This is a genomic window from Pseudomonas alkylphenolica (genome assembly GCF_016009175.1).
In the GTDB taxonomy this organism is placed as follows: domain Bacteria; phylum Pseudomonadota; class Gammaproteobacteria; order Pseudomonadales; family Pseudomonadaceae; genus Aquipseudomonas; species Aquipseudomonas alkylphenolica_B.
This window is the reverse complement of record NZ_JADUCM010000001.1, coordinates 111,023-226,365: the sequence shown is the minus strand read 5'-3', so window position 1 is coordinate 226,365 and position 115,343 is coordinate 111,023. Positions and strand designations below refer to the sequence as shown.

General features: G+C 61.9%; 100 protein-coding genes and 2 pseudogenes (2 of these 102 running past the window's edge). 35 read left to right on the top strand and 67 right to left on the bottom strand.

Going from position 1 to position 115,343, the window contains the following annotated elements:
* Together I5S59_RS01120 and I5S59_RS01115 are read right to left on the bottom strand one after the other, a co-directional pair.
* Positions 1–766 carry the 5' portion of a FecR domain-containing protein gene (locus I5S59_RS01120; protein ID WP_197875008.1) on the bottom strand. The gene continues 197 nt to the left of window position 1, outside the view, so 766 of the gene's 963 nt are visible here — the first part of the coding sequence; the start codon lies at positions 764–766; its stop codon lies beyond the left edge, outside the window.
* A complete protein-coding gene (locus I5S59_RS01115) occupies positions 763–1,278 on the bottom strand; it encodes a sigma-70 family RNA polymerase sigma factor (protein WP_197875007.1) in 516 nt (171 codons plus the stop codon). Before I5S59_RS01115 ends, I5S59_RS01120 begins: the two co-directional genes overlap by 4 nt.
* 255 nt (positions 1,279–1,533) lie before the next feature.
* On the opposite strand from I5S59_RS01115, the gene I5S59_RS01110 reads away from it, so the two are divergent.
* Both I5S59_RS01110 and I5S59_RS01105 read left to right on the top strand, forming a co-directional pair.
* Complete coding sequence (locus I5S59_RS01110; RefSeq protein WP_197875006.1) at positions 1,534–1,743, top strand: hypothetical protein; 210 nt, start codon at positions 1,534–1,536, stop codon at positions 1,741–1,743.
* A complete protein-coding gene (locus I5S59_RS01105; RefSeq protein WP_197875005.1) occupies positions 1,743–2,126 on the top strand; it encodes a hypothetical protein in 384 nt (127 codons plus the stop codon). The genes I5S59_RS01110 and I5S59_RS01105 overlap by 1 nt, the downstream gene beginning before the upstream one ends.
* Positions 2,127–2,298: 172 nt before the next feature.
* Here the strand turns inward: I5S59_RS01105 and I5S59_RS01100 are convergent, their stop codons facing one another.
* The 5 genes from I5S59_RS01100 to I5S59_RS01080 all read right to left on the bottom strand — a co-directional run bounded on the left by I5S59_RS01100 (position 2,299) and on the right by I5S59_RS01080 (position 5,911).
* Positions 2,299–3,228, bottom strand: coding sequence for a malate dehydrogenase (locus I5S59_RS01100; protein ID WP_197875004.1), 930 nt, complete (start codon positions 3,226–3,228; stop codon positions 2,299–2,301).
* 57 nt (positions 3,229–3,285) lie between these two features.
* Entirely contained in the window at positions 3,286–3,750 is a 465-nt protein-coding gene (locus tag I5S59_RS01095; RefSeq protein WP_197875003.1) for an MAPEG family protein, read from the bottom strand.
* A complete protein-coding gene (locus I5S59_RS01090; protein WP_197875002.1) occupies positions 3,747–4,061 on the bottom strand; it encodes a DUF2834 domain-containing protein in 315 nt (104 codons plus the stop codon). The genes I5S59_RS01095 and I5S59_RS01090 overlap by 4 nt, the downstream gene beginning before the upstream one ends.
* A gap of 171 nt (positions 4,062–4,232) precedes the next feature.
* Positions 4,233–5,039 carry a lytic transglycosylase domain-containing protein gene (locus tag I5S59_RS01085; RefSeq protein ID WP_197875001.1) on the bottom strand — a complete coding sequence of 269 codons (807 nt, stop codon included), beginning with the start codon at positions 5,037–5,039 and terminating at the stop codon, positions 4,233–4,235.
* Positions 5,040–5,215: 176 nt separating this feature from the next.
* Positions 5,216–5,911 carry a 2'-5' RNA ligase family protein gene (locus I5S59_RS01080; protein ID WP_197875000.1) on the bottom strand — a complete coding sequence of 232 codons (696 nt, stop codon included), beginning with the start codon at positions 5,909–5,911 and terminating at the stop codon, positions 5,216–5,218.
* A gap of 160 nt (positions 5,912–6,071) precedes the next feature.
* On the opposite strand from I5S59_RS01080, the gene I5S59_RS01075 reads away from it, so the two are divergent.
* On the top strand, positions 6,072–7,931 hold the full coding sequence (locus tag I5S59_RS01075; protein WP_197874999.1) for an ABC transporter ATP-binding protein: 1,860 nt from the start codon (positions 6,072–6,074) through the stop codon (positions 7,929–7,931).
* Between the two features lie 22 nt (positions 7,932–7,953).
* Here the strand turns inward: I5S59_RS01075 and I5S59_RS01070 are convergent, their stop codons facing one another.
* The 5 genes from I5S59_RS01070 to I5S59_RS01050 all read right to left on the bottom strand — a co-directional run bounded on the left by I5S59_RS01070 (position 7,954) and on the right by I5S59_RS01050 (position 11,465).
* Positions 7,954–8,820 carry an SDR family NAD(P)-dependent oxidoreductase gene (locus I5S59_RS01070; protein WP_197874998.1) on the bottom strand — a complete coding sequence of 289 codons (867 nt, stop codon included), beginning with the start codon at positions 8,818–8,820 and terminating at the stop codon, positions 7,954–7,956.
* Positions 8,813–9,331: a nuclear transport factor 2 family protein gene (locus I5S59_RS01065; protein ID WP_197874997.1), complete on the bottom strand. Its 519-nt coding sequence runs from the start codon at positions 9,329–9,331 to the stop codon at positions 8,813–8,815. The genes I5S59_RS01070 and I5S59_RS01065 overlap by 8 nt, the downstream gene beginning before the upstream one ends.
* Positions 9,332–9,432: 101 nt before the next feature.
* Positions 9,433–10,257, bottom strand: a complete 825-nt coding sequence (locus I5S59_RS01060; protein ID WP_232239508.1) for an aminoglycoside phosphotransferase family protein — start codon at positions 10,255–10,257, stop codon at positions 9,433–9,435.
* Positions 10,258–10,396: 139 nt separating this feature from the next.
* On the bottom strand, positions 10,397–11,014 hold the full coding sequence (locus tag I5S59_RS01055; RefSeq protein ID WP_197874996.1) for a TetR/AcrR family transcriptional regulator: 618 nt from the start codon (positions 11,012–11,014) through the stop codon (positions 10,397–10,399).
* Positions 11,015–11,018: 4 nt separating this feature from the next.
* Positions 11,019–11,465, bottom strand: a complete 447-nt coding sequence (locus I5S59_RS01050; protein ID WP_197874995.1) for a MaoC family dehydratase — start codon at positions 11,463–11,465, stop codon at positions 11,019–11,021.
* Positions 11,466–11,579: 114 nt separating this feature from the next.
* Between I5S59_RS01050 and I5S59_RS01045 the strand changes: the two genes are divergently transcribed.
* Complete coding sequence (locus I5S59_RS01045; RefSeq protein WP_197874994.1) at positions 11,580–11,963, top strand: tautomerase family protein; 384 nt, start codon at positions 11,580–11,582, stop codon at positions 11,961–11,963.
* Positions 11,964–12,179: 216 nt separating this feature from the next.
* Positions 12,180–14,195, top strand: coding sequence for an alkyl/aryl-sulfatase (locus I5S59_RS01040; protein ID WP_197874993.1), 2,016 nt, complete (start codon positions 12,180–12,182; stop codon positions 14,193–14,195).
* Between the two features lie 105 nt (positions 14,196–14,300).
* On the opposite strand, the gene I5S59_RS01035 is transcribed toward I5S59_RS01040, so the two are convergent.
* From I5S59_RS01035 to I5S59_RS01010, 6 genes are all read right to left on the bottom strand, one after another.
* The gene (locus tag I5S59_RS01035; protein ID WP_197874992.1) at positions 14,301–15,230 is read right to left on the bottom strand and encodes a p-hydroxyphenylacetate 3-hydroxylase reductase component; all 930 of its coding nucleotides are present in this window, start codon (positions 15,228–15,230) and stop codon (positions 14,301–14,303) included.
* Positions 15,231–15,300: 70 nt separating this feature from the next.
* Positions 15,301–16,470, bottom strand: a complete 1,170-nt coding sequence (locus I5S59_RS01030; RefSeq protein WP_128323596.1) for a p-hydroxyphenylacetate 3-hydroxylase oxygenase component — start codon at positions 16,468–16,470, stop codon at positions 15,301–15,303.
* A gap of 169 nt (positions 16,471–16,639) precedes the next feature.
* The gene (locus I5S59_RS01025; protein WP_197874991.1) at positions 16,640–17,449 is read right to left on the bottom strand and encodes a response regulator transcription factor; all 810 of its coding nucleotides are present in this window, start codon (positions 17,447–17,449) and stop codon (positions 16,640–16,642) included.
* A gap of 75 nt (positions 17,450–17,524) precedes the next feature.
* Positions 17,525–18,865 carry an MFS transporter gene (locus I5S59_RS01020; RefSeq protein ID WP_197874990.1) on the bottom strand — a complete coding sequence of 447 codons (1,341 nt, stop codon included), beginning with the start codon at positions 18,863–18,865 and terminating at the stop codon, positions 17,525–17,527.
* A 112-nt stretch (positions 18,866–18,977) separates the two neighbouring features.
* A complete protein-coding gene (locus I5S59_RS01015; protein WP_197874989.1) occupies positions 18,978–19,166 on the bottom strand; it encodes a DUF2783 domain-containing protein in 189 nt (62 codons plus the stop codon).
* 10 nt (positions 19,167–19,176) lie between these two features.
* A complete protein-coding gene (locus I5S59_RS01010) occupies positions 19,177–20,877 on the bottom strand; it encodes an FAD-dependent monooxygenase (RefSeq protein WP_197874988.1) in 1,701 nt (566 codons plus the stop codon).
* A 181-nt stretch (positions 20,878–21,058) separates the two neighbouring features.
* Between I5S59_RS01010 and hisN the strand changes: the two genes are divergently transcribed.
* The 6 genes from hisN (at position 21,059) to I5S59_RS00980 (ending at position 28,704) form a co-directional block, all read left to right on the top strand.
* A complete protein-coding gene (hisN, locus tag I5S59_RS01005; RefSeq protein WP_197874987.1) occupies positions 21,059–21,850 on the top strand; it encodes a histidinol-phosphatase in 792 nt (263 codons plus the stop codon).
* 239 nt (positions 21,851–22,089) lie between these two features.
* Complete coding sequence (locus I5S59_RS01000) at positions 22,090–23,142, top strand: ABC transporter substrate-binding protein (protein ID WP_197874986.1); 1,053 nt, start codon at positions 22,090–22,092, stop codon at positions 23,140–23,142.
* 15 nt (positions 23,143–23,157) lie between these two features.
* Positions 23,158–23,778: a glutathione S-transferase C-terminal domain-containing protein gene (locus I5S59_RS00995; RefSeq protein WP_197874985.1), complete on the top strand. Its 621-nt coding sequence runs from the start codon at positions 23,158–23,160 to the stop codon at positions 23,776–23,778.
* A 42-nt stretch (positions 23,779–23,820) separates the two neighbouring features.
* Positions 23,821–24,900 (top strand): AraC family transcriptional regulator, encoded by a 1,080-nt coding sequence (locus I5S59_RS00990; RefSeq protein WP_197874984.1) that lies wholly within the window; start codon positions 23,821–23,823, stop codon positions 24,898–24,900.
* 113 nt (positions 24,901–25,013) lie between these two features.
* On the top strand, positions 25,014–27,371 hold the full coding sequence (locus I5S59_RS00985) for a TonB-dependent receptor (protein ID WP_197874983.1): 2,358 nt from the start codon (positions 25,014–25,016) through the stop codon (positions 27,369–27,371).
* A gap of 7 nt (positions 27,372–27,378) precedes the next feature.
* Positions 27,379–28,704 carry an LLM class flavin-dependent oxidoreductase gene (locus I5S59_RS00980; RefSeq protein WP_197874982.1) on the top strand — a complete coding sequence of 442 codons (1,326 nt, stop codon included), beginning with the start codon at positions 27,379–27,381 and terminating at the stop codon, positions 28,702–28,704.
* 35 nt (positions 28,705–28,739) lie between these two features.
* Here the strand turns inward: I5S59_RS00980 and I5S59_RS00975 are convergent, their stop codons facing one another.
* A complete protein-coding gene (locus tag I5S59_RS00975) occupies positions 28,740–29,210 on the bottom strand; it encodes a winged helix-turn-helix transcriptional regulator (RefSeq protein ID WP_197874981.1) in 471 nt (156 codons plus the stop codon).
* Positions 29,211–29,345: 135 nt separating this feature from the next.
* Here I5S59_RS00975 and I5S59_RS00970 point away from each other — a divergent pair, with 135 nt between their 5' ends.
* Entirely contained in the window at positions 29,346–30,629 is a 1,284-nt protein-coding gene (locus tag I5S59_RS00970) for an MFS transporter (RefSeq protein ID WP_197874980.1), read from the top strand.
* Here I5S59_RS00970 and I5S59_RS00965 read toward each other — a convergent pair.
* The gene (locus I5S59_RS00965; RefSeq protein ID WP_197874979.1) at positions 30,553–31,179 is read right to left on the bottom strand and encodes a LysE family translocator; all 627 of its coding nucleotides are present in this window, start codon (positions 31,177–31,179) and stop codon (positions 30,553–30,555) included. The two genes, I5S59_RS00970 and I5S59_RS00965, sit on opposite strands and share 77 nt — an antisense overlap.
* Positions 31,180–31,925: 746 nt before the next feature.
* On the opposite strand from I5S59_RS00965, the gene I5S59_RS00960 reads away from it, so the two are divergent.
* A complete protein-coding gene (locus I5S59_RS00960; RefSeq protein ID WP_197874978.1) occupies positions 31,926–32,564 on the top strand; it encodes a dihydrofolate reductase family protein in 639 nt (212 codons plus the stop codon).
* Here the strand turns inward: I5S59_RS00960 and I5S59_RS00955 are convergent.
* The 4 genes from I5S59_RS00955 to I5S59_RS00940 all read right to left on the bottom strand — a co-directional run bounded on the left by I5S59_RS00955 (position 32,549) and on the right by I5S59_RS00940 (position 37,386).
* Positions 32,549–34,057, bottom strand: coding sequence for a sensor histidine kinase (locus I5S59_RS00955; RefSeq protein WP_197874977.1), 1,509 nt, complete (start codon positions 34,055–34,057; stop codon positions 32,549–32,551). The two genes, I5S59_RS00960 and I5S59_RS00955, sit on opposite strands and share 16 nt — an antisense overlap.
* Before the next feature lie 225 nt (positions 34,058–34,282).
* Entirely contained in the window at positions 34,283–35,074 is a 792-nt protein-coding gene (locus I5S59_RS00950; RefSeq protein WP_197874976.1) for an SDR family oxidoreductase, read from the bottom strand.
* Positions 35,075–35,086: 12 nt separating this feature from the next.
* The gene (locus I5S59_RS00945) at positions 35,087–36,403 is read right to left on the bottom strand and encodes an MFS transporter (RefSeq protein ID WP_197874975.1); all 1,317 of its coding nucleotides are present in this window, start codon (positions 36,401–36,403) and stop codon (positions 35,087–35,089) included.
* Positions 36,404–36,447: 44 nt separating this feature from the next.
* Positions 36,448–37,386: a 3-keto-5-aminohexanoate cleavage protein gene (locus tag I5S59_RS00940; RefSeq protein WP_197874974.1), complete on the bottom strand. Its 939-nt coding sequence runs from the start codon at positions 37,384–37,386 to the stop codon at positions 36,448–36,450.
* Between the two features lie 117 nt (positions 37,387–37,503).
* Here I5S59_RS00940 and I5S59_RS00935 point away from each other — a divergent pair, with 117 nt between their 5' ends.
* Positions 37,504–38,532: an AraC family transcriptional regulator gene (locus tag I5S59_RS00935; protein ID WP_197874973.1), complete on the top strand. Its 1,029-nt coding sequence runs from the start codon at positions 37,504–37,506 to the stop codon at positions 38,530–38,532.
* Positions 38,533–38,562: 30 nt separating this feature from the next.
* Here the strand turns inward: I5S59_RS00935 and I5S59_RS00930 are convergent, their stop codons facing one another.
* The 5 genes from I5S59_RS00930 to I5S59_RS00910 form a co-directional block, all read right to left on the bottom strand.
* Complete coding sequence (locus tag I5S59_RS00930) at positions 38,563–39,828, bottom strand: OprD family porin (protein ID WP_197874972.1); 1,266 nt, start codon at positions 39,826–39,828, stop codon at positions 38,563–38,565.
* A 172-nt stretch (positions 39,829–40,000) separates the two neighbouring features.
* Positions 40,001–41,296, bottom strand: a complete 1,296-nt coding sequence (locus tag I5S59_RS00925; protein ID WP_197874971.1) for a DUF1254 domain-containing protein — start codon at positions 41,294–41,296, stop codon at positions 40,001–40,003.
* Positions 41,297–41,359: 63 nt separating this feature from the next.
* Positions 41,360–42,850, bottom strand: a complete 1,491-nt coding sequence (locus I5S59_RS00920; RefSeq protein WP_197874970.1) for a DUF1254 domain-containing protein — start codon at positions 42,848–42,850, stop codon at positions 41,360–41,362.
* A 135-nt stretch (positions 42,851–42,985) separates the two neighbouring features.
* Positions 42,986–44,227 (bottom strand): DUF1835 domain-containing protein, encoded by a 1,242-nt coding sequence (locus I5S59_RS00915; RefSeq protein WP_197874969.1) that lies wholly within the window; start codon positions 44,225–44,227, stop codon positions 42,986–42,988.
* Between the two features lie 144 nt (positions 44,228–44,371).
* Positions 44,372–44,809: an NUDIX hydrolase gene (locus I5S59_RS00910; protein WP_197874968.1), complete on the bottom strand. Its 438-nt coding sequence runs from the start codon at positions 44,807–44,809 to the stop codon at positions 44,372–44,374.
* Positions 44,810–44,936: 127 nt separating this feature from the next.
* On the opposite strand from I5S59_RS00910, the gene I5S59_RS00905 reads away from it, so the two are divergent.
* Positions 44,937–45,383, top strand: coding sequence for an NUDIX hydrolase (locus tag I5S59_RS00905; protein WP_197874967.1), 447 nt, complete (start codon positions 44,937–44,939; stop codon positions 45,381–45,383).
* A gap of 18 nt (positions 45,384–45,401) precedes the next feature.
* Here I5S59_RS00905 and I5S59_RS00900 read toward each other — a convergent pair whose 3' ends face one another.
* Positions 45,402–46,043: a LysE family translocator gene (locus tag I5S59_RS00900; RefSeq protein ID WP_197874966.1), complete on the bottom strand. Its 642-nt coding sequence runs from the start codon at positions 46,041–46,043 to the stop codon at positions 45,402–45,404.
* Between the two features lie 122 nt (positions 46,044–46,165).
* Here I5S59_RS00900 and I5S59_RS00895 point away from each other — a divergent pair, with 122 nt between their 5' ends.
* Positions 46,166–46,672 carry a GNAT family N-acetyltransferase gene (locus I5S59_RS00895; protein ID WP_197874965.1) on the top strand — a complete coding sequence of 169 codons (507 nt, stop codon included), beginning with the start codon at positions 46,166–46,168 and terminating at the stop codon, positions 46,670–46,672.
* A 149-nt stretch (positions 46,673–46,821) separates the two neighbouring features.
* Here I5S59_RS00895 and I5S59_RS00890 read toward each other — a convergent pair.
* Positions 46,822–47,346, bottom strand: a pseudogene (locus I5S59_RS00890) (contractile injection system protein, VgrG/Pvc8 family); the annotation flags it as partial.
* Between the two features lie 611 nt (positions 47,347–47,957).
* Here I5S59_RS00890 and katG point away from each other — a divergent pair.
* The 4 genes from katG to I5S59_RS00870 all read left to right on the top strand — a co-directional run bounded on the left by katG (position 47,958) and on the right by I5S59_RS00870 (position 53,899).
* On the top strand, positions 47,958–50,210 hold the full coding sequence (gene katG / locus I5S59_RS00885; protein ID WP_197874963.1) for a catalase/peroxidase HPI: 2,253 nt from the start codon (positions 47,958–47,960) through the stop codon (positions 50,208–50,210).
* 409 nt (positions 50,211–50,619) lie between these two features.
* A complete protein-coding gene (locus tag I5S59_RS00880) occupies positions 50,620–51,555 on the top strand; it encodes a Ppx/GppA family phosphatase (protein ID WP_197874962.1) in 936 nt (311 codons plus the stop codon).
* 240 nt (positions 51,556–51,795) lie between these two features.
* Positions 51,796–52,470, top strand: coding sequence for a DUF3313 domain-containing protein (locus tag I5S59_RS00875; protein ID WP_197874961.1), 675 nt, complete (start codon positions 51,796–51,798; stop codon positions 52,468–52,470).
* Between the two features lie 124 nt (positions 52,471–52,594).
* On the top strand, positions 52,595–53,899 hold the full coding sequence (locus tag I5S59_RS00870) for an OmpP1/FadL family transporter (RefSeq protein WP_197874960.1): 1,305 nt from the start codon (positions 52,595–52,597) through the stop codon (positions 53,897–53,899).
* A 70-nt stretch (positions 53,900–53,969) separates the two neighbouring features.
* On the opposite strand, the gene I5S59_RS00865 is transcribed toward I5S59_RS00870, so the two are convergent.
* Together I5S59_RS00865 and I5S59_RS00860 are read right to left on the bottom strand one after the other, a co-directional pair.
* Complete coding sequence (locus I5S59_RS00865; RefSeq protein WP_232239507.1) at positions 53,970–55,016, bottom strand: LLM class oxidoreductase; 1,047 nt, start codon at positions 55,014–55,016, stop codon at positions 53,970–53,972.
* A 22-nt stretch (positions 55,017–55,038) separates the two neighbouring features.
* Positions 55,039–55,674 (bottom strand): glutathione S-transferase family protein, encoded by a 636-nt coding sequence (locus I5S59_RS00860; RefSeq protein ID WP_197874959.1) that lies wholly within the window; start codon positions 55,672–55,674, stop codon positions 55,039–55,041.
* Positions 55,675–55,805: 131 nt separating this feature from the next.
* On the opposite strand from I5S59_RS00860, the gene gcvA reads away from it, so the two are divergent.
* The gene (gene gcvA, locus I5S59_RS00855; RefSeq protein ID WP_197874958.1) at positions 55,806–56,705 is read left to right on the top strand and encodes a transcriptional regulator GcvA; all 900 of its coding nucleotides are present in this window, start codon (positions 55,806–55,808) and stop codon (positions 56,703–56,705) included.
* Positions 56,706–56,964: 259 nt separating this feature from the next.
* Positions 56,965–57,405: a hypothetical protein gene (locus I5S59_RS00850; protein ID WP_197874957.1), complete on the top strand. Its 441-nt coding sequence runs from the start codon at positions 56,965–56,967 to the stop codon at positions 57,403–57,405.
* 84 nt (positions 57,406–57,489) lie between these two features.
* Here the strand turns inward: I5S59_RS00850 and lipA are convergent, their stop codons facing one another.
* The 13 genes from lipA to speB form a co-directional block, all read right to left on the bottom strand.
* Positions 57,490–58,464 (bottom strand): lipoyl synthase, encoded by a 975-nt coding sequence (gene lipA, locus I5S59_RS00845; RefSeq protein ID WP_197874956.1) that lies wholly within the window; start codon positions 58,462–58,464, stop codon positions 57,490–57,492.
* Positions 58,465–58,471: 7 nt separating this feature from the next.
* Complete coding sequence (gene gcvT / locus I5S59_RS00840) at positions 58,472–59,596, bottom strand: glycine cleavage system aminomethyltransferase GcvT (RefSeq protein ID WP_197874955.1); 1,125 nt, start codon at positions 59,594–59,596, stop codon at positions 58,472–58,474.
* A gap of 8 nt (positions 59,597–59,604) precedes the next feature.
* Positions 59,605–60,981 carry an L-serine ammonia-lyase gene (locus I5S59_RS00835; RefSeq protein ID WP_197874954.1) on the bottom strand — a complete coding sequence of 459 codons (1,377 nt, stop codon included), beginning with the start codon at positions 60,979–60,981 and terminating at the stop codon, positions 59,605–59,607.
* A gap of 27 nt (positions 60,982–61,008) precedes the next feature.
* Positions 61,009–62,262: a serine hydroxymethyltransferase gene (gene glyA, locus I5S59_RS00830; RefSeq protein WP_197874953.1), complete on the bottom strand. Its 1,254-nt coding sequence runs from the start codon at positions 62,260–62,262 to the stop codon at positions 61,009–61,011.
* 61 nt (positions 62,263–62,323) lie between these two features.
* Positions 62,324–65,194: an aminomethyl-transferring glycine dehydrogenase gene (gene gcvP / locus I5S59_RS00825; RefSeq protein ID WP_197874952.1), complete on the bottom strand. Its 2,871-nt coding sequence runs from the start codon at positions 65,192–65,194 to the stop codon at positions 62,324–62,326.
* A 14-nt stretch (positions 65,195–65,208) separates the two neighbouring features.
* The gene (gene gcvH, locus I5S59_RS00820) at positions 65,209–65,586 is read right to left on the bottom strand and encodes a glycine cleavage system protein GcvH (RefSeq protein ID WP_128323626.1); all 378 of its coding nucleotides are present in this window, start codon (positions 65,584–65,586) and stop codon (positions 65,209–65,211) included.
* A 259-nt stretch (positions 65,587–65,845) separates the two neighbouring features.
* A complete protein-coding gene (locus I5S59_RS00815) occupies positions 65,846–67,378 on the bottom strand; it encodes a sigma-54-dependent transcriptional regulator (RefSeq protein ID WP_197874951.1) in 1,533 nt (510 codons plus the stop codon).
* A gap of 83 nt (positions 67,379–67,461) precedes the next feature.
* Positions 67,462–68,886 carry a D-serine/D-alanine/glycine transporter gene (gene cycA / locus I5S59_RS00810; protein ID WP_197874950.1) on the bottom strand — a complete coding sequence of 475 codons (1,425 nt, stop codon included), beginning with the start codon at positions 68,884–68,886 and terminating at the stop codon, positions 67,462–67,464.
* Between the two features lie 427 nt (positions 68,887–69,313).
* Entirely contained in the window at positions 69,314–70,999 is a 1,686-nt protein-coding gene (betA, locus tag I5S59_RS00805) for a choline dehydrogenase (RefSeq protein ID WP_197874949.1), read from the bottom strand.
* 4 nt (positions 71,000–71,003) lie between these two features.
* Entirely contained in the window at positions 71,004–72,473 is a 1,470-nt protein-coding gene (locus tag I5S59_RS00800) for a cytosine permease (protein ID WP_197874948.1), read from the bottom strand.
* Positions 72,470–72,649, bottom strand: coding sequence for a hypothetical protein (locus tag I5S59_RS00795; RefSeq protein WP_128323631.1), 180 nt, complete (start codon positions 72,647–72,649; stop codon positions 72,470–72,472). Before I5S59_RS00795 ends, I5S59_RS00800 begins: the two co-directional genes overlap by 4 nt.
* Positions 72,650–72,747: 98 nt before the next feature.
* Positions 72,748–74,256: an aldehyde dehydrogenase family protein gene (locus I5S59_RS00790; protein WP_197874947.1), complete on the bottom strand. Its 1,509-nt coding sequence runs from the start codon at positions 74,254–74,256 to the stop codon at positions 72,748–72,750.
* A gap of 15 nt (positions 74,257–74,271) precedes the next feature.
* The gene (speB, locus tag I5S59_RS00785; RefSeq protein WP_197874946.1) at positions 74,272–75,243 is read right to left on the bottom strand and encodes an agmatinase; all 972 of its coding nucleotides are present in this window, start codon (positions 75,241–75,243) and stop codon (positions 74,272–74,274) included.
* 300 nt (positions 75,244–75,543) lie between these two features.
* On the opposite strand from speB, the gene I5S59_RS00780 reads away from it, so the two are divergent.
* Together I5S59_RS00780 and I5S59_RS00775 are read left to right on the top strand one after the other, a co-directional pair.
* On the top strand, positions 75,544–76,458 hold the full coding sequence (locus I5S59_RS00780) for a LysR family transcriptional regulator (RefSeq protein WP_197874945.1): 915 nt from the start codon (positions 75,544–75,546) through the stop codon (positions 76,456–76,458).
* Positions 76,459–76,579: 121 nt separating this feature from the next.
* Complete coding sequence (locus I5S59_RS00775) at positions 76,580–77,749, top strand: GGDEF domain-containing protein (protein WP_197874944.1); 1,170 nt, start codon at positions 76,580–76,582, stop codon at positions 77,747–77,749.
* 3 nt (positions 77,750–77,752) lie between these two features.
* Here the strand turns inward: I5S59_RS00775 and I5S59_RS00770 are convergent, their stop codons facing one another.
* Positions 77,753–78,379, bottom strand: coding sequence for a LysE family translocator (locus I5S59_RS00770; protein ID WP_197874943.1), 627 nt, complete (start codon positions 78,377–78,379; stop codon positions 77,753–77,755).
* A 186-nt stretch (positions 78,380–78,565) separates the two neighbouring features.
* The gene (locus I5S59_RS00765) at positions 78,566–79,219 is read right to left on the bottom strand and encodes a response regulator (RefSeq protein ID WP_197874942.1); all 654 of its coding nucleotides are present in this window, start codon (positions 79,217–79,219) and stop codon (positions 78,566–78,568) included.
* A gap of 29 nt (positions 79,220–79,248) precedes the next feature.
* Between I5S59_RS00765 and I5S59_RS00760 the strand changes: the two genes are divergently transcribed.
* The gene (locus I5S59_RS00760; protein WP_197874941.1) at positions 79,249–80,979 is read left to right on the top strand and encodes a hybrid sensor histidine kinase/response regulator; all 1,731 of its coding nucleotides are present in this window, start codon (positions 79,249–79,251) and stop codon (positions 80,977–80,979) included.
* A 418-nt stretch (positions 80,980–81,397) separates the two neighbouring features.
* Here the strand turns inward: I5S59_RS00760 and I5S59_RS00755 are convergent, their stop codons facing one another.
* The 10 genes from I5S59_RS00755 to I5S59_RS00710 form a co-directional block, all read right to left on the bottom strand.
* Complete coding sequence (locus I5S59_RS00755; RefSeq protein WP_197874940.1) at positions 81,398–82,822, bottom strand: undecaprenyl-phosphate glucose phosphotransferase; 1,425 nt, start codon at positions 82,820–82,822, stop codon at positions 81,398–81,400.
* A gap of 525 nt (positions 82,823–83,347) precedes the next feature.
* Entirely contained in the window at positions 83,348–84,118 is a 771-nt protein-coding gene (locus I5S59_RS00750; protein WP_197874939.1) for a WecB/TagA/CpsF family glycosyltransferase, read from the bottom strand.
* Positions 84,118–85,305 carry a glycosyltransferase family 2 protein gene (locus I5S59_RS00745; RefSeq protein WP_197874938.1) on the bottom strand — a complete coding sequence of 396 codons (1,188 nt, stop codon included), beginning with the start codon at positions 85,303–85,305 and terminating at the stop codon, positions 84,118–84,120. The genes I5S59_RS00750 and I5S59_RS00745 overlap by 1 nt, the downstream gene beginning before the upstream one ends.
* Positions 85,302–86,504, bottom strand: coding sequence for a glycosyltransferase (locus I5S59_RS00740; protein WP_197874937.1), 1,203 nt, complete (start codon positions 86,502–86,504; stop codon positions 85,302–85,304). Before I5S59_RS00740 ends, I5S59_RS00745 begins: the two co-directional genes overlap by 4 nt.
* A 47-nt stretch (positions 86,505–86,551) precedes the next feature.
* The gene (locus tag I5S59_RS00735; RefSeq protein ID WP_197874936.1) at positions 86,552–87,532 is read right to left on the bottom strand and encodes a DUF535 family protein; all 981 of its coding nucleotides are present in this window, start codon (positions 87,530–87,532) and stop codon (positions 86,552–86,554) included.
* Positions 87,533–87,539: 7 nt separating this feature from the next.
* Positions 87,540–88,517: a glycosyltransferase gene (locus I5S59_RS00730; RefSeq protein ID WP_197874935.1), complete on the bottom strand. Its 978-nt coding sequence runs from the start codon at positions 88,515–88,517 to the stop codon at positions 87,540–87,542.
* 51 nt (positions 88,518–88,568) lie between these two features.
* A complete protein-coding gene (locus tag I5S59_RS00725) occupies positions 88,569–89,102 on the bottom strand; it encodes a serine O-acetyltransferase (protein WP_197874934.1) in 534 nt (177 codons plus the stop codon).
* Positions 89,103–89,110: 8 nt separating this feature from the next.
* Positions 89,111–90,067, bottom strand: coding sequence for a glycosyltransferase family 2 protein (locus I5S59_RS00720; RefSeq protein WP_197874933.1), 957 nt, complete (start codon positions 90,065–90,067; stop codon positions 89,111–89,113).
* Complete coding sequence (locus I5S59_RS00715; protein ID WP_197874932.1) at positions 90,060–90,677, bottom strand: acyltransferase; 618 nt, start codon at positions 90,675–90,677, stop codon at positions 90,060–90,062. The genes I5S59_RS00720 and I5S59_RS00715 overlap by 8 nt, the downstream gene beginning before the upstream one ends.
* Positions 90,678–90,820: 143 nt before the next feature.
* A complete protein-coding gene (locus I5S59_RS00710; RefSeq protein ID WP_197874931.1) occupies positions 90,821–92,287 on the bottom strand; it encodes an FAD-dependent oxidoreductase in 1,467 nt (488 codons plus the stop codon).
* A 482-nt stretch (positions 92,288–92,769) separates the two neighbouring features.
* On the opposite strand from I5S59_RS00710, the gene I5S59_RS00705 reads away from it, so the two are divergent.
* The 3 genes from I5S59_RS00705 to galE all read left to right on the top strand — a co-directional run bounded on the left by I5S59_RS00705 (position 92,770) and on the right by galE (position 97,979).
* The gene (locus I5S59_RS00705; protein ID WP_197874930.1) at positions 92,770–94,296 is read left to right on the top strand and encodes an O-antigen ligase family protein; all 1,527 of its coding nucleotides are present in this window, start codon (positions 92,770–92,772) and stop codon (positions 94,294–94,296) included.
* Entirely contained in the window at positions 94,296–96,902 is a 2,607-nt protein-coding gene (locus I5S59_RS00700) for a glycosyl hydrolase family 5 (protein WP_197874929.1), read from the top strand. Before I5S59_RS00705 ends, I5S59_RS00700 begins: the two co-directional genes overlap by 1 nt.
* A gap of 114 nt (positions 96,903–97,016) precedes the next feature.
* On the top strand, positions 97,017–97,979 hold the full coding sequence (gene galE / locus I5S59_RS00695; RefSeq protein WP_197874928.1) for a UDP-glucose 4-epimerase GalE: 963 nt from the start codon (positions 97,017–97,019) through the stop codon (positions 97,977–97,979).
* Positions 97,980–98,023: 44 nt separating this feature from the next.
* Here galE and I5S59_RS00690 read toward each other — a convergent pair whose 3' ends face one another.
* The 7 genes from I5S59_RS00690 to I5S59_RS00660 form a co-directional block, all read right to left on the bottom strand.
* The gene (locus I5S59_RS00690) at positions 98,024–98,830 is read right to left on the bottom strand and encodes a CpsD/CapB family tyrosine-protein kinase (protein WP_197874927.1); all 807 of its coding nucleotides are present in this window, start codon (positions 98,828–98,830) and stop codon (positions 98,024–98,026) included.
* An 11-nt stretch (positions 98,831–98,841) separates the two neighbouring features.
* Positions 98,842–100,407, bottom strand: a complete 1,566-nt coding sequence (locus I5S59_RS00685) for a GumC family protein (RefSeq protein ID WP_197874926.1) — start codon at positions 100,405–100,407, stop codon at positions 98,842–98,844.
* Between the two features lie 19 nt (positions 100,408–100,426).
* The gene (locus I5S59_RS00680) at positions 100,427–101,542 is read right to left on the bottom strand and encodes a hypothetical protein (protein ID WP_197874925.1); all 1,116 of its coding nucleotides are present in this window, start codon (positions 101,540–101,542) and stop codon (positions 100,427–100,429) included.
* A 26-nt stretch (positions 101,543–101,568) separates the two neighbouring features.
* Entirely contained in the window at positions 101,569–102,126 is a 558-nt protein-coding gene (locus tag I5S59_RS00675; RefSeq protein ID WP_197874924.1) for a polysaccharide biosynthesis/export family protein, read from the bottom strand.
* Between the two features lie 349 nt (positions 102,127–102,475).
* On the bottom strand, positions 102,476–102,652 hold the full coding sequence (eppA, locus tag I5S59_RS00670) for an EPS-associated small membrane protein EppA (protein ID WP_164897266.1): 177 nt from the start codon (positions 102,650–102,652) through the stop codon (positions 102,476–102,478).
* A gap of 508 nt (positions 102,653–103,160) precedes the next feature.
* The gene (locus I5S59_RS00665) at positions 103,161–104,279 is read right to left on the bottom strand and encodes a glycosyltransferase 61 family protein (RefSeq protein WP_197874923.1); all 1,119 of its coding nucleotides are present in this window, start codon (positions 104,277–104,279) and stop codon (positions 103,161–103,163) included.
* Between the two features lie 75 nt (positions 104,280–104,354).
* Positions 104,355–105,521: a hypothetical protein gene (locus I5S59_RS00660; RefSeq protein WP_197874922.1), complete on the bottom strand. Its 1,167-nt coding sequence runs from the start codon at positions 105,519–105,521 to the stop codon at positions 104,355–104,357.
* Between the two features lie 431 nt (positions 105,522–105,952).
* Here I5S59_RS00660 and I5S59_RS00655 point away from each other — a divergent pair, with 431 nt between their 5' ends.
* Positions 105,953–106,156: a hypothetical protein gene (locus I5S59_RS00655; RefSeq protein WP_197874921.1), complete on the top strand. Its 204-nt coding sequence runs from the start codon at positions 105,953–105,955 to the stop codon at positions 106,154–106,156.
* Positions 106,157–106,250: 94 nt separating this feature from the next.
* On the opposite strand, the gene I5S59_RS00650 is transcribed toward I5S59_RS00655, so the two are convergent.
* Both I5S59_RS00650 and I5S59_RS00645 read right to left on the bottom strand, forming a co-directional pair.
* Complete coding sequence (locus I5S59_RS00650; RefSeq protein WP_197874920.1) at positions 106,251–106,994, bottom strand: sulfite exporter TauE/SafE family protein; 744 nt, start codon at positions 106,992–106,994, stop codon at positions 106,251–106,253.
* A gap of 116 nt (positions 106,995–107,110) precedes the next feature.
* A complete protein-coding gene (locus I5S59_RS00645) occupies positions 107,111–108,610 on the bottom strand; it encodes a DUF726 domain-containing protein (RefSeq protein WP_197874919.1) in 1,500 nt (499 codons plus the stop codon).
* A 306-nt stretch (positions 108,611–108,916) separates the two neighbouring features.
* On the opposite strand from I5S59_RS00645, the pseudogene I5S59_RS26620 reads away from it, so the two are divergent.
* The 6 genes and pseudogenes from I5S59_RS26620 to ssuD all read left to right on the top strand — a co-directional run.
* Positions 108,917–110,200: pseudogene (locus I5S59_RS26620) on the top strand (HAMP domain-containing protein); the annotation flags it as partial.
* 102 nt (positions 110,201–110,302) lie between these two features.
* A complete protein-coding gene (locus I5S59_RS26615) occupies positions 110,303–111,058 on the top strand; it encodes a methyl-accepting chemotaxis protein (RefSeq protein WP_420066430.1) in 756 nt (251 codons plus the stop codon).
* Positions 111,059–111,613: 555 nt separating this feature from the next.
* Positions 111,614–112,183, top strand: coding sequence for an FMN reductase (gene msuE / locus I5S59_RS00635; RefSeq protein ID WP_197874917.1), 570 nt, complete (start codon positions 111,614–111,616; stop codon positions 112,181–112,183).
* Between the two features lie 20 nt (positions 112,184–112,203).
* Positions 112,204–113,391: an acyl-CoA dehydrogenase family protein gene (locus I5S59_RS00630; protein WP_197875206.1), complete on the top strand. Its 1,188-nt coding sequence runs from the start codon at positions 112,204–112,206 to the stop codon at positions 113,389–113,391.
* Positions 113,392–113,400: 9 nt separating this feature from the next.
* Positions 113,401–114,501, top strand: a complete 1,101-nt coding sequence (locus I5S59_RS00625; RefSeq protein WP_197874916.1) for a sigma-54 interaction domain-containing protein — start codon at positions 113,401–113,403, stop codon at positions 114,499–114,501.
* Between the two features lie 61 nt (positions 114,502–114,562).
* Positions 114,563–115,343, top strand: partial view of an FMNH2-dependent alkanesulfonate monooxygenase gene (gene ssuD / locus I5S59_RS00620; RefSeq protein ID WP_197874915.1) — the 5' portion only. The gene runs 356 nt beyond the window's last position; only the first 781 of its 1,137 coding nucleotides appear in the window; its start codon is at positions 114,563–114,565; the stop codon falls past the right edge of the window.

The window sequence follows — 115,343 nt, the reverse complement described above, 5'->3', positions numbered from 1 at the left end:
GCAAGTCGGCCAACGGGCGGTCGATGGCAATGATGCTGCCATGCTCCCAGGCGCCCACCGAGGCATCGCTGTGCTGTACGGCGCCCACTGAATGGCGGTCGAAGCTTACCGACTGGCCTGCTACCAGGCGCACTGCCAGGTCGCTACCCGGCGCACGCACTTCAACGGCTTTCTCAAGCACCGCGACCCCGCCGCCCTGCCCTTCGGCGCGCACGATAAAGCGCGTGCCAAGGGCCAGTACCTCGGCCTGCGCGGTGCGTACCTTGAATGGCCGCTGCAAGGGATCGACGGCGGTGCTCACCCGTATCTCGCCACGCAACAGTTCGAGGGTGCGTTGCCGGCCGTCGAAGCGCAGGTTCACCGAGGTGTCGGTGTTGAGCAGCAATGAACTGCCATCGGCCAGACGGAACGCGCGGCGCTCGCCCACAGCGGTACGAAAATCGGCGAACAGGTCCTGGGAGGTGTCACTGCGCCAGCCCAGCCAGCCGAGCGAGCCAACGGAGGCAAGCACCACCACGCTGCGCAACACCTGGCGCCGGGATCGGTCGGTGCCGCGCAATGCCGGTGCAGCGAGGGTACCGGGTACGCTCGCCATCTGTTCAGCGACGCCGGCGATACGCTGCCAGGCCTGGCGGTGGGCAGGGTCGGCAGCCAGCCAATCGGTCCAGGCCGCGCGGTCCGAATCGCTGACGATACCTGAGCGAAGCCGGGCGTACCACTGGGCAGCGGCGCTGATGGCTTTCAACTCGGCGGGTGAAAGGCTCATGCCTGTTGCAACTGCATCAGGCAGCAATGCTCCATGGCCTTGGCCATGTGGTTGTTGACCGTACGCACGCTGATATTCAGGCGCTCGGCAATTTGCGGGTAGGTCAGGCCATCGAACTGGGAAAGCAGGAAGGTCTGCCTGACTGTGTTGCCCAACCCTTGCAGCAGGCGATCTATTTCAACCAGGGCTTGAAGGTAAATCGCCTGTTCCTCCAGCGAGGGCTGCACACTTTCAGGCATGATCGCCAGCGCTTCCAGGTAGGCCTGCTCCAGTGAGCGCCGGCGGAACAGGTCGATCAGCAAGCCCTTGGCAATCCGCGACAGGTAGGGACGCGGCTCACGAATGTCCAGCGCGGTACGCGCCTTCAGTACCCGAACGAAGGTGTCCTGAGTCAGGTCTGCAGCATCGAACGCGTTGCCCAGGCGCTTGCGCAGCCAGCCGTTGAGCCAGCCGTGATGGTCGCAGTACAGGTCAGTGACGGCGCTGCGCAGGGAGAGATCGTTAGCGGACATGAACAGGGAACAATTCGCGAGTGATAATGACTCGCATTGTCGTGTGAACAGGCGGCGATTTGCAATAGTTTCTCAGGCGCTGCAAGCCGAACATCGCGTGGTTGTCGCCAGGTACGAACGTATGAAGGGACGACCGGTGGCCGGACATGCCTTCACTAAAGAATGGTGGGAGACGGCCGATAAGCCAACAAAATGGCGGGGGCTTGGCGCAGGCTGGCGCGCCACATCATTAAACTCAAATACATAAGGGCGCACATGATTATTGTTGCAATAGCTGCAATTATTGTAGCTGTGATCGTTTTCAAGCTGTTGCTTCCGCTTTTAGGGGAAATGATAGGGGTGATTATTGGTGGCGCACTATTAATTGGCGCTATTGCTTTGTGCGTGGCGTTTCCGCCGGTCATCATTCTTTTCCTGATCGCCGGATTTGTTATTGCTGGCAATAAAAAGTCTAAGGAAAAGTGATGACTGTAAAAACCGAAAAAGAACTGGCCGACGCTGTAAACCGCAATGAAGACACCATTGAAATTGAAGGCGATCTCGCGAAAAAAACGGTTCGAATCAAGGCTACAGGCACCGTTGCATGGGCGGTTGCGATCGGCTCGATCGGCATCGTCTTTTATGGCGTCATTGCAACACTGGGCACAGGCGGCGCTGCCACTCCCGTTGCTGGCATCGCGGCGGCGGCCGGGTCTAGCGCAGCCCTGAGCGTATTAGGGGCTGCAGCAACAACGGCCGCTGTTTCCATGGCCGTTTCCGTGAGAAGCCTTGGCGTACTGAAGAAGCTAAGGGGCAATTACAAGATTACCAGTACGTCGGATAACAAAGTTACGCTCAAACGGTGCTAATCAGGTATGGCACGTGCTTGAGTTGCGCTACACCCGAATGGGCCGGCTGCTTCCGATGGTGTGGCCGATATCAAAAGCGCTTCCGGGTGGGGCGTTCAGCGAGCCTGTCGGTTCGGTTTATAACGGGCTCAATGTTGTTTCGTAAAGAGCTGCAGGCCTCATTGAGCCCCGCTCACAGCGCCTTCATTTCAGCAATGTCCCGCGCCACCTGATCGGCAGAACGGTCGAACATCGCCTGCTCCTGCGCATCCAGCGGCATCTCGATCACCCGCGCCAGCCCCTCGGCTGCCAGCACGCAGGGAACCCCCATGGCGATATCGGTGCGCCCGTACTCGCCTTCGAGAATCGCCACCGTCGGCAAAATGCTGTTGCGGCCATTGGCGATGGCATCGACCATCTGCGCAATCGCCACACCCGGCGCATCGCAGGCGCTGCCGACCTTCTTCAAGCCGAGAATCTCGCCGCCGCCCTGTCGTGTGCGCTGCACAATCCGCTCTATCTGCTCATCGGACAAAAAGTGCGAGAGCGGTACCGAACCGACCGCACAGTAGCGCATCAGCGGCACCATGCTGTCGCCATGCCCGCCCAGCACCAGCGCGGTGATGTCCCGCGCCGAAAAACCGGTCTCCTCGGCAATGAAGCACTTCATGCGCGCGGTATCCAGCACTCCCGCCTGCCCGAACACCTTGCTTCGCCCCAGCCCGCTGAGGCTCCAGGCCCGGTAGGTCAATACGTCGACCGGGTTCGACACCACCAGTACCGTCGCCGCCGGCGCGTGTCGTTTGATATCGCGCATGATGCCGTCGAGAATCGGCAGGTTGATACTCAACACATCCTGACGCGACTGGCCCGGCTTGCGCGGCACACCCGCCGTAATCACCACCAGGTCGGAGTCCTGCAGCAATTCGGCTTTGGACCCGCCGTACACCCGGGTATCGGAACCGGACTCAACCGCCGCCTGCCAGATGTCCAGCGCCTTGCCCTGTGCCAGCTCACCCTGCACATCAATCAGCATCAGTTCACGACAGAACTCGTCCCGGGCGATGACCTGAGCCGCCGCCTCTCCTACTATTCCGGCACCCACAATCGATAGCTTGTTCACGTCACACCTCCCCGCGACCCGTGCCACCAGCCACACGCCCGCGTATAGAGAGAAGTATTAACCGTGATTGCCAAAAGGCCACTCAAGGCGACCTGTAGTCGTTTTCAGCGCCATGGTGACCGTCGCACACAATCCCAACAGACACAGGATCCCGACACCATAGAAAACAGTGCGCCAAGGCTGTACGCCCTTCAGGTAGACCAACGTGTGCAGAACTCTGGCGCAGGTAAACACAACGCTCAACCCTGCCGTAATCGACGCCGGTGCACTCACGGCGATGGCCAGCCCACCCAGGGCGAAGAATGCCGGGATGCTTTCCAGGTCGTTGGCCCAGGCCCGCGCCGCGCGCGCCACTTGCGTAAGCTCCGTCTCACGAGGCGCGCGATTGAACACAGCAGCGTCCTCCCTGTTCGTGAAGGCTTTGTAGCGCAGGCGGAAGAAGCCCTGGTAACAGGAGAGCGCAAACATTTTGAGCACCAGCACAACCACGCAAAGCGCGTAGACGGTCAACGCACTGGTCATGCTTGGCGCTCCCGCTCGAAACCGTTGACGACGAGGTACAACAGCGGCCCGATGGACACAAACAGCGCTGTTAGCAGCAGGTAGGGCAGCACGGAAATCGCAGCATTGCCCCGTGCGCGGTTATCCCTCGCCATCCAGATGCAGGCCAGCGCCGCCATCAGGTACAAGTCGATAACCACCTGGGCCGTGTCTGGTCGGGAAATCAGCTCTAGCCCGAAGGCCACCAACGATTGCTCGGCATTAAGCATCGTCCAGCCGGTATACACCGAAAAGAGCACCAGCAATGTCAGCGCAATGAGGCGAAGTACCATGGTCCTTTCCTTGGTTGGGTTTCTTCGCACGGTAGTGGCAGGTTCGCGGGCGCTCAATGACCTGTGAAGTCATCAAGTCGCCTGTAACGGACGAACAGCTTAGCGAGTTCGGTGTAAACCTGACGTCGCTGTTCGATGCGCTTGGAGGACGCGAGCATGCATCCCAAGATACTAGCGCTGGTTGCGATAGCGCTCGGTCAAGGACTGCACGCGGGTGACGTAGGTTTGCGTCTCGGCGTAGGGCGGCACCCCGTTGTACTCGACCACCGATGCTTCGCCGGCGTTGTAACCCGCCAACGCCAGCATCTGGTTGCCGTTGAAGCGCTTGAGCAGCCAGGCCAGGTAGCGCACGCCGCCACGTATGTTCTGCCGTGCATCGAACGGATCGTCCACGGCGAAGCGCTCGGCGGTGGCGGGCATCAACTGCATCAGCCCCTGGGCACCGGCGATGGAAATGGCGTTGGGGCGAAACGCCGATTCGGCATGTATCACAGCGCGCACCAGCGCCCTGTCGACACCGTATAAAAGTGCAGCAGCTTCGATTTCGCGCCGATAGGATTGAGTGTCCAGGCGCAACGTGGACACCTTGAAGTCCTTCGGCGCCATGCACAGGTAGCAGTCCTTGATGTAATAGAGATCAAGGACATCGACCCGTGCAGAGATCCCGACCGGGCGCCGGCTTACATATTGTCGAACGCCACGGTGCATGAAGGTGAACACTCGCACCCGTACCGCGCCTGGGTCGTCGCCATGCACAATCCGGGGCTGGGCCATGGCCTGGGCGCCGGCAGCGGCGCCCGCCGTGCCTTTCTCGCGGGTGCAGCGGGCGCTGGCGATGGCCTGGCTGGTGTAGCTGATGGTTCCGTCGCTGGTTTGGCACTTGAACATGGCGCTGGCACACAATGGCGCGACCAGCAAGGCCAGCGCCGTGCCGCCCAGGAGGCTCTTGCGACCCCATCGCCATGCTCTGGAATTCATCACATCGCTCCGCGCCCCGCCGCAGGCGCCGATCAGGCACGGACCCCGGACAACCCATTGCGGGTGCTCCGCCCGTTGTTCTGGTAGTTATACCCCTCGTGCCCCTCCTTGTAACCGGCCTTACCACCTTCGTTGACGTACGGGCTGCTGGCGTTCAGGACAGCGTTGTCGGCCATTCATGGGGCGCTATCCAGACGTTTTGAAGCCGTGCCGTAATTGCCGAGCTGATAGATCGCAATGTTCTTGACGCCAAAGCTAAACCCCTCGAATGGCTGCATCTCAAGTTCCTTGAGCCAATCGATCGGCGCGACGCCAATCGTCACGTGCGGGTTGTAGTTATCACCAGTCTGTTTGGGGACAAACGTGTCGACGTACTCGAACAATGCAGGGGGAAAGGCAGCGCCGGTGGCGTCGGGAACGAAGGCCGAGGCGTCGCCACCCTTGACCGAATACTGGCCTGTGGCATCGATCATCGCCCGCTGCAACATGCGCAAACGTTCGGTTGGCTGGATGACGATACCCGCCAGGCCAATATTGCCGTTGGCGATATGGTAAAGCCCTATTGCGGCCATCTGGAGGCGATCAAGTTCGAATGCGGACTTCACGCCGTCAACGGCCGCTACAACCTTAGGCAGGTCGGTTTGCGCAATGTACAGCTGAAGCAAGGTGATATGTGGGGCGTGCTCCGCATCCAGCTCGAAACCTTCCGGGCTTTGCTCGCGCATCCTGCCATTCCATTGTTTGGCGGCTTCGACCATTTTCGCGTCAGGCTGGATAAGTATGTCGATGGCGATCAGGTCGTCACGGGCACTGGCGAACGGCACCGTCAGTAACAGTGCAGTCATTGCGAGCATTTTCTTTAGCATCGCCATCTTTGCCTCGCTTGCCGAGCTTTTGCGGTACAGGGTTGCGCGGCTGGGTGAGAGTAAGCGTAGCCGACAAGCCAACAGCACCACGGCTGCCGCTCACAAATCCCTCAAAGCAACCGTTCAGTGGCAGAATCTGCACAATTTGACCGTTCTGGAGATCACCATGCTTGGAGCATTTGAGCGAAGGCTCGACCCCTTCCCGCCTGACGAGGTTCCGCCACCGCCCCTGGGCCTGGCCCGGTTCCTGTGGGCGTGCACGCGGGGGGCGCGCGGCTACATTCTTGCTTTTGCGCTGCTGAGCGCCAGCGTGTCGATCTACGAAGCCTGGCTGTTCTCGTTCCTTGGGCAGGTCGTCGACCTGCTCGCCACCTGGCAAGCCGGTGGCGAAGCCGCGGCCCAGGAAAGCCGCGTGTTGTGGGGCATGGGTATCGTCATGGTGTGCAGCGTCGGGCTGGTGGCGTTGCGAACCATGGTGCAGCACCAGATATTGGCGATTAACTTGCCGTTGCGGCTGCGCTGGGACTTCCACCGCTTGATGCTGCGGCAAAGCCTTTCGTTCTTTTCCGATGAGTTTTCCGGCCGGGTGACCACCAAAGTCATGCAGACGGCGCTGGCGGTGCGCGACCTGCTGTTTACCCTGATCGAGATCGCTCCCGGGATCGGCGTGTACTTCATTGCAATCATCGCCCTGGCGGGTGGTTTCGCACTGAAGCTGATGCTGCCTTTCGTGATCTGGGTCGCATTGTTCGGGTTGGCGATGCTGTATTTCGTGCCGCGCCTGGGCAAGGTCGGGCAGGAACAGGCCAATGCGCGCTCGATGATGACCGGGCGGATCTCCGACGCCTACACCAATATCACCACGGTGAAGCTGTTCTCCCACTCCAACCGTGAAGCGCATTTCGCCCGCGCCGCGATGGAAGACTTCAAGCAAACCGGCTTTCGCCAGATGCGCCTGGTCAGCCAGTTCGAGATCGTCAACCAGGCCCTGGTGGTCGCGTTGATCATGGCTGCGGGGGGCTATGCCCTGTGGCTGTGGCATCAGGGCGAGGTCGGTGCTGGTGCGGTGGCGGCCATTACCGCCATGGCGTTGCGGATCAATGGCATGTCGCACTGGATCATGTGGCAGATGACCTCGCTGTTCGAGAGCATCGGCACCGTGCAGGATGGCATGGCCACCCTCACCCGCGGCCCCAAGGTCAAGGATGCACCGGATGCCGGCGTGCTGGTGACCACCGGCGGCGCAGTGACGTTCGACAATGTCAGCTTCAACTACAGTGGCGAACGCCAGGTGCTCGATGGCCTGAGCCTGAACATCCGCCCGGGTGAAAAAATCGGTCTGGTCGGTCGCTCCGGCGCGGGCAAATCCACGCTCATCAACCTGCTGCTACGTTTCTACGATGTCGACAGCGGGCAGATCCGCATCGACGGCCAGGATATTGCCCACGTGACGCAAGACAGCCTGCGCAGCGCCATCGGCATGGTCACCCAGGACACATCGCTGTTGCACCGCTCCATCCGCGACAACATTGCCTACGGCCGCCCCGATGCTACCGACGCTCAAGTGCGCAGTGCGGCCGCCAGTGCCCAGGCCGATGAGTTCATCAGCCAGCTCAGCGACCGCCAGGGCCACACCGGCTACGACACCCTGGTGGGTGAGCGCGGTATCAAGCTGTCGGGCGGCCAGCGCCAGCGCGTCGCGATTGCCCGGGTGATGCTCAAGAACGCCCCGATCCTGCTGCTTGACGAGGCGACCAGCGCGCTGGACTCCGAAGTCGAAGTGGCCATTCAGGAAAGCCTCGACGAGATGATGCAAGGCAAAACCGTGATTGCCATTGCCCACCGGCTGTCGACCATTGCGGCAATGGACCGGCTGATTGTCATGGATGAGGGGCGCATTATCGAACAAGGCACCCACACCGAGTTGCTGGCCAAAAACGGTATCTATGCGCAGCTGTGGCACCACCAGAGTGGCGGGTTTCTCGGTGAGGACCGGGGTGTGGCCGAGGCGATGGATCAGGCGTGAGTGTGAATTGCCGGGCGCTTCGCTACTCGACAATCGCCGGGTGTGCCTGCACCGGGCTACCGAGCATTTCGCGATAGGACGGCGGCTGTTTGCCGTCCAGGTCGACAATGCCGTATGCCAAGGCCGCTTCCGCGCCGATCAGCACCTGCCCCGATTGCGTCATGCGGTTGGGGTCGGCATACAGCGCGTGAATGACCTTGCCGGTGAACTCCGGGCTTTCCATGACGAACGAAAACTCCTCGTAGCGCTCCGGGTGGTCTTCCAGTGCGCGTGTGGTGCGCTCGGTGCGCAACGGGCCCATCCAGATGGACACCGCCGCGACGTCGTAGGGGCGCAGGTCCACGGCCATGTCCTTGGCGAACTTGTCGACCCCGGCCTTTTGCGCGCCATACGCCGCGCCGTGCATGTAGCAGTTCGCGCCGAATGAAGAGGTAAAGGCAATCAGCCCGCCGCGCTGCCTGGCCATCAGCGGCGCCGCATACCAGCTCGCTACATAAGCCGAACGCAAACCGACGTCGAGGATGTTGACCAGGTCGAGTGACTTCTCCCAGAACGGGCCGGGCTCGATCAGTTGGTCGTGCAGAAACGTCGCGTTGTTGACCAGGATGTCGAGCCGCCCGCTTTCGCGTTCTACCCGTTCGAACAGGCTACGCACCTGCGTGTCATCGGCATGGTCACAGGCCACGGCGATGCCCTTGCCGCCTAACGCGTCGATCTCGCGCGCAGTTGCGTGGATCGTGCCTGGCAGCGGTGCGTCGCCCTCGTGCTGAGAGCGGCCTGTGACGTAGACCGTCGCCCCTGCCGCGCCGAGTGCGAGGGCGATGCCTTTGCCGGCACCGCGCGAGGCGCCAGTGACGACGGCAACGGTTTTGCTGTGCGGGTTATTCATTTGCGTCCTCCAGTACGGCGCTCGGCTGAATCCCGGCAAAGCGCACGCCGGGTACGGTGTCTTGGTAGCTCGCTACCAGCGTAGAGGTCACAACGCAGCGCGTGGCGCTGATTTTCCACTGGCCATCGACCTTGCGGTACGCGTCCTCATAGGTTGCACCGAGTTGCGTAATGACGCGCTCGCGGGTGTCGATCATCTGGTAATGCAGGCCCCAGGTACCGCGGGCGTGCGTGTCATCAAGCACATCGATCTGCGGGTTGACGCCGTGGTGCATCTCGACCACGTGAGGGTGGCAGCCCAGTGCTTCGAAAATTGCCACCAGCTGGTCGCGATCTTCGAAAACACCGATGCGACCGTAGTCGATATGCACCGGGCCTGGCGCGAAACAGTCGCGCATGCCCTGCGGATTTTTCTGGTCGCAACAGGCCAGATAGCGCGCCTTCAGCCGACGAATTGCCTCGGCGTCTTCAAGCGTGCGCAAACGCGCTTCCAGTTGATCGATGGCGGTCATGGCGTCTCCTTGAGTGGTACCGGCCCGTGTGTCCGGGCTCCATGGTACAAGCGCGGCCGCAGCGGCTTATCACCCAAACAGACGATGTGGTTTTCAAAGACTCATGGCGATGCGCAGGCGTCTGTGCGCAGTGCCGACGCTGCCAGTCTGGCCACCTCGAGCCTGCTGCCTGGTTCGGCGTGGTCTTCAAGCATCCAGGCTGCCGACAGCCCCGCCCAGGCGAGCACCCACTGCAAAAGTCGTCGCCGATCAATACCAGAAGCTGCGACGATGATTTCGATCCGCCGCGCGAAGGCTCCCGGGGCAAGCGCACTGGCTTTGTCGGGATTGCAAAGGATGTTCGCGTAGTCGAATCCTCGCTCGCCATACAGCCCTTTGGGATCAATCGCGAGCCACCCGGATGCATCGAAATCCAGCACATTGCCGTGATGAATGTCGCCGTGCAGTACGACAACGTCGCGCGCAGTCGCCAACAACTCGCTGGCAGCGTTTGCACTGTGCTCAAGGATGCCGCCATGAACGGCGGCGGCTGGCCCTAGCGCTTCGAACCATTGCGCAAGTGGAACCAGCTCGGGAATCGGTTTGGCGCGTGGTGCATGAAGGCGGGCAGCTACCGCACAAAGGATACGTGTGGCCTCAGCATCCCGGCCGTCGTTGACCATTTGTATTAGCGAGGCCGAGCCTTGCGCACGCTTCATCAGCAAGGCCCCACGTTCATGGGCCAGCACCGGCGCCGCGCCCTCTCCGTCCCACCAGGACATCAGCAGGTTACCTGCCTGTTCTTCCGGCTCGTGCGAAATCTTCAGAATGGCTGGCACACCGTGCTGGCGGACTGGCAACAGGTTGCCGTTCAGCGAGACGAACGCCTCTCCGTCGATGGTCAGGTCCCAGCGTTTCAGGTAGTCATCAAACAGTGGTTTCAGCAAAAAAGCCTCTCTCTCCCCGCACCTACAGAAAGCCGCTCCCACAACCGCACAACACGTAGGAGCCAGGCTTGCCGGCGAAGCAGACGCCGCGGTATGCCAGTATTACAGCGTCATCGTTGTACGCGGGCAAGCCTCGCTCCTACAGCCGCCCGCTGCGAAGAGGCCGGCCCGGTTGACTGGCCGCCTTGTTCACCGCAGCCTCCATCTGTTTGACCCAGGGTACATCGCCAACCGCCTGCGCAAGCAAGCGCGCGCCCACCATCGCGGCAAACAGCACCCTGGCCTTGTCCTCGTCCTCAGCGTTGGCGGGGCTGCCATCGGCACCGGTCATCTCGCTGACGAAGGTTTCGAACAGTTTTTCCGTTCCCGACACATACGCCTCGGCGCACGCCTCATTGACCTCACCGGTTACCACTGGCGCTGCGAACGCCACCAGCGGGCACCGGTTGCTGGTAGCGCGATTGCGCAGGTATTGGCGCACCAGCGCCGAACAGCGGCTTTCGTCCGCCGCATCGGCACGCTGGTAAACCTGCTGCCAGGCCTGCCTTGACTGATCGAAGGCCAGGGCAAAGGCCTCGGCCACCAGGGCATCTTTGGAGTCGAAGTGCTTGTAGAAGCCGCCCACGGTCATGGCGTTGGCCGCCATGACCTGGGCCACCGAGACATTCTCCACGCCCGACTCGCGAAACAGCCGGCAGGCGGTCTCGACAATTTTCGCCCGGTTCTCCTGCGCTTTTACCTGCGACGAACGTCCCACCGCCTTAAGCCTCCCGCTTGAAGCAGACGATCTTGCTGGTCATGCGCTGCAACGCCTCACCGCGCTGATTCGAGGTGACACACTCAACCACCACCATGCCCCTGTCGGGCCGTGAGCGCGACGGTGTCACGCTGACAATGGTGCTGTGCGCACGCAACTGGTCGCCGGGGCGCGTCGGTTGTGGCCAGGTGACGTCGGCATTGGCACCAATCACACCACGGGCAAACGGCAGGCTGGCCACCAACAACCTCATGGTGATCGCGCTGGTATGCCAACCGCTTGCGGCCAGCCCTTCAAAGAACGTGTCCTTGGCAAGCGTCTCGTCCAGGTGAAACGGCTGCGGATCGAACTCGCGGGCAAAGCGGATGATCTGCTCGGCATCCAGCGGGTACGGCTCGCTGGTGAAGGTATCGCCTGGCGCCAGGTCTTCCAGATAGATCGGCTCGCTCATGTCTTGGCTCCTTGGAAAGTTGCAGCGGCTTGCGCAAATAGATTACGTCCATTATCTTAATTTTCGCAACCCCGGTTTAGCGTCTCGTCTGATCACTTGTCCAAGGAGCCTCCCATGCCTCTGGTACGCATCGACATCAAAAGACACCCCGACCCCGCTCACCTGCAAACCCTCGGCAAGGTCGTTTACGCCGCGCTGCGCAGCACCATCAACGTCCCGGAGCACGACAACTTCCAGGTGCTGACCGAGCACGACGGCGAGCGCCTGGTGTACGACCCGCAGTACCTGGGCATTCAGCGCACCGATGGCCAGGTGTTCATCCAGATCACCCTCAGCGAGGGGCGCACAACAGATCAGAAGAAGGCGCTGTACCTGGCCATTGCCGAAGGGCTGAACCGCGAGGCAGGCGTGCGCCAGGAGGATGTATTCATCAGCCTGGTCGAGGTGCACAAGGAGAACTGGTCATTCGGTAACGGCATCGCCCAATACGCCATCTGAATCGCAGTGGACCGATTCCCTGACGAAGTGCTGGTCGCATGACAAGGACGTCTTGCAAAGGCCAGCAGTGATCGCGAAAGGGAATCTGAATCGCAGTTCTCGTAGCCAAAAGTTGCAAGCCTGCCCTTCACTACTAGTCTCCTTCTTGAAATTTCCCAGTAGCACGCTGGCAGTTGCCTCTCGGGGTACAGCGCATCAAGCAAGAAGGAACTTGAAATGAAAGTGATCGCTCGAACCTCGCCTGCCACTAACGCTTCGCCAGGAATCTGGAAACTCAGCACCTCGGTCCTGCTCGCCGCGGCCATTGCCATGAGCACCCATGCCTGGGCTGCTGAATCGCCAAAACCCGCCACCGAGGCCACCAAGGCGGCTAACGATGCGCTGCTCAAAGAGCTGCCGTTCAACGACAAGACTTCGTTCGAACTGGCGCACAAAGGCTTTATCGCCCCATTGCCGGCCGAGCCGATCAAAGGCCCGAACGGCAACATGATCTGGGACCCGAACAAGTACGGTTTCATCAAGGAAGGCGAAACCGCACCGGCCAGCACCAACCCCAGCCTGTGGCGCCAGTCCCAGCTGATCAACATCTCCGGTTTGTTCGAAGTCACCGATGGCATCTACCAGGTGCGCAACTACGACCTGTCGAACATGACCATCGTCGAGGGCAAGGAAGGCATCACCATCTTCGACCCGCTGATCTCCAGCGAAACCGCCAAGGCAGCACTCGATCTCTACTACAAACACCGGCCGAAAAAACCCGTGGTCGCGGTGATCTACACCCACAGTCACGTTGACCACTACGGTGGTGTACGCGGCGTGATCAATGAAGAAGACGTCAAGGCCGGCAAGGTCAAGGTCTACGCACCAAAAGGTTTCCTCGAGCATGCGGTGGCCGAGAACGTCATGGCCGGTACGGCCATGAGCCGTCGCGCCAGCTACATGTATGGCAACCTGCTGCCGCCGAACGAAACCGGTCAGCTGGGCGCAGGTCTGGGCACCACCACCTCGGCCGGTACCGTGACCCTCATCCCGCCAACCGACATCATCGAAAAGACCGGCGAGAAGCATGTCATCGACGGCCTCACCTACGAGTTCCTCTACGCGCCGGGCAGTGAAGCGCCGGCCGAAATGCTCTACTACATCAAGGAGAAAAAGGCCCTGAACACGGCCGAGGACTCCACCCACACCATGCACAACACCTACTCGCTGCGCGGCGCGAAAATTCGCGAGCCGCTGCCGTGGTCCAAGTACCTCAACGAAGCGCTGAAGATGTGGGGCGACGACGTCCAGGTGATGTACGCCATGCACCACTGGCCGGTCTGGGGCAACAAGGAAGTCAAGGATCAGCTGTCGTCACAGCGCGACATGTACCGCTACATCAACGATGAAACCCTGCGTCTGGCCAACAAGGGGTACACCATGACCGAAATCGCCGAGCAGGTGAAACTGCCCAAGTCGATTGCCGACCGTTTCTCCAACCGCGGCTACTACGGCTCGCTGAACCACAACGTCAAGGCCACCTACGTGCTGCACCTGGGCTGGTTCATCGGCAACCCGGCCACCCTGTGGGAGCTGCCACCGGATGAACAGGCCAAACGCTATGTCGACATGATGGGCGGCGCCGATGCCGTACTGAAAAAGGCCAAGGAGTATTACGACAAGGGTGACTACCGCTGGGTGGCCGAGGTGGTCAACCATGTGGTGTTCGCCGACCCGAACAACCAGGCGGCGAAGAACCTGCAAGCCGACACCCTGGAGCAACTGGGGTACCAGGCCGAGAGCGGACCGTGGCGCAACTTCTACCTGACCGGTGCGCAAGAGTTGCGCAATGGCGTGCAGAAGCTGCCAACACCGGACACCGCCAGCCCCGACACCGTCAAGGCGATGGACCTGGACCTGTTCTTCGACTTCCTGGCCATGCGCCTGAAAGGGCCTGAGGTGGGCGACAAGCACATCACCCTGAACCTGGACTTCACTGACCTGAAGCAGAAGTACACGCTGGAGATGGTCAACGGTGTACTCAACCACACCGAGGGCGCGCAAGCGAAGGATGCCGACGCAACCATCACGCTGACCCGTGACACCTTGAACAACATCATGCTCAAGCAGACCACGCTGAAAGACGCGGTCAGTGCGGGCAAGGTGAAGATCAACGGCGACGAGGGCAAGCTTGATGAGTTGATGAGCTACATGGACAGCTTCGACCTCTGGTTCAACATCGTCACACCCTGATTTACCCGCCGATGCCTGATGGCATCAAGGCAAGCCGCCGGCAGTTGCCGGTGGCTTGCCTGTTTTCTGCAACACTGATGCAGTTGACGTTAATCTCTGGCCCATTCAGGTCCCTTGAATCACACCCTTTAGCACCGCTTTGAACGCCTCGATCTGCGCCGCGTCAAACTGGGCGAACACTTTCTGCTGCTGCTCATGGGCAATCGCCCACAGGCCTTCGGTTTCATCAATGCCCTTGACCGTGAGCCGCACCCGCTCCCCTTCGTCGGTGACCAGGCCCTTGCGCTTGAGGTTGGCAACCGCCTCGACAATCTCCCGCGCCGGCATCGCCACTTCGCGCTGCAGGTCGGTCATGTTCAGGCCCGCATCGTTCTCCAGCACCATCAGCATGCGTGCTTCGCTGGTACGCAAGCCGGTGGACAGCTGCCGCGGCTGGTAACTGGCCTGATAAGTGCGCAGCGCCTGGGTCATCAGGTAATACAGGTTATGGCTCAGGCGTCCCTGGAAATGGCTGCTGGGCGGCTGGCCTTCTTCACGGCGGGTCATGCGCGTGTGCGGCAAGACCATGGAATAGGCACCCTGGTGATAGAGCAACGGCGAGCGCCCGCAATCATCAAATGCCACGACTTTACCGATCATGATCCAGTGATCGCCACCGTCGACCTGCTGGTACTTTTCACAGTGAAAACGCGCCGCGCAGTCGGCCAGCAGCGGCGCACCACCCTCGCCCGTTTCGAATTCGATGTCGGCAAAGCGGTCATCCTTAGGCTTGGCAAAGTTGTTCGACAGGTCAATCTGGTCGGCCGCCAGCACATTCACCGCAAAGTGGCTGGCGGCTTCAAACACCTCGTGGCTGCTCGAACGCTTGTCGATACTCCAGAGAATCAGCGGCGGCTCCAGCGACACCGAGTTGAAACTGTTGGCCGTAACGCCGACCTTGCGGCCATCCGCGCTCGCAGCAGTCACCACCGTGACGCCAGTGGCAAAGTTGCCCAGGGCGCGGCGAAACGCGCGGGTATCCAAAGCAGTAGACATGCAAGACTCCTGGGCCTTCGTTGAAGGCCACAGTTATTGTTGTAGGCACAGGATTGAGCGTATCAGCAGATCAGACCATCGTCGGATCAGGCTCCAGGCCCATCAGCTCACGGCCGAGGATCTGCGCGCAGACGTCATAGTCGGTATAGGCATGGGCGCCGGTGAGGTGCGCGTCGCGGAACAGCCGTTGCAGCTCGTTGGTTTCGAACCAGGCGCCACCGCCGGCGGCCTCCATGAGGCGGTCCACGGCCTGGATGCACATTTTGGTGGCGTAGCCCTGGTTGGTTCGCCAGAACGCCAGGGTTTCCCGGCTCGGGTATTGGTGGCGCTCGCCATGCTCGGCGTGTTCCTGCCAGGTTTTCTCCAGAAAGGCGCGCGCCGCCGCTACCTGATGCGTGGACTCGGCCAGGCGCATCAGCGCCGGCGTCGCCGCGCCGACCGCAGCGCCAGTGTAGGCGCGTACACGGTTCCTGGTTTTTTCGCGGAACACCTCGAGCATGCGCTCCGCCACACCGAGGCTGACGGTGGCGAAGCCACTGGCGAAATACGGCCGGTAAGGCGAATAGAAAATCTTGCTATCGGGGTACAGGCCAAACCCGGCCGACTTGCCTTCCATCATGTCCTTGGCTTTCTGGATGCGGTGTTCGGGCACGAAGGCCTGGTCGATGATCAGGGTTTTGCTGCCGCTGCCACGCATGCCGACGGCGTACCAGTCATCGCGTATTTCATAGTCGCGACGGGGCAGTACGGCAAAGCAGTAGTCCTGGGTACCTTCAGCGTTGGGGCGGCGAAAACCGACGATGGCCCACTCCGCATGATCGCAACCGCTGCTCCAGCCCATCTCGCCACTGAACATCACCCCGCCCTCCACCTCTTCGGTGCGACCGAAGGGGGCGATGCTGCTACTGGCGGTGGCATCCGGGTTGTCGCCCCAGATTTCCTGCTGGGCGCTGGCAGCGAACATCGCCAGTTGATGGCTGTGGGTGCAAAGCAGACTCATGGCCCAGGCGGTGCTGGCGCAGGCGCCTGCCAGCAAGGCAATGCAGTCGGCGAACTGCGGCAGGGAAATCTCCATCCCGCCGAAAGCTTTTGGCTGGAAGGCGCGGTGCATGCCGATGCTTTTCAGCAGCGCGATGTTCTCGGCAGGCACGGTTCGATCCTGCTCGGCCTGGAACGCTTTGGCCGCAATGGCCGGCAGCAGGGGCTTGAGGTCTTCGAGCAGAGGGTTTGGCTTTTTCATGGCGTGACTCTTGTTATTGTGGCGTCTGCAAATCCCGTGCGGCCCCGCGCACCGTTGTCGCTTGCGGCGCAGGGAGTAACGGCGATCCGTCCTGTTTACCGGGTCAGTATGCGTAGCCAGGCCGCGATGAAAAATGCACGTTCCGGACGGAAAATTGTACTTTCCGTGGTCAGGCCCACTCGGCCCGCGTGGCCAGCCCGAACAACTCACGCAAACCGTTGATACCGAGCTTGCGGTACAGGCGTTTGACGTAGGTGGCAGCGCTGACCGGGCGAACGCCCAGGTGTTCGGCGATGTCGTCCACCTCCAGACCGCTGAGCATCAGGCGCAACAGCTCCTGTTCGCGCAAGGTCAGTTCCACGTGCTGCTGCCTGATCACCCGCTCGGCGAGCAACAGCGGCATCTCGTTGGCCTGCAGGTAGGCGTGGTAGTGCAGGCGCACGGCCTGGATCAGCAGCGGTGCGAGGGTTTCCAGGTAGTTCACTTCCCGTTCCGAGAAGCGTCCGTGCTCGCGGCCCCGGTAGAAGTTCACCGACAGCCAGCGGTTGCTTTCACAATGGGTAAGCAAGGCCACCCGTTCGGAAATCTGTGGCTGCTCGTAGCAGATGCGTCGGTACTCGCCGGGCGCGATGTCTTCAATGGACTGGCGCTGGACGATGGTGTTGTGCACGGCGCTGCTCTGGTTCATGACCTGCTGGTTGCCGTCCAGGCCAAAGAAGCGCTGCACATACGTGCTGGAAATCACCGGCAGCGACACTTCCCGCGCCCGGTCCGCAAAGGAGAACACCTCAGGGTTACGCCGCTTTGGATAGGCAAAGATGGTGCACTGCGCCAAGGGTACACCCGGGCCGATGACCTGCAGCAGGTCGGCGGCCAGAAACCGGCTGCGGTTCACCCCGATCCTGGCCAGCAGGTTGGCGGTGTGGCCGAGGTTGAGGCTGTGTTCACTGCTGCCGGGACGCAAGGGCCAGTACTGCATGACGGGTTCTCTCCGGGTGTCGGGCGCAGGTGGTGTGGGATTGCCAACAGCACCTGCCCGGCACTTTATCATCGTTCAGCGCGAAGTCTCGGGCGCGGCGATGGGCAGTCGCAAGGCCAGCAGCGCGCCGAGGATCATCAGCACGGCCGCATAGACAAAACCCGAGCCGAAGCTTGAGGTCAGGTCTTTCAGCCAGCCGATCACCAGCGGGTTGACGGCCGAGCCAATGTTGCCCACCGCGTTGATCACCGCAATGCCCACGGCGCGCGCGCGAAAGCTCAAGGCCTGATCGGGCGTGGTCCAGAAGATCGACATGGCGCTGTAGGAGCCGCTGGCAGCCATGCACACACCCAGCAGTTGCACCACCGGAACGTTCGATAGCGCGGTAAATACCCAGCCTGCCGCCGCCAGCAGCATCGGCAGCACCAGGTGCCAGCGCCGCTCACGGGTGCGGTCTGAATGCAGGCCCCAGACGACCATGAGAATGATGGTGCAGACTTGCGGAATAGCGGCCAGAAGACCGATCGACGCGTTGCTGCTCCCGGTGTTGAAGCTTTTGACGATCAACGGCGTCCACACTGCGATCATCGCCAGGGTGTTGACCAGGCAAAAATACACCAGGCAGAACAGCAGGATGTGCGGTGAAGCCAGTTCGGCCCAGACACTGCGCGCAGGCTGCGTAGCACTTGGCGCTGACGCCTGCCGATCGTTATCCAGCGCCGTTTGCAGCAACGCTTTTTCTTCGCTATCAAGCCAGTTCGCCTGTTGCGGGCGGTCATCCAGGTAACCGAACACCACGCACCCCATCAGCACCGAGGGCAACCCTTCGAGCAGGAACAGCCATTGCCAGCCCTTCAACCCCCAGAGGCCGTCCAGCCCCAGAATCAGGCCCGACAGCGCGGCACTGAAGCCCGCCGTGAACGGCATGGCGATCATGAACAGCGCATTGGCCCGGGCCCGGTAGGCCGTCGGAAACCAGAAGGTCAGGTACAGCAGCACGCCGGGCAGAAAGCCTGCCTCGGTCACCCCGACCAGGATGCGCAACAGGTAGAGCGACGTGGCATCGGTGGCAAACAGCGTGCACGTAGAGGCCAGGCCCCAGGCGATCATCAGGCTGCCGATCCAGCGCCGGGCGCCGATACGCGCCAGGGCCATGTTGCTGGGAATGCCACAGGCGATGTAGGCGACGTAGAAAAAGGTGCTGGCCAGGCCGAACTGGGTGCCGCTCAAGCCCAGGTCGCCCATCATCGTCAGGCCGGCGAAGCCGATGTTGATGCGGTCCAGAAACGACAGCACAAAGCAGACAAACAAAAAACCGATCAGCCTTTTCGAGACCTTCTTGCACACCTGCTGGTAGCGGTCTTGCACACCGTCCACGGCCGAGGTGGCAGCACTGACAAGGGGGCTGCGAGTCATTGGGGACTTCCTGATTATTGTTATAGGTAGGCGCCCGCTCTCACACCTGTGGGAGCAGGCGTAGCCTGCGATGGGCCGCGTAGCGACCCCCTTGGCCTTGACTGGCGGTTGATTACAGGTCGAGCAACGCGGTGCGGGTCAACGCCATGAACTGCTCGGCATCGCCAAGGGCCTGGGCACTGAGCAGCGCCAGCTTCACCAGAAACAGTTCGCGCTTGCCTTCAGCGGCCTGGTCCAGGGCGTCGGCGAGCTGGTCATAGACCGCTTCAAGGTCGGTGATGGTCAGTTGTTTGTGGTCCATGCGGTTGTCCTCACTCATTGCCCAGGGCCGTTACGATGGCGGCGCGCAGTGCCTGGCCGCTGAGTTGCTGCCAGCGTGCGCACACGTGCTGGTCCGGCCGCACCAGATAGGCACTGCCCGCCTTCGCGCCGTATTTGCCGCGCAGGTGACCGTTGTGATCGTCGATCACCCCGTCCGCACCGCTGATTGCGCCTTGCCGATTGCCGGTCACCGCCAGTACCTGCAGCGGCACACCCTGCTCGCGCAACGCGTGCACCTGCGCCTGAATGTCATCCGGTACCTCATGGGCATCGGTGAAATACAGCAGGTAGAACGATGCCCCCAAGCGGTCGAAAAGGAACTGGTCTTCACCGAGGCGAATGTTCAACAGCGGTGCGCCCTGGTGCGGGCCGCAGGTGTACAGCTCGTTGTCGTCGCCCTTGCAGTTGAGCGCCGAGTCAACGTAGTCATGGGGCCGGGAGGTGCGCCAGTGATACAGAGGGCGCACGAATTCCTGTGTCAGTGACAACGACAGCACCGCGTCGCGCACCAGACAATGGCCCGGGGTTGGCGGGGTCATGAAGCGCGTGCTCTTGCCGGCTTCGGCAATGATCTCGCGCGCGGCCCCTACCCGCTCCGCGCTGTAGGAAGCGAGCAGGCCCGGACCGGCCACGCCCTTGAGGGTCAGGGCCAGTTTCCAGCCCAGGTCATGGCAGTCCTGGAAGCCGGTGTTGGCCCCTCGAACGCCGAAAATCGGCAACAAATGGGCGGCATCACCGGTGAAAATCACCCGATCATGGATGTAGTCCGGCAAGGTAAGCGCCCGCGCCGAGTACACCGAGCACCAGTCCAGTTCCCATTGCGGGTCCTGCACCCCGACGATGGCCAGCTGGGCATTGATGCGCTCGCGCAGGGAGTCGGCAGACAGGGCTTGCTCCGGTGTCTCGTCGCGCGGCAACTGATAGTCGATGCGCCAGATATTGCCCGGTTCGCGGTGCATGAGCACGGTGTTGCCCGGGTTCCAGTGCGGGTCGAAATAGGCCAGGCGTTCGGTGGGCAGGTCGAGCTCGATCTTGATGTCGGCAATCACAAAGCGCCCTTCATAGGCGGCGCCTTCCAGTTGCAGGCCCAGCAAGCTGCGAATGGCCGAGCGCGCACCGTCGGCGGCAATCACCCAGTTGGCTTCCAGCCTGTAGTCACCGGCCGGCGTATCGATATCCAGCGTTGCGTAATCGCCGGCTTGAACCAGCGCGGTAACCTTGTTGCCCCAGCGCAATTCGATCAACGGGTTGGCCGCACAGGCGTCGACCAGAAACTGCTCTAGGCAAGGCTGTTGCAGGTTGGTCATCGGCGGGAAACGGTCGTCCGCGTCGTGGGGCGCCTCCATGCGGAACACCCGCTGGTTGCGGTAGAAGGAGTTGCCGAAACGCCAGCCCAGCCCCGCCGCCGTCACCTGCTCGGCGACGCCGACCTGCTGGAGGATCTCCAGGGAGCGGCGGGTAAAGACAATGGCGCGACTGCCTTCGCTGACCTGGCGTTCAGCCTCCAGCACGATCGACGGAATGCCGTAGCGGGCCAGGTCCAGCGCCGTGGTCAGGCCGATCGGCCCGGCGCCGACGATCACCACGGGGCGACGCTCGACCTGTGTGGCGTTCACGCTGGCGGTATGGGCAGGGTAAACCTGGTAATCGAAATAAATTGAGCGACGAGGCTCGGCGAGCGGTGTGTGCATCGCAGTGCATCTCCGGTTTTTATGTTTATTGGCCTGAGCCGTTCGGAATTGCAGAGGACTGTAAGCGCTGCACGACAAATCGATGTCCCCTTGAGGAGACAACTTTGCACCGGCACCAATCGTGGCCTGGCGGCGCATCAGCTATGATCGCTGCCATCGCACCGACCCGAGGACACATTCGATGCCGCTGACCGCAGATCAACTCGCAGAATTTACGGCCTTCGCCGAACAACTGGCCGACGCCGCAGCCGAGGCCATTGCCCCGTATTTTCGCGCCACCCTTGAGGTCGAGGACAAAGGCAGCCGCCTGTTCGACCCGGTTACTGTGGCCGACAAAGCCGCCGAACGGGCCATGCGTGAATTGATACGCGCCCGCTACCCGACCCACGGCATTCTCGGTGAAGAAGAAGCGGCCACCGTTGGCAGCAGCGAACTGACCTGGGTGCTCGACCCCATCGACGGCACGCGCGCCTTTATCACCGGCTTGCCGCTGTGGGGCACGCTGATTGCCCTGAACGATGGTCAGCGCCCGGTACTGGGGGTGATGAACCAGCCCTTCACCGGCGAACGCTACATCGGCACGCCGGCGGGTGCCTGGCGCAATGGCGCGGCGCTCAAGACCCGCGCTTGCGCCGGCCTTGCCTCGGCGCGGTTGATGTGCACCACCCCGGACATGTTCGACAAACCCGAGCAACGCGCCGCGTTCGACGCGGTATCGGCCCAGGCGCAACTGCTGCGCTTTGGCGGCGACTGCTATGCCTACTGCATGCTGGCCTCGGGGTTCGTTGACGTGATTATCGAGGCCAGCCTGCAACCTTACGACGTACAGGCATTGATCCCGATCATCGAAGGCGCCGGCGGTGTCATGACCGCCTGGGATGGCTCGCCGGCCCACAACGGCGGCGCCGTGATTGCCTGTGGCGATCGTGCCCTGCATGCGCAACTGGTTGAGTTGCTGCGTCACGCGGCGTAAGCGCTAGAGGTTACTGCTCAATACTGGCAGTCAGTCCACACCGGGACTGACTTGCCGGCGCTCGCTGCCATGCATAATTTTTATGCCTTACAGGCATTGCACACGCAGGCTTTGTACTTCCGCGCATATACCAAAAACGACTAAAAATAATTTTTTAATTATTTTATTTATCAATCTGTAGCCCGCTATACCTGCGTCCTCAGCCCAGCACCCCCGCTGGCATTTGCAGGAGCATCCGCATGATTCGGGCAAAATCATTCCTTCCCAAGGCTGCACTTACCCTCGCGGCATTACTGGTCTCCAGCCTGGCCTGGGCGGACACGGTCAAAGAAATCCGTATTGCCGTGCCCGACATCAGCGCCGGTCCGACACCCAGCGGGGCCGGGATTGTCGATGTGCTGCGCGAGCGCCAAGACCTGGAAAAGGAATTTGCCAAAGACGGCATCAAAATACGCTGGGACTTTTTCAAAGGCGCCGGCCCGGCGATCAACGAAGCCCTGGCCAACGGTCAGGAAGACTTCGCCTACCTCGGCGATTTCCCAGCCATCATCGGCAAGGCCAGTGGCCTGGACACCCGTTTGCTCAGTGCCGTCGCGCGTGACGTGAAACTCTACCTGGCGGTGCAACCGGGTTCCGGCATCACCACATTCGAAGCCCTCAAAGGCAAGCGCGTGGCAATCTTCCGTGGCACCGCCACCCAGCTTTCGTTTGCTTCGGCGCTGGCCCACCAAGGCCTGAAAGAAAGCGACTTCAAGGTGGTCAACCTCGACTACAACGCCGCCAACGCGGCATTGGCCGCCAAGCAGATCGACGCGACATGGGCCGGTGCCAACGTAATCGCCCTGAAGGCGCGCGGCCTGGCCGACGTGCCACTGACCACCGTCGACCTGAACGGCGCCGGCAGCATGCAGGCGGTGTTGCTGGGGCGTGGCGCCTTTGTCGATGCGCACCCGGAACTGGTCGCCCGGCTGATCAAGGCGCAGCAGCCGGCCATTGAATGGCTGCGCAACGACGCGCACAAGCAGGATTACATCAATCTGGTTTCGCGGCTCGCCAGCTTCCCGGCGCAACTGCTCGAGACCGACGCTGAAGACCAGTCACTGGTGAAAATTTTTGCGCCGCAGCTCGACGCGCCGTTCCTCGACAACCTGCAGCACAGTGTAAATCTGGCGCTTGAAGCCAAATTGATCCGCAAGGGTTTTGAGGTAAAGCCGTGGGCTGACCCGCGCTTTCTCGATGCCGCCCTGCAACAGCCAGCCACTGCCACCCAAACCCCACAAGCCAGCCGCTGATAACAAGGACTTTCCATGACCACGCTGTTCATTGCCCCAGGTGCCTGCTCGTTCGCCGCCCACGTTGTCGTGCGTGAATTGCAATTGCCCATCACCGTCGAGCGGGTGGTACTCAATCGCGAGGATTCGCCCTATCGCCAGATCAACCCCGCCGGCCGCGTGCCCGCGTTGCTGCTGGATGACCGCACCCTGCTGAGCGAAAACACCGCAATCCTGCCGTACCTGGCCGACCTCAAACCCGGCACGTCCTTGTTCGCACCGGCAGGCTCGGTGGAGCGTGCGCAGATTCAGGGCTGGCTGGGTTACCTGGCCACCGAGGTGCATGTCGGCGCGTTTCGCCTGATCAACCGCCCGGAGCGTTTCAGCAGCGATGAAGCGGCGTTTCCGGGCATCCGCCAGCGCGGCTTGCAACAGCTGGCGAACGCCTTGAAGCCCATCGAAGCACACCTTGCAAACACACCGTACCTGGTGGGTAACCGCTTTACCCTGGCGGATATCTACCTCGGTGTGTTCGTCGGCTGGAGTGCCCGCGCCGGTACGTTGCTGGCGGACTTTCCGGCACTGCAGGCGTTTCTGGGCCGCTACCGCGCGCACGAATCGGTGGCGCAGGCCCTGAGCGCCGAAGGCCTGGCCTGAGCCCCACCGAGGACCGAAACCTGAGCGAGCCGGAGAACCACCATGCCTACCATCGATACCATTGCCACCTGGGCCCAGGTCATCGCCCGCACGCTCGAAGCACGGGGCATTGCCGCTGCCCCGCTGCTGCGCGAGGCCGGTATCAGCCGTTGCAACCTGCATGATCCCAACCAGCGCATCGCGCTCCAGGCCATGAGCGCGTTCTGGCGGGCGGCGCAGCGTGTCAGCGGTGACGAGTGCTTCGGCCTGCTGGCAGCGCAACACAGTTACCCGACCGACTTTCACGGGCTGTTTTTTGCCGCGCAAAGCAGCGCGACGGTGATCGAGGCGCTGGAGCGCGGCGTGCGTTTTGCACCGGTGATCACCACCTCGGCGGCGCTGCGCCTGGTGCGTGGCCCGCACACCACGCAGATGATCTACGGCGTGGCCGCCGGCGCCGAGGTGGAGCAAGTGGCCACCGAGGCGTCGATCGCCTGTGCGGTACGCTTCACCCGCCAGACCTGGGTCGACCTGCCGATCGTGCAGGGTGTGCGCCTGGCGCGCGCCACCCCGGAGGATCCGCAGCGCTGGGTGCGCTTGCTTGGTTGCCCGGTGCGCTTCGACGCCGGCGAAAACGCCATCGAGTACAACAGCCGCTGGCTCGATGCACCGCTGACCACCGCCAATCCGGCGGGGGCCCAGGGGCTGGACAGCGTGCTCAACGACTACCTGGAGCGCCAGCAACGCCTGAACCTGCCGGCGCAGGTGCGCAGTGCAATCATTCGCTACCTGCCGCTGGGCGAGGTTCAGCAAAGCCGCGTTGCAGAGGAACTGGGCATGAGCGTGCGCAACATGCACCGCTACCTGCTCAAGCATGCCACCAGCTTTAAAGCACTGCTCGACGATTGCCGCCGGCAACTGGCGTTCAGTTACCTGCGCCAGACCGACTGCTCGATCAACGAGATCTGCTACCGCCTGGGCTTCAATGAGCCGAGCAGCTTCAACCGCGCGTTCCGCCGCTGGACCGGCGAGAGCCCGGGCAAGTGGCGGCGCGATGATGTGCCCGCGTTGCCCGAGCGCGTTCTGTCACGCTCGGCGTCGCCATCCGCAGCGCTTGACCAGGCACTCGCCATCGCGGTCTAGGTTGCTTGTCTGCCGCGGACCACAGGTTGTCCGCGCAGGCCCCTTTTTCCTTCTTCGCACGCTCTAGCATGGCCTTCATACCGCGTCGCGCGGCAATGAGGAGCCCCCTGTCCATGCAATTACGTTACCCGGCCACTACGGCCCATCGCCTCAAGCCCCTGAGCCTTTCCCTGTGGCTGGCGCTGCCCGGTGTCCTGTGCGCAACAACCCAGAGTTTTGCCGCCGATGAAACCGACACGCCTGCCATCACCGCAGCCCAGGTCGATGACACCACCCCGCGGCTGGAGCAAGTCACCGTCACCGCCCGCCGCCGCGAAGAACAGTCGCAAGACGTACCGACGCCGATCACCACCCTCAGTGGCGAAAACCTGGAAAGCCAGCGCATCTACAAGATCCAGGACCTGCAACAGGCGCTGCCCAGTGTCAACGTCGCCTATGTCCACGCCCGGGTGTCCAGCTTTGCCGTGCGCGGCATCGGCAACAACCCGGCCAGTGACGGCCTGGAAGGCAGCGCCGGCATCTATCTGGACAACGTCTACCTGGGCCGTCCCGGCATGGCCGCCTTCGACATGCTCGATGTCGAACAGCTGGAGCTGTTGCGCGGCCCCCAAGGCACCCTGTTCGGCAAGAACACCACCGCCGGCGTGCTGAACATCACCACCCGCAGCCCGACCTTTACCCCGGAACGCAGCTTCGAAGTGTCCGGTGGGCAAGACGGCTACTTCCAAGGCAAAGGCAGTGTTTCCGGGCCGCTGACCGATACCGTTGCTGGTCGGCTGTCCTTCTACCGCACCCGCGACGACGGCTACCTGAACAACCTCCATGACGACCGCACCCTGCTGGGCGGAGAACGTGAAGGCCTGCGCGGGCAGTTGCTGTTCAAGCCGAACGAGGATTTCAGCCTGCGCTGGATCAACGAATACAACACCGAGAACTCCAGCAGCGGCAGCAGCGTGATCTATGGCGCCGGCCCGCAATTCTGGCGGCGCGCGGCGCTGGTCGGCGCCCACCCACAAGAAGGCAAAACCAACATTGATGGCCGTCAGAATGTCAGCGTGCACCAGAACGCCAGCTCCGTCGAAGCCAACTGGAACCTGGCCGGCGGCTACACCCTGACCTCAATCAGCGCCTACCGCAGCTGGCATTTCAACCCTGCCAACGACGGTGACCAGCTGGAAGTACCGGTGATCAAGGACTTTGGCTACGAAGTGCACGACCGGCAGTTCTCCCAGGAAGTACGCTTGGCTTCGCCCAAGGGCGAGTTCTTCGACTACGTCGTGGGCGCCTATGCGTTCAAGCAAGACCTGGGCAACCGGATCTTCACCAACCTCGGCCCGCTGGCGGACCTCAACCTGATCGGCGCCAACCTCAATGCGCTCAACAACGTCAACAGCAAGACCAACGGCAAGATCGACACCGAGAGCTACGCCCTGTTTGCCCAGGGCACCTGGCACCTGACCGAGCGCCTTGATTTCAGCGCCGGTATACGTGGCACCTATGAAGAGAAAGCCGCCAACGTCCAGCGTTTTGCACCCACGGGCGGCGGTACGCCGGTGGTGATTCCCGGTGTGGTCGACGGCAATGCAATACGCGAGAGCCAGGTCGGCGCCTACGACACCGGCGACCTCAACATGCACAACGCCGCGCCATCGTTTCTGGCCAGCTTGAGCTACCACTTCAACGACGATGTGCTCGGCTATGCCTCGCTGTCTCACGGCGAAAAATCCGGTGGCGTCAACCTCGCGGTCGGTTCCGCGCCCAGCGCTGGCGCCGAGTCGCTGCTGGTCGGCCCGGAGCGCGCCAACGATGCCGAGCTGGGCATCAAAAGCCAGTTGTTCGAACAGCGTCTGCAGCTCAACGCCAACGTGTTCTGGACCGGCGTGAACGGTTACCAGGCGACCACCTACTACCAACCGCCAGGATCGTTGACCGGTTACCAGTTGCTGACCAACGCCGGCACGGTGCGCTCGCGTGGTGTCGAGTTCGAGGCAACCACAGTGCCGGTGCGCGGGCTCACCTTGAACATCAATGGCTCGTTCAACGATGTCACCTACCTCTCGTTCAAGGATGCGCCCTGCCCTGCAGAAACGCCCGGAGCCACCCACTGCGACCTGAGCGGCGAACGCGTGGCCGGCGCTTCGCGCTGGATCGGCAACGTCAACGGTGAATACAAATGGCCGCGCATCAACGGCATCGAACCCTACGCCACCGGTAGCTACGCCTATCGCTCCGACAGCGAAGGCACCCTCGACAACTCCGACCTGTCGAAGATCGACGGCTACGCCCTGGCGAACTTCTCGGTTGGCGCGCGCCTGGACCTGGGCGACGGTTTGCTCGACGCCTCGCTGTGGGTCAAGAACGCCTTCGACAAACAGTATTACCTGGCGGTCGGCAATGGCTCCAACGGCCTGTACACCGCCTCCCCTGGCCAGCCCCGCACCGCCGGTGCGACTTTACGTTATGACTTCTGAGGTGCGTATGACAGCTAAGACAATGAGCCTGGGCGCGTTTCTGATGAGCAGCGGCCATCACCTGGCTGCCTGGCGCCACCCGCGCGCGTGGGCCGGCGGCGGCCTGGATTTCCAGCACTTCAAGCACCTGGCGAAAACTGCAGAACGCGGCAAGTTCGACGCGATATTCTTCGCCGACAACCTGGCGCTGATGGGCTCGCCGGAGCTCGGCCAGTACACCACCGCTGGCGATGTCTTCGACCCGCTGGTGTTGCTCTCGGGGCTGGCGGCCGTGACCGAGCGCATCGGCCTGGTCTCGACCGTGTCGACCAGCTACAACGAACCCTACTTGCTGGCACGCAAGTTCGCCTCCCTCGACCACTTGAGCAACGGCCGCAGCGGCTGGAACCTGGTGACTTCGGCGACCGACCTGGAAGCGCTGAACTTTGGCCGCGACAAGCATTTCGACCACGGCGACCGCTACCAGCGTGCCGAAGAGTTTATCGATGTGGTGACCGGGTTATGGGACAGCTTCGAAGACAACGCCTTTGTCCGCGACAAAGCCAGCGGGGTGTTTTTTCAGCCCGACACACTGCATGTGCTCAACCACCAGGGTGAACACTATCGGGTGCGCGGGCCACTGAACATTCCGCGCACGCCACAGGGCTACCCGGTGCTGATTCAGGCGGGCTCGTCGGAGCCGGGCAAAGCCCTGGCGGCGCGTACTGCCGAGGTGGTGTTCACCGCACAGCAGACGCTGGGCAATGCCCAGGCGTTTTATGCCGACGTCAAAGGCCGTCTCGCCGGCTACGGGCGGCGCCCGGAGCAGCTGAAAATCATGCCGGGCATTTCGCCGGTGATCGGCCGTACGCAAAGCGAAGCGGAAGATAAATTCCAACAGCTGCAAGACCTGATCGAACCGCGGGTCGGGCTCGGGATGCTGGCCGGCATGGCCGGTGGCTTCGACCTGTCCGGCTATGACCTGGACGGACCGTTGCCGGAGCTGCCGCTGAGCAACTCGATGCAAAGCCGCCAGGCGTTGTTCATTGACCTGGCCCGCCGGGAGAACCTCAGCATCCGCCAGCTGTACCTGAAGGTCGCCGGTGCCCGCGGCCACCACACCGTGATCGGCACGCCCGAGACCATCGCCGATACCCTGGAGCAATGGTTCCTCGAAGAGGCCGCCGACGGCTTCAACATCATGCCGCCGTTCCTGCCCGAAGGGCTGGATGACTTCGTCGAGGGTGTGGTGCCGTTGCTGCAACAGCGTGGCTTGTTCCGCCGTGAATACAGCGGCACTACCCTGCGCGATCACCTGGGGCTGGAACGCCCGGCCAATCGCTACGCGCGATAACAGATCACTCGTTGAACGCAATAGCGGGCCCCTTGTCAGTCAGCGACGGGGGCCTCGCCATCGACGCACCGCACCCGGTGGCACTGAGCGGGTTCGAGCTTTTCACCGCTTGATGAGCGCACTTCCAGCGGCATCAGCGGCTGGCCCGACGCATTGTCCAACAGCACAGAACGCACCTCGCCCGGCTCGAACAAAAAGCGCTCGCCCCACTGCCGCAAGCTGATGACCACCGGAAACACCGCCCGGCCTTTTTCCGTCAGCACATATTCCTTGTAGGCGCTGCCATCGGATGCCGGCCGAACGTCGAACACACCCACCTCAACCAGCGTTTTCAGGCGCGATGCCAGAATGTTCTTGGCCACGCCCAGGCTCTTCTGAAATTCGCTGAAGCGGCGAATCCCATCAAACGCGTCGCGAAGGATCATCAGCGACCAGCGATCGCCGATCGCCTCAAGCGTTCTGGCCACCGGGCATTCCGTTCGTTGCGTTGAAGTCTCTTCGACCATCGTGTTGACCTTCCAGACGGCTGATACACCGGTGCTTTGCAGCAAACCGGGCAATGTGGTTGCAATTTGAAACCGGAAACCGTAACAATGAATCCAGTTCTGAATTGCAACCAGTTTAGCGCCATGGAGGATTACATGACAGCCGATGCCGACTCAGCCATCCAGCACTGCCCCCGTCAACAAGCGCCTGGGCTTTCTGCATCGCTGACATTCCTGTTTGCGGTCACTTGCGCACTTGCCGTCGCCAACGTTTACTTTGCGCAACCCCTGCTCGACTCAATGGCGCAGAGTCTGGGTGTGGCGCCGTCCATGATCGGCATTGTGGTGACCGCGACCCAGGTGGGCTACGCCCTGGGGTTGCTGTTCATCGTGCCACTCGGTGATCTGCTCAACCGCAAGCGCCTGATCCTGACTCAAGTGGTGCTGTCTGCCGGTGCACTGGCGGCAGCCGGCGCATCCCGGCAATGGCTGGCCCTGCTCGGGGCGATGACCGTGGTGGGCTTGCTGGCGGTGGTGGTTCAGGTGCTGGTGGCTTACGCCGCCACAGTGGCAACGCCGTCACAACGCGGGCAGGCCGTGGGCACGGTGACCAGTGGCATTGTCCTGGGCATTCTGTTGGCGCGATTTACCGCAGGGCTGATAGCAGACATCGCGAGCTGGCGGGCCGTTTACTTTGCGTCATCAGCGTTGATGCTGATCCTCGCGACCGTGTTGTGGCGAAAGGTTCCTGTCGCCACCACGCCCAGGAATGCTGCCTCGTACCCGGCGCTGATCAAGTCATTGTTCACCCTGTTCGTCACCGAACCCACCTTGCGCACCCGGGGCCTGCTGGCCTTGCTGATTTTCGCTGCGTTCTCTGTGCTGTGGACTGCCATGGTGCTCCCCCTGAGTGCCCCGCCGCTGTCGCTTTCCCATACCGCCATCGGCCTGTTTGGCCTGGCCGGTGTCGCCGGTGCGATGGCCGCCAGAGGTGCCGGCCGCTGGGCTGATCGGGGCCACGGGCAACGCGTGACGGGGATAGCGCTGGGGCTGCTGACACTGTCGTGGCTGCCCATCCTGTTTACCGAGACCTCCCTGGTCGCGCTGGTGGCTGGCGTCATCCTGCTCGATTTCGCGGTACAGGCCGTCCACGTCACCAACCAGCACATCATCTTCGCCGCACGGCCCGATGCCCACAGCCGTCTGGTGGGTGCCTACATGTGCTTCTACTCGGTCGGCAGCGCACTGGGCGCAGCCGCTGCAACAATGGTCTATGCACAATGGGGGTGGGCGGCCGTCAGCCTGCTGGGTGCGCTGATCAGCGCCAGTGCACTGGTTATCTGGATACTGACGACGAGCCGCTTCACTTCTGGCTCAGGGTCGCGATCGACACGCCCGATGCCACAAAGGTCACCCCGGCGCCCACGTTCAAGCCGTTGACCAGCCGCGGGCGCGAACGCAGAAAACCTGACAGCGCCGTGGCGAAAATCCCCATGAGGGCAAAGCCGACGGCGGTCAGTACTGCGAACCACAGGCCGTACCCCAGCATCTGCAGCGTGACCGAACCGCGCTGCGGGTCGACGAACTGGGGGATGAAGGCCAGCACGAACAGGCCCGGTTTGGGGTTGAGTGCCGCCGACAGGAACCCGGTGAGGAAAATGTTCGACAAGGGTTGCCGGGCAGCCGGCTGGAAGCTGAACAGCGAACGGCTGCGCAGTACTTTGATCCCCAGCCAGAGCAGGTAACCCGCGCCGATGAGCTTGACGATCCAGAAGGCGATGGCCGAGGTCTGCATCAACAACGTCAGCCCTAACGAAGCGGCTGCCACATGGAAAAGAATTCCCGAACCCGATGCCAGGCCGGACGCAATCGCCGCTGCCCTGCCCTGGCTCAGCCCGCGGCCGACCGCCAGCAGATTGTCCGGCCCGGGTGAAATCACCAGCAGCAGGCAGGCCAGGGTATAAACAAGCCAGGTATCAAGCGGAAACATGAGGCGCTCCTTGCACAAGGTCAGGCGCTTTGCGCGCCGTGGGGTGGGAAAACTTTAGCGTGCCGTGCAGGTGCAGACAATTGCGTGGACGACGAACGGAATGGGCGTGCATCGGGGGTGAATGGCACGGGCTGAAGCCGCTCCCACAGGGGCCTGATCCCCATGCCTTCGATTCACACCGCCATTCCGTAGGAGCGTGGCTTGCCCGCGAAGAACGAAGACGCAGTATAGCCGACACACCGCAGCGCCTGATTCGCCGGCAAGCCTGGCTCCTACAGATTCACACCGCCTTCCCGTAGGAGCGTGGCTTGCCCGCGAAGAACGAAGACGCGGTATAGCCGACACACCGCAGCGCCTGGTTCGCCGGCAAGCCTGGCTCCTACAGATTCACACCGCCATTCCGTAGGAGCATGGCTTGCCCGCGAAGACCGAAGACACGGTATAGCCGACACACCGCAGCGTCTGGTTCGCCGGCAAACCTGGCTCCTACGGAATTACACCGCCATTCCGTAGGAGCGTGGCTTGCACGCGAAGAACGAAGACGCGGTATAGCTGACACACCACAGCGTCTGGTTCGCCGGCAAGCCTGGCGCCTACAGGTCTGTGGTGTACCCGATATCTATGGGAGCTGGCGGCAGCCTGCGATCGAGCACAACAGGCAACCATCCATCCCGACCGCTGCCGCGCTCTCCCCTCTCACCTATGCTGACATCAGTCACCGACGCGCTTTTCGTGAGAGAACCATCATGAGCAAAGTATTTGTGAACATCGGGCTGAGCCTTGATGGCTACATGGCGCCGGAAGGGATGAGCATCGAGCATTGGGACAACCCTGAGTACAAGCACTGGGGCGCCAAGTGGGGGGCGCTGATGAGCTGGATACTCAAGCAGCAATATTTCCGCGAAAACCTCCAGTTCGGGACGGGCGGCGAGACCGGCCCGGTCAACGACATGCTGCGCCACACCATGGAACGTAGCGGCGCCAGCATCATGGGCAAGCGAATGTTTGATGCAGGCGAGCGAAGCTGGCCGGAGGAAGCGCCGTTTCACACACCCGTGTATGTGCTCACCCACGAGAAACGCGAACCCTGGGTCCGGCCGGGTGGCACGACGTTCCATTTCGTCAACGATGGGCCCGCGCGTGCCCTCGAAAAGGCCCGGGCGTCCGCAGGCGGTCGTGACATCCGCATCTCGGGTGGCGCGGAGGTGATACAGCAGTACTTGAACATGAACGCCATTGACGAGCTCGAAATCGCCCTGGCCCCCGTAGTGTTTGGCGGTGGCAGACGCCTGTTCGAGCACCTTCAGGATCCCGCGCCGCAGTTTCGAATCGACAAGATGCTCAATACGCCTGACGCCACCCACCTGCGCTATGTGCGTGCTTGAACCCTGCTTGCCATCCGGAAGCACAAGTTGACGGTTGTGCCCCTGCTTTTGCTGGTGCTCAGGCTGGCGTGGCCACCAAATCGTTTCATGATCAACTTCACCAGCATCAACCCGATGCCAAACCCTCCGTGTTTTACAGAGCAACGGGGTCGAAACAGCGCTTTTTGCTGGGCGGCGGTCATACCCTTGCCGGTGTCACGCAGTACGATGCTCAAACGCCTGAACGCGCTCTGACTTATTGCTATGTACAGAACACCCCCGTCCGGCATCGCATCAATCGCATTGGATACCAGGCTGTTCAATATCTGGACAAGCAGTTGATGATGCCCCGTTACCGGCAGCGTGCTGGTCGCTGAAAACTCCACATGCACATTGGCGCTGCACAGGGGAAGCTCATATTCCCGAAGGGTTTCCAATACCGCTTCCACCGGATCGACCGTTCCGATTTCACCCTTTAGCGAAGTGGATGCACCATGCAGCTCCTTGATCCATTCCGACATGCGATCAACCTGGCTGATGATGTCGCCGATGTTCTTGCACGCCGCTTGAGTGCCGCTTTCCAGGGCCAGTTCGGCACTGGAGCGAACCACAGCCAGAGGGTTGCGCAAGTTGTGAGCCACTACGCTGGACACTTCGTTGAGCAAGGCGGCCATTTCGCTATCGATATTTTTTTGCAGCCGCCAGGGCAGGATGCCACCCCGCTTGCCGGTAAATGAGAGCAGGCCCAGGAAAATCAGCGCGCCGCCAATGGAGCAGGCGAACCACACCACCAGGTAACCTGAACGGGTACTCGCGAGCCACCCCGGAGGAGCCGTATAGAACTCAACGACCGAGGGTACTTTCCCCGCGGTGTTTACGAGCGGGATATAGTTCTCAATGAATATGCTGCTTGGCTGTCGCGTGAACTGCTGTTCATTGTGACCGTCCTTGACCTGGTGATAGCTGGCAACGACGCCGTTCTTGCTGGACTCCGCGCTTTCAAGCTCTTCGTCATTGGAGAAACGCTGACCGATCAGCTTGGGATTGCTGGACCAGATAATGAACTTGTCCGGCGCATAAACGTTGATCAACAACGTGTCCGGCTGCTTGGCAATGTTGCTCAGGCTTTCAAAGAATGCACGCCGCGACTTCTGCCGGTTAACCTGGGCTTCATGAGACAAAGCACCGTCTTGACGCGGGTCCAGCACGTCGCTGGTTTGAAAACCGGCCAGTCCCATGTCCTTTGCGTCCACGGCCCCCAAGGCCTGGATAAACTTGGCAGTGAGTGTCGTGTTTTGCTGGGTGCCTGCATTGAAGATGGACCGACTGGCAATAAAGCCAAATAAAATGGCGAGCAAAATCACAGCCGACCCGATCAACAGTGACGATCTCCGGATGTGTTTGAGGTGACCCAGACGTGAGGCCATGCTTTGGGTATCGCCCCGGATGCGTTCATCCAGACTCGGTGTATGGAGCGCTGAAGGTGGCGGGGTTATCTCGTGAGTTGGCTGCATGCGCTTCGCACCTCGAGACGTGAGGACGTAATCTGCAATCTGGATTAGGGAACAAGCACGCAGCATGCCAAGCCCTCAGCCCATGAAGTATGGGCTGAGGGCGAAGACACACCTGATTCGTTACCCAGAAAACCCCCTCATTTGGGGATATCTGGGCTTTTTCCCCACCCGATCGGGGGTTCGCCGGCAAGCCTGGCGCCTACAGATCACAACGTCGCGCTGCCGTCAGAGGTACTCGACATTGCCGTCGACGCTGATGGCCTGCCCGGTGATGTTGGTGGCCGCCTGTGAAGACAGGAAAAGCGCCATGGCGGCCACGTCTTCCATCGTCACCATCCGGCGCAACGAGATTTTCTCCAGGTACTGCTCGCGCATGGACTCGAAGCTGATGTCCAGCGCCTTGGCGCGGGCATCGATGACCCGGTCCATGCGCTCCCCTGCCACGACGCCGGGCAGAATGGCATTGACGCGGATGTTGTCCGGCCCCAGCTCGTTGGCCAGCGATTTCATCAAGCCGACAATCGCCCATTTGGTCGAGGCGTAGGGTGTGCGGAACGGATAGCCCAAGCGCCCGGCCACCGACGACATGGCAATGATGTGCGGGTTCCGGGCCGACTGCTTCAAGTACGGCACCGCTTTGCTCAGGAAGTAATACTGGCTGTTGAGGTTGGTCGAGACCGTCTGCTCCCACGCGTCTGCATCCAGGTCCTCGATGTTGCCGGTGGGCCCGGCAATGCCGGCGTTGTTGACGAGCACATCGAGGCCACCCAGCACCGCAAGCGCTTCGTCCATGACCCGGTCGACCTGCTGCTTGACGCCGACATCAGCGACGCCGCCGTGCATGCCCGGGTATTCCCGCTTCATCTGCTCAACGGCGCTGGCGTTGATATCGCAAATATAGATATGCGCACCCACCTCATGAAACGCCTTGGCGATTACCGCGCCGATGCCGGCGGCGCCGCCGGTGATGATCACCTTCAGGTTCGGTGGTGGTGTCAGCAAATCAACAATCTTCATGATCAACTCCTCTTATTCATTGAGCGGTTGCGGCGTCGGCTCGGCTTTGATTGCCCGGGCCAGCAACGGCACCAGCAGCAGTCCCAGAATCGCGGCAGCCACGATCACGTAGAAACCCGACGAGCTCAAGCCCGAGGCTTTCTCTGCCAGGCCGAACAGGTACGGGCCGGCAAAGCCGCCGAGCAAACCGATGGTGTTGATGAAGGCCAACCCGGCCGCCGCCTGAATGCCCTGCAGGCGCTTCATGGCAATGGCCCAGTAGATCGGCAATACCCCGCCGGCGAAAAACGCCGTGGCGGTAAACAGCGCGATACGCGCCGCGGCGTCATCAATCAGGGTGAACGCCAGGGAGCTTGCGATCAGGCCACAGGTAAACAGCCCCAGGCAGTAGCAATCGCGCGCGATACGACGGTGAATCCGCGGCAGCACCAACACCCCGGCCAGAAAGCCGATGCCGACACTGCTGGACAACAGGCCGACGGTCAACGGCGAAGTGATCTGCATTTGCTGGATGATCGACGGCGTGAAAAACACCAGCCCCACGAACGCGACCTGGTTGAGGAAGTAGATCAAGCCGATCAGGATCGTGGTCGGGCGTTTCAGTGCCTTGACCCAATGCCCGGAGTACTCGTGGGAATTGGCATGGCCGGGCAACAGCGCATGGGCCTCCAGGGAGTCGGCCTCTGCCTTGGTCAACCAGCGGGCATCACGCGGACGCTCCGGGAGCTTGAACCAGAGGATTACCCCAACAACGATGCTGGGCAGGCCTTCAAGCAGAAACATCCATTGCCAGCCGTGCAGCCCGCCGATGCCGTCCATCTTCATCAGCGCGCCGCCGATGGGGTTGCCGATGACCAGTGCCAGGGCCGGCGCAAGGTAGATCCAGCCAATGGCAATCGCACGGTCCTTGGGCGCAAACCACAGCGTGACCATGTACATCAGCGCCGGAAACAGGCCGGCTTCGGCGATGCCCAGCAGCAAGCGCAGCGCGTAGAAGGACCACTCACCCTGCACGAACATCATCGCCGACGACAAGGCGCCCCAGCTCACGGCGATCCGGGCGATCCAGCGCCGCGGCCCGATGCGGTGGGCCAGCAGGTTGCTCGGCACCTCCAGCAATGCATAGCCAATGAAGAAAATTCCCGCGCCCAGGCCATAGGCGGCCGCACTGATGCCGAGGTCGACGCTCAGCGCCGTCTTGGCCAGCGCGACGTTGGTGCGATCCAGATACGACATGAAGTAGATCGCGCACATCAGCGGTATCAGTCGGGTCATTGCCCGCCGGGTGGCGAGCCAATGCGTCTCAGCGGTACTGAGCATGATGGTCATGGTGGAACCTCTTGTTGTTATTTTTTTGGGTTTTGGCAAAACGCTTACAGGTGAACGTTGTGCTTGCCCTTGAGCCCGAGCATTTTCCGGGCTTCGTCAGGTGTGGCGATTTCATAGGACAGCTCTTCGAGAATGTGACGGACTTTGCGCACCTGCTCGGCATTGGTCTTGGCCTTGACGCCTTTGGCCAGGTAGATGCTGTCTTCCAGGCCGACGCGCACGTTGCCGCCCATGATCACGCCCATGGTCACGAACGGCAGCTGATGACGGCCGGCGCCAAGGATGGAAAATTCATAGTTCTCACGGCCAAACAGGCGATCCGCCGTGGCGCGCATGATGGTCATGTTCTCCGGGTCGGCACCGAGGCCGCCGAGGATACCGAAGCAGGACTGAATGAACAGCGGCGGTTTCACCAGCCCCTGTTCAACGAAGTACGCCAGGTTGTAGAGATGGCCGACGTCGTAGCATTCGAACTCGAAACGGGTGCCGTACTCACCCAGCTCCTGCATGATGCCTTTGATGTCCTTGAAGGTGTTCTTGAACACCACGTCTTCCATGCCTTCGATGTGCTCCTTCTCCCAGGCGTGTTCCCAGGTGGAAATCTTGCGGGCTATGGGGTGAATGGAGAAGTTCATCGAACCCATGTTCAGCGAGCACAGCTCCGGCTTGGCCAGCAGCGGGTAGGCCAGCCGCTGCGCCAGGGTCATGCGGGTGCTGCCGCCGGTGGTAATGTTGATGATGGCATCGGTGGCCTGGGCAATGGCCGGGACGAACTGGCTGAACACTGCCGGGTCCGGGGTCGGCCGGCCATCCAGCGGGTCGCGGGCATGCAGGTGCAAAATCGCCGCGCCAGCTTCGGCGGCTTCGATGGAGTGACGCTCGATGTCGGCAGGCGTCAGCGGCAGGTATTCGGACATCGATGGCGTATGCGTCGCACCGGTGATCGCGCAGGAAATGATGACTTTTCGGCTTGGCTGACTCATGGGGCTGACCTGTATTGTTATTGGGCTTTGCAGATGCGTGTTGCCCAGCTTATTGAATTTCCCGCGCATCGGTAAGATCATTAGCGGACAGCAATGAATCCTTAAAGGACAGCCCACATGCCACCGAAAATGCCGTTGTTCAACGAGCGTATCTACGCGCCGTACAAGATCGCCGCGCTGGTGGAAGTGCTTAGCGAACAGGGCATCGCGCCGGCCGACAGCTTGAAAGGCAGCGGTGTCGACGAGGACAAGATCTATGACGCCACGGCGCTGACCTCGGTGCGCCAGTACGCGACGGTGTGCGGCAATGCCCTGTCGTTGTCCAGCGATCCCGAAACACCGTTCAAGACCGGCTCGCGCCTGCACCTGTCCGCTTACGGCATGTACGGTTATGCACTGATGTCGTGCCTGTCGCTGCGCGACTACTTCCGGCTGGGTGTGAAGTACCACTCGCTGGCCACGCCGACGCTGACCATCGAATGGCATGAGTACGAAGACGAAGCGGTATGGACGTTCCCGGACGCCTCCAACCCGAGCCCGTCGCGGGAAATCAAGCAGTTCCTGATCGAGCAACAGTTCACGCAGCACGTGACCCACCTGCAGGATGTGTTCGGCAAAAGCTGCCCGCCGACCAAGGCCTGTTTTTCCTACCCGGCGCCGGCCCACGCGGCGATCTATTCGCAGTACCTGGGTTGCCCGTGCATTTTCGATCACGACCAGTGTGAGCTGCATTACGACAGCGCGATCCTCGATCAAAAGCCGCATCTGGCGCACCGGCTGACGGCGACCGTCCTGCAAGAGACCTGCGATCGCCTGATCGGACAGGCCAAGGTGTCGTCGGGGATTTCCGGCGAGGTGTACCAGATGATGATGCAAACGCCCGGCGAATTTCCCAGCATGGAAGCCGTGGCGGAAAAGCTGCACATGACCACCCGCAGCCTGCGGCGCAAACTCCAGGATGAAGACACTTCGTTCGTGACCATCACCGATGACGTGCGCTGCTCGCTGGCCATGGAGTACCTCAAGACCACGATCATGAGCACCGACGATATCGCGTTGCTGCTGGGCTTTTCCGAGCCGACCAACTTTCGCCGGGCCTTCAAGCGCTGGACCGGAAAAACCACCAAGGAGTATCGCCAGGGCTGAAGCGATGCTTCACCCCTGACGCAGGCGGGCTTAGAAAATCGACAACGGGTAGCTGACGATCAAGCGGTTTTCATTGAAGTCGGCCAGGTTGAAATCGCGCTTGATCACCGAGTTGCGCCAGCGCAGCGACAGCTCCTTCAACGCACCGCTTTGCACGACATAGGTCAACTCCGATTCGCGCCCCCACTCCTTGCCATCGGTAACACCAGCGGAATGCACATTCGAGCCGCGGATGTAGCGGTTCATCAAGGTCAGGCCCGGTACGCCCAGGGCGGCAAAATCAAAGTCGTGGCGCAGTTGCCAGGAACGCTCGTCAGCGAAGTCATAGCTGTTGCTGAAACTGTCGTTGGCCAGCGTCGCCCCGCTCGTCCCGTTCAGGCGCATCCAGTTGTCACCATCGACCTTTTGCAGACCGAGATAGAAGGTGCTGGCCCTGAAGCGCGCCGACAGCAACGCCGAATAGGTCTTGTTATCCAGTTCGCCCGCCAGCTTGCTGCCGTCATCCTCGCCACTGAAAAAGCCCAGGTTTGCCCCTAGCAGCCAACTGCCGACCTTCTGGCTGTGGGTGAAGTTGAAATAGCGCTGGTGGTAGATATCTTCCAGTTGCGCATACCAGGCGCCGACCTGGCTTTGGTTGTTGTTGAACGCGTATTCGGCACCGGCAAAATTGAACCGGTCCGAGGTCACGTCCGGTCGATTGAACATCGACATGCGCTCCATGCTGGCGTCGTTGCGCGGGCTGTTGGCGCGAAACTGCCCGCCGTAAAAGGTGAAGTTGTCGAGGTCTTTGGAAGTGATCTGCGCGCCACGGAACGTCTGCGGCAGCGAGCGGCCGTCGTCGGAACGGACCACCGGCAATGCCACCACCCATTCACCGACCTTGGCCTGGGTGTTGGCGAAGCGCACCTTTGCGGCCACCGCCAGGCGCCCGAAATTGTCGGCGGGCCGGCCGTCATCATGAACCGGCAGCAATTGCGTGTTGGTGGTGCCCTTGCCGCCATCGAGCTTTTGCGAATAGAGCCCCAGCGCATCCAGGCCAACGCCGACGGCGCCCGGAGTAAAGCCGGAGCGGGCGTCGAGGATCACGCTTTGCGTCCACTCCTCGGCCTTGCCTTGCGGGTAGGCGCTCTCGGTAAAGTTACGGTTGATGTAGTAGTTACGCAGGTTGGCGTTGACGTGGGCGTCTGCAAAAAAGCCATCGGCAAACACCGGAACGCTGGTCAACGCGCCGCCAAGTGCAAGCAATTTCACCGACGTCGAAACAGCCTGTGTATTGATCAGGGTGCAATATCGCATGAGGACTCTCTTTTGTTTTTATTGGGAGTAAGCAGAGTCAAGCGATACTAACGAGAATCCGGCTGATTCAAAGATCAATACCAGACAGCTTGGGATCTTAAAGGGACAATTGATTCAACCTGAACGGGCTCAAATGCCCTCCCGGACGGGAGGGCGTTGGAGCCGTGAACTGTCAGTGCGAGGTAACTTCGATGGGCGGGAACTTGTAGCCGCCGCCTTGCACGGCTTTGCTCGGACCATACAGCCTCAGTACGATGTAGGCGTCCTTCTCCGGGATTGGCAGGTAGTTGGGGTTGCTTTCGTCACCCTTGGCGCTCAACTCAATGGTGTATTCACCATTGGCATCCGGTTTCAGCGTACGGTCACCGCGGCTGTGACGATTGATGGCGTTGTGCGCCATCAGGCGGTTGTCCGAGCCATACACTGTGTAAGACCAGAATTGACTGACGTCAGGCGCCTTGAAGTGCATGGTGTAGGACTTGCCATTGGAGCCGTTGATCGGCTTGCCATCGGCGGCCGTCTCGGTGCGCAGGTAGATGCTTTCATCCGGTGGCAGGCCCCATTGGCCGATGTAGGTACCCTCTGCGAACAGGTCACGGGGGCCGTCGCCCAACTGCTCGCGGGTGCCCAGCAGCTTGCCGGCATCGGTCATCTTCGGCGCCAGATCCTTGATGTGCTTCATGCCCAGTTCTTCACCCTTCTTGGCCGCTGCCAGCTGCTCCTTGGTGAAGTTTTCCTTGCAAGGCTCGACACCGACCGACTTGTACTGGTCGAGCCATTTTTTGTCGGCCTGGCCCATGCTGCCGTCACACAGCACGAAGTTCACCCGTTGCAGCCAGTTGGTCTTGGCCGGGTCGGGGTAGGTACGCTGCTTGGCTTTCGGTCCGGGCTCGCCCAGGTAGGCCGAGAGCGTGCGAACGTTCCAGTCATCCATGTAGCCAAGGGCCTTCTTCTGGTCTTCAGGCCCGGTGGACATGATCCTGCCCATCAGTTTCACCAGGTTGGATTCGACACGAATCACCTCGGTGACACTGTCCGGCACTTCGCCTTTCCATTGCGGTGAGGCGAACATGAAGTGGCCACCCTTGGTGTCGCGGGTCCGCGATCCAATCATGGAAGTCGTGTAGTGGCCCATGTCCATGGTATGCAGGATCCAGTAACGGCCCTTTTCCATTTCCGGCACACTGACGATCACCGGCTCGGCGGCGACGTCCAGCCAGCCCATCAGGTGCAGGGTGTCGTTGTTGATGGTCGGGTGGTCTGTATACGTGTCATCGGCCAGGTGGCGGATGTTCTGGAAGCGGTTGAGCGGCGTATGGGTCTTCACCGCCGTCTCGTAGAAGAACTTGTACGCCTCATCCATGGAATAGCCATAGATGTAAGCGTCTTCGGCCAGTTTGTCCGGTATTTGCGCAAAGGCCGGCACGGCAAGCGACAGCAGGGCTGCTCCAAGCATCATGGGTTTCATCAACACTCCTTTGGGCTGGCGGGCCAGCCCTGTCGTTTGGTTATCGAAGGTGGCAGACAGCACTCAGGGGCTAACCCGTTCGAAATCGGGCAACTTGAAAGTCTTGTTGTTGAACGCTTCGGTGGGGCCATAGAAACGCATGGCCGGCAAGGGGCGCTTGCCCGAAGTGGGTATCCAGTTGGCTTCCTCACCTTGCGGGGCCGCCGGACCGACATAGATCGTCACGCCGCCATCGGCATTCTTCTTCATCTTGTCGACATCGAACGACGACAGCGTGGTGCGGTTGCTGTCGCTGTAGATGAACGAGAAGGTGGCGCGGTCATACACCGTCAGCGCCCAGAACTGCTTGACCGGCATGTCCTTGGGCACATCGAGTTTGTAGAGCTGACCGGCTTCCAGCGGTTTACCGTCCTTGTCGGCCATTGCCATCTGGTAAGAAGTAGCCGGCGAGTCGCTGAGCACCTTGGGCATGTAGGTGCACCAGAAGTATTCCGCTGCACGCTCGATCAGGTCGATGCGATCGTTATAGATGAACTTGAATTCGCGGTTGGCGTCTGCCTGCAACAGCGAGACGTAGTGGCGGTCTGGCCAGTAAACGCGCTTGGACATCTCGGTGTCGAACCATTGCTGGAGGTAGAACCAGGCATCGATCGCGGCCTGGTGCATGGCCCGCTTGGCAGTTTCGTCCGGTGCGAAGGGTTTGCCTTTGACGATGCCCAGGGACGACAACATGCCCATCATGACCTTGTCGTGTTCGCGCACCGGCTCAACGCTCATGATTGCGTGCATGTCCTCGAAGTGTCGTTCGTCGTAGAACGGCAATGTCGGGTAGCGTTCATGAGCGGGGTCGATGAACTTCTGCTGGGGTGGCGACTTGGCTTGTGACAGGTAGTACATACGCAGGCGCTTGGCATAGGCGTAGGCATCCTTGGCGGTCTTGCCCGCTGGCGGCACCGAGCGGAAGGCCAGGGCGATACGGAAGTTCGGCGAGCTGACGTGAATGTAGCCCTTGGGAACTTCGCCCTTGTAGTCAGGCGCCGTGAACACGTACTTGCCACCTTTGCCCTTGTCGAGCCCGGCCGGGCCGACGTCGGCGATGGTGAGCTGCCAGGCATCCACCACCTGGCCGTAAAGGCTGCCGTCAGCACTCGCGGACGGAATCTCCAGGACTACCGGGCCTTTGCGCAGGTCAGTGTAGGCAGCGATATAAGGCGTGGTGCTGTTAGCCGTAATGGCTTCAAGCTGAGGAGTAGCGGTTGCCGAATAGGCAATGATGTCGTTGTCCTTGTAGCCAAGATCCTTCTCGGCGGCACGGCGGAACGAATAGATCGCGATTGCCGGCATGTTCCATAAAATCGCTTCGAACGCACGCTGGTACTTGATCTGGTAGTCGAAATCCTTGACCGAGGGCACCGAGCCCTGTGGTGGCTGACCACCCAACGGCTCGGTTGCTGCCTGCACCGTGGCGATGGTGCACGTGGCGATTGCTGTTGCGAGCAGGCACGGCAAAAAACGGGAAGTCATCCGGGTCATCAATCCATCTACGACTTTCATTGAAAACTCCTGGGGGCAAGTACGAGGTTCGGTAGACCACGGACACTGAGGCTCGATCTGACGGCATAGAGGCGCCAGATGAGCTTGCAGCAGTGTAGTTTAGGTTTTGGACGTGAGAAGCTACCGACGTTCGCCTCAGCGGCGCCCTACTTCACCGTCAGTACTCACCACCCACGGCGACTGATCGGCAACGATAGGCACGCCCCCCACCCAGCGATCTGCCGGTGACTGGTCGAGCCAGTTCGACCGCCCAAGCAGTACCTGTTCGCCAAGCGCCGTGAGCCGCAGCGGGCGCTGGCGCCAATCATCGCCGGGCGCTTCGCTCAGCAGCGGCCTGGGTGCATGGATCAGGGGTTGCAGCAGGGTGTGGAACATCAGATCGCCCAGGTACGGCAAGGGCTCGTAGCGCATCATCAAGTGGCCGAACACTTTGCCTGCGGCCAGCTCGCCTTCGGCGGCGAGGATGCGCAGCACCAGCCGCTGGGTGAGGCTCAAGCCATCATCGATGCCGGGGAGCTCTTGCAGTTGCCGCGCCAACGCGGGGCCCAGCAAAGGCAGCACGGGATGCGGCCGCGCAGCCAGGCCCGCCCATTCATTGGGATTGGATGCGGTGTAGGCACGCCACGCTTCGCGCGCGAGCGCCAGCGCGTCCTCACCCAGTGGCCGACGCTGCGGCCAGAGCCAGGCGAGAAGATCCGGTGCCAGCTGGCCAATACCGATGAAGCGCTGCACCCCGGGGACCTGGGCAATTTCAATCAGTTCGAGCCGGCGCGGCACGCTGGAGAGACTCGCCAGCACCCGGATCAGAAACAGCTGATCGTAGGCGTCGGCCTCGCACCACAGCACCAACTCGCTGCCGGCATTCAATTGCGCCAGTGCCACGCGCTGCGGGGCCTGGCGCTGGGCGATATCGCGGGCGGAGAGCCCGAATGCCTGTTGTACATAAGCGGCCCGCACCGACCAGTATTCATCTTCAGCCAGTGCGGGTACCGGGCCCATCACCATCGGGTCGTCAAACATGTGAAACGCGCCCGAAAAGCCCGCCGTGCGCAGGCTGTGCTCGATGTCGTTACCACAGCGCCAGTGCTGTACGGCGGCCTCGCCTGTGGCAGCAAAGTCGGGATGGCGCGCGCTGAAGGCAACGCGATCGGCATGAGCAATCAACTTCGGCCAGCTGGCAAAACCCGCCTCGCGCGCCACCAGCCACTGCGTGTCGGCGAGGCGATAATCGGGACCGGACAACCCCAGTGCACACAGTTGCGCACGGGCCTCATCTGCCTCGTTGTTTTTCAGGGCCTTGAGAAGACGCTTGGCGCGTTTGCGCAGTGCGGGCAAATCGAGCAAACCGTGATGACGGGACGCATAGGTGGCGGGCATGCCAACTCCTTACAGGGCTCGGTCCGCCGACAAGCCGGGAGTTGGAATGAAATAGGGTTGGAGCATGCCTGGGTTACCCCTTCGCGCGGACCGCGGGCGCAGCGTACGCCCGAGCCCGGACTTTAGCGCCAAGCGTCGGTGGAATCAATGCTGCGTCTGGAGCCTGTGACCACGCGCTTTCAACGTCGCGCTTAAAAAATCCAGTGCGCGCTGAAAGACCGGATGGCAATCGGCATAGGGCAGCTGATCGAGCGGCGCCCAGAAAAACGCAAACAGGTGACCATGATCATCCGTCGTCTGGTGCGACCATTGCTCGGGTAGCACCTCGCCCACTTCACACAGGTGGAACGACCAGACCTGGTCATGATGCCCGGCTTCCCAACAGCCAAGATCATCGCTGATCGTCGCCGTGTCGATGCCGGACTCTTCTGCCAGCTCACGCAAGGCCGCCTCACGCGGCGTTTCGCCTTGCTCTATGGTGCCTTTGACCAGTTGCACCCCAGCCTGTGGATGGCGGAACAACAGGACTCTGGGACCCTGGGTGAATGACAGCACCACGGGGCAGGCCTTGTCAGGACACATGACGATTTCCTTATCAGCAGTGACGGCCGACCATCATACGCAACCGCCCGCGCACACCAAATAATTGCCGAATCGCAGCCCCTCACGTATCGTCGCGCGCCGCTCACTCGCAAAAGGAATTTGACCCGTGTCAGCCCCCCGCATTCGCGCCCTCGCCCTGTGTATTTTTCATCATCAGGGCAAGATCCTGGTCAACCGCTTTGACGACGCGCAAACCCGGCAAACGCTCTACCGCCCGCTCGGTGGCGGCATCGAATTCGGTGAGCGCAGCATCGACGCCATCGCCAGGGAAGTGCAGGAAGAACTGAACCAGGTGATCACCGATATTCGCCTGATCGGCACGCTGGAGAGCATCTTCACCTACGACGGCAAGCCTGGGCACGAGATCGTCCAGGTGTACGACGCACGCTTCAGCGACATGAGCCTCTACGCGCAGCCCTGGCTCATCGGCCACGAATCCGATGGTGCCGCGTTCAAGGCCATGTGGCTCGACAGCAGCAGTTTCACCGCTGACTCCCCCCTGGTTCCTGAAGGGCTGCTTGATCTGCTCAGGACCGTCTCGCTGCTGGAGTGAAGACTGCTCTGTTACACGTCAGGCCGTTTGCCTGCGCATGGCCAGGATAGCCGCGCCGAAGCCAATGAAAGTCGACCCCACCACCCTGCTCACCCACAGCGAGAACTGTGGCCGCATCAGCACGCCCTTGGCACGTGAAGCCAGCGCGGCATACAGGGTCAGGGAACTCAGCGACAGGCCCATGAAGATCGACGTGAGCAACAGAAACTGCGGCAACAAGGCAGCGCTCTGATCGAGGAACTGCGGGAACAGTGCCGAGAAGAACATGGTCGCCTTGGGATTGGTCGCGGCAGTCAGGAAGGCCGACTTGAACAGCTTCAGGCGGGACGGCCGGCTAGCGGCCTGATCGGCCAAGCCCTCGGCTGTCAGCATCGGGGCTTTCCTGAGCAACTGCTTGGCGCCCAGGTAAAACAGGTAGCCGGCACCGGCAATCTTCACCACGTTGAACATCCACTCGGAACTGGCCAGCAAGGCGCCCAGGCCAAGCATCGCCGCCGCCGACAGGCAGAACAGCCCGCAGGCATTGCCGATAGATGACCACAGCGCCGCACGCGGGCCATAGGCCAGGCTGTTGTTGATCGCCATCAATGTGGCCGGGCCGGGGCTGGCGATGGCAATCGCGGCCACCAGAACATAGGTGAGCAAAACGTGAACATCCATTTTTCAGGCTCGAACATGATGGGCAAGTAAGGCATCTTACAAGGACACTGCCCACAGAGCACGCCAAGCCTGGCGAGGGCTGGCATTCAAGCACCACTCACCGCCCCGGAATGACAACGCGCATGAACATCTTGATTCGCAACGAGCAGCCTGAAGACATCGATAGCATTACACAGCTGACCGAAGCTGCATTCGAACACGCCGAACACACCAGTCATACCGAGCAATTCATCGTCAATGCGTTGCGCAATGCACATCAGCTGAGCGTATCGCTGGTAGCCGTGGAAAATGGCGAGATCATCGGCCATGTGGCCTTGTCACCGGTGACCGTTTCATCGGGTGCGCGCGGCTGGTATGGCCTGGGCCCGATTTCGGTGCGACCTGACCGTCAGGGTCAAGGCATAGGCGCGGCGCTGATGAACGCGGCACTGGACGCGCTGCGCCAGCTGGGCGCTGCCGGTTGCGTGCTGCTGGGCGACCCCGGCTACTACGGCCGCTTCGGCTTCAAGGCGCACCCGGGCCTCGAGTTGCCCGGCGTTCCCGCAGAGTACTTTCAGGCACTGGCGTTTGCCGCCGAGGTGCCGACAGGTGCGGTCACCTATCACCCGGCGTTTGAAGCCACCTGTTAATCAGAGGGCTGCTTCGGTCAGCAACCCTGCCTGTAGGCCATCGACGTAGGAGCTAGCGGGCGGCGTTCCGACTTGCCGGCGAACCATGCACCGCGGTGCCCCTGATATACCGCGTCATCGTTTTTCGCGGGCAAGCCACGCTCCTACAGCTTGGGGTGCACCGCAGACCTGTAGGTTTTATCCGCTTCCGCAGCGAGGCGCGCCAGAAAATCGAGGTCGGTCTCGCCGGCCTGCACGCAGAATTCGCGGACCTGATGGTCTAATACGCTGCCGATTTCGTACTGGGTGATGCCCTGGCGCTTGAGCATCAGCTCGAGAATCTGCGGGACGGTTTTCTGCTGGAAGATGCGCCAGTTCGAGCGCAGCTTGGCGCGGGCCAGTTGCGGTTCGACCAGCGCTTTGTAGCGGGTGCGGTGGAAGCCGGTTTCGTCCTGGCTGAAGCTGCTGACCAGGCCGTGCACGTAGCGCAACGGGCGCTCGCCGCGCCAGACGGTGAACAGCACCGGCTGGTCGAGCAACTGGGCGAAGTCGATATCGCTTTGGTAGCTGACCAGTTCCAGGGTCAAGGTGAACGGCTGGCTGACGGCCTCGACGAGGCTGAATGACACCACCTCAAAGGCGGCCTTGCCGACCAAGGGCTGGAAGCTGTAGCGCAGTTCCGATTGGCTAGGCATACGAAATCCTTGTCCGCCGCTTTGTGAGAGGCGAAACACTAGCGGGGAAATGCTGCTGGGTGGGGGCTTGGACTTCCTAAAAACCTGTGGGAAATTTCGCTTAATTTGAATTGGACCAGGGTGTTGCCCGAGGAACGAGGCCGTTACTGGCGCCTGCAGTCAGGGCTGCTTCGCACCCCATCGCAGGCTATCGCCAGCTCCCACAAATGCATTGCCTGCACCGCCCCTCTGTGGGAGCTGGCGTAGCCTGCGATCGAGTGCAAAGCGCTCGCAGATTCCCCCCACACACTGAAAGAGCGCCTCTATCAACGCCCAATACTGGCGCTATTAGCCCTCGCGCTTACCCACGTCTAGCCTATATTTATCGCTGCACTGAACCGGCCGGCTGGCTTCTGGGGAGGCGGTAATAAAGCGGCTACAGCCGCCCTCTTCGCCGTGTTGCAACTGTCCGATAACGAGATTGCCGCTATGCTCCATTGTCCGTGATGGCCATCACCGATTCGTTGATCGAACCGCTGGCCTTGAACCGATGTCATTGATTTCACTCATCTCTACCCGGTTGGCACGACGGGTCGGATTGTGGGGTGAGTCCATCCAGAGGTGAAACAGTCATGTCAAACGAGTCAAAATGCCCGTTCAACCACAGCGCTGGCGGCGGCACCACCAACCGAGACTGGTGGCCCGACCAGCTGAACCTGAAGATCCTGCATCAACACTCGTCTCTGTCCGACCCGATGGACAAGGACTTTGACTACGCCAAGGCCTTCAAGAGCCTCGACTTCGCGGCCCTCAAGCAAGACCTGCGGGCCCTGATGACCGATTCTCAGGACTGGTGGCCGGCCGACTTCGGTCACTATGGCCCGCTGTTCATCCGCATGTCCTGGCACAGTGCCGGGACCTACCGTACCGGTGACGGCCGTGGCGGTGCCGGCTCCGGTCAGCAGCGCTTCGCCCCGCTCAACAGCTGGCCCGACAACGTCAGCCTGGACAAGGCACGGCGCCTGCTCTGGCCGATCAAGCAAAAGTACGGCCGCAACATTTCCTGGGCCGACCTGATCGTGCTGGCCGGTAACGTCGCCCTCGAATCCATGGGCTTCAAGACGTTCGGTTTCTCCGGCGGTCGTGCCGATGTGTGGGAACCGGATGAAGACGTGTACTGGGGCACCGAAACCGTCTGGCTGGGCGGCGACGCGCGCTACGGCAAAGCCCAGCCCCCGGGGGATGCACCGGTGGTGGCCGACCCGTCGAAACATGGCGAGGAAGAAAGCCGCAATCTCAGTGGCGCGCGCAATCTGGAAAACCCGTTGGCCGCCGTGCAGATGGGCCTGATCTACGTCAACCCCGAAGGCCCCGAGGGCCATCCTGACCCGCTCGCCTCGGCCAAGGACATCCGCGACACCTTTGGCCGCATGGCCATGAACGATGAAGAAACCGTGGCGCTGATCGCCGGCGGCCATGCCTTCGGTAAAACCCATGGCGCAGGCCCGGCGGACAATGTCGGCCCCGAGCCGGAAGCGGCAGGCCTGGAAGAACAGGGCCTGGGCTGGCGAAACAAATTCGGCACCGGCAAGGGCGCCGACGCCATCACCAGCGGCCTGGAAGTGACCTGGACCCAGACACCCACGCAGTGGAGCAACCACTTCCTGGAAAACCTCTTTGGTTTCGAGTGGGAACTGACCAAGAGCCCGGCCGGCGCCCATCAGTGGAAGCCCAAGAACGGTGCCGGCGCAGGCGAGATCCCGCATGCGTTCGATCCGGGCAAGAAACAGGAACCAAGGATGCTCACCTCTGACCTGGCGCTGCGCTTCGACCCGATCTACGAGCCCATCGCCCGACGTTTCAAAGACAACCCCGAACAACTGGCCGATGCCTTTGCGCGCGCCTGGTACAAGCTCATCCACCGTGACATGGGCCCGCTGTCGCGTTACCTGGGTCCGGAAAACCCCTCCGAAGAACTGCTCTGGCAAGACCCGATCCCGCCCGTCAGTCATGCACTGGTCAATGACGCCGACGTGGCGGCGCTGAAAAGCAAGGTTCTGGCCTCGGGGCTTACTGTCGCCGAACTGGTGTCCACCGCATGGGCGGCTGCATCGTGCTTCCGCGGTTCCGACAACCGCGGCGGTGCCAACGGCGGGCGCCTGCGCCTGGCCCCGCAGAAAGACTGGGAAGCCAACCAGCCTGCACAAGTGGCCAAGGTCCTGGGCGTGCTGCAGAACATCCAGGGCGAGTTCAACAGTGGCGGCAAGCAGATTTCCCTGGCCGACCTGATCGTGCTGGCCGGTAGCGCCGGGGTCGAAAAGGCTGCAAAAGATGCCGGTTACAACGTCACCGTGCCCTTCTCGCCCGGCCGCACCGACGCCAGTCAGGAGCAGACCGACGTCGAGTCGTTCGGCTTCCTGGAGCCGGTTGCCGACGGTTTCCGCAACTTCGTCAAGGCCGGGGTCAAGGTTCGGGCCGAAGCGCTGTTGCTGGACAAGGCGCAACTGCTGACGCTCACCGCCCCGGAACTGACAGTGCTTATTGGCGGCCTGCGCGTACTGGGGGCCAACGTCGGGCAAAGCGCACACGGCGTGTTCACCCAGCGGCCTGGGCAGTTGACCAACGACTTCTTCAAGAACCTGCTGGACATGAACGTGGAATGGAAACCCACCTCCAGCGCCAACGACAGCTTCCAGGGCCACGACCGCAAAACCGGTACGCCGAAGTGGACCGGCACCCGCGTTGATCTGGTGTTCGGCTCGCATGCGCAACTGCGTGCACTGGCCGAGGTGTATGCCAGCAGCGATGCGCAACAGAAGTTCGTCAACGACTTCGTCGCCGCCTGGCACAAAGTCATGAACCTGGACCGTTTCGACCTGGCGTAACACCACCGACCCGGCCTTAGCGCCGCGCAAAAAAACGCCCCGACCTGCTCGCTCAGCTCGGGGCGTTTTTATTCTGATCCGTATTTTTATGCGTTATCTGCATCTGTAATGAATGCCCGCACACTCCGACAATAAAGCACCCTCACCGTTCGGAGTTCATATGGGCAAGCTTGCGATTTTCGTGGTCGGTTTTCTGCTGCTCGCCATCGGCATTGGCGCCTTGGGGACCATTTCGCCGTTGTAAGGCGTAAGCACCTGAAGCCTTTGTAAAAAATCAGCGATGGCAGCCGGACCTTCAGTCATCGGCTGTCATCTTTATGTCATCAACCGGGTGGAAGATCACCGCAACTCGCCAGAGCGCTCAACACGCCTCTGCCTGCTGACGGATGAACTTGCAAGGACACACCCAATGAAAGGAGACACCTCTCTTTTTGCGGCCATCGACCTGGGCTCGAACGCGTTTCGTCTGATGATCGGTCAGCCGGCCAGGCGCAATCGCCAGTTCGTGATCGAAGAGGTGAAATCCTTGCGCGAACCTGTCCGCCTGGCCGAGGGCTTGCAAGACGGCGCCCTCGACGACTCGGCGCTGGACCGCGGTTGGCAGGCATTGGCACGCTTTGGCAAAAAGCTGCGTGGCTTCGAAGCCGGCCGTGTACGTGCGGTTGCTACCAGCGCCGTACGCGAGGCCGCCAATGCCAAGGTGTTTCTCGATGATGCCGAGCGCCATCTGGGCTTTCCCATCGACGTCATCTCCGGCCAGGAAGAAGCCCGTCTGGTGTACACCGGCGTCACCCACCGCAGCCCCTCCCCCGACAAGATGCGCCTGGTAGTGGACATCGGCGGCGGCTCCACCGAATTGATCCTGGGCTGGGGTGACCAGCCCTTGCTGACCGAGAGCATCAACGTCGGCAGTGGCACCTGGAGCACGCGCTTCTTTCCCGGCGGCCAGGTCACGCCGCAGGCGCTGCAGCAGGCCGAGCGCAACGCCATCCTGCAGTTTGAGACGGTCGCACGCCGTTACCGCCAGCTGGGCTGGCAACAGGCGATCGGTTCCTCAGGCACCGCACGCATGCTGGCCAAGGTGCTCAGGGCCAATGCCCTGAACGACTATGGCGAAGGAGGTATCACCTACAGCGGCCTGCTGCGCCTGTCGTTGCTGCTGCTTGAGGCCGGGCACGTCGGCAACATCAAGCTGGGCGGCCTGCAAGCGCATCGCCAGAGCGTATTGCCGGGCGGGCTTGCAGTGATGCTGGCGGCGTTCAAAGTGTTCGCCATCCGCGACATGACCCCCTCCGAGCCGGGCCTGCGCTTTGGCGTACTGCACGGGTTGATGCAACAGCGCTGAGCCCGCCGCGCGGTCCCTGCGCCGCGCCGTTATCGCCTGCCGAAAAATTGCACGGTTGTCCTTTGGCACAGCTTGTAACTTGGCGATAACCATCTACGGTTATTTCTATTCCTTCACTCCCCTGAATGGTTGCTGATCAATAGCGCTATATAACGACTGCTGCGCATCGTGGAAACCGCGCAGACGCTCGCCAGGATTCGAACGTACTCACGACTCAGATCTGTCCCAAGGAGCAACACCATGAAGTCGAAGCACCTGTTGTTTACGTTGTGCGTGACCTCGCTGGCGCTGTCCGGCTGTGCTAACAAGTATGTTGAACCCGACCAGTACTCCGGATTCCTGAAAAACTACAGCGCGCTCAAAGAAGCCGAGTCGCCTTCCGGCGCACCGGTCATGCGCTGGATTGACCCGTCGGTGAACGTTGGCAAGTTCAACAGCGTGTACATCGAGTCGAGCCAGTTCTATCCCAAGCCGCAAGCCACCGACAAGATTCCGGACACCACCCTGCAAGGCATCACCCGTTACTACAACCAGTCCCTGCAGAACGAATTTGCCAAAGAGCTGCCGCTGGCCAAAGGCCCAGGCCCTGGCGTGCTGATCGTACGTCCGGCGATCACCGCCGTCAGCGCTTCGACCAAAGGCCTGCGCCCGTATGAAGTGATCCCGATTGCCCTGATTGCCGCCGGCGTCAGCACCGCGACCGGCATCCGCGACCAGGACACCAGTCTGTCGACCGAAGCGGCGTTCATCGACTCCGACAGTGGCAAGGTCGTCGCGCAGGTCGTGCGCAAAGGCGCCGGTTCCGACCTGGAAAACTCCGACCAGGTGATGACCGCCAAAGACGCCAAGGCGGTACTCGATGGCTGGGCAATCGACATGGCCAAGTCCTTTGAGCTGCTCAAAACCAAGAAATAAGACAGTGCGTCTACCTGCCTGGTACAGCCCCGCCAGTGACGGCACCCTGGGGTTGTGCCTGGCCATTGACCCGCCATGATTCGATGGGCAAGCAAGCCCGCGGGGTGACAGTTCGGGAGGCTGGATGAAACGTAATTCGGGTTACCTTGTACGGGGTCAACGCGTTACCGGTCTTGCTGTGTGCCTGTGTTTACTCAGCGCAAAATCATGGGCCGGCGGTATTTTCATTTATGAGGCCGGCCAGGAAGGCATGGGCCTGGCCAACGCAGGTTCTGCAGCGCTTGCCACTGACCCCAGCGTACTGATGAGCAACCCCGCCGCCATCACCCAGTTGCAGGGCACCCAGATCAGCGCCAGCGGCCAGCTGATTCTCGGCGACCTGAAGTTTTCTCGCGACAGCAACAACCAGTTCAGCGGCAACGAAGGCGGCAACTCGCTTAAATACCTGCCCGGCACCAGCCTGTTCGTCAGCCACCAGATCGACGAGCGCTCGGCGGTCGGCTTTGGCATGTACGGCAACTTCGGCCTGGCGCTGGATTATGACGACGACTGGGCCGGCCGCTATTTCACCCAGGAGGCCGCCGTGATCGGCGTGTCGTTCCAGCCAACCTTCGCCTACAAATTTACCGACGACCTTTCGGTGGGCATTGGCCCGCGCATCATGTATGCCTACTACCGCACCGAGATGGCCATCAACAACAACCTGCTCGGCCTGCGCGACAGCCCCGCCGGGCAACTGGAATACAAAGACACCGATGTCGGCACCGGGGTCAACGTCGGCGTGCACTACCGCCTGGGCCCGCGCACCCAGTTGGGCCTCGCCTACACCAGCAAGGTCGACCTTGAGTTCAAAGACCGCCCCAGCGTGCACAAGGTCGACAACCCGATCATCAACGCGGCGCTCAGGCGTCTGGACGTGGATGACCTGGAGCTGGACATGTCGGTGCCGCAGACCGTGCTGTTCAGCGTCGCGCATGACCTCGACGACCAGTGGAAACTGCTGGGCAGCCTCGGCTGGCAGGACTGGAGCGAGTTCGGCGAGATTGGCGTCGAGGTCGACACCGATGCCGCGGGTGACGTCAGCCGCTCGGTCAGCCGCAAATACAAGGACACCTGGCACGCCTCGCTGGGCGCCCAGTACCAGATCGATCCGCGCCTGCGCTGGAGCTTCGGCCTGGGTTACGACAGTTCGGCGGTGGATGACAAGGACCGCACTGTGGACAACCCCATGGGCGAGGCCTGGCGCCTGGCGACCGGGATCAACTACGAGCTGGAAAAAGGCCTTGATGTGCACATGGCGTACACCCTGGTGTGGCTGGGTGACATGGACGTCGACCAGACCAAGGCGCGGTCGGGCGATACCCTTTCCGGCACCTACAAAAACGCGGCGCTGCACATTATCGGCGGTGGTGCGACCTGGCGGTTCTAGGTTTTATCCGCGCACACATGCCGCCAGCGCTGAGCGCTGACGGCACGTGTGACGGTTCGCTTTCCCTCATCTACCACTGCTGTATCAGCGGCTCCGGCCCGGCCAGCGCCGGGAAATGCGGCAGCACCTCTTCTGCCAGTTCCTGGATGATCTGCGCAACCGGACGCTGCGCCATCTGGATGCCCAGGGCCGCGTGATTGACCCCGGCATCCCGCCATTCGCCCAGCAGGTCGATCAAGCCATTGCGGCCGGTCTTGAGTACATAACCGCCCTGTAGCGGCGTGCGCGGGAAGTTCGGGTCATCCGCCAGGTCAATCCATTCGTTGGTCATGTGCGGGCGAAAACCGCCACCGGGAATCGCCGCACGCCAGGCGCGAATTTTTTCTGCCAGGCGTCGGGGCCCAAGGATGTTATGGGTGGCGTCCGGAAAGGTCAGCCAGCCGTCGGCCTGCTCTCCCAACCACGCCATCGATTGCTGCGATGAGCCGGTGACGATAAGCGGAATACGCCCGGTGACGGGCTTGGGCAGCAACTGTGCGTCGCTCAGGCGGCCCAAGGGCGACTGAATGTTCGCAGGCGACGTGGCCAGCAATTGCCGAACGTAGTCCACCGACTGCGCAAACCGTTCGCCCCGTTCGCCATGCGTCAGGCCATAAGCCGGAAACTCCACGGCACGGTCGCCGGTGGCGATGCCCATGACCAGGCGGCCGCCGGACAGGCAATCGAGTGTGGCCGCCGACTTCGCCAGGTCGATGGGATGGCGCAGCGAGAAGATCGCGCTGCCGGTCACCAGGGCAATCTGCCGTGTCTGCGCGGCCAGGTAAGCCAGGTAGGTAAAGGGGTCGAACACTTGCCCGGCATCGCCGAACGCAGGATCGAACAACGGTACATCCCGCACCCAGGCGGCAGCGAAGCCCAGGCGGTCGATTTCACTGACCTGCTGTGCCTGGCCGATCAGAACGGCCATGTCACCAGAAAAAAAGCGCAGTGGCAGGAAAATCCCCAGGGTGAGTTGGTCGGGGGCGAACATGCGCCGGTAGCCGGGGTGGCCGGCAAAAGCGGATGCATTGGCTCCGCGTGTTGTAGGAGCGGTAAAGCGATGGGTTGTCGCGTTCATGGCACGTCCTTGATGCTGTGGTTCAGGGGCCTGTTGCCGGTGCGGGCAAACGGATGCCTCGCTGCACCGCCGGGCGCTGGTTGATGCGCGCGTACCAGTCACACAGGTGGGGGTAACGGCTGAAGTCAAAAGCCACCAAGCGGGCGATATGCATCCAGCCGAACGTTGCGATGTCGGCAATCGAATAGGCCTGCCCTGCCAGCCACGGCTGGGTTGCCAGGTGCTGGTCGAGGGTGGCGAAAGCCGCCTCGGTGAGTTGCCGGTAGCGACTGATGGCTGCCGGGTTGGCTGTTTTATCAAAGCACTCGAAGTGCACCCGCTGCCCCAGCAATGGGCCCATGCTCGCGCTGTGAAACATCAGCCAGGTAATGGTTGCCCAGTGTGCTTGCGGATGCGGCTCGTGCAATTGCCCGCTCTTCTGAGCGAGGTACAGGAGAATGGCCGCTGACTCGAACAGGGTGATGCCGCGAGCGCGGTCCACCAGCACGGGAATACGACCGTAGGGGTTGAGGGCAAGGAATGCCGGTTGCCGGTGTTCATCCAGCTCGATGCGTACGTGACGCAATGTGTAGGCGAGGCCCATTTCTTCCAGGGCGATGGTGATCTTGAAGCCATTGGGCGAGCTGTCGGTATACAGAATCAGATCGGAATCGGGCATGGACTCATTACCTCAGGCAAACTAACGTTTACGGTCACTAGCTGATAGCCATGCTAGAGCGGTTGCTCTATACAGAAAAACGATAAGTTCTCCTCTCATACATTAGATTTTCTAAACCAAGGAATCTGCCGATGGGCGCTGTTCTCCCCTTGCTGGCGCTGAGGGCCTTCACTGAAACCGCACGCCTGGGCAGCCTGAAAGCGGCAGCGCAGCAACTGGGCGTGACGCCTGGAGCGATCAGCCAGCAGATTCGCCAGCTGGAGGACCGCCTCGGGGTTTCACTGCTGGTGCGCAGCCGCCAGGGTGTGCGCCTCACCGAGGCCGGTGCGCGTTTGCACCCGGGGTTGTCACGGGGCTTTGGCCAGATCGAGGGCGCGCTGGCGGATCTGCAGGCGATGACGGTCGAACAGACCCTCACCATCAGCACCGTGCCGTCGTTTGCCTCCACCTGGCTGGTGCCACGCCTGGCCGACTTCAGCGCTCGCTATCCGGATATCGAAGTGCGCGTGGAGGCGACGGGTAAGCTGGTCGACTTCCAGCGCGAGCGGGTCGACATCGCCTTACGCCATGGCCTGGGCCACTACCCGGGCCTTGAGTCGATCCCGTTGCTGGCGCCGGTACTGGTGCCGGTGGCCAGCCCGGCGTTGCTGGCCAACGGGCCGCCGATCAGCAACCCGCAGGACTGCCTGCATTACCCGCTGCTGCAGGACTCTGATCGCGCTGATTGGGCACTGTGGCTGCAGGCTCACGGCGTCGACGTAGACAGCAGCGCCCGCCGCGGCCCGAGTTTTGACGAGGAACTGCTGCTGTTGCGCGCGGCCGTCACCGGGCAAGGTATCGCCCTGGTGCAGGACAACCATGCCTGTGAGGACCTTGAAAACGGCACCCTGGTGATCGCATTGGACAGGCCCTGGCCAGCGCGGTTTGCCTACTACGCGGTGAGTCGACCGCAGGCGCTGCGCCAGGCGCATGTGCAGGCTTTTATCAACTGGCTGAAGGAACAGGCGGGGGATGTGCCGGCGCTGCGCTGAAGGTTGTGTGGGTATCGGGACTCTACGAGCGCTTCGCGCTCGATCGCAGGCTGCGCCAGCTCCTACAGGTACTGCGGGGCTTGTGAGGCATGTGGTGTACCTGTGGGAGCTGGCGCTAGCCGGCGATGGGGCGCACAGCGGCCCTGGTGAAGCAGCTCCTGCACAATGACCACCCATCAGCCAGATCCCGCGCCAGCAGCAGGCCACTACACTGCATAAGGGGGATGAAATCAACGCACCTCAACTCAGGAGATCTGTGATGAACAGAGCATCTTGGCTGGCGTTGGTAGTCGCTGTCGGGGCAATTTCAGGTTGCGCAAGCACCGAGGTTGTCGATGTCCCCCTCCAGGCTACCCCAGAAAACGCTCAGCATATCGCTCGGGCTACCCTCAGCCCGGCGGGCACGCAAACCAGCATCATGCTCAACGTCGGTGGCGTGCCGCACGACCTGGCCCTGCCAAGTCGCCTCGATACGGCCATCTATGCCGGTTCGTGTCAGCACCTGGCCGCACAACCGGCCTACACCACGCAACAAGCCAACAGCGTCGACTACCCCTCGATGGCCCCACGCACCAAGCTGTGGGCGCAAGCCCCTGTGGCCTTGAGCGAACTGACCAAGGGTGACTATGCCCTGCTCGTTCGCACCAGCCCGGCAGACGGCAGCCGTGCGATTTTCTGCGGCGACATCAACGCCGGTTAAAGGAGTGCCCAGCAAGCAATTGGCACCGTGGCCGGCATGAATTTCACCAGGCCACGGTGACGCCGCCCCGTTCATCCAGGTCAGTCAAAGCGCATTCACTTGCTGGTCGGCATGGTAGGAAGAACGCACCAGCGGCCCGGACGCGACATTCCTGAAGCCCATCGCCAACGCCTGTTCGGCAAACCAGGCGAAGGTGTCCGGGTGCACAAAGCGCTGTACCGGCAGATGGCTGCGCGACGGCTGCAGGTACTGCCCGAGGGTGAGCATGTCGACCTGGTGTTCGCGCATGCGCTGCATCACCTCGATCACTTCGTCATCGGTCTCACCCAGCCCGAGCATCAGCCCGGACTTGGTCGGCACCCCCGGCACACGTTGCTTGAAGCGCTCGAGCAGATCCAGCGACCACTCGAAGTCCGAACCCGGCCGGGCGGCCTTGTACAGGCGTGGCACGGTCTCCAGGTTGTGGTTGAACACATCCGGCGGCTCCTGCTCGGTGATCGCCAGGGCCACGTCCATGCGCCCGCGGTAATCAGGCACCAGGGTTTCCAGCTGGATACCCGGCGACAGCGCACGGATTTCCCGCAGGCAGTCGACGAAGTGCTGGGCGCCACCGTCGCGCAAATCATCCCGGTCCACCGAGGTGATGACCACGTACTTCAGACGCAGGTCGGCGATGGCAATTGCCAGGTTCTTCGGCTCGTCGGCGTCCAGTGGCTTGGGCCGGCCATGGCCGACATCACAGAACGGACACCGGCGGGTGCAGATGTCGCCCATGATCATGAAGGTTGCCGTGCCGCCGGAAAAGCACTCGCCCAGGTTCGGGCAGGAGGCTTCTTCGCAAACGCTGTGCAGCTTGTGCTTGCGCAGCAGCGCCTTGACCCGTGCCACCTCGGGCGAGGTGGGAATCTCCACGCGAATCCACTCAGGTTTGCGTGGCACCTCTTCGGTGGGCAGGATCTTCACCGGAATGCGCGCCACTTTCTCGGCGCCGCGCAGCTTCACCCCGGCCTGAAGCGGTTGCGGGCGCGTGGCGACAGACTGGGTTGGGTTCATGCTCATCCCCTGCTCAACCACGGTAGTAACGCTGGGCCACGAACGGCGTGCGCACCACGCGCATCGGCACCAACTTGCCGCGTACCTGGGCGAAGCCGTCAGTCTCCAGCGCCGCGTGTTCGCTGTGCACAGTCCCCATCGCCAGCGGGCCGCCCAGGCTCGGGCCGAAGCCGCCGCTGGTGACACGGCCGATCACCTGCTCACGGGCATCGACGATCAGCGCGCCTTCGCGCACCGGTACCCGCTCACTGGGCAACAGGCCAACGCGCTTGCTGGTCACCCCCTCGCGCTGCTGGGCAAAGATACGCTCAGCCCCGGGGAAGCCGCCGGCACGTACGCCGTCCGCACGCCGGGCCTTGGAAATCGCCCAGGTCAGGCTGGCCTCGATGGGTGTGCAGGTCGCGTCGATGTCATGGCCGTACAGGCACAAGCCGGCTTCCAGGCGCAGCGAGTCACGGGCACCCAGGCCGATGGCTTCGACCTCGGGCTCGGCCAGTAACGAGCGGGCGAGCATTTGCGCCGCTTCTGCCGGCACGGAAATCTCGTAGCCATCTTCACCGGTGTAGCCCGAGCGGCTGACGTAGCAGTCGACGCCCAGCAAGCGCACCGGGGCGAACTGCATGAAGGTCATGCTGCTGACCTCGGGTGCCAGGCGCGCCAGCACCTTGGCCGCCGCCGGCCCCTGCAGGGCAAGCAAGGCGCGGCTGTCGAACAGCGACTCGACCTCGCACTGCCCTTCCAGGTGCTGGCGCAGGTGGGTCAGGTCCTGGTCTTTGCAGCCGGCATTGACCACCAGAAACAGTTCATCGTTGCCGAGGTTGGCGACCATCAGGTCGTCGAGGATGCCGCCTTCGGCGTTGGTGAACAGCGCATAGCGCTGCATGCCCACCGGCAGGTCGATGATATCGACCGGCACCAGTGCCTCCAGCGCCTTGGCCGCCTGCGCGCCGCGCAAGCGGATCTGGCCCATGTGCGAGACGTCGAACAGCCCGGCCTGTTCACGGGTGTGCAGGTGTTCCTTGAGCACACCCAGCGGGTACTGCACCGGCATGGCGTAGCCGGCGAACGGCACCATGCGCGCGCCCAGTTCCAGGTGCAGACCCTGCAACGGCGTTTGTTGTAGTTGTTCAGTGGACATGGTGACTCCTAGCATTCGATGATGTTGACTGCCAGCCCGCCGCGGGCAGTCTCTTTGTATTTGCTTTTCATGTCGGCGCCGGTCTGGCGCATGGTCCGGATCACCTTGTCGAGCGACACGAAGTGCTGGCCATCCCCGCGCAAGGCCATGCGCGCGGCATTGATGGCCTTGACCGAGCCCATGGCGTTGCGCTCGATGCAGGGCACCTGAACCAGCCCGCCAATCGGGTCGCAGGTCAGCCCGAGGTTGTGCTCCATGCCGATTTCGGCGGCGTTTTCCACTTGCTGCACGCTGCCGCCGAGTACTTCGCACAAGGCCCCGGCGGCCATCGAGCAGGCCACCCCGACCTCGCCCTGGCAACCGACTTCGGCACCGGAAATCGAGGCGTTTTCCTTGTACAGAATGCCGATGGCCGCAGCCGTCAACAGAAAACGCACCACGCCGTCTTCGTTGGCTCCCGGCACAAAGCGGGTGTAGTAGTGCAGTACCGCCGGGATGATCCCGGCCGCGCCGTTGGTGGGCGCGGTGACTACGCGCCCGCCACTGGCGTTTTCCTCGTTCACTGCCAGGGCGTAGAGGTTGACCCAGTCGAGCACCGAGAGGCTGTCCCTGAGGCTGGCCTCGGGGCTGGCGCTCAACTGGCGGTGCAAGGCCGCCGCTCGGCGCCTGACCTTGAGCCCGCCGGGCATGATCCCTTCGGTGCGGCAGCCCGCCTTGACGCAGTCCTGCATCACCTGCCAGATGTGCAGCAGGCCCTCGCGGGTCTGCTCCGGGCTGCGCCAGGCGGTCTCGTTCTCGGCCATCAACTGGCTGATCGAAAGACCGTGCTGGGTGCATTGCGCCAGCAGCTCGCGGCCACTGAGAAACGGAAAGCGCAGCGGCGTGCGGTCTTCGACGATACGGTCGACACCGACCGCCGCCTCGTCCACCACAAAACCGCCCCCCACCGAGTAATACTCACGGCTGCACAGCTGCAGGCCGGCCGCATCGAAGGCGCGCAAAATCATGCCGTTGGGGTGATACGGCAACGGCTTGCGGATCATCGCCAGGTGCTCTTTCTCGACGAAGCGGATGCTTTTTTCGCCCAGCAGCGACAGCCTTCCGTGCTGGCGAATCATCCCCAGGCGGTCGGCCACCATCGAGGTTTCGACGGTGTCCGGGTGCTCCCCCTCAAGCCCCAGCAACACCGCCTTGTCGCTACCGTGGCCCTTGCCGGTGGCGCCCAGCGAGCCGTACAGCGCGGCCCGCACACTTTCCACCTGAGGCAACAAGCCCTGGTCCCTGAGCCCCTCGGCAAAACGCGCCGCCGCCCGCATCGGCCCGACCGTGTGCGAACTGGACGGGCCGATACCTACCTTGAACAGATCAAAAACACTCAGCGACATACACGCCTCCGCACTCGCGCCCAGGGATCAGGCCGGATAAACCGGGAACAGCTTGCACAGTGCCGCCACCTGCCGGGCCACCTGCGCCTCGACATCGGCGTCGCCCAGATGATCGAGGATGTCGCAGATCCAGGTCGCCAGTGCCCGGCACTCCGGTACCTGGAAGCCACGGGTGGTGACGGCCGGGGTACCGATGCGCAGGCCCGAGGTGACAAAGGGCGATTGCGGGTCATTGGGCACGGCGTTCTTGTTGACGGTGATGTGCGCACGGCCCAGCGCGGCATCGGCGTCCTTGCCGGTGATGCCCTGGCGGATCAGGCTGACCAGGAACAGGTGGTTGTCGGTGCCACCGGAGATCACGTCATAACCGCGCTGCATGAAAATTTCGGCCATCGCCTGGGCGTTCTCGATGACCTGGCGCTGGTAGTCCTTGAAGCCAGGCTCCAGGGCTTCCTTGAAGCACACCGCCTTGGCCGCAATCACATGCATCAACGGCCCGCCCTGCCCGCCCGGGAACACCGCCGAGTTGAGTTTCTTCTCAAGCTCAGGGTCGGCCTTGGCCAGGATCAGGCCACCGCGCGGGCCGCGCAGGGTCTTGTGGGTGGTGGTGGTGACGACATCGGCGTACGGCAGCGGATTGGGATACAGGCCCGCCGCAACCAGACCGGCGACATGCGCCATGTCGACGAACAGGTAGGCACCGACCTTGTCGGCGATCTCACGAAAGCGCGGGAAGTCGAGGGTCTTGGAGTAGGCGGAGAAGCCGGCGACGATCATCTTCGGCTTGTGCTCGACGGCCAGGCGCTCGACTTCGTCATAGTCGATCAGGCCATTGCCGTCGATGCCGTATTGCACCGCGTTGTAGAGTTTGCCGGACGAGCTGACCTTGGCGCCATGAGTGAGGTGGCCGCCGTGGGCCAGACTCATGCCCAGCAGCGTGTCGCCGGCCTGTAGCAGGGCCAGGTACACTGCCGCGTTGGCCTGGGAGCCGGAGTGCGGCTGGACGTTGGCGTAGCCGGCGCCGAACAGCTGCTTGGCGCGCTCGATGGCCAGCTGCTCGACGACATCGACGTGCTCGCAGCCACCGTAGTAGCGCTTGCCCGGATAGCCTTCGGCGTACTTGTTGGTCAGTTCGGTGCCCTGGGCCTGCATCACCTGCGGGCTGGTGTAGTTTTCCGAGGCGATCAGCTCGATGTGGTCTTCCTGGCGTTGCGCTTCCAGGCGAATGGCTGCGGCCAGTGCAGGGTCGAAGTCGGACAGGGTCAGGCTTTTATGGAACATGGTGGGTTTCCTTCTTGTTCGGTTGGCAAGCAAGGCCCGGACCGGGTCCGGGCCACGGCAATCAAGCGTCTTGATAGATCGACATCGGCGGGCAGGCGCAGGCCAGGTTGCGGTCGCCGTAGACGTTGTCCACGCGCCCCACCGGCGGCCAGTACTTGCTCTCGCGTAAGGTCTCCAGCGGGTACACCGCCAGCTCCCGGCCATAACGATGAGGCCACTCACCGGCCAGTTCGTGGGCGGTATGCGGGGCGTTCTTGAGCGGGTTGTCGAGCGTGTCCAGCGTGCCGTTTTCCACGGCGCGGATCTCTTCGCGAATGCAGATCATCGCCTCGCAGAAGCGGTCGAGTTCAGCCTTGGACTCACTCTCGGTCGGCTCCACCATCAAGGTGCCGGCCACCGGGAACGACATGGTCGGTGCGTGGAAGCCAAAGTCGATCAGGCGCTTGGCGACGTCTTCGACACTGATGCCGCTGCTGTCCTTGAGCGGGCGCAGGTCGAGAATGCACTCGTGGGCGACCAGGCCGTTCTCGCCGGTGTACAGCACCGGGTAGTGCTCCTCCAGGCGCCGGGCAATGTAGTTGGCGCTGAGGATCGCCAGCTGCGAGGCACGCTTGAGCCCTTCGCCGCCCATCATGCGCATGTACATCCAGGTGATCGGCAGGATGCTGGCGCTGCCGAACGGTGCTGCACACACCGCGCCCTGTTTGTTGTCCATGTGCCCGTGACCCGGCAGGAACGGCGCCAGGTGCGCCTTGACGCCAATCGGGCCGACACCCGGGCCGCCACCGCCGTGGGGAATGCAGAAGGTCTTGTGCAGGTTCAGGTGCGACACGTCGCCGCCGAACTTGCCCGGTGCGCACAGGCCGACCATCGCGTTCATGTTGGCGCCGTCCAGGTAAACCTGGCCGCCATGCTGGTGAATGATGTCGCAGATGCGGGTGATGCCGTCTTCGAACACGCCATGGGTCGAGGGATAGGTGATCATCAACGCCGCCAGCCGCGCCTGGTGCTCTACGGCCTTGCGCTGCAGGTCGTCGACATCGACGTTGCCACGGGCGTCACAGTTGACCACCACCACGCGCATGCCGGCCATCTGTGCGGTGGCCGGGTTGGTGCCGTGGGCCGAAGACGGAATCAGGCATACGTCACGCGCGGCTTCGCCACGGCTGGCGTGGTAGGCGCGAATAGCCAGCAGGCCGGCGTATTCGCCCTGCGAGCCAGCGTTGGGCTGCAGCGACATGGCGTCGTAGCCGGTGGCGGCGCAAAGCATGGCCTCCAGTTCGTCGGTCAGCTGGCGGTAGCCCTGCGACTGTTCGGCGGGTGCAAACGGGTGCAAGGCACCGAATTCCGGCCAGGTGATCGGGATCATTTCGCTGGCGGCGTTGAGCTTCATGGTGCACGAGCCCAGGGCGATCATGGTGCGATCCAGGGCCAGGTCCTTGTCGGCCAGGCGACGCAGGTAACGCATCAGCTCGGTTTCGCAGTGGTAGCGGTTGAACACTTCGTGCTGCAGGAACGGCGTCTGGCGCAACAGCGGTGCCGGCAGGCAGTCGCCGCTGGCAGCGGCCAGGGTGGCGAAATCCGGGGTTTGCTGACCCGGGGCCGCAAACACCTGCCAGAGCGCTTCAACGCTTGCCTGCTCGCAGGTTTCATCCAGCGACAGGCCGACACGGCTAGCGTCGATCATGCGCAGGTTCAGGCGTGCTGCGTCAGCGGCGGCCAGCACCTCGGCGACCGGCCGTGCGGTGTGCACACTGACGGTATCGAAAAAGCTCGCTTGTTCAACGCGGTGCCCGAGTTGCTGCAGGCCCTGCACCAGAATCGCGGTCAGGCGATGCACGCGCCGGGCAATGTCCGCCAGGCCCTGCGGGCCGTGGTAAACGGCATACATGCTGGCGATGTTGGCCAACAGCACCTGCGCGGTGCAGATGTTGCTGGTGGCCTTTTCGCGGCGGATATGCTGCTCGCGGGTCTGCATGGCCAGACGCAGGGCCGGCTTGCCGAAACGGTCGATGGACACGCCGACCAGGCGTCCGGGCATGTCACGCTTGAAGGCATCACGGGTGGCAAAAAACGCCGCATGCGGGCCGCCAAAACCCAGTGGCACGCCAAAGCGTTGCGCACTGCCGAGCACCACGTCGGCGCCAAACTCGCCGGGCGGTGTCAGCAGGGTCAATGCCAACAGGTCGCTGGCCACGGCAACCAGCCCGCCGGCCTGGTGGACCTGCGCGACGAGTTCGCGGTGGTCGGCAATATCACCGGTGCTGGCCGGGTACTGCAGCAACACGCCGAAGTAGCCATCGAGGTCTTGCGTCTGCAGTTGCGACTCGTCACCGACGACCACCTCGATACCCAGCGGTTCGGCACGCGTGCGCAGCACATCGAGGGTTTGCGGGTGGCACTGACGGGAGGCGAAAAACGCCGGCGCCTTGTTCTTCGCCAGGCGTTTGCAGAAGGTCATGGCCTCGGCCGCCGCAGTGGCTTCGTCCAGCAGCGAGGCGTTGGCGATTTCCATGCCGGTGAGGTCGCTGACCAGGGTCTGGAAATTCAACAGCGCTTCCAGACGGCCCTGGGAAATCTCCGGCTGGTACGGCGTGTAGGCGGTGTACCAGGCCGGGTTTTCCAGCAGGTTGCGCAGGATCGGCGCCGGCGTGTGGCACGGGTAGTAGCCCTGGCCGATGTGGTTGCGGTACAGCTGGTTCTTTGCCGCGATGGCCTTGATCGCCGCCAGGGCCTCTGCCTCGCCCTGCCCCTTGGTCAGTTCGAGCACACTGGTGCCCTTGATGCTTTGCGGGATGACGCTGTCGATCAGGGTATCGAGCGAGGCATGCCCGGTCAGAGCCAGCATGGCGGCGATATCGTCGTCGCGCGGGCCGATGTGACGGGCGATGAACTCGTTTTCAGTGCCCAGCGAGATAGGTGCTCTGTTCATGTCGGCACCCTGGCTCAGGCGTTGTCGGCCAGGAAGCGGTCGTAACCGGCCTGGTCCATCAGGGCGTCGAGGTCGGCGACGTTGTTGACCTGGATACGGAAGAACCAGCCGTCTTGCATGGGCGAGGCGTTGACCAGTTCAGGGTCATCGGACAGCGCCTGGTTGACGGCAACCACTTCGCCGGCCAGCGGCATGCTGATGTTGCTGGCGGCTTTCACCGACTCCAGCACTGCAACCTCGTGACCTTCACCGTATTGGCCCAGATCCGGCAATTGCACGAACACCACATCACCCAGTGCCTGCTGCGCAAAGCTGGTGATACCGACGGTCAGTTCACCGCTGTCTTCCAGGCGCAACCATTCGTGTTCAGGTGTGAAACGCAACATGCTCATGGCACTTCCTCTTGTTATTAGGTGGGTCCTGCGGGAGGACTGCCAAGTACTAGAGCAAGGGCAATGCCAAGTATTTATTTTCTATATAAATCAGTAAGTTAGTTGAATTTTAAGGTGTATTGCAGGCCTCTGCTGCGGAGCGAAATCGCTCCACGCAACAGGCCGGGAATCACGTTTTGCCGGGAAGGCCCACTGTAACGCTGGCCTTGGGGCCACTGGAGCACAATCACTCCAGTGGAGCGCATTCACTCCGGCCCGCTCAGGACGGCCGGCTGGCAATGCCGTATTTGCGCAGGCGCTGGCCAATCGCGGTGTGCGACGTTTGCAGGCGCACCGCCAGTTGCCGGGTGGAGGGATAGGCGGCATAGAGCTTTTCCAGCAGGGATTTTTCGAAGCCCTGCACGGCAGCTTCCAGGCTGATGATCTCCGGCACTTCGGTCTGCTGGCTGCTCAGCGCCGTGCCGGCCAGTTCCAGGTCGCCGCAGTCGATCACCTCGCCTTCGCTGATGGCTGCAGCGCGGAAGATCACGTTCTGCAACTGGCGCACGTTGCCGGCCCAGCGATTGCCCAGCAGCAGCGGATGGGTCGCCAGCGCCAGCCGGCACGGCGAGCGCTGGATCTGCGTGCCGGCCTGGCGCAGGAAGTGCTCGGCGAGCAACAGGATGTCGTTGCCGCGCTCGCGCAGGGGCGGCACCAGCAAGTTGAGCACGTTGAGGCGGTAATACAGGTCTTCACGGAAACTGCCTTCCAGCACCATGCTTTCCAGGTTGCGGTGGGTAGCACACACCACCCGGACATTCACCCGCACCTCCCCGCCGCCACCGACACGGCGAAAGCTGCCGTCGCTGAGAAAGCGCAACAGCTTGGCCTGCAGGTAAGGCGACATCTCGCCCACTTCATCGAGAAACACCGTGCCGCCGTCGGCCAGCTCCAGCAGGCCCGGCTTGCCACCCCGCTGGGCGCCGGTAAACGCGCCCGCGGCGTAACCAAACAGCTCGCTTTCGGCCAGGCTCTCTGGCAGCGCCGCGCAGTTCAGCGCCAGGAACGACGCGTCGCGTCGCGCGCTCAGGGCATGACAGGCCCTGGCCACCAGCTCTTTGCCGGTACCGGTTTCGCCCTGGATCAGGATCGGTGCATCGAGGCTGGCAACCTTGTGCAGCCGTACCTTGAGTTCCTTGAGCGGCGCCGACTCGCCCAACAGCGTTTGCAGCCCTTCGGCATGGTCATGCAGCAGCGAGGCCAGACGTTCGCCGATGCGGCTGGGCGGGTAAAGGGTAAGCAAACCGCCCACCAGCGCATCGGTGCCGCCACTGATCGGCGTGGCCTCCAGCAACAACGCCTGGCCCTGCAGGCTCACCTCGCACATCGGCAGGCGAAAGCCTTTGTCGATGAGGGTTTGCGCCCGGTCCGGCTCAGTGAACAGGCCGGACAACGGCTCGCCGGCTGGCTCGCGGCCGACCAGGCTGACCAGGGTCGGGTTGGCCAGCAACACATGACCGCAAGGGTCGACGGCCAGCACCGGGTCACTCATCGCCGCCAGCAATGCGTCCAGTTGCAGGCGCCGGCGCTGGCCGGGGAGAAAATCGACCAGCTCCACGGCCTGCACCCCGACCACCCGCAGCAGCGCGTCGTGAAGTTCCTCCAGCACCGCCTGCGACAGCGCCGGGGCATCGATATAGACGTTCGGCGGGCTCATCTCCACCGCGTCGAGGTTTAGGTTGCGCGCGCCCAGCAACGCCAGGATCTCCTGGGTGATACCGACGCGGTCGATAAAAGTGACGTGAATGCGCATCGTGAGCTCCTGCCTGTCAAACGACAACAGGGGGACGGCACCGCTGTGCCATCCCCCCGCCGGTTAATGAGTGATTGCGGCGTTCAATCCGCGTCGAAGGTCAGTTGCATGCCCTCCTGCCGTTTTTGCCGCAACTGGCGATAGGAAATGCCCAGCACGACAAACCAGGCAGGCACCAGGTACAGCGCCTGGCGGGTGTCTTCCTGCAGGGCCAGGAGGGCCAGGATGAACACGAAGAACGTCAGGCACACCCAGACCATGAAAATCCCGCCCGGCATCTTGTACTTCGAGGCGCGGTGCAGGCTGTCGCGCTGTTTGCGGTACGACAGGTACGACAGCAGGATCATCGACCAGACAAACATGAACAGAATCGCCGACACCGTGGTGATCAGGGTGAAGGCATCGAGCATGTTCGGCACCAGGTAAATCACCAGCGCGCCGGCCAGCAGGCAGATGCAGGAGAAGATCAGGCCATTGGAGGGCACGGCGCGTTTTGACAGCACCCCGAACTTGCCCGGCGCATCACCGTCAACGGCCAGGCCGTAGAGCATGCGGCTGGTGGAGAACACGCCGCTGTTGGCCGACGATGCAGCCGAGGTGAGCACGACGAAGTTGATGATCCCGGCGGCGGCAGGCAGGCCGGCGAGCACGAACAGTTCAACGAACGGGCTCTTGTTGGCGACCACGTCGCGCCATGGCGTCACGGCCATGATGGCGATCAGCGCAAACACGTAGAAGATGATGATGCGCAGGGGGATCGAATTGATTGCCCGTGGCAGGTTGCGCTCCGGGTTCTTGGTTTCTGCCGCCGTGGTACCCACCAGTTCGATGCCGACAAAGGCGAACACGGCAATCTGGAAGCCGGCAAAAAAGCCCATGGCGCCATGCGGGAACATCCCGTCGTCGTTCCACAGGTTGGCCAGCGAAGCGGTGTTGCCGGTGGGCGACTGATAGGCGGCAACCACCATGTACAGCCCGGTGCACACCAGCGCACAGATGGCCACGATCTTGATCATGGCGAACCAGAACTCCAGTTCGCCGAACATTTTCACTGTCACCAGGTTGAGCCCCAGCAGCAGGCCGACACAACTGATAGCCGGCATCCACAGCGGTATATCCGGGAACCAGAACTGTAAATACGCAGAGATGGCGATCACGTCGGCAATCCCGGTGACAATCCAGCAGAACCAGTAAGTCCAGCCGGTAAAATACCCGGCCCAGGGGCCTAACAGATCAGCGGAAAAGTCGATGAAGGATTTATAGTTGAGATTGGACAGCAGTAATTCGCCCATCGCGCGCATGACAAAAAACAGCATGAAACCAATAATCATGTAGACAAATATGATGGAAGGCCCGGCCAGGCTGATGGTCTTGCCAGAGCCCATGAACAGGCCGGTGCCGATCGCACCGCCAATGGCAATCAACTGGATATGGCGATTGGACAGGTTGCGTTTGAGTTCGTGTTCCTCTGCTTCAGGCGGGCGGAGATCGAGCGTCGGTTTTTTCATTGTTATATACCTTGCTAGTTTAATTGTTTTTATAACATCACAAGTTCAACTACCTCACCGGGACAAACAACTAGCGAGTCCACTTTGGTACGGGTGAAAGAGCAAGGTCTATGCCAAACGCAAAATACCGCGTAAACCGCGGGTTTAATGCGTGCTGCAGTTGCCCGGGTGTAATGAAGTCACTCCGGGCACTGCGCACTATTCAGGTGTGCGACGGCGCGAAAGCGTCGTGTGGCCTGCCGTCGGCGCCATTTGAGCGTTTTAGCTCCAATGGAACGCTATCAGTCCGGGTCAGAATGCATGTGCGACCGCTACGCGCTCGATCGCCGGCTTCGCCAGCTCCCACAAAAGCCATGTTCTCCCACAAATGCCAGGGCATGCCAAGAACCCCTGTGGGAGCCGGCAGCACCGGCGATTGATTTACCCGTCAGGCACCTACCTTGCGCAGCGGCTCACGGCTGCGCTGCTGCGCTTCCCAGTTGTCCACCAGGCCTACGTCGACCGTGGCCGGTGCCAGCGGCTGACGCCCGCGCACCAGGTCAGCCGCACGCTCGGCAAGCATGATGGTCGGTGCGTTGAGGTTGCCGTTGGGCTCGCTGGGGAACACAGAAGAGTCGATCACCCGCAGCCCCTGAAGACCACGCACACGCAGCGCCGAGTCAACCACCGCCATGTCGTCTTCACCCATCCGGCAAGAGCCACACGGATGCATGGTGCTTTCCATGTTGGCGCGGACAAAAGCGTCGATCTGCTCGTCGGTCTGTACCTGCGGCCCGGGCGCCAGCTCTTCGCCACGGAAACGGTCCATGGCCGGTTGCGCGATGATTTCCCGGGTCAGGCGCACACAGCGGCGAAAGCCCTCGCGGTCCTCTTCGCTTTCCAGGTAGTTGAAGCGGATTTCCGGGTGCTGGTAAGGGTCGGCCGACAGCGCCCGCACATGGCCCCGGCTCTTGGGCTTGTTCGGCCCGGTAAGCACCATGAAGCCGTGCCCCTTGAACGGTTTGTCGCCGTCGTAACGCATGGCTGCCGGCAAAAAGTGAAACTGGATGTCCGGCCAGCGCAGGCCCTTGGACGAGCGGATGAAACCACCCGCCTCGAAGTGGTTGCTGGCGCCCAGGCCTTCCTTGAACAGCAGCCAGCGCAAGCCGATCAGCGCCTTGCCCAGCAGGTTCATCTTGCCGTTGAGGGTCACCGGCTGCTTGCAGGCGTACTGGATGTAGATTTCCGAATGGTCCTGCAGGTTTTCGCCCACCCCAGGCAGATTGTGGCGCACCTCGATGCCGGCCTTTTTCAGCACCGCCTCCGGGCCGATCCCCGAGCGCTGCAACAGGTGCGGCGAGCCGATCGGGCCGGACGACACCAGCACCTCGCGGTTGCAATACACGGTGTGGGTGGTGCCGCCTTCGTCGTACTCCACGCCTACTGCACGCTTGCCGTCGAGCAGGATGCGCCGGGTCATGGCATGGGTGACGACGGTCAGGTTCGGCCGGGTCATGGCCGGGCGCAGGTAGGCATTGGCGGTGGACCAGCGCACGCCATCCTTGACGGTCATGTGCATGGCGCCGAAGCCTTCCTGCATGTAGCCGTTGCAGTCGTCGGTCTTGATGTAGCCGGCCTCGGCGCCGGCTTCCACCCAGGCGCCGTACAACGGGTTCTGCATGTTGTTGCCGTTGTTGGTGGCCAGCGGCCCGCTGCCGCCGCGATAGTCGTCACCGCCAAACTTGTAGGTTTCGGCACGCTTGAAGTACGGCAGGCAGTTGCGGTAACCCCAGTCTTTTGCGCCCAGGCTTTCCCACTCGTCGAAGTCGCAGGCATGGCCGCGAATGTAAACCAGGCCATTGATCGACGACGAACCACCGAGCACCTTGCCCCGCGGGCAGTGCAGGCGCCGGCCGTCCAGGTGCGGCTCGGCAACTGTCTCGTAGCGCCAGTTGTATTTCTTGGTGTTCATCGGCAGCGAGAAGGCGCTGGGCATCTGGATCAGCACACTGCGGTCGCTGCCGCCAAACTCCAGGACCAGTACCGAAGTACCGGCGTCCTCGGTCAGGCGGTTGGCCAGGACGCAGCCGGCCGAGCCCGCACCAATGATGATGTAGTCATAGCGTTTGTTCATGGTTCTAGTCCTTTGCGCCGAGGCCTGCAGCCTCGATAGTGCGTTCGTTGCCTTGTGGGTAGCTGCCCCAGCCCAGTCGTGTCGCCAGCACGCGGCTCAGCCCGTAGTGGACCAGCCCGGCCAGCAGGCAGGACGGCAGCGAGGCGGTGGCGAAGGTGAAGAAGGTGGTGTTGGCCAGGGTCTGCGGGTTGAACACCACCACGTAGATTGCAAAGCCCGCTGCCAGCGCCAGCAAGGCGATGGGGTTGAAGCCTTTGCAGAAGCGCAATGGCGAGCGCTCTTGCGCGGCATAGAGGTGGCGCAGGTTCAGGCGCTGCTGGCGCAGGAAGAAGTAGTCGGCGATACCGATGCCGGCCAGTGCGCTGTTGAGTGCGGAGGTCCACACCAGGAAGATGAAGAAGCCGTCGTAGATCCCCGGAAAGCACAGGACGATGGCCACCGGAATGACGCAGAACAACCCGATCAGCAAGCCCCAGGGCACCCTGCGCAGCCGCTCCCCGGCCAGCTGACGCAAGCCGATGACAGCGGTGTAGAGGATGTTGACCATGCCGGTCAGGTTGGCCAGGGCGAGAAAGCTCAGCGCTATCACGCCAAAACCGAGGCCACCGGCCAGGCGCATCCAGGCGGTCGGGTCACTGCTGCCCAGGGTCGAGGCGGCGAACAGGCTGACGATTTCGCCCAGCGAAGCGGCGCCGAAAATGCCTACCAGGTTCGGCCAGAAAGCCGTGCGCTGGTTGCTGCACAGGCGCGACAGGTTGCCGATGTAGGGCCACCAGGAGAACCCTGCAGCAATGTTGATTTCCACGGCGATCATGAAGTTGATGCGCTGGTCGCCAAACGGCGGTTGCAGGGGTGGCATGGCCAGCAGTTCGCTCAGGCTGTAGCGCCGGGAAATGAAGTACATCAGCGCCAGCATGATCAGGATCAGGCTGGGTGCGATCACCGCGCTCAACCGGCGGATCATGTCCGGCCCACGCATGGCCACCAGCGCCGCCAGGGTGATGGCGAGCAAGGCCCCGGCGGTCACCAGCCAGTCGTTGTTGTCGGCGGGTCGCTGCTGCACGAGGGTTTGCAGGTTGTCCAGCGCGCGCCCGCACATCAGCCCCAACACCGCCAGCCAGCCCATGGTCAGAATCACCACCGAGAGGATGTAGACCAGGCGGCTGCCATTGATGCCGAACATGCTGCGCAAAAACGTAAACTGCTCGACACCGTACTTGCCGCACGGCAGGCAGGTGGACGACGCGGCCAGCACCACGCCGATGATGTTGCCGATAATGATCGCGGCGATGCCCTGCAAGGGCCCGACAAACAGCGCCGTGGCACCGCCGATCAGAAACACCCAGGTGGCCACCGCCAGCGCCGAGTTGGCATAGGCAAAGCCCCAGAAACCCCACACCCGTTCGGTGGGCAGCAAGGGGGTATCACCGCGTTCCGCGCTCAGGCGAAACTCCTGTTCTCTGGACGGGCTCATGGCTGGCCCCCCAGCAAGTACGCGCCCGCGACCATTACCAGGGTCAGCAAACACAACGCCACCACGTCACGCACGCTCAATGCACCCGGCCAGTGCGCCCTCCTCTCCAGTTCTTCGTAGGCGCGTATGCGCCGCTCCAGATCTTGCGCACGCGCTTCATCCACTTGGCTGTTCATGGGCATCACCTCGATAGGTTCTTGTTCTTGAAATTCGATGCATCCGATAAACCTGCGCCGCTCGCCAACCGTCAGCGGCACAGGTCAGCCCTGTTACCTCAGGGCAAGGTGATCCAGACCGCCTTGGTCTCCAGCAGGAACTCCAGTTGCTCGGCGCCCATGTCCTTGCCGTAGCCCGACTGCTTGTAACCACCGAACGGCATCGACGGGTCGAGGGTGCTGTGGGCATTGACGTAGACCGTGCCGGCACGCAGCTGCGGGATCAGCCCGTGCACCCGGCCGAGGTCATTGGAGTAGATCGCCGCGGCCAGGCCGAACGCCGAATCGTTGGCCAGGGCCAGCGCCTGCTCCTGGGTGTCGAAGGGCATGGTGACCAGCACCGGACCGAAGATCTCCTCGCGGACGATGCGCATGCTGTTGTCGCAGTCGGCAAAAATCGTCGGCTGCACGAAGAACCCGGGGCCTTCGACCGGCTCGCCGCCGTAATACAGCTGCGCGCCTTCCTGCTTGCCCAGTGCGATGTAGTCCAGCACCCGCTGCTGTTGCTGACGCGACACCATGGGGCTGATGAAGCAGTCCGGATCAAGCCCCGGTGCAATTTTCAGGGTGGCGGTGTAGCGCGCCAGCGCCTCGAGGAACTGCGGGTAGATGCTGCGCTCGACATAGGCGCGGGTGCCGGCATCGCAGACCTGTCCGGAGTTGAAGAACACACCGTTAGCCACCGCTTCGGCCGCCGCCTCGATATCGGCATCGGCGAAGACGATGACCGGCGACTTGCCGCCCAACTCCAGGGTCAGGCGCTTCATCTGGTCCATCGCCGACTTGCCCACCGAGCACCCCACCGGGGTGGAGCCGGTGAAGCTCAGCTTGTCGATGCCCGGGTGGCGCGACATCGCCTCGCCGACCACGCTTCCGCGACCGGTGACAATGTTGATCACGCCGTCGGGTATGCCCGCTTCCTGCACCAGCTCGGCAAACCGCAGCGCCGACAGTGAGGTCAGCTCGGCGGGCTTGACCACCACGGTGCAGCCGGTCGCCAGGGCTGCCCCCAGCTTCCAGGCCATGGTCTGCAGCGGGAAGTTCCAGGGCACGATCGCCCCGACCACGCCCACCGGCTCTTTGCGGGTATACGCCAGGTAGTTGCCTGGCAGCGAAGGCTCGACGGTACGCCCGTGAATCTTGCTGGCCCAGCCGGCGAAATAGCGCAAGGTGTCGACGGTGCCCTGGATGTCTACAGCACGTGCCTGGGCGACCGACTTGCCCATGTCGATGGACTCGATCTGCGCCAGCTCGTCGCCATTGCTTTCGATCAGGTCGGCCAGGCGATGGATCAGGCGCTCACGTTCCAGCGGTTTGAGCTGGCTCCAGGGGCCGCCATCGAACTGCGCACGCGCAGCACGTACTGCACGGTCGAGGTCATCGCTGGTGCCCATCGGAATGCGCGTCAGCACCGCTTCGGTCGATGGCTCGATGACTTCGGCGCTGACGCCGTCGCTGGCCTCAAGCCAGGCGCCGCCGATGAACATGCGCTGCGGCCTGGACAGAAAACGCTGGGTGGCCTCGGACACACCGAAGGCCTGCAGGTAGGTTTTTACCTTGTTGTCCACGGGAAATGCTCCGGATCAACGGGCGCGGGCGCGCGCATGGAAAATGAAGCCGATGCTGTTCATCAGCAGCTGCGCGGCGAGGATCGAGGTAACGCCTGCCGGGTCGTAGGCCGGGGCCACTTCCACCAGGTCCATGCCGACGATGCGGCCCTCGCTGCGCTTGGCCAGCGCCTGGATGATTTCCAGCACTTCGTAGTAGAAGAAGCCGCCGTGGCTCGGTGTGCCGGTGCCCGGGGCAATCGAGGGGTCGAAACCGTCGATGTCGATAGTGATGTAGTAGTCGCGGCCCTCAGGAATCTTCGCCAGCACGCCTTCACACCCCAGGCGGCGCACGTCGCGTACCGAAAGGATCTGCGAGCCGGCTTCGCGGGCGGCATCGTAGTCGTCGCGGTTGGAAGAGGACACGTTGCGGATGCCCATCTGGGTCATGCCGACGATGTGGTCCAGCTCCGAAGCGCGGCGCAGCGGGCTGCCGTGGCCGTAGCGCACGCCATGGCGCTCGTCGACGAAGTCCAGGTGCGCGTCGAAGTGCACGATGTGGATCGGCCCGCGGCCTTCGAACGCCTTGATCACCGGGGCGTGGATCGAGTGGTCGCCGCCCAGTACTACCGGCATGGCGCCCGAGGCGAGGATCTGGCGCACGGCCATTTCGATGTTGGCGTTGCTGGTGGCCATGTCGGTATGGACGATATCGGCATCACCGACATCGACCATGCGCACCTGGTCGTCGGTCAGGTAGGTGGCGTCGTCTTCGAAGTCGTAGGCGCCGGAATGGCCGAAGGAGAACAGGGTCGATGCCTCGCGGATGCCGCGCGGTCCGAAGCGTGCGCCAGAGCGCCATTGCGTACCCATGTCGTTGGGGGCACCGAGGATCGCGACATCGGCATCGATGGCTTCCCAGTCGGTGCAGATGGGCGATTTGGCGAAGGTGCAATGGCCCACGAAGGGCAGGTTCAAGCGGCCGGATTCATAACCGTGCTTTGCCATGTTCGAGTTTCTCCAATTATTGTTCTGGTCAGGAGACGGGGCGACTGCTCGACCACCGTTGCAGCCACTATGGCGGCAGGTCGTCCACGGAAAAATGCGCAAGTCCAGATGCATACATCGCCAGATCCGAAGTATCCGCTTGCACCCCGCTCGCCCCGGAAAAATCGCTTTAGCCCGCAATGACTTTTCCAAACCGCAGGCATTGCGGCGAACGGTCGCACATGGTTAGCTTGCGGAAAAAAACACTGACCGCACGGTCATATCAGCGCCAGCGATGTGACATGCGCATGGGAGGTCCGGGTGATCCAGCTCCACGATGTCGATCTGAAGCTCCTCAGGGTATTCACCACCATTGTCCGCTGCGGGGGCTTTTCAGCCGCACAGGCCGCCCTCAATGCCGGTCAGTCGACCATCAGCGAACAGATGACGCACCTGGAGACCCGCCTCGGGGTCAAGCTCTGCCAGCGCGGGCGCAGTGGCTTTCGCCTCACCGAGCAAGGCGTGGCCATCCACGAAGCGACGCTGCGCCTGCTGAGTGCGGTGGAGAACTTCTGCATGGACGCCGACGTGCTCAAGCAGCACATCAGCGGCAAGCTCAACCTCGGCATCATCGACTCGACCCTGACCGACCCGGACTCACCCCTGCCCCGCACCACCCAACGCTTTGTCTCCCGCGGCCACGACGCCCACCTGCACATCTACATCGGGGCCCCGGCGGAACTGGAAGAACGGGTGCTCGATGGCCGCCTGCACCTGGCCATCGGTCATTTTCCGCTGCACGTGCCGGGGCTGTCCTACCTTCCGCTCTACAACGAGGCCCTGGGGCTGTACTGCGGGCGCCGCCATCCGCTGTACGCCAGCAAGGCGGCGAACGGGCGCTTGCTTGAGGAGGTACGCGCCTGCCGCCTGGTGGTGCGTGGCTACATGCACCAGTACGATCTGGAACAACTGGGCATGACCAAGGCCGCAGCCACGGTGGAAAACATCGAGGCGGCGGCAATTCTGATCATCTCCGGTGCCTACGTCGGTTTTCTGCCGGTGCACTTTGCCGAGCAGTGGGTCAAGACCGGTGAAATGCGCCGCCTGGGCGCCAGCACCCTGGACCTGACCTCCCCCTTCGATGTCATCACCCGCCGTGGGGTGTCGCCGCCACCTATCCTGCACGCGTTCCTCGAAGACCTCGCCGCGTGCACGCTGGCGCCTGTGCTGGTCTGAACGAGGCTGCGGCGCCCCTGATTACGAGCCGAAAAAAGGCGCTGAAAGGTTTAACTGCCGACAGGAAAAAACCCGCGCGAGCGCTTACAATCGGGCATCTTTCCCACGCATCAGGCTGGCTATGGCGCTTGACCCTCCCACAATGCTCACCCTCTCGATTGCCCTGGCAGCCGCCGCGGCGCTGTACCTGGCGATCGAGTGGCGCAGTATCCGCGAACCCTCGCTGCTGTTCTGGAGCGCAGGCTTTGCCACCATCAGCGTCGGCTCGACCCTGGCTTTGCTGCGCATCAGCGGCTTGCTGCTGATCGGCATCTGGTTCGCCAACGGCCTGCTGGTACTGGCCCACTGGCTGTTCCTGATGGGCGTGGCGCGCTTTACCCAGAAGCGCTTGTCACCCGCCTGGTACCTGGTGTTTGCCGCCTGGGGCGCCCTGCTGCTGTTACCCGACGGCCAGTGGTGGTCCAAGGTCATGCTGCTGGCCAACTCGCTGCTGGTGGCCGTGCTGACCCTCAGGGCCAGTTTGCTGTTGCGCCCGCACGGCAAGTCGCTGAGTGTTGGCGCGGGGCAGTTGCGTTACGTGTTGCTGGCCCACGGCCTATTCTATCTGGTCAAGACCCTGGTGGCTGTGGTGCCCGGCACGCTGATCAATCTGGCGGCATTTCAGGGTGAAATCATCCAGATCTCTCTGGTCGAAGGCACCATGGCGATCATGCTCATCGCCCTGTCGATGACCGGCACCGAGCGCCACCGCCGCGAAGCCCGCATTGCCCGGCTGGCGGCACGCGACCCGCTGACCGCCCTGTACAACCGCCGCGCTCTGGAAGTGCGTGCGCCGCGCCTGCTCGAGGGTGTTTCCAGTTCACGTCCCGGTGCGCTGCTGCTGATCGACATCGACAACTTCAAAGGGGTCAACGACCTGCACGGCCACGCGGCGGGTGACCGCCTGCTGATTACCCTGAGCGAGATGATCCGTACCCACCTGCCCGAGGGCGCACTGGCAGCCCGGCTGGGTGGCGACGAATTCGTCATCCTCCTGAGCAACGCCTCGGGTGAGCGGGTGATGACGCTGGCCAAGGCCCTGCGCGAACAGTTCCAGCAGGCCGCCGCCCAGGCATTCACCACCCCTGAGGCGGTGACCCTGAGCGTCGGCGCGACCCTGTTCGACCAGCCACCGGCGAGCCTGGCGGCGTTGATCGAACAGGGCGATGCGGCGTTGTACGACTCCAAGCGTGGCGGGCGCGACAGCATCCGCCTGGTTGATCGTACGTTCCTGAACAGTGTCAGTTGCTGAGTGCTACGCCACAGGCAAGCCGCTTTGCAGCACCAGCACACACCCCAGCCCGATCAGGATGGTGCCGCTTACCCACGGCACCAGGCGTTGCAGGCCCGGTGCCGACAATGGCCCCAGCAGCAGCGAGGCCCCCAGCACAGCGGCCACGTCAGCCAGGGAAAACACCAGGTTGACGAAGCTGCCCAGCAGCAGAAATTGCAGCCACACCGGCGCACTGCTGGTGGCATCGACAAACTGCGGCAGAAAGGTCAGGAAGAACAGCGCCGTCTTCGGATTGAGCACCTCCACCACCACACTGTCGCGCAGCACCCCGGGCTTGTGCAGCTCGGCCGCCGTCAATGGTTTGTGGCTGTTGACGATCATGCTGCCCCCCAGCCAGATCAGGTAACCGGCGCCGACCAGGCGTAGCACCACGAACGCCATGGGCGCGGCCTGCATCAAGGCCGACAGGCCACAGGTAGCCGCAGCGATATGCACGTAACAGCCCAGGTGAATGCCCAATGCCGCTTTCAACCCCGCGGTGCGACCGTGGGCAAGGGTCTGGCTGGTCATGTACAGAATGGCGGGGCCGGGCATGCAGGCAAACGCCAGGGTGGCGATGGCAAACGGAATCCAGAGATGGGCAGACATGGGTGTGCTCTTCCAATGAGTGACGCGTAGGGTCCGGGTCTGGAAGACGCTGAGGGAAGTGGCCGGGTGACTCTGCAAGCAGCGCAATACCAGGGCTGCAGGTTAGGGCCGGGGCCCTGGAGAGGAAATACGACAGTTGCCGTATTTTAACCGGCGTGCATTACGCTGGATGCTGGCCGAGAAGGATCAGGCGCTGGGCAAACCAAGGCGCACGACGTAGGCCGCCAGTTCTGCGGTGTTGTGCAGGTCGAGCTTGCGCATCAGGTTTTCCCGGTGTTTGCGTACCGTGAACGCACTGATGCAAAAGCGCCCGGCGATCTCCGTGCTGCTCGCGCCCTGGGCGATCAAAGCGAGAATCTGGCGTTCACGCGCGGTCAGTTCGGCATTGACGATCAGATCTGACTGTGGGGTGCTGGTGCCATGGCCATCGACGACATAACGCACGGCAACCGCCAGGTACAGGCGGTTCTGGGCAACGGCGTCGAGGGCCGCGAACAGCTCCTGGCTGTCATCGGTTTTCGAGATGTAGGCATGCACCCCCGACTCCAGTACGCCGCGGATGGTGCTCAGGTCGATGTTGGCGGTCAGAACGATGATTTTCAGCGCGCAAAAGTCGCGGCGCAGCTCGCGAATGAACGCCAGGCGGTTGACACCCGGCATGCCCAGGTCGAGCAGCAGGACGTCGACCGGTTGCTGCGCCAGCACTGCGAGTATTTCTTCACTGTGGGCCGCTTCACCGACCACGTCGAGATCATCGCGGGTCGAGAGGAGGAACTTCAGGCCGTCACGCACGATGCTATGATCGTCGGCGATCAACACCTTGAGGCGGTTAACTTCCATGTCATTTGCTCTTCTTTTGAGATGTCGCCATGCCTGAGGTTATCCAGCGCAAGTACTTTGTCGACTTGTTGTTTCGCCAGTCTTACGCGGTGTTGTTCGCCAATTTCGTGATCCCCTTGCCGGTCGCTTACATCTTTCGCAACGCCCTGCCGTTGGCCGGGATCGTTGCCTGGATCCTCGCCATGTACGCGCTGACGCTGTGCCGGGTGCTGCACGCGAAACGCTACTTCAGTCAGTCCGCTTCGCGCGTGGAGCATCCGCAGACCTGGGGCTGGCACGCCGCGGTGCTGTCGTGGCTGGCCAGCCTGCTATGGGGCCTGGTCGGCTGGGTGGGCTTTGCCACCGGCGATCCGCAGCTGCAGGCCTTTACCGCCGTGGTGCTGACCGGGCTTGTCTGCGGCGCGGTACCGTCGCTGTCGGCGTTCCCCGCGGCCTATGCCGGCTCGCTGGTGGCCATGCTGGCGCCGCTCACTTTACAGTGTCTGCTGGGCGCCGGGGAGACGTACACCACCTATTTGTTCTTTCTGGCGTGCCTCGCCGGAGTCAACCTGTACTACAGCCGGATCACCTACCGCACCCTGTACGAGACCATCCGCCTGCGCCTGGAGAATGTCGACCTGGTTGCACGCCTGGAACAGGAGCGTGACCGCGCCCAGGCCGCCGACCAGGCCAAGTCGCGGTTTCTGGCCGCCGCCAGCCACGCCCTGCGTCACCCCATCCATGCCCGGAGCCTGTTCGTTGCCGGGCTGGCCGCGCGGGCCGAGCGCGGCGACGTCGCAGCCCACAAGGCCCGCAATGTGGCGGCGCGCCTGGGTGCGGTGATCGGTAATCTCGGCGGTTTGCTCAATGGCCTGCTGGACATCTCGCGCCTGGACGCGGGCGTGGTCAGCGTCCACCGCGAAGCGGTGTCGGTACAGCGCCTGTTCACCGACCTTGCCGACGAGTTCGCACCCACCGCACGCGCACGGGACCTGCGCTGGCGGGTACGCCAGAGCCGGTTGTGGCTCGACACCGATCCGGTGCTGCTCAAGCGAATCCTCGACAACCTGCTGGCCAACGCCTTTCGCTACACCGAGAACGGCGGCGTGCTGCTCGGTTGCCGTCGACGCGGCCAGCACCTGGAAATCCAGGTGATCGACAGCGGCCCCGGTATTGGCGAGGCCTTTCGCGAGCAGATTTTCGATGAGTTCGTGCAGTTGCATAACCCGGAACGCGATCGCAGCCAGGGGCTGGGCCTGGGCCTGGCGATCGTGCGTCATACCGCGCGGCTGCTGGGCCATGAACTGCACATGGCGTCGGTGCCGGGCCGGGGCTCGTGCTTTTGCATCCGGGTGCCGATTACCGCACCTGCAACCTCCCGGCATCTCCCCGCGCCAAGCGTGCCCGGCAATGCCCTGGGCATTCTGATCATCGATGACGACAGCACCGTGCTCGACGCCCTGAGCCAGTTGCTGGAGACCTGGGGCCACCGGGTGTATGCCGGCGCCTCGGTTGAAGAAGCCTGCGCCTGCCATGGCGACGCAGCGGCCAAGGGCCCGGCGCCGGTGCACATGATCCTCAGTGACTTTCGCCTGCATGGCATGAACGGCCTGCAGGCGATTGCCCAGGCGCGTCAGTACCTGGGGACCGATGTGCCGGCGATGATCATCACCGCCGACACCTCCGGGGCCTGCCATGAGGCGACCGCGGCCAGTGAGTTTCGTGTGCTGCAGAAGCCGCTGGATGCGGCGTTGCTGTCGGAGCGTCTTGAGGCGCTTTGATAGGTTCTTCACGCAATCGCGGGGGATTCTTGGGCTGAGGCTGAGATTGCGAGCTTCAAGATCAAGAGCAAGATCAACAGCTAGTCGGTATTTGATTTCGAAGATGCGCCCGTATCGGCGCCGCCGATTGCTTTTGCGACTTCAGGAGGCTGAGTGGAGGTGTCCGGAGGGGGCTGGTGCGCAGCACCCTTCGGCCTTGGCCGAAGTTCGCGAGCCGGAGACTTGGCGAAGCAAGTCGTAGGCCGCGATGCCCCTGGAGGGCGCCGGAGCGAAGGGACCCGGAGCGCAGCGTAGGGCCGTATGCAGGAGCAGGCGGTTTTGGTTCCTTTTGCCAAGACAAAAGGGACCCGCCGTAAGGGCGGAAGGGGCCAGCAGCCTCGCCACAGGGAATGGATAAGCTCACACCGGGAAGAACCCTTTAATACGCATGCTTGCCGGTAAAGGCATTAAGCGTGCGCACCAGAATCACGAAATCGAGCCACAGCGACCAGTTGTTGATGTACTCGATATCGGAGTCAACCCGCTGGATCATCTGCTCGATGTCTTTGGTTTCCCCGCGAAACCCCCGCACCTGCGCCAGGCCCGTCATGCCCGGTTTGATGTTGTGGCGGGCAAAGTAATCAACGATCTCCTGCGAGTACTGGGTATCGTGCTGCAAGGCGTGCGGGCGCGGCCCTACCAGCGACATCTGTCCGGTCAACACGTTGAACAGCTGAGGCAGTTCATCCAGGCTGGTGCGGCGAATGAAAGCACCGACCCGGGTCAGGCGCGGGTCATGCTTTTGCGCCTGCCTGACCACACCGTCCTCGGGCTGGTGAACGTGCATGCTGCGAAATTTCCAGATGCGAAAGGACTCGCCTGTCCAGCCCATGCGTTCCTGGCGGAAGAACACCGGCCCGGGGCTGTCGAGTTTGATAGCAAGGGCAATCGTCAGCAGTACCGGTGATGCACAGAGCAGAATGAGCGCTGCCAGCACCCGGTCTTCGAGGTTCTTGAGGAACAGGCTCATGCCGGTCAGCGGTGTTTCCGACAGGGTAAGCACGGGAATGCCGGCAATTTCACGCACACTGTGGTTGATCAGCCGCAAGGAAAAGATGTCGGGCACCCAGTTAACGGAAATGCACTTGTCGAGCAGCTTCAGGTACACCTCGTTGATCACTTCGGAGCCACTGAGCGGTGTGACCAGGTACACGGTACGAATGGCGTGCTGCGCGACGATTTCGTCAAGGTCGGAGATATGCCCCAGAACCGACAGGCGTTGCTTGCCATCGGGGTTGTCGCGGCCATGGTCCTCGCCGTCACCAATCAGCACACAGCCGACAATGCGCTCGCCAAACCAGGGGTTGTTGCTGATCTTCTGCTGGAGGAAATTGGCCAGATCACCGGCGCCAATAATCAGCGCATTTTCCAGTCGATAGGCGTGCTTCATAAAGCGCTTCTGTACTTCGCGCACAGCAAAGTGCAGGAACAATTGCACGAAGTAGCCGATGACGAACAGTTCCCCCACCAGCAGCCGCGAGTACTTCTCGCTCTGCTTGGTCAGGAAGGCCATGACCACCAGGAAACAGAAGGTCGCCGACCAGGCTTTGAACAGCCGGAACGCCTTGATGGAAAGCCCGACATTGCTGCGGTAGATCGCGTAATGGTCGTAGATCACCGCCAGCGCACCAATCAGCAACAGCAGCATGATCACGTAATCGGAGGTGATGTAACCGATCTGGTCATAGATCAGGTACCAGGCCACACCGATCACCGCAATCCCGTCGAGGCCCGCCTGAATGGCGTTACTGACGCTGCTTCTGCGCTGGAGCAAGGAACGACTGCTTCGGGGTTCGAACACCATTGTCAGACCTCATCAATTTGAGATACCAAACGCTTCCCATCAGACAGATACGCCAAAAACCAACCTAACGTACGTAAAAAACCCTTCAGCAACGTGCTGGCAACTCACACAAATTCGCTGCGCACCCCGACGCCCCGGCCCGCTGTGCGCCGCGTTTTTTTGAGAGGAGGTGTGGAGCCGATGCAGTGTCGGTCCGGGATGGCGCCACGCAGGCACGCTTGAATCTCGCGTGGCAGCGCGATTGCTGCCACCACTGCAGACAAGCCCTGTCGAGGTCGACAATGGCGTGATAATCCATCCATTGGGCAAGATCCTCCGCTGAACCATCAACGACTCGAGACGCACATCCCGGCGGCGGGCACGCGCTCAAAAGACTGATACCGTTGCCTGTGCGCAGACTTCCTCAACGTGCAGGTGCGGTTGATATCACTGTAGCAGCACCCGGCAACCCGCGCGGACGGATTCACCCCTGCCCTAGCATTTGGCGGATTCGGACGTACCCTTGGTCTGAAACGGTCGCTGCCTTCAGGTACCTCGGGGCGTGCCGGGGGTGTCCTGCGCCGTTGCCTTGCTGCACAACAAGGTGCGTGCCAGGAACATCGGGTTACCCACGACATAGCGCATGAACAAGCGTTTCGGCTCGTGGGCCAACCGGTACACCCATTCGCCCCCCAGTTGGCGCAACCACTGCGGCGCCCGCGTGACCTTGCCGCCGAGAAAATCCAGGATCGCCCCGCCGCACACGATCAGGCTCGGCGCATCGATGCTGGCCAGCCGGGCCGCAACGGCCTCCTGCTTGGGCATGCCCATGCCGAGAACGATCAGTTCCGGCTGCAGTTGCCGGGCCAGGTCGATGTAGGTCTGCACGTCGGCAAATCCGTGCTGCACCGAGACCAGGTGCACACCGAACAGCGCTTCGCTGCGTTCTGCCGCCTGGGTCAGAAACGGCTCTTCCGTGCCCCAGAACGCAACTCGCCGCCCCTTGTACGCTGCGAGTAATTTAGGAATCAGGTCGGTGCCGTTCATGTTCAGGCCCGGCTCCAGGCCCAGGCGCCGGTACAGGATTTTCATGCCGGCGCCATCGCGCAGCAATACGTCGGCCGCCAGCAACGCCTCGGCGTATTGCGCGTTGCCCGCCACCAGATTCATGGCGTGGGCATTGACGAAACCCACCACGGTGGCACGTTCAGGCGCGGCCAGGGTGTCAAGCAAGCGCCGCTCTTCAGCGTCATCGTTGACCACACGGAGCTTGCCAATGACGGCTTTCCAGCTAGTTTGCAGCGTCGCTTTGCCCATTAGCTGTCATCCCTTTTCGAGCGTACCCATTCAACCTGGCGCTTGATCAAAAACCCCAGGTACAACGGGATCTTTTTCAGCGCGTAGAACGGTGCATACATCAGTACCGAAAACGCGATCACGTCGCGAGAGAATCGGCTCCACGCCACCAGCACCGCGGTGCCCAGCAGTGCCATCGCCAGTGTGGCCAGCAACGCGGGCAGCAGCACACCAAACAGCAAACACACCAGCCAGGCAAGGCTGAACACCGCCACCAGCGCCAACACCAGCAGTGCCAGCGGTGGCACCATCAAGTCCAGCGTCATGGCCAACAAGTGCCACTGGCGGCGGGCAATCGAGGCAACGATCAGTGCCGGCGCATCGGCCAGCAGCACACCCAGATGGCCATGCTCCCAACGGGTCCGTTGACTCTTCAGGCCTTCATCACTGCCGGGAAAATAGCTGATCACCTGTGCATCCGGGCAAAACAGCGGTGGCTTGCCGTTGGCGCAAAAATCCAGGCCCAGCTTCAAGTCCTCGACCAGGTGACCGTTGGCCAGGTTGACCCGCGCCAGGTCGCGCCAACCGAACGCCATGCCCGAGCCCATCAGCTGGCAAGGCCAGCCCAGGCGTGCCCAGCCGCGAGGCCGCACCCAGTTTTTCACCCGCCAGGCAAACTCGGCGATCTGCACTTTCAAGCCGGCCCCGGCAGGTGCGCGCATCAGGTAGAGGGCTTGCACAGGCCGCTCGGCCTGACTGCATCGGCGGGCCAGGTGGTCAATGGCGCCCTCGCCTACCTGGCAGTCGGCATCGATGATGATGACGACATCCGGCGCACCCGCCGCCAGATGCCGTACCCCGAAGTCCAGCGCGTAGCCCTTGCCCCGCTGTTGTTCATTGCTGCGCACCACCACCTCGGCACCTGCGGCGACGGCCAGCGCGGCAGTGTCGTCGGAACAGTTGTCGGCCACCACCAACAAGCGGTCGCCTTCGTGCAACTGCACGCCGATGCTCGCCAGCGTCGCGCTGATGATCGATGCCTCGTTGTGCGCGGGCACCAGCACCGCCACCCGTCCACGCGCACCGTGCAGCGGTGGCTGAGTGCGCGCTGGCATACAGGCCAGCAGCACCTGCGCGAACAGCACCAGCACCGGCAGCAGCAGGAGCACTGCCACTGCACCCAGCAACCACGCCAGTAAGGTAATCATGCCGATGCCTTGAAGTAGCTGGCCAGCTTGGCCGCTTCGGTGTCGATATCGTGCCGTTGCAACACCCGCTGATACGCCGCCTCGCCCATGCGTTGCAGCACCTCGACCGGTTGCGCCAGGCAATCGGCCATTGCCGCCGCCAGCTCGTCCACGGCGCCGGCGGGGAACAACCAGCCGTTTTCACCCGGGTGAACCAGCTCGGGAATGCCCGCCACATAGGTCGTCAGTACCGGGCGGCGCAAGGCCATGGCCTCCATGATCACCACCGGCAGGCCTTCGGCGAAACTCGGCAGCACCAGGGCACGGGCGGCAAGGATCTCTTCGCGTACTTGCGCACTGCTGATCCAGCCGGTAATACGCACATGCGCCTGCAAGCCATAGCGCACGATCAGCGCCTGGATTTCCTCGCGCATTTCGCCGTCGCCTGCCAGCACCAGTTCGAAGGTCAAGGCCTGGGCGGCAAGCATCCGCGCCGCTTCTATCAGCAGCAACTGCCCCTTCTGCTCGCACAAACGCCCCACGCACACCAGGCGCGGGGCCGCCGTTGCAGGCACGGCAGGTACCTCATGAAACGCACGCTCGAGGCCGCAATGCACCACCTTCACCTTGGCCCAGTGCCGATGCGCCACCCAGCGAAACAGCTGGCTGCGCCCGTAGGAACTGACCGCCGCGACAAAGGCTGCGCGCCGGCCCTTTTCGCCCACATGCAGAAACTGCGGTTTGTCGAACTCTTCCGGCCCATGCACGGTAAAGCTGAAAGCCGGCCCGCCCAGGGCATTGGCAAGCATGACCACTTCGGTCGAATTGGTGCCGAAATGTGCATGCACATGGTTGACCTCAGCCGCCTGCAACCACTGCACTACCCGGCACGCCTCGGCCAGATAGACCAGATGGTAAGGCCAGGGACGATCAGCGCGCTGGCCCATGCGCAGGGCCAGCCACAGGGTCGAAAAAAACCGCCGCGGCTGCGCCCGCCGCACGTGCAGTGTCGGCGCTAACAACCCTTTGACGCCGTCTTGCAGCACGTAGCGGGTTTTGTCCCGTTCGGCTATATCTTCCGCGTCCTGCAACTCGGCGTCCCAGCCGCGCAAGGCAATGCGTTGAACCTCGATGCCCTGGCGCTCCAACGCCAGAATCTCGCGGCGGATAAAGCTGTGGCTGACCTTGGGGTACTGATTGATGAAATAAGCTATGCGCATGGCGTCCCAACTTGTAACCGGCGTTATTCAAGCCCTGGCGTGGGCAGCTATGACGAGGTGTCCTGTTGCAGTTGCAGGGTGCTTTCCAGCTGCTGGCGAGGCTCGGGCCTGTTGGCATCAGCACCCGGCAAGGCCGCCTCGATATGGACAAACACGTCATCGAGCAGCGCGTGGCGGCGCCGGTACATTGCGCGTTTCTTTGCAGCAATGTCGTCGGCCGCGCGCCTGGACGATTCCAGGGGAAGGGTGAAGAAACCCTCGCGCGACGAGGCTGTAGCGCCATGTTCCAGCCAGATGGTGTCGTAGTTGGCAGCCAGGTCCTGGCCCTTGTCGGCGCCGAAATACGGATGGCGGTGATGGCGGAATTGATCACCGACAGCATAGATTCGCGCCGCCCCCACCCTGCGCGCCACGCATTTGAGGGCTTCAAGCAGAAAGCTTCTGGGGCGCAGGCCCTCGAAGTCTTTGGTCAGGTCGCGGTAAATCTCCAGCGAGCGTTCGCTGTCGATGCCTTTGTGGATGCCCTGGACGGCGCCAATGAACAGGCACAACTCGCCCTGTGACTGGCTCAAGGTGAATGCCAGCGACGCCACACGCAAATCGCTCTGGAACACGTTGAGCACCAACTCCCCTTCGCGCTTGAACCAGATCGGCCGGTCCAGCACCAGGCTGCAGCCACTGGAGTAGTGCGACAGGTCACAGAGCACCAGGCGCTCTTCACGCCCCAGCAACAGCAGCGGCGGAAAACGGCTGGCGACGACTTCATAATGCGAGGCCACCGTCTCGAGGCGCTCACGGGGCTGCCAGCCTTTACTGATGTAGGGCCATTGCACCATGCCGATACTGTCGACGCCCAGCCGCTCAACCCCCTCCTCACCCAGCGCCGTCGACATGCGCTGCAGGAATGCACGCAGGTCCGGCCACTCCCGGGCGATCGATACCGCCAACTTGAACTTGTTGTTCAGCGCCCGCAATGAGTAGCCGGGTTGCAGGGTGAGCACACTGGTCACTATCGTTCGAAACGCCATAGGGATCTCACTTGTACTCGATCAATGCCGCTTTGCCGGCACCGAATCTGTTCAATAGGAACTTCACCTGCCCAAGCATTTCAGGAAACTTGCCCAGCACCAGGAACACCGCCTGCAGCCAGTTCTCCCGGGGCGACCGGGCGCCGCGCCGGGCCAGGCGGACGGCCTGCAACGGGTAGATCAACAACAGCAACAGCGCCCAGCTCCCCAGCAGGGTACTGGCCAGCACTATAGCCAGCGGTATGCCCAGGCCCCAGGTCCAGGCCCGGCGCGACTCACGCTGCCAATGGTGCTCAGGGGCAGCGCCATGCAGCGCAGCACCTTCGGCAAAGGCATAGCCTGCGCGCAGGCTGCGTTGCCACCACTGGCTGAAGCGTGTGATCGCGGCATCGTGCAAGGTCATCTCTTCGGCCAGCCGCCACACCTTCCAGCCAGCGGCGCGCAGGCGCACGCACAACTCGGGCTCTTCACCGGCGATCAGGCCCGGGCGAAAGCCGGACACCGCCGCAAAAGCGTCCGCGCGCATCAATGCATCGCCGCCGCAGGCCTTGGCCTCGCCGACCGGCGTGTCCCACTCAAGATCACACAAGAGGTTGTAGACCGAACGCTGTGGAAAGCGCTCACGGCGCCGGCCGCACACCACGGCCACCTCAGGATGAGCCGCCAGGAACGCCTGCGCCGTGGCCAGCCAACCGTCGACCACTTCGCAGTCACCGTCGACAAATTGCACGTAACGCACATCGGGCAACGCGCGCTGCAAACAGGCAAACCCTTCATTGCGCGCCCGGGCTGCGGTGAAAGGCCGGGTCATGTCCAGCGCCAGCACCTGCACGCCGCGATCGCGGGCAAGCTGCACAGAGCCATCGGTGGAGCCCGAGTCGACATACACCACCGCATCAGCCGTACCGAGCACAGACGCCAGGCAACGCGCCAGCCGCTGACCTTCGTTACGACCGATCACCACAACGCCGATCCCAGTCACCATGTGCCTCACCCACCTGCATTCAACGGAGCATCCGATTCACCGCGACAACCTTCAGGCCGACTCAGGGTATTCCACCTGTTCGCTGGGCTTTCTCGCCTTGATCGTCGCCGGCACCCCGACCGCCACCGAGTTGTCCGGCACATCGATCAACACCACCGCGTTGGCACCGATCACGACATTGTTGCCAATCCGGATGTTGCCCAGCACCTTGGCGCCGGTGCCGATATCGACGTTGTTGCCGAACACCGGAGCGATGGGCTCGCTGACGTTCTTCAAGCCCACCACCACGCCGTTGCGGATACGGCAGTCATCGCCGAATCGAGCATAGCCGCTGATGACAATGCCGCCGAAATGGTCGATGACAAAGTTCTTGCCGATCTCCACCTCGCACGGCAGCTCGATCCCGGTGATGATCTGCACGAACTTGAACAGCACCTTGTAGACAAACGACAGCAGCTTGCGCAGCAAGGCCGGGCGCACGCCGTAACGCCAGCGCCCGAAGCGGTACACCAGCAATACCCAGAACCCCTGAGCCCCCCAGTCGCCACCGTGCGCACGCAAGTCCGCCTTGATGTTGTCGAACATGGATTCACCTACCGTGTGGGTTGACGCGCAAACTGGGTGTTGAACAACGATGCCCAGGTGGCACGGCTATGCAGCCAGCAGGCGCGGATGGCAGCCCAGCCGCGGCCTTTGAGCAGTGCCTTGAGGGCCAGCACCAGGTCGCCCAGGTTGACCAGGAACATGTGCAAGGCCAGGCCCGGCACGCCGTGATGCTTGCGAAAGTACAGCAGTTCGCTTTCGATCTGGTACGACGATATCTGCCGGCTGGCCGCCTCCAGTTCAGCGACCGACTTGGAACTTTCACCGCCGATATGCACGACGGTGGTGTGCGGGTAGAACACCACCTTCCAGCCCGCTTCCTTGACCCGCTTGCAGTGATCCACTTCTTCGTAATAAAGAAAGTACCGCGGGTCGAATAACCCGACCTGGTCGAGCACCTCGCGGCGCACCAGGTAGAAGCAACCGGGCAACCAGTCGCACTCGCGCACCGCGTCATGGCCCCAGTCCATTTCATCGACCATTTTCAGCCCGGGGAAAAAGCGCCCCAGCCCGGTCCGCGAAACAAAGACATTCAACGGTGTCGGGAAATAGCGACAACTGGGTTGCAGGTCGCCGTCACGCCCCACCAGACGAACCCCCAGCACACCGCATTCGGGGTGGGCGTCCATGTACGCGACGGTTTTTTCCAGAGAGTCTTGCGAGACAAACGCATCGGTATTGAGCAGCAGCGCGTACTTGCCCTGCAGGTGCTCAAGCAGTTGATTGTTGGCCCGGCCAAAGCCGACATTCTTGGCATTGCTGACCACCAGCGCCTCGGGGCAGACCTTGGCCAGGCGGTCGAGCGAATCGTCGACCGAGGCATTGTCGACCACCAGGTAGCTGGCCAATGCCTCGCTATCGGCCTGGCGCAGGGCGTCGAACATCGGCTGCAGCAGTGTGGCCGTGTTGAAGTTGACCACCAGCACATCGACGGGCTTGTTATCCATTGGCGCCGTCTCCGTAAAAGTACTGCCTCCGTGCCGCCGCCAGTTGCGGTTCCAGTGCCGGGTCGAACGATCCTTTGCGGTCCTTGATCAGGTCGATCCACGGGTACGCATTGCAGCGCTCCTCGACCCGTCGGATCAGCTCCTCGGTGGTACAGATCACCTTGGCAGGGTTGCCCCCTACCACGGTGCCCGGCGGCACATCCTTGGTGACCACCGCGCCAGCGGCAACGATCGAGTCGGGGCCGATGGTCACGCGCGGCATGACGATCGAGCCGTGGCCGATGAAGCAGTTGTCGCGAATGTCGATGTAACCGACCGAATCCAGTTGCTTGCCATAGCACAGCTCGATCAGCGCCACCACACCATCGTGACCGATCAGGGTGCAGTCCGATAAGCCGACATTGGTACCGATGCGCACCAGGGCCGGGTCGGTTACGTTGCAACCGATGTTCATGTGGAAGTTATTTCCGATCGAATGAAACTTGCCCCAATGCGTTTGATACTCGCCCCACTCACGCGGCGTGGGGTGGCAGAGTTTTTTCCAGGTCGAGGCGCCGCGCCCGGTGGTGTTGGCGTAATGCCGTACTGCCTTGCGAATCCATCCAAGCATGATTAGTAGCCTCGCGCGTAATGCGTTCCTTGACTGACCCTGAGGCGAATACGGTCTCGTTTTTCTTGTTGCTGACCGCTTCGCACTCAACCCGTTTCAACCACTTTGCTGCGACTTCAATCTGTAGCACTTGCGATATCGATTCAAACAGCGCTGGAACCCGACGACTTCATCTTGTCGTTGAGGTGATCGGCCAGCCTTAAAGCGAATTGCAACAGCGGCATCGTCGGGTTGGAGGCCCCGCCCGTGGCAAAAATGCTGCTTCCTGCAACATAGAGGTTCTCGGTACCAAACACCTTGCAGTCACGATCGACCACACCGAATTCAGCTGAGGCGGCCATCCGCGTGGTGCCCATGTGGTGGGCATGGGGGGACATTTTCAGCGGCACCGAGGCGTCATACACAAAGGGGTTCAGCTTGACGAAGCCAAGCTCCGTCTCGGCAAACTGCTTGGCCAGCTCAGTGCCGATGCACTTGATGGTGCGCCGGTCGTCAGCACTCAGTTCCCAGTGCACATGGGCCTTGGCCATACCCAGTGCGTCTTTCTCCTCAAGCAGGGAGATGCCGCTCTGGGCGTTGGGAAACTGCTCGATCATCGTGCCGATGACGCCGTCACCGGGGCAACTGAACTTGGCGATGAAATCGATTTTGTGGGCGATGCCCATTTCGCAGCTGAGGTTTTCCAGAAAGTCTTTCACCTCTGCCGTTCGACCGTAAGTCCTCACCTCCGACAGCAGCGCGGCGGAGACATTGCCTTTGCCCGCGCGATACTCGGCGACGAAGGCATCGGTGGTGTAGTACTGGCGCGGCTCCGGGTCTTGCCCCTCATTCAATATGAAGGTCCCCATGTCGATGTTCAGGTGCTCCATGAAGCAGCGCCCGACCAGGCCGTCCTTCTTCACCACGCCCGCCGCTGCCAGCGACTGGCTATTGAGCAGTTGCCGGGCGTTTTCGATGGCGCCGCTGGCAAGGATGAAGTTGCGTGCCACCAGGCGCTCGCGGTGCAGGTCATAGTCAGATACCTGAACGGCCGCGAGCCGGCCCGATGCCGGGTCGAATTCAAGGTCGACACAGTTGCAGTTGATGAACACCTCAAGCCCGGGTGTCTGTTCAAGGGCAGTGGCGTATTTCTGCGCAAAGCGCGTTGGCGGGCTGAGCAGAAAGCGGTCGGCGTCGAAGTCGCCACCGCCCAAACCCGGGTTGACCGTCTTGAAGTCCTGCCCGTTGGGCAGGTCGACAATCTCCATGGCCCCGGCCAGGTAAGGTTCGATGTCTGCGTAGGCAATGGGCCAACCGGGCATCGTACCCGGTGGGGTGACCGAAAAATCAGACGGCTCGAACGGCCGGCAACGGCCCATCCAGTGATTGGAGGTACCGCCCAGGTAGCGCAAGCGAGTTTCTTCGGCGTACAGCTCAAGCCCGGTCGAGGGGCACTGGTACAGCGATTGCGAACGCGGCGCGTACTCGTGCCCGCCGCCTTCGAGCAACACCACGCTCCAGCCTGCTTTCGCCAGCTGCAACGCCAGCGTGATACCGGCCGGACCGCCCCCGACAATGCAGAAATCGTAACCGTCACGCAGGGCTTTCTGCGACTGATAATCCTTGATCATGCTGGGACTTTCCGGAAGTACTGGGAAGGCAATACCCATCCGTTGATGACGACAAACTCGGTTCTAGCGGCAGGCTTGCTTGCTGCGCTCGCAGAAAAACCGAACGTTGCGCCCCCCAGGCCAAGCACCACACAACCGTGAAGAAATCCCCTGCGACCCAACTGCAGCGTACTAAACTGAAGTTTCCCCATGATCCCTGGACCTATGCCATATAAGTTTTATAGAGACTTAGTGACTTAACTACGCCAGAAACACCCCAATCGCCTTTTTTACCCCACAGTTCACACAGCGTTGCGCCACGTACGCCATACGCAGTATAGGTCAGGGTTTCCAACAGGCCGGCCACCCCCGGCAATGAAATCAGCTCCATGCGTCAGTTTTTCTGCAGAAAATCATCTCTGACTGAATGGCTAGAAGTAACTATAGTTTCAATTAGCCATGATGCTAGCCGTCGTCCACCAGCGGATAGGTGCCCGTAGCCAATGCCTGAACATTTTCGCGCTCTGATCGTCATTCTGTTTGTGGCCGGCATCGTGTTCACCTTGGCCCGCCGCCCCGCGACAGACCTGATTCCCTACGCCGACTTCAAGCGCCGGCGCAACCTGTGGTTCGGCCTGACCCTGGTGGCTTTTTTCTCCCATAGCTTCTGGGTGTATGCGGCCGTCGCCGTTGTCGTGCTGACCCTCGCACGAAAGCGCGAACGCAACCCCATGGCATTGTTTTTCATGCTGCTGTTCCTGATTCCGACGGCCTCGGTGCCGGTGCCGGGCTTCGGCGTGATCAACTACGTGATCGACCTCAACAGCATTCGCCTGCTGACCCTGTGCGTGCTGCTACCGGCAGCACTGGCGTTGAGCAAGCAGCCCGATACCGTGGCCTTTGGCCGCACCTGGCCAGACAAATTTCTTGGCGCCAGCATTGCGCTCATGGGCCTGTTGTACCTGCGCGAAACCTCCATTACCGACACCTTGCGCCAGGCGCTGTACCTGTATGTCGACGTGTTCCTACCGTACTACGTCGCCAGCCGCGCACTGAAAAACCTCGCCGACTTCAAGGACGCGCTCCTGGCGTTTGTCCTCGCCGCCTTTGTACTGGCGCTGATCGGCGTCGCCGAAACCGTCCGCCACTGGTTGTTGTACAGCGCCCTGACCAATGCCATGGGCATGGAGTGGAGCATGTCCGGCTACCTGAGCCGCGGCGGCTCGTTGCGGGCCAGCGCCACTGCAGGCCAGGCCATCGCGCTGGGCTATGTGATGAGTGTGGCGATCGGCCTGTTCCTCTTCGTGCAGGCGTTTGTACGCAGCAAGCTCAACCGTGTACTGGGCGCCCTGCTGCTGGGCGCCGGGCTGTTTGTGCCGCTGTCGCGTGGCCCCTGGATCGGCGCGGTGATCATTGTCGCCGCCTTTATTGCCACTGGCCGTGGCGCGGTAAAGCGTCTGTCGCTGCTGGCCATCGCCGGCGTGCTGAGCATTCCCCTGCTGACCATCGTACCCGGCGGCGACAAGGTGCTCGACATGCTGCCCTACATCGGCAACCTGGAAAAAGAGAACATCACCTACCGCGAGCGCCTGCTCGACAACTCGTGGATCGTCATCCAGCGCAACCCGTTGTTCGGCTCATTCGACTTCCGCAATACCCCGGAAATGCAATCGATGATCCAGGGTGAAGGCATCATCGACATCGTCAACACCTACGTGAACCTGGCCCTGCGCATCGGCCTGGTGGGCCTGGGGCTGTTCGTGGCGTTCTTTGCCAGCGTGCTGCTGGGTATCCACAAGTCCCTGCGCCTGTTTCCCGACAAGGACGACGAACGACGCCTGCTCGGGCGCTCACTGCTGGCGACCTTGATCGGGGTGCTGGTGATCATCTTCACCGTCAGCAGCATCACCGTGATCCCCGTGGTGTATTGGTCGCTGGGCGGATTGGGCGCGGCCTATATCCAGATGGCCCGCCGGCTCAAGCACACCCAGACAGCGCCCCTTGCCAATGCCAGCCTTCAACCCAGGTAATGCCCATGACCACACTGCGCCCCTTGATGCGGGCTTCGGCGCTCGTTGGCCTGTTCGTATTGCCGCTTGCAAGCGTGGCGTCGGACTGGGTCGTCAGCGTCAATGAACAGACCGGCCTGCCCGGCATCACCCGCGGCGGTGGCCCGGCGATGCAGGCGAAATTCAACTTCTGGGCGGCAAACTGGAACTGGACCGGCTTCTACGGCGGGCTCAAGGTCAACGGCCCCTACAGCTACAGCCTGGCAGGCAAGAACAAGGACCTGGACTTCGACCTCGCGGCAGAGGTACGCAAGGAAAACCCGCAGACCTTGACCTGGACATTCGACCTCGACGCCCACAGCAAGCAATGGTGGATTAAAGGCGGCGGCATCATGTTCCAGTTCGACCCGGCGCTGTTTGGCGGGGACATGGGTGAGCCGGTGTTGCTGCCCGACAACCGCGGCTGGGCCTGGGGTACGCAGGCACGCCGGGTCGAGATGCGTTTCGAGCCACCGCTGGCGACGGTGTACTTCGAGCGTGGCAACAGCGATGAAATCCGTGCGTTTTTCTACAAGGACACCATCACCCCCGGCCGCCAGCAGATCAAGGCCCAGCTGAGCCTGACCGGCGATATTGCCCTGGGCCCTACCACCACCGAACGCTTTGGCCTGGCAGACACCAGCAAATGGCCAGACGACCAGCTGGACTGGGGCACGTCACCGGTCGATCTGTCGTTTCTCAACGCCCAGGAAAAACCCGCTGGCAAACGCGGCTTCGTCAAGGCCGCCGGCGAACAGCTGCAGTTTGCCGACAACACGCCCGCCCGCTTCTGGGGCACCAACCTGTCAGCGTTCGCGATCTTCAAATCCCCTGACGAGGAAATCAGGCTGCAGGCCAAACGCCTGTCTGCCCTGGGCTTCAACCTGGTCCGCCTGCACCACCATGACTCGGCCTGGGTCAGCCCGAATATTTTCGGCAACACCTACGGTGACGGCCCGCTGATCGAAGACACCCAGCACTTGAGTGCCGAGTCGCAGCGCAAGATCGACTTGTGGATCAAATGCCTCAAGGACGAAGGCATTTATGTCTGGCTCGACCTGCATGTTCAGCGCCCCCTCGTGGCCAAAGACAACATTTACGGCTTTGACGAGCTGGCCAAGGGTGAGCGCAGCACCGAACTCAAAGGCTATGCCTATGTGAACCTGAGCATACAACAGGCGATGAAACGCTTTGCCCAGGACTACCTGACTCATGTGAACGCCTACACCGGCCTTGCCTACAAGGATGATCCGGCAATTGCCGCCGTGCTGATCACCAACGAGAACGACATCACCCACCACTTCGGCAATGCCCTGCTGCCGGACAAAGAGGTGCCCAAGCACAGCCGGCTGTTCATGGACGAGGCCAAGGCCTTTGCCGCACGCCACGACCTGCCCGAAGACAAGACCTGGCGCAGTTGGGAGCACGGCCCGTCCAAGCTGTTTCTGAACGACCTGGAGCACCGCTTCAACGTCGACATGATCGAGCACTTGCGCAGCCTTGGGGTCAAGGTTCCTATCGCCACCACCAGCACCTGGGGCGGCAATGGCCTGAGTTCGTTACCGGCGCTGACCACGGGCGATGTGATCGATGCCCACAGCTATGGTGGCCTGGGCCAGCTGGAGAAAAACCCGCTGACCAGCGACGGCATGATCAACTGGCTGGGCGCCGCCCAGGTGGTGAACACGCCGCTCACCGTCACCGAGTGGAACGCCGAGCCGTTCCCCGTGCCGGACCGCCACTCGTTGCCACTGTATGTGGCCGGCACCGCCAGCTATCAGGGCTGGGATGCGCTGATGCAATATGCCTACAGCCAGCAAGCGTTCAACAAAGCCTGGCAGTCGGCGGACAACTGGCACGCCTACAATGACCCGGCGTTGCTTGCCACCCTCCCCGCCGCTGCCTTGCTCTATCGCCGTGGCGATGTCCACGAAGCCAACACCCGCTACGTCTTCGCCCCCAGCGCCGACACCCTGTTCAACCGCTCGATCTCGCCGAGCGAGTCGGTACTGCTGCGCACCGCCATGGAGAAAGGCAAGCTGCAGATCGCCATGCCGCCAACACCCGCGCTGCCCTGGTTGCAGCCCAGCGTGATTCCCGCAGATGCCAAGGTGCTGCATGACCCTGACCAGTCGCTGCTGGACGCAGGCGCCAACGAGGCAACCTCCGACACCGGTGAGCTCAAGCGCAACTGGCAACAAGGCCTCTACACCATCGACACACCGCTGACCCAGGCCGCCACCGGCTGGCTGGGTGGCCAATCGATCAGCCTGGGCACCATCGAGGTCAGGGTGAAAACCGCCTACGCCAGTGTCGTGGTGCAAAGCCTGGATGCCAAACCGCTCGGCCAGTCGCGCGAGTTGCTGATATCCCTCGGTACCCGGGCGGTTCCCAAGGAAAACGACAAGACACCGTTCAATGTCGAGCCTCTCGAAGGCACGCTCAGCATCAAGGCCGCCAAGGGCCTGAAGCTGTTCAGCCACAGCGCCGCTTCACCGCCCAAAGAACTGCCGGTGAGCTACCAGGATGGGCGCTACCTGATCAGCTTTGATGGCCAGCAGATGTCCAATTGGCTGTTCTTGAAATAGGGCATATCGCCATCTACAGTCACTGGAGGCCTGTGTCGTAAACGCCTGATCACGTAGCACCGCAACCCGCTTTTTAGGGACGATTTGTACAACAACAGATTCCAGGAGGTTTGGATGAAGTTTCTGGTTGTCGGCGGTGCAGGCTACATCGGTTCGCACATGGTCAAGCACCTGCTCGATGCAGGTCACGATGTGGTAGTGGCAGACATCGAACCTACGGCGCCCAGGATCAAATGGGTAGGCCTCGACATCGCCGATGTGCGCGCCCTGGATGCGCTATTTGCCGAATATCAGTTTGATGCGGTGTTCCACTTCGCGTCGTTCATTCAGGTGGGCGAGTCTGTCAGCGACCCGGGCAAGTACTACCAGAACAACGTAGCGGCGACCCTGACACTGCTGCAGGCGATGGTGCGCGCCGGCATCAAGCACTTGATCTTCTCATCCAGTGCGGCCGTGTATGGCGACCCGCAGTATGTGCCGATCGACGAAGAACATCCCAAGGCGCCGATCAACCCCTATGGGCGCAGCAAGTGGATGGTGGAGCAGATACTCGAAGACTTTGACTGCGCCTACGGATTGAAGTCGGTGTGCCTGCGTTATTTCAACGCCGCCGGCGCCGACCCTGACGGGCAACTGGGCGAATGCCACGAACCGGAAACCCACCTGCTACCGCTTATCCTGCAAGCCGCATCCGGCCGCCGCGCCACCATCACCGTGTTTGGCCATGACTACAGCACCCCGGACGGCACCTGCATACGTGACTATGTCCACGTAGCCGACCTGGTGTCCGCGCATTCACTGGCGGTGGACTACCTGCAGTCGGGCGGAACGAGCACCGCGTTCAACCTCGGCAATGGCCAGGGCTTTTCCGTGCAACAGGTGATCGATACTGCCTGCGCCGTCACGGGGCGTCAGATCAACATCAGCCTTGCGCCACGACGTGCCGGCGACCCGCCACGACTGGTGGCCGACGCCAGCAAGGCCAACGCCGTGCTCGGCTGGCAGCCGCAGCATGCGTCACTTGAAGAAATCGTCACCCACGCCTGGAACTGGGAACAGCAATACCCCTGGCATTAAGGCTTGCAAGCAAAGCCCAGACACCAGGGGTAGCGCACCCGCATTCAATAGTAGGAGCGCGTTTGCGGCTCCGCCTTGTTCAACACCGAACCGATCAGGTTGGCTGTCGCCAGGTGATACAGGCAGTCTTCGATCTCTTTCTTGCTGTTCACCCCGTTGGCCACCACCAACAGCACGCAGTCGAACTTGGGCAATACCGTGATCGCGTCGTCGGAACTGAGCAGCGGCGGCAGGTCGAAGATGCAGATGCGCGAGTCATAGCGTTCGCGCAGATCGCTGATCAGGTTGTTCACCTTTGGCGATGACAGCATCTCGGTGGACAGCGCAATCGGCTCACGGGTGGGCAGCACGACAAAGCGTGGCAGTGTCGGGTTGACCAGGACCTCTTCTAGCCCGGCCTTGTTGGCGAGCAGTTCATTGAGCGACTTGTCCATTGGCAACCCGAGGCTGCTGCCGACCCGTGGCCGACGCAAGTCAAAGTCCACCAGCAGCGCCGTCTTGGTGGTGTGGTGGGCAATACTCATGGCCAGGTTGATCGCCAGGACGGTTTTACCCGCCTCGGGTGTCGGCGAGGTGATCGCCAGCGTGCGCCAGCCGTTCTCCTCCATGGTCTGCAGCACCTGGGTGCGCAACAGGTCAAAGGCCCAACTCATGTTCGAGTTTTTGTTGTAGGCGACAATACGATGGCGCTCGAGGTGCTCTGCCCGCAAGGGCACGACCCGGGTGCGCACGTAGTCGAATTGCCCCAGTGCTTCCGTCGGCTCTACCGAAGGCGTCACAAGCGATGCCTCCGCCGAGCCTGGGGTGACCGGGTGAACATTTTTTCCAACAGCCGGCGTAATCCTGTCCATCGCTACTTTCCCTATTCAAACCGAGCCATAGCTTTAAACAGCAGCAGGTCCAGAGGCATGTACAGCAGGTGTACCAGTACTAACAGGATAGCCACTAGTAACACACCTGCGACAATCAGCAGCTTTCGCCACTTCTTGCGCTGTGCCAGCTCCGCTTGCGTCGAAATATACGGAATGGCTACCAGTACCCGTTTACCCACCACACTCTCCAGGGCGCCCACACCGCGCACGCGCTGGTTGAGCATCTCAAGCAGCATCACCAGTGCAGCGCCACCTGCCGGTGCCAGTACCATGCCCAGTGCGACAATTTTCTTGCGGTTGGGTTTGACCGGTTTCTCTGGCATCAGTGGCGGCTCGAGCAGAACAAAACGCTCTGCCTTGTTCTCCTGCTCCAGGCTTTCGGTAATTTTCGCGCCCATTTCCTTGGCCCGAATTTCTTCATACTTCTTGCGCGCGTTGTCATGGTCACGCATCAGGGTCACCAGGCCACGCTCGACTTGCGGCGCTTCAAGAATCTCGGCCTCGTAGCCTTCCATCTTCTTCACCAGCTGGCGCTTCTGTTCGGCCAGTGAAGCAATACGTTCCTGCGCAGCACTGATGCGGGTGCGTACCCGGGCTACGTCCAGGCTCACCGTCGAAGTGGTCGCGCCTTTGCCGCCGGTTGCTTCAAGCGCCTGGATCTTGCGTTTGACCGCCACCACATCCGGGTGCGCTTCTTTATATCGGGTCAACAGCTGTGCGTACTCGGCCTTCAGGGTGGGCAAGTCTTGCTGCTGCTCTGCCGGCGTTGGCCGGCTGCCGTCCGCCTTGGTGGCGAGGCCGGCATTGGCTGCCGACAGCTCCAGCTCCATGTAGCGCAACTCTTCCTGCGCCGCCTTGTAGTCGCGATCGACCTCCCGGAACTCGAGTTCAGAGCGCGACAACATGCTCATGCGCAACGCCTGGTGTTCGGGCAAGGCATTGGCATGGGCCTGCTTGAAGTCGGCCAGCTGGTTTTCCAGGCTGGCCAGTTCGGCACCGAGCTTGTTGGCCTCCTGGGTGAGGAACTCGGTGGTTTCGCTGGCCCGCTCGGTACGCTGCTTGAGGTTTTCGTTAAGGAACAAGGTAACCAGTTCGTTGGCAACGTCCTTGGCCACATCGGCGCGCTTGTGCTCAAAGGACACGTTGAAGGCCACGGTCGCCTCCCCCCGCCCTTTGACATAGGTACTGAGCGTGGCAACCACGATGGCATTGCGCATCTGGTCGATCTTGTCGGACTCGCTGAAGCGCTTGCCCTTGTCGGCGTACAACCCGTACTTGTCGATGATGCGCAACAGGTTGTCGCGGGTCATGACCCGCTGACGGATCACCTCGATGCGCTCATCGGCGAAGCTATTGTTGTTGGCTGACACCAGGTCCGGAGAAATCTGCTGCGACTCCACGAGAATGGTCCCCGTGGACTGATACAGCGGCGGCACCATGACGGCCACCGCCACCGTCACCGCGAGAATCACCACGATGCTAATCCCCAACAACAGGGCACGGTCCTTGATAATCGCGATGTAGTCGTTGAGGGACAGCTCGTAGTCAGATTTCATGGGGCCACCATGCCGAGAGTCAGAGGTCGGGAAATCTATAGGTCAGGGTCAGTCCAACGATGGTGCCTTCAGCATCCGGCAGGTTGTCCTGCTGGCGCTCCTTGTATTGCAACGATAGGCGCAGATCGCAAAAAGGCGAAAATTCTCGACTGGCCCAGGCGCCGTAGGTTTGCAAGGTGTTTGGCGTTTGCCCCTTGCTGTCTTGCCACGCCGCATCAAGGCCGACACGGGTGAGCTCGGTGGCGGCGTAACTCCAGATACCGCGCACCGTGTCGATCTCGGCGAACCCGCCCTCTGCACTGGCGACGGTGCTACGTTCGGCGCTCAAGCGCGCATCGGCAAGATCGCCGGTGTAGCGCAGGGAAACCCCGCCTTCACCGCGCTGCCCGCCATCGTCGCCAGAGACCTTGTTCACCCCCGCATGCACGTCAGTTTCCCAGCGCTCGGAGAGTTGGTATTTCACCCCCACGAGCGGGGTGTAGCTGTTGGAGGCCGAAGCGGTGGTGTCGTCCTGCGGCTCATAACGCCGGGCGCCGACCCCGGTGTAGAGCGTCGTGCGCTCACTCCAGGCATAGTTCCAGGTCAGGACCGTGCCCAGCTCGTCGTAGCCGGTCAGGGTATTGATGTCGTAACGCGCATGGCTGTACGTGGTCTCGTTCTCCAACGTGCTGCGCTCGGTAATGGCGCTACTCCAGTTGGCGGTGAGCATCGACATCTTTTGCGTACCGTCGGTGGCGACCACCCCGGTATCCTGGACGGCACCCGACAAGGTCGAGCTTTCGATGTATTGACCCTTGAGGCCAAAACGCCCGCGATCCGTCTCGCGTTGCCAGCCCAGCAACACACTGGGGTCTTCACGGTCGTCAACGATTGACGTGTCGGATGAGCGCATCACCTGCACCCCCAGCCCCATTCGCAATTCGTCACGCCCATAGGTGCCCACCAGGCTGAAGTCGGGGGCGATGATCGTGCGCGTCACCCCCTTCTCTTGCGACGTCAACAGCAACGGGTTGCTGTCGTACTCGACTGTCGTGGGCACAACGGCTGAAGACTGCCAAACGGCGGCTTGAGCCATGATCGGATACGGCAAACACAGAATTGCCGTTACAACACCGGTAGTTCTTATTAGAGGCACTAGAAGACTTAATAGTTAAAGTGAATTTAAGGTACGACCAGCGTATCGCCGGCCTGAAGTTGGATGTTGGTGGACATGTCACGCCCGGAGACCAGATCCTTGTAATGCACAGGCAGTATCTCCTGACGGCTGCCTTTTTGGCGAACCACTTTGATCTCGCTCTCGTCGGCAAACTTGTCCAACCCGCCAGACATGCTCAGCGCCTGCAGTACTGCGGTCGGCCCCGCCATCGGTACCGGGCCCGGCTTGATCACCTTGCCCTGCACATAGACGAGATTACCGGCCGTGCTGGTAATGACAACACTGACGTTCGGATCGGGAAGGAATTTTTCAAGTTTGGCGGCAACTTTCTGCGCAACGGCCGCGGCATCAAGGCCGCGCACATCGATTGAGCCCGCCAGCGGGAAGGTGATAGTGCCATCGGGGAGTACGGTGGTTTCTTGACGCAGGCTGTCTTCTTGCCAGACCGAAACCAGGACCCTGTCGCCAGGGCTAAGCACGTAAGACGCGCTACTTTCGGTGGCGCTGCTCGTACCGGACCAGACCAGCAGCAGGCAGAGCGCAGAAAATATTGAACGCTTCATCAGGTTCCCTCCGGCCAAGTAGCCATGCAAAGAGCACTAAATGAGAACAACACACAACCTCTCGCTCCGCTTCGCAGCCACACCTGCCGGCTGCGATGGCCCCGACCGTCCCGGGGGCCCGATTAACGCGTAATGCCCACCCGCCGTGACCAGCATTGCCGGCCTGTGGCGGGGTCTACTGGAATATAGCAATGGCCTGAGAATTGACAAGGCACGGCCAGCGCCAGCGACGCGAAAATCAATATCGGTGTAACGGATGCCAGGCACAAGCAAACAGCTGAGCGTACGCACCAGGCATCTTTAACGGCATCTTTGAACAGTAAGGTTTTAGAAGAACTCGAAACCTTAATTACACTTTGCGGCGATTGGCAACTGCCATAAAACCTACTACTGCAAACGCCAGCAACCAACCCGCTGTTGCGTTAGGTACCACACTTGTCTTATTTACAAACGAGTCGGCAGCCCCGGCGGCACCACTCATGAGTACAAACAGAAAAATGGACTTTATGAACAGTGTCGAGCGCATGATCCCCTCCAGCAAAGAGGATAAACAGCGTTGGGAGGCGGAAGGTTTTTGTCGTTTCTGATTGGAGCTTATGGGCAGAGTGACACTACGTCAATGATCCGACACCATAATAAAAATCAATCGGGCGCGCTCGCCCCAGTCAAAATATCGTCAGCCAATGGTCACACTGCTTTTAGCGGCCTCCCCAGGCCCTCAAAACCGGCACGACGCAGCGTATTCCGGGGCTCGGAAACTTGCCCAGGCTCGAGAAAATGTCTTGTTATTCCAACTATTTACACTTGGTACCGGGTTACCCTGTAGCCACTACCGAAGTCGCGGACGCGCAAAGTTCCAGGTTTGAACAAACACGCCAATGACGACCTGTGCATGCGTTTTTTTCAGACCAACGGGCATGCAGCGGTGTTCATTGGCGATGCAGTTTCGACGATTGGATCCGTAAATGTGTTTCATGGCTGAGATACTAAATGCGACTCTTTCTGCTTCGCAAACCATTTATTGACACCACTTATCACCCGGGAAACAGGTCGAGCGTACGCTCAACCTCTTCAACATCGATCCTGAAGCCATCGCCTTCGGGGATCCCGACCACAAAACCAAACTGCTGGTGGTCGCGATCGGTCAGGTACTTGTAGTAACTGACAAAGCGGTTGGGCGGCTGCAGCGTCAGCAGTGAGCCGCCGGCCTGCAGCACATTCATGCCATGCACCAGCTGGCTGCCCTCGACGCCGATCACCGTCCTCGCCCCGGCACAGGCCGCGACAATCGCGGGCACATCGGTGCGCAGCGGGTCGACGATGCGAAAACCCCGGGTTTTGTGCAGATGCTCGGCCAGTTCCAGCTCATTGCGCAAAAAGCGCAGGTCACCGTCCCCGCCGCGAAGCAGGAACACGCCGGGGTGCGTTGCGTAGTTCACATGTGACAGCAGCTTTTCGCCCATGGCGCGGTAGCGTAAATGCCGGCTGCGGTTGTTGCTCAGGTCATCGAACAGCACCAGCTCGCGGAAAAAAGCGCTGCGCAACCGGTACGGGTGCATATCGAGCCAGTCTTCATAGGCCGGCGCCTGGGTAAACAGCGGAAACCGCGCCGAGGGCGCTGTGGTCACCGGCACGCCTTCGTTGCACGCCAGGGCGTAGGTCACGCAGTCTTCCATCAACCAGGTGCCAAACCATGAATTGCCGTTTTGCGTGCAATACACCGCCGCACGGCCGATCTCGTTCTCCACGGCAATCCGCGGAAACCGGCTGGGCTTCAACGACAGCCAGTGGCTGGCGTTACCCTTGTACAGTGCCCCGTCGACCAGCCACACGTCCTTGATCAGGTAACCGCGTGTAGGCCCCTGCTCAACACTCAGGTGCCCTTCCATGGTACGAGCGGGGTGCACGTAGGGATAAAAGCGCTTTGCCTCCCAGCCGGTTACCCGCTCCAGCTGATTGGGCAGAAAGAACGCGGGCGGGGTAATCGTCGTTTCGCCCGGGGCAATATCCCAGGTTTTAACGGCAAGACTTTTAACATTGATTTCTGCCTGGCGTACAAGTCGCTTTCTTGCCATGTGTTTATAAGCGGCAAGGGTCCACTTGTTTCGACTGCCAGGGTTTGAAGTGCTGAAGTTTGACATATCGCTTCCCATGAAGCGTCCTCCCTTTGTGGCAGGGTGAATAGCCAGTTATCGTGCTGGAACTAGTTCAGCACGATGCGCTGCTGCTCAGTTGGATAAGATTCTTTCCATTGCCGGTGGGGACTGCACACTTGCATAACGACTGCGCAAGGTTTCGAGAAATGCCTCGCCCGAACTTTTAGCACCATACACATATATCTTATGCAACCCGCCAAATACCATTTCATGGTAACGACTGGCGAGTTCTTCTTCACTCGGCCCCTCCGGCAGGCCAAGATGAAGTGTCAACTTGTCACCTTCAACTGCAAACAACGGTGTATCCCAGAGAAACTTGGCAACGCCTCTTTTTGGTAACCGCACAAACATATAAGAGTGATTACCCAGCGAATCGACATCGCCGCCGCGCCTTCTCTTCCACTTCAACAAGCCGTCATCCGGACGCGCCAGACACAGGCCAATATCGTAATAGTCAAAGCCGTTTTCCAGGGCCCACTCAAGTGCCATGAACGTGGTGATCGAGTTCACCTCACGCAATTTTTTGGCATCAGAAAACACCGACTCGCAATAGCCGAAGCGCAACGTGCTCCAGTAGCGCTTATCGCCCCGGGTAATTTCGCAGCCCAGGTGACAGGCCACCACTTCATCGCCCAACATGATCAGGTCAAGGCGACCGACCGTCTTGGCAATTCGAAACACCTCGTCGGTGGGAAACTGCGCCGCATGAATGCCCTGCCTGGCCGTGGCATACGGCCGCAACAGGTCCTTGTCGGCCATGGCAATCTCTTCATCCGACACTGTGCGTCGCATGCTGTACAGCGGCCGGTTCTTGCGAATGCTGCGGCGCAACTCGCTGTCGTAACGCGCGGTGATGTCCTCAAGCGATCGCCCCAGCGGCACCACCGCGCTGAGGTAATGGGGCACATTCAGCGATCCCGACGTAGGCATTTCGCTGATCACCACCACCTGGCTCGAGGCGTCAGGTTGCGCCTGGCGGTCGGCCACCGGAATTTGCGCCTGCAATTTGTCCTGTGATTTGCCGCCGATGAGCAGCTTGGCCATCTCCCGCTGCTGCTTGCGGCCAATGTAGAGAAATTCGTAGGGGCTTTCCTGCTGCAGCTTGAAACGAATGACCTCCCACCGCCAGAAACACGCCCGTGCGAGGAACTCCCGTAACTTGCTTGAAACGTTTCTTATCTCGTAACGCAGGGAAGGTGATATGAGTTTTCGGACTACCACTGCCAAGTTCTCTTTCATTTCTTCTTCGACGTCCTTTGATGTTGTCTGTGGGCAGATCAGAAAAAGACCCTGATGAAACCTTAAAGCGCGTCTAAAGCCTTGATAGATAAGATATAGCTGATACAGTGGCGCCTTCACATTCAGTAACAATTAAAGATGCAAGGCAGCGTCTTGGCAAGGGCAAGTTGATGGCACCCACTGTAGGTTTTATGGCGCCAATTTTCCACCCGAACTGACACTGATGAAGTACCACGCGCTATTACGTAATACCCGTTTTATTACCACTCGTCGCAAATAACGCTTAGCCAGACACTCCCCCTATTGTCTGGCTTGGCGATTGCACATGCGGCCACAGCAGCCCCGTAAAGACGTAATTCTGACGCGGCAGCGGTCATTATTATTGTTTGCGGGCGCCGATGAGGCACCTGATCTGTTATCGGAGATGTAACGTGTCAACGCTCAACGAAATCGCCATGAACCACGCGAACATGCTCAACCGGCTGGCGCAGGAATCGATCGTACTGGAACAGCGTCAGCCCCTTGTCGTGGGTGGTTTTGAGGTTTCATCGCTGGAGTCGCCACACCCCCTGCCGCTGCCGTTTCTCCTCGATGTGGCCGACAGGGGCGTTGAACTGATCGGCGCAACGGCCTGATAACACCGCTGCGCTGCAGGGCCTCGGGTGTTGGCATGGGTGCATGACGGTAGGTTGCACGACCGTCATGCCCATCACCGACCCGTAGCGCTGATCACCCAGCCAGCAACGTCGGTACCGATGCGATCAGCATCGCCACACCCGACAGCGTCAACAAACCGAGCACAATCCGCCGGAACGCCAGCTCACTGATCCCCACATACACCCGTGTGCCGAGCAAGGTGGGCAGCAGCATCGCCGGCGCCACTATGCCGAACATGGGCAGCATCTCCCGCGTCACCAGCCCGGCGCCCAGGTAGGTGAGCATCGTCACCATCAGCATCGACAGGTTGAAGTTCTGAATGACGGCGCGCTGCGTATCGCGATCAAAGCCGCGCAGGGTGCACCACAACGTCGGCACCGTGCCGGTAAAGCCGCCTATTCCGCCCAGCACGCCACCGGCAAGCCCTACTGCGCCGTCGGCCAGACGCCCGCCGTTCAACCGGGGCAGGCGTGGCGCCATCAACATCAACGGGCACCAGAGCACCAGCAACGTACCGAACACCGCCTTGAACCAGAGCATGTCCAGGTAGGGCAACACCCACACGCCCATCGGAATGCCCGCCAGGCCGCCCAGTACAAAGGGCCACAGCAACGGCCAACGAAAACCGCGACGCATGCTGAACGCCGCGATCAACTGCCCGGTGAGGCCACCGAACACCGTCAATGTGGCGGCAACCTGGGGTTCAAGGCTCCAGGCCCAGAACGACATCGCGACCATGCCAAAGGCAAACCCGGAAAGGCCTTGAACGAAGCCCGCGACAATGGCGCCCAGGGCGATGAGGTAGAGAGGGTCCATCGGTACAGCATCCTTTGGGCGAGTGGGCGTTGATACAGGGTGCCGAATCGTACGGTATCTCGCATCACGGCGTCGGCCCTTTCCTTCCTGTTTGCAAGCCAGGCCACGCAGGCCGACTAGATCAGGTACTCGTCCCCCAGTTGCAGGCGCGCGTAATGCACCACGGCGATAGCGGGGATCAACGCCGAGTAACCCGGCTTGATTGCCGTGCTCAGGTTGGTCAGCACCCGCGAGGCTTGCTTTTCCAGGCTACGCAGCCGCTCGACAGCGCTTTGCCAGTAGGTTTGCACGGTATCGGCAAAGGCGATGTCGGATGCCATCGCGCCCTGCTCCGCCGGCAGCGACACCAGTGAATTGCCTGCCTCACCGGTCAACTGAAAGCACGACGCAAGCGTCAGGCGCTGGGCCAGAGCATCCACGGCAGCCAGGTAGTCGCTTTGCGGCAACGCTTTGACCTCGTCGATGCTCGCGTTCGCCAGGGGGTGGCCCTCGGGGAAGGCATGCTGGAACACATGGTTAAGCAGTACGGCCTCGTACTCGTACACCTTGGCGCAATGGTGAAGCTGCGCGCCGAGGCCGTAATGTTCGGCCAGCATCATCAGGACCTTCGAGTAACGCAGGCCATTACCCCGGGCAAAATTTACCAGGAAATGCCCGGCAACCGCTTGCAGTTCGCGGGTGAACGCCAACGCACGGTCTGCCTCGCCGTCGCTTATCGAGGTCCAGCTGCTGCTTTTAAGGTGCGTGATCGCGGCTTCAAGCAAGCCTGCGTCAGAACATGCAAGCACCTGGTACAGGTGAATGTCCTTCTTGGCGAAGTCGTTTTCCGGGCGCAACGCAAGGCTGGTGTCAGGGTCGGCCAGCACCGAGAACGCCGCCTTTTTCATCACGTCGCGCAACTTGGGCCAATAGTCGGAGTGATCAAACTTCTCCATGTGCACGTTATCGAAGAACTTGACCTCATTACGCCCCAGGCAGGTTTCGTCCGCATTCAGCAGCAGGACGCCGTCGGCCTTGGAATACGCGTTGATCAAGCGCCCGTCGATCCGATGCAACATAGCCGCGGCATCCGTCGATGAAACTTCAACAGCGGCCGCCATCAGCAAAACATTGTCGATTTGCGGCGACAAGCCGGACTGCATCAATGGCTGGTTTCGCAGTGCTGTCACCACAACGCGACCACCGAGTGAGTGGCCAATCAGATTGACCCGGGTTACCTCGGGATGGTGCTGCCTGAGGTACTCACGAAGTTGCTCTAACAGCACGCGGCCCATTTCTTCGGCCCTGTTGCGAATCGCCGCGAAGTGGACGACCCGGTCTGCAGCCAATGCAACTAACGAAGCCGCAACATGCACGCGCGTGGCCGCGAGAATCAGCTTTTTGGTAGTCGGGTTAATGCGGGTGAAATGACTGGACTCCCAGAACGCGAAGATATTCAGCTGCGCATGTAGCTCGTGGGGAATACTGCACGACAGTGCCTGTCGATCGTCAAGGTCATGCCCCGCCGAATAACCATGTATGAACAGGTTGGCTTCTGTGGCTTGAACAGTTCGCTGGGTGGAGAACTTGAATCTCCGGTGACTGGTTTCGCCCCTCGATTGTTGCTGTTTTGCCACGCTGACGCTCCCTGAGTTCTACAACGGCAATTAGCCGGTCAATGATTCACTACGAGACAGTTTGTCGCAAAATTTGACGCTTAGCCCATCTACCTACGCCCCAAAAGATACTTCAACTTAAATTAACCCATTGAAACTAAAGCACTTTAGTCAGTATGGCGTGAAATGTGCTGGAAAATGATATCAGGTAGCCATTAGCCCTGTCTGCGCCACCCGATTTACCTAGCCGCCGGGTCCTGTCGACTTCCTGAAACTGCGCACATCGTCGGACCTCTACCCGCTCCCTTTCGCACAAGGACCGCTTCAATGCCTCTCAACCGGCTTTCCATCCAGTGGAAAATCACCCTGCTGACCGGCCTCTGTCTGCTGGCCATCGTCGCCATGCTTATCTGTATCTCGCTGTACCGCATGGGGGTGGGTACCACGCTGGTCAAGGCAAGCAGTGCGCAGATGCTCGAAGCGTCGGCACGCGAACGCATGCACGGGGAAGGCAAGGTGCAGGCGCTGACCATCCAGCGCTACTTCATGGCGGCCTACCAGGACGGCTTGAACCTGTCCCGCGAAGTGCTGCGCCAGCGCAGCCAGCTGCAGAAACTGAACGTGGGTGGACAGGCCCTGCGTGACGCCCTCAACCAGCAGGTCAAAGAGTCGCTGCAGGCCAACCCGCAACTGCTCAGCCTGTACCTGGTGTTCGAGCCCGATCAGTTGAGCGGCGACGACGCCAGCTTTGTCGGACGCGCCGAGTCGGGCAGCAATGAACGGGGCCGTTTTGCGACCTACTGGGCGCAGCGCGGTGGCAGCCTGAGCACGCTGGCGGTGACCGAAGACATGATCAGCGACGCCACGCCGATGCTCGACGGCACCCCGTTCAACACCTGGTTCAACTGCCCGAAACAACGCCTCAAGCCGTGCTTGCTGAACCCGTACTTCGATGACGCCTCGGGGCAGAAAACCCTGATCACCACCCTGACCTTTCCGGTCATCGACAACGGTCGCCTGATCGCGGTGGTCGGCATGGACATCAGCCTCAGCAACCTCCAGCAGTTGGCAGCCACAGGCAGCCAAGGCCTGTATCAAGGCCAGGGCGCTATCAGCATTGTCAGCCCGGCCGGGTTGCTGGCCGGCTACAGCAGCGACGCCGGCCTGCTCGGACAAAGTCTGTCCAAGGCCTACGCCGACAACGCCGAGCAACTGCTGGCACTGCAACGTCAGGGCCAGGCCCATGAAGGCCAGGCGAACGGCTACCTGCAGGTGCTGACACCGCTGCAGCCGATTGCAGACGCCCAGCCCTGGGGCGTGCTGCTCAACGTACCGATGACCACCCTGCTGGCACCGGCCATGGCCTTGCAAAGCGATCTGGACCAGCGCAATGCCCAGGGCACCTGGCTGGAACTGCTGCTCGGGGTCGCCGCCGCCATCGCCGGCCTGCTGCTGGTGTGGTTGACCGCGCGCGGTGTGACCCGGCCGATCCTCGGCGTGGCCAGCATGCTCAAGGACATCGCCAGCGGTGAGGGCGACCTGACCCGGCGCCTCGACTATGCACGCAAGGACGAACTGGGCGAGTTGGCCGGCTGGTTCAACCGCTTCCTCGACAAGCTGCAACCAGTGATCGCCGACGTCAAACGCTCGGTGCAGGACGCCCGCGGCACTGCCGACCAGGCCGCGGCCATCGCCAGCCAGACCAGCGCCGGCATGCAGCAGCAGTACCGTGAAGTCGACCAGGTGGCCACCGCCTCCAACGAAATGAGCGCCACTGCCCAGGATGTTGCGCGCAGCGCCGCACAGGCCGCCGATGCTGCCCGAGGTGCCGACCTCGCCACCCGTGAAGGGCTCACGGTGATTGGCCGTACCACCAGCGCCATCGATGCCCTGGCCGTCGACATGAGCAGCGCCATGGCCCAGGTCGAAGGCCTGGCGGCCAACAGCGAACAGATCGGTTCGGTGCTGGAAGTGATCCGCAGCATTGCCGAACAGACCAACCTGCTCGCCCTCAATGCCGCCATCGAAGCCGCACGTGCGGGTGAAGCCGGGCGCGGATTTGCCGTGGTGGCCGACGAGGTGCGCAACCTGGCCCGGCGCACCCAGGACTCGGTGGAGGAAATCCGTCAGGTCATCGAAGGCCTGCAACGCGGCACCCGCGACGTGGTCAGCTCGATGAGCAACAGTTACCAGCAGGCGCAAGGCAGCGTCGAGCAGGTCGAACAGGCGGTTGCCGCCTTGCGCCAGATTGGCGAATCGGTGTCGGTCATCACCGACATGAACCTGCAGATTGCCAGTGCCGCCGAGGAGCAGAGCGCGGTCGCCGAAGAGATCAACACCAACGTGGCGACCATTCGCGATGTCACCGAATCCCTCTCGGGGCAGGCGCAAGAGTCGGCCCAGGTGAGCCAGGCGCTGAACCGCCTGGCCAACCATCAGCAGGGGCTGATGCAGCAATTTCGCGTTTAGCCTGGAGCGGAATTTGCACCAGGTCCCCAACACACCATCACGATGGGGACCTGGTCATGACAAGCTCAGAGACATACTTCCTGGCCTGCGTAGCGGCGCTGGTGCTGCTGCTTGATCTGTGGGCCTTTACCGCCATTCTTTGACCGGGTGTGGTTCCCCAAAATTGGGTTCCCCACGTCTGCGGTACACCCCAACCTGTGGGAGCGTGGCTTGCCCGCGAAAAACGATGACGCGGTGCATCAGGGGCACCGCTGTGCCTGGTTCGCCGGCAAGCCTGGCTCCTACAAGCATATTCATTTTTATTATTAATATATCGTTATTAATAATTGGACGGAATATAACCTCTCCCCTTAAAAAGCACCCATCGCCCCGCGCTGTTCACCGGCCAACACCCACGCAACTGTTTGCCAGGCAACAACAGACCAACACTTGCGGCGCTCAGGCAACACGACAATTGTCGTTAAAAACCAGTAAACCATTGTTTTTAAACACATTCAAAAACTGGAACGGCTCTTGCTCCACTCAGGCAAACCACTGCGCCAAGGAACTTGAATCATGAGCACTGCTTTCAACATCGTCGCTGTTTCCGGTGGGGCCTGGCGCCCTTCCCGTACCCTGGTCCTGACGGAGGCGCTGATCACTGCCCTTGGCCAGCACCTGGACTTCAATGTCCGGGTCATCGAACTGGGCGACATCGCTCGCCCGGTGGGCGGCGCCCTGTCGCGCAGCGAGCTGCCAGCCGACGTGGAAACCGAACTGCTGGCGATCGAACAGGCCGACCTGCTGATCGTCGCCGCGCCGGTGTATCGCGGCTCGTACCCCGGGCAGTTCAAGCACCTGTTCGACCTGATCGGCCAGGACGCATTGATCGACACCCCGGTACTGCTCGCCGCCACCGGTGGCAGCGAGCGCCATGCGCTGGTCATCGACCATCAACTGCGCCCGCTGTTCAGCTTCTTCCAGGCCCTGACCTTGCCCATCGGCGTCTACGGTGCCCAGGCCGATTTCGAGGATTACCAGATCACCAGCCCGGCGCTGAAGGCCCGCATCGCCCTGGCCGCCGAGCGCGCCGCCGCGACGCTGTCGGGTGTTGTCAGCGCCAGCCCGCTGCGCAAGATCGCCTGAGGCAGACCATGACCACGACCATGCCCCTGCCTTCGCGCCACACCGTGCAAACGCCCGTACAGATCGCCCGTGAGCTGGCCGCCCAGTTCGCCGAAACCGCCATCGAGCGCGACGCCCGTGGCGGTACACCCAAGGCCGAGCGTGATGCGCTGCGCGCCAGCGGTCTGCTCGGCCTGATGATCCCGACGCAATACGGCGGCCTGGGTGCCAGCTGGAGCGAAACCTTTGAAGTGGTGCGCCAGTTCGCCCGGGTCGACAGCTCCATTGCCCATGTGTTTGGCTTCCAGCACTTGATGCTGGCCACCGTGCGCCTGTTCTCCCGCCCCGAGCAATGGCAGCCCTGGTACGAACTGACGGCGCGCAAGCACTGGTTCTGGGGCAACGCGCTCAACCCGCTGGACACCCGTACCGTGGTCAAGCACTTCGACGGCTGGTGCGAGTTCTCGGGTAAAAAAAGCTTCTGCTCCGGCGCCAGCGATTCGGAAATGCTGATCGCCTCTGCGGTCGATGAAAGCGCCGGCGGCAAACTGCTGATCGCCGCCATTCCGACCGGGCGAACCGGCATTACCCTGCACGGTGACTGGAACAACATCGGCCAGCGCCAGACCGACAGTGGCAGCGCCACCTTCGAACGGGTACGGGTCGAACACAGCGAACTGCTGCTCGATCCCGGCCCGCTGAGTACGCCGTTCGCGTGCCTGCGGCCACTGATCGCGCAGCTGCATTTCGCCAACATGTTCCTCGGCATCACTGAAGGCGCGTTCGAAGAGGCGCGCCAGTACACCCTCAACGAAAGCCGCCCCTGGTTCCGTTCCACGGCCCGGCACAGCGGCGAAGACCCCCATGTGCTGCGTCACTATGGCGAGTTCTGGGTGGGCCTTGAAAGCGTGCGCCTGCTGGTCGAGCGCGCGGCCGAACTGCTCGACCGCGCCTGGGCCAAGGAACAGGCCCTGGGCGCCGAGGAACGCGCGCAACTGGCGCTGGCCATCGGCACCGCGAAAGTCGCCGCCACCCGCCATGGCCTGGATATCTGCAACCGCCTGTTCGAAGTCACCGGCGCCCGCGCCACCCATGCCTCGCTGCGCTTCGACCGGCACTGGCGCAACCTGCGCACCCAGACCCTGCACGACCCGGTGGATTACCGCATCCATGAACTGGGCGAATGGGCGCTGAACGGTACGCGCCCTACCCCGACCTTCTACTCATAAGGCCCGTCCATGCAACTGCTGACCCTGCCCCCGTCCCCGTCCCTGGCCACCTCGATCCGCGCTACTGCGCAGGTCTTCGAAGACCCGCACTCGCAGGCGCTGCTGGCCCACCTGCAACAGGTCGCGCCGAGCGAGGCCAGTGTGCTGATCATCGGCGAGACCGGGACCGGCAAGGAGCTGGTGGCACGGCATATCCATAACCTCAGTGGACGGCGCAACGGCCCGTTCATGGCGGTCAACTGCGGCGCGTTTTCCGAGTCGCTGGTGGAGGCCGAGCTGTTCGGGCACGAGAAAGGTGCCTTTACCGGCGCCCTGGCGGCCAAGGCCGGCTGGTTCGAAGAAGCCAACGGCGGCACGCTGTTCCTCGACGAAATCGGTGACCTGCCGATGCCGATCCAGGTCAAGCTGCTGCGGGTACTGCAGGAACGTGAAGTGGTGCGCCTCGGTTCGCGCAAAAGCATTCCGATCAATGTGCGGGTGCTGGCGGCCACCAACGTCCACCTGGAAAAGGCAATCAACGCCGGGCATTTTCGCGAAGACCTGTACTACCGCCTCAACGTGGTCAGCCTGCAATTGCACCCGCTGCGTGAACGTCCGGGCGATATCCTGCCCCTGGCCCGGCACTTCATCGCCGAATACAGCCGGCGCCTCGGCTATGCCGATGTCAGCCTCAGCGAAGAGGCGCGCCAGCGCCTGGCGGGCTACGACTGGCCGGGCAATATCCGTGAGCTGGAAAACGTCATTCACCACACCCTGCTGATCTGCCGCAACCAGGTCATCCGCGCCGAAGACCTGCACCTGTCCAACCTGCGTATCGGCCGCGAAGCCAGCAGCCGGGCACGTGAGGAAAGCGCAGACGAACTGTTGCAACGGGCCTTGCTGAGGCTGTTCGAGGAACAAGGCGAAGGCCTTCACGAAAAGGTCGAGGACGCCCTGCTCCGCGCGGCCTATCGCTTCTGTCATCACAACCAGGTCCACACCGCGCAGCTGCTGGGCCTGTCACGCAACATCACCCGTACTCACCTGATCCGCATCGGCGAACTGGTGGTCAACAAGCGCCGTGCCGCCCCTGGCGGTTTCGATGGCCGGGTGATCAACCTGTCGATCTGAACACTTAGAAAACCACTGCCGCGCGTGCCCCCTTCTGACGATGGCAATGAGGATGCTTTTTATGAGTCTCGATATTTTCTGGTTCCTGCCGACTTCCGGCGACACCCGCTACCTGGGCCATTCGGCCAGTGGCCGCCCGGCGACCAACGCCTACATGCGCCAGATCGCGGTGGCGGCCGATCAGCTGGGCTACGACGGCCTGCTGATTCCCACCGGCGCCAGCTGCCTGGACCCGTGGGTCACCGCTGCCAGCCTGGTGCCGGTCACCCAGCGGATCAAACTGCTGGTGGCCCTGCGCACCTCGCTGGGCAACCCCACCGCCTCGGCGCGTCAGGCCGCCACCCTCGACCAGGCCAGCAACGGCCGCCTGCTGCTCAACGTGGTACCCGGCGGCGATGCCACTGAACTGGCCGCCGATGGTGTATTCCTCAAGCACGACGAGCGCTATGAAGCGTCGGACGAATTCCTCACCATCTGGCGCCGCCTGCTGACCGGCGAGACCGTCGACTTCGACGGCAAGCACCTGAAAGTCGAGGGTGCACAGAACTTCTTCCCGCCGGTGCAGCAGCCATACCCGCCGCTGTACTTCGGCGGCTCCTCGCCGGCGGCACATGAACTGGCAGCCAAACACGTGGATGCCTACCTGACCTGGGGCGAGCCGCCTGCCGCCGTCGCCGAGAAAATTGCCGACGTGCGTGCCCGCGCCGAGCGCCATGGCCGCACTGTGCGTTTCGGTGTGCGCCTGCACGTGATTGTGCGCGAAACCAACGAAGCGGCCTGGGCCGCTGCCGACGAACTGATCAGCCATCTGGACGAAGACACCATCGCCGCGGCTCAGGCCA

Excerpts from the sequence above, each read along its gene's own strand:
- I5S59_RS00835 (WP_197874954.1), bottom strand. The coding sequence starts at position 60,981 with ATGTCGCTGAGTGTTTTTGATCTGTTCAAGGTAGGTATCGGCCCGTCC.
- I5S59_RS01010 (WP_197874988.1), bottom strand. The coding sequence starts at position 20,877 with ATGCACACACCGCTCGCCGAGCCTCGTCGCTCAATTTATTTCGATTAC.
- I5S59_RS00660 (WP_197874922.1), bottom strand. The coding sequence starts at position 105,521 with ATGAAAGAGAACTTGGCAGTGGTAGTCCGAAAACTCATATCACCTTCC.
- I5S59_RS00770 (WP_197874943.1), bottom strand. The coding sequence starts at position 78,379 with ATGTCTGCCCATCTCTGGATTCCGTTTGCCATCGCCACCCTGGCGTTT.
- I5S59_RS01105 (WP_197875005.1), top strand. The coding sequence starts at position 1,743 with ATGACTGTAAAAACCGAAAAAGAACTGGCCGACGCTGTAAACCGCAAT.
- I5S59_RS01090 (WP_197875002.1), bottom strand. The coding sequence starts at position 4,061 with ATGGTACTTCGCCTCATTGCGCTGACATTGCTGGTGCTCTTTTCGGTG.
- I5S59_RS00715 (WP_197874932.1), bottom strand. The coding sequence starts at position 90,677 with ATGCTTGGATGGATTCGCAAGGCAGTACGGCATTACGCCAACACCACC.
- I5S59_RS00940 (WP_197874974.1), bottom strand. The coding sequence starts at position 37,386 with ATGAGTCAGCCAAGCCGAAAAGTCATCATTTCCTGCGCGATCACCGGT.
- I5S59_RS00910 (WP_197874968.1), bottom strand. The coding sequence starts at position 44,809 with ATGTGTCCTGACAAGGCCTGCCCCGTGGTGCTGTCATTCACCCAGGGT.
- I5S59_RS00760 (WP_197874941.1), top strand. The coding sequence starts at position 79,249 with ATGCCTGAGGTTATCCAGCGCAAGTACTTTGTCGACTTGTTGTTTCGC.
- I5S59_RS00675 (WP_197874924.1), bottom strand. The coding sequence starts at position 102,126 with ATGAAGCGTTCAATATTTTCTGCGCTCTGCCTGCTGCTGGTCTGGTCC.
- I5S59_RS00850 (WP_197874957.1), top strand. The coding sequence starts at position 56,965 with ATGAACAGAGCATCTTGGCTGGCGTTGGTAGTCGCTGTCGGGGCAATT.
- I5S59_RS00920 (WP_197874970.1), bottom strand. The coding sequence starts at position 42,850 with ATGAAAGTCGTAGATGGATTGATGACCCGGATGACTTCCCGTTTTTTG.
- I5S59_RS00665 (WP_197874923.1), bottom strand. The coding sequence starts at position 104,279 with ATGGGAAGCGATATGTCAAACTTCAGCACTTCAAACCCTGGCAGTCGA.
- I5S59_RS01030 (WP_128323596.1), bottom strand. The coding sequence starts at position 16,470 with ATGAAAAAGCCAAACCCTCTGCTCGAAGACCTCAAGCCCCTGCTGCCG.
- I5S59_RS00945 (WP_197874975.1), bottom strand. The coding sequence starts at position 36,403 with ATGACCATCATGCTCAGTACCGCTGAGACGCATTGGCTCGCCACCCGG.
- I5S59_RS00730 (WP_197874935.1), bottom strand. The coding sequence starts at position 88,517 with ATGGTGACTGGGATCGGCGTTGTGGTGATCGGTCGTAACGAAGGTCAG.
- I5S59_RS00740 (WP_197874937.1), bottom strand. The coding sequence starts at position 86,504 with ATGCGCATAGCTTATTTCATCAATCAGTACCCCAAGGTCAGCCACAGC.
- gcvP (WP_197874952.1), bottom strand. The coding sequence starts at position 65,194 with ATGAACAGAGCACCTATCTCGCTGGGCACTGAAAACGAGTTCATCGCC.
- I5S59_RS00875 (WP_197874961.1), top strand. The coding sequence starts at position 51,796 with ATGAAGTCGAAGCACCTGTTGTTTACGTTGTGCGTGACCTCGCTGGCG.
- I5S59_RS00950 (WP_197874976.1), bottom strand. The coding sequence starts at position 35,074 with ATGAAGATTGTTGATTTGCTGACACCACCACCGAACCTGAAGGTGATC.
- gcvA (WP_197874958.1), top strand. The coding sequence starts at position 55,806 with ATGGGCGCTGTTCTCCCCTTGCTGGCGCTGAGGGCCTTCACTGAAACC.
- eppA (WP_164897266.1), bottom strand. The coding sequence starts at position 102,652 with ATGCGCTCGACACTGTTCATAAAGTCCATTTTTCTGTTTGTACTCATG.
- I5S59_RS00870 (WP_197874960.1), top strand. The coding sequence starts at position 52,595 with ATGAAACGTAATTCGGGTTACCTTGTACGGGGTCAACGCGTTACCGGT.
- I5S59_RS01015 (WP_197874989.1), bottom strand. The coding sequence starts at position 19,166 with ATGGACCACAAACAACTGACCATCACCGACCTTGAAGCGGTCTATGAC.
- I5S59_RS01065 (WP_197874997.1), bottom strand. The coding sequence starts at position 9,331 with ATGACCGCCATCGATCAACTGGAAGCGCGTTTGCGCACGCTTGAAGAC.
- I5S59_RS00755 (WP_197874940.1), bottom strand. The coding sequence starts at position 82,822 with ATGGTGTTCGAACCCCGAAGCAGTCGTTCCTTGCTCCAGCGCAGAAGC.
- I5S59_RS00915 (WP_197874969.1), bottom strand. The coding sequence starts at position 44,227 with ATGCCCGCCACCTATGCGTCCCGTCATCACGGTTTGCTCGATTTGCCC.
- I5S59_RS00925 (WP_197874971.1), bottom strand. The coding sequence starts at position 41,296 with ATGAAACCCATGATGCTTGGAGCAGCCCTGCTGTCGCTTGCCGTGCCG.
- I5S59_RS01040 (WP_197874993.1), top strand. The coding sequence starts at position 12,180 with ATGAAAGTGATCGCTCGAACCTCGCCTGCCACTAACGCTTCGCCAGGA.
- I5S59_RS00705 (WP_197874930.1), top strand. The coding sequence starts at position 92,770 with ATGCCTGAACATTTTCGCGCTCTGATCGTCATTCTGTTTGTGGCCGGC.
- I5S59_RS01050 (WP_197874995.1), bottom strand. The coding sequence starts at position 11,465 with ATGAGCGAGCCGATCTATCTGGAAGACCTGGCGCCAGGCGATACCTTC.
- I5S59_RS01080 (WP_197875000.1), bottom strand. The coding sequence starts at position 5,911 with ATGGCGATGCTAAAGAAAATGCTCGCAATGACTGCACTGTTACTGACG.
- I5S59_RS01085 (WP_197875001.1), bottom strand. The coding sequence starts at position 5,039 with ATGAATTCCAGAGCATGGCGATGGGGTCGCAAGAGCCTCCTGGGCGGC.
- I5S59_RS00690 (WP_197874927.1), bottom strand. The coding sequence starts at position 98,830 with ATGGACAGGATTACGCCGGCTGTTGGAAAAAATGTTCACCCGGTCACC.
- I5S59_RS00765 (WP_197874942.1), bottom strand. The coding sequence starts at position 79,219 with ATGGAAGTTAACCGCCTCAAGGTGTTGATCGCCGACGATCATAGCATC.
- I5S59_RS01070 (WP_197874998.1), bottom strand. The coding sequence starts at position 8,820 with ATGAATAACCCGCACAGCAAAACCGTTGCCGTCGTCACTGGCGCCTCG.
- I5S59_RS00970 (WP_197874980.1), top strand. The coding sequence starts at position 29,346 with ATGACAGCCGATGCCGACTCAGCCATCCAGCACTGCCCCCGTCAACAA.
- I5S59_RS00930 (WP_197874972.1), bottom strand. The coding sequence starts at position 39,828 with ATGCGATATTGCACCCTGATCAATACACAGGCTGTTTCGACGTCGGTG.
- galE (WP_197874928.1), top strand. The coding sequence starts at position 97,017 with ATGAAGTTTCTGGTTGTCGGCGGTGCAGGCTACATCGGTTCGCACATG.
- I5S59_RS00995 (WP_197874985.1), top strand. The coding sequence starts at position 23,158 with ATGACCACGCTGTTCATTGCCCCAGGTGCCTGCTCGTTCGCCGCCCAC.
- I5S59_RS00935 (WP_197874973.1), top strand. The coding sequence starts at position 37,504 with ATGCCACCGAAAATGCCGTTGTTCAACGAGCGTATCTACGCGCCGTAC.
- cycA (WP_197874950.1), bottom strand. The coding sequence starts at position 68,886 with ATGAAAAAACCGACGCTCGATCTCCGCCCGCCTGAAGCAGAGGAACAC.
- I5S59_RS01000 (WP_197874986.1), top strand. The coding sequence starts at position 22,090 with ATGATTCGGGCAAAATCATTCCTTCCCAAGGCTGCACTTACCCTCGCG.
- hisN (WP_197874987.1), top strand. The coding sequence starts at position 21,059 with ATGCCGCTGACCGCAGATCAACTCGCAGAATTTACGGCCTTCGCCGAA.
- lipA (WP_197874956.1), bottom strand. The coding sequence starts at position 58,464 with ATGAGCATGAACCCAACCCAGTCTGTCGCCACGCGCCCGCAACCGCTT.
- msuE (WP_197874917.1), top strand. The coding sequence starts at position 111,614 with ATGAGCACTGCTTTCAACATCGTCGCTGTTTCCGGTGGGGCCTGGCGC.
- I5S59_RS01075 (WP_197874999.1), top strand. The coding sequence starts at position 6,072 with ATGCTTGGAGCATTTGAGCGAAGGCTCGACCCCTTCCCGCCTGACGAG.
- I5S59_RS00685 (WP_197874926.1), bottom strand. The coding sequence starts at position 100,407 with ATGAAATCTGACTACGAGCTGTCCCTCAACGACTACATCGCGATTATC.
- glyA (WP_197874953.1), bottom strand. The coding sequence starts at position 62,262 with ATGTTCCATAAAAGCCTGACCCTGTCCGACTTCGACCCTGCACTGGCC.
- I5S59_RS00960 (WP_197874978.1), top strand. The coding sequence starts at position 31,926 with ATGAGCAAAGTATTTGTGAACATCGGGCTGAGCCTTGATGGCTACATG.
- I5S59_RS00965 (WP_197874979.1), bottom strand. The coding sequence starts at position 31,179 with ATGTTTCCGCTTGATACCTGGCTTGTTTATACCCTGGCCTGCCTGCTG.
- I5S59_RS00630 (WP_197875206.1), top strand. The coding sequence starts at position 112,204 with ATGCCCCTGCCTTCGCGCCACACCGTGCAAACGCCCGTACAGATCGCC.
- I5S59_RS01020 (WP_197874990.1), bottom strand. The coding sequence starts at position 18,865 with ATGACTCGCAGCCCCCTTGTCAGTGCTGCCACCTCGGCCGTGGACGGT.
- I5S59_RS00745 (WP_197874938.1), bottom strand. The coding sequence starts at position 85,305 with ATGATTACCTTACTGGCGTGGTTGCTGGGTGCAGTGGCAGTGCTCCTG.
- I5S59_RS00955 (WP_197874977.1), bottom strand. The coding sequence starts at position 34,057 with ATGCAGCCAACTCACGAGATAACCCCGCCACCTTCAGCGCTCCATACA.
- I5S59_RS00725 (WP_197874934.1), bottom strand. The coding sequence starts at position 89,102 with ATGTTCGACAACATCAAGGCGGACTTGCGTGCGCACGGTGGCGACTGG.
- katG (WP_197874963.1), top strand. The coding sequence starts at position 47,958 with ATGTCAAACGAGTCAAAATGCCCGTTCAACCACAGCGCTGGCGGCGGC.
- I5S59_RS00900 (WP_197874966.1), bottom strand. The coding sequence starts at position 46,043 with ATGGATGTTCACGTTTTGCTCACCTATGTTCTGGTGGCCGCGATTGCC.
- I5S59_RS00625 (WP_197874916.1), top strand. The coding sequence starts at position 113,401 with ATGCAACTGCTGACCCTGCCCCCGTCCCCGTCCCTGGCCACCTCGATC.
- I5S59_RS00710 (WP_197874931.1), bottom strand. The coding sequence starts at position 92,287 with ATGATCAAGGATTATCAGTCGCAGAAAGCCCTGCGTGACGGTTACGAT.
- I5S59_RS00795 (WP_128323631.1), bottom strand. The coding sequence starts at position 72,649 with ATGAACAGCCAAGTGGATGAAGCGCGTGCGCAAGATCTGGAGCGGCGC.
- I5S59_RS00800 (WP_197874948.1), bottom strand. The coding sequence starts at position 72,473 with ATGAGCCCGTCCAGAGAACAGGAGTTTCGCCTGAGCGCGGAACGCGGT.
- I5S59_RS00650 (WP_197874920.1), bottom strand. The coding sequence starts at position 106,994 with ATGGACCCTCTCTACCTCATCGCCCTGGGCGCCATTGTCGCGGGCTTC.
- I5S59_RS00720 (WP_197874933.1), bottom strand. The coding sequence starts at position 90,067 with ATGGATAACAAGCCCGTCGATGTGCTGGTGGTCAACTTCAACACGGCC.
- I5S59_RS01115 (WP_197875007.1), bottom strand. The coding sequence starts at position 1,278 with ATGTCCGCTAACGATCTCTCCCTGCGCAGCGCCGTCACTGACCTGTAC.
- I5S59_RS01095 (WP_197875003.1), bottom strand. The coding sequence starts at position 3,750 with ATGACCAGTGCGTTGACCGTCTACGCGCTTTGCGTGGTTGTGCTGGTG.
- gcvT (WP_197874955.1), bottom strand. The coding sequence starts at position 59,596 with ATGTCCACTGAACAACTACAACAAACGCCGTTGCAGGGTCTGCACCTG.
- I5S59_RS00700 (WP_197874929.1), top strand. The coding sequence starts at position 94,296 with ATGCCCATGACCACACTGCGCCCCTTGATGCGGGCTTCGGCGCTCGTT.
- I5S59_RS00815 (WP_197874951.1), bottom strand. The coding sequence starts at position 67,378 with ATGCGCATTCACGTCACTTTTATCGACCGCGTCGGTATCACCCAGGAG.
- I5S59_RS00750 (WP_197874939.1), bottom strand. The coding sequence starts at position 84,118 with ATGGGCAAAGCGACGCTGCAAACTAGCTGGAAAGCCGTCATTGGCAAG.
- I5S59_RS00990 (WP_197874984.1), top strand. The coding sequence starts at position 23,821 with ATGCCTACCATCGATACCATTGCCACCTGGGCCCAGGTCATCGCCCGC.
- I5S59_RS26615 (WP_420066430.1), top strand. The coding sequence starts at position 110,303 with ATGCAGCAGCAGTACCGTGAAGTCGACCAGGTGGCCACCGCCTCCAAC.
- I5S59_RS00735 (WP_197874936.1), bottom strand. The coding sequence starts at position 87,532 with ATGGCGTTTCGAACGATAGTGACCAGTGTGCTCACCCTGCAACCCGGC.
- I5S59_RS01045 (WP_197874994.1), top strand. The coding sequence starts at position 11,580 with ATGCCTCTGGTACGCATCGACATCAAAAGACACCCCGACCCCGCTCAC.
- gcvH (WP_128323626.1), bottom strand. The coding sequence starts at position 65,586 with ATGAGCATGTTGCGTTTCACACCTGAACACGAATGGTTGCGCCTGGAA.
- I5S59_RS00860 (WP_197874959.1), bottom strand. The coding sequence starts at position 55,674 with ATGCCCGATTCCGATCTGATTCTGTATACCGACAGCTCGCCCAATGGC.
- I5S59_RS01035 (WP_197874992.1), bottom strand. The coding sequence starts at position 15,230 with ATGTCTACTGCTTTGGATACCCGCGCGTTTCGCCGCGCCCTGGGCAAC.
- I5S59_RS00980 (WP_197874982.1), top strand. The coding sequence starts at position 27,379 with ATGACAGCTAAGACAATGAGCCTGGGCGCGTTTCTGATGAGCAGCGGC.
- I5S59_RS00975 (WP_197874981.1), bottom strand. The coding sequence starts at position 29,210 with ATGGTCGAAGAGACTTCAACGCAACGAACGGAATGCCCGGTGGCCAGA.
- I5S59_RS00775 (WP_197874944.1), top strand. The coding sequence starts at position 76,580 with ATGGCGCTTGACCCTCCCACAATGCTCACCCTCTCGATTGCCCTGGCA.
- I5S59_RS01110 (WP_197875006.1), top strand. The coding sequence starts at position 1,534 with ATGATTATTGTTGCAATAGCTGCAATTATTGTAGCTGTGATCGTTTTC.
- I5S59_RS00895 (WP_197874965.1), top strand. The coding sequence starts at position 46,166 with ATGAACATCTTGATTCGCAACGAGCAGCCTGAAGACATCGATAGCATT.
- I5S59_RS00865 (WP_232239507.1), bottom strand. The coding sequence starts at position 55,016 with ATGAACGCGACAACCCATCGCTTTACCGCTCCTACAACACGCGGAGCC.
- I5S59_RS00985 (WP_197874983.1), top strand. The coding sequence starts at position 25,014 with ATGCAATTACGTTACCCGGCCACTACGGCCCATCGCCTCAAGCCCCTG.
- speB (WP_197874946.1), bottom strand. The coding sequence starts at position 75,243 with ATGGCAAAGCACGGTTATGAATCCGGCCGCTTGAACCTGCCCTTCGTG.
- betA (WP_197874949.1), bottom strand. The coding sequence starts at position 70,999 with ATGAACAAACGCTATGACTACATCATCATTGGTGCGGGCTCGGCCGGC.
- I5S59_RS01025 (WP_197874991.1), bottom strand. The coding sequence starts at position 17,449 with ATGCAGTACTGGCCCTTGCGTCCCGGCAGCAGTGAACACAGCCTCAAC.
- I5S59_RS00880 (WP_197874962.1), top strand. The coding sequence starts at position 50,620 with ATGAAAGGAGACACCTCTCTTTTTGCGGCCATCGACCTGGGCTCGAAC.